This window comes from Bradyrhizobium erythrophlei, assembly GCF_900142985.1.
Classification (GTDB): Bacteria; Pseudomonadota; Alphaproteobacteria; order Rhizobiales; family Xanthobacteraceae; genus Bradyrhizobium; species Bradyrhizobium erythrophlei_B.
In genome coordinates, this window is sequence record NZ_LT670849.1 from 1,037,113 (window position 1) to 1,152,455 (window position 115,343).

The following is a 115,343-nucleotide window of genomic DNA, read 5'->3' on the forward strand; positions in this document are numbered from 1 at the left end:
TTAGGGCTTGCATGATAGCCCGTTATCCTGTTAGCTTCCGATAACGAGACTTCTCGGAAGTAATGGAACCCGGCATATGTCAACGTCCCTTACCGTTATCGACGCCGTCCAAAACCTCCCCGCCGCACTCGGTCCCGACCTGACGGCTGCCGTCGACCTGGCCAAAGCCGAAAAGGCCCTTAGCACTCGGAAGGCCTACGGCACCGACTTTCGGATCTTCAAGGCGTGGTGCGATGCCAAGGGCGTCTCCTCCCTGCCGGCCCAGCCCGAGACGGTCGCCGCATTTCTCGCGGCAGAGGCCGGCGCTGGCGTTAAGCCATCTACTCTCAGTCGGCGGGTCGCTGCCATCCGGTACGCCCATAAGCTTGCCGGGGTCCCCACCCCGAGCGATTCCGAACGGGTCAAGGCAACGATGCGCGGCATCCGCCGTACGTACGGGGTAGCAAGGGTCCGCAAAGCGCCGGCCGTCTCGGCCAAAATGCAGGCCATGGTAGGCGCAGCGCGAGACAGTCTCACAGGGCTACGCGACCGGGCATTGCTCCTGGTTGGATTTGCCGGCGCTTTCCGCCGTTCCGAACTGGTTGCTTTGGATGTGGCCGATTTCGCCGAGACCGAAACCGGGCTGCTTATCACCATTCGCCGCGGCAAGACGGATCAGGAGGCGGCCGGTCGCACGATCGCCATACCGAAAGGCGACCTCGCCTGCCCGGTCAAGGCATTGCGGGCCTGGCTCGAGGCGGCGGCGATCGAGACAGGGGCTGTATTCCGCCCGATCAACAAGGCCGGCACGGTCGGGGCCTCCCGGCTAACTGACCGGTCGGTGGCAAATATCGTCAAGGCGTATGCCGGCCGCGCCGGATATGACGCGGGTGCATTCTCGGGCCATTCGCTGCGGGCGGGCTTCCTGACATCAGCGGCGGCCAAGGGCGCTTCAATTTTTAAGATGATGGATCAGTCCGGCCATAAGTCGGTCGACACACTGCGCGGCTACGTCCGCGACGCTGAGCTTTTCAAGGACCATGCTGGGGCTGGGTTGCTCTAACACGTCATGTTCACGGGAACCCTAACACCGACAGCCCCGCCCCTAATTTAATCTTGTAATGGGAGGTCTAGCACCATCTTGGCAAGCGTCTTGCTTCCGTTGTGATTCATCCAATCCTACAGTGGAGGCTAAGAGATGAACTTCGCCAAATTTGTGATCGTGGCGCTCCTCATGCTCGCAACAGTAGATGCGAGCAAAGCGACGGTCCGGATTGCTGATGATCGGGGCGGCCGGATTGGGAACTATCTGGATAGATTTCGGGCCCTGCGCAGTTCCCACGATACTATCGTCATCGACGGCCTGTGCGCTTCGGCCTGCACAATGGTCCTCGGCACCGTTTCACATGACAGAATCTGCGTAACGTCTCAGGCCAGTCTCGGATTCCATGCCGCATGGGACGCTGGAGCAGACGGCCGCGAGGTTACCAATTTGGCAGCCACCAAGATGCTCTATTCGATGTATCCGTCCGCAGTAAAACGCTGGATCAGCGCACGTGGTGGCCTGACACCGCGCATGATCTTCCTGCAGGGAAAAGAGCTTATGGGCATGTACAAGCCCTGTTACCTCAACGCTCAGACGGAACAGCGCTAATGGCTATTAGGTCTTTCCCGCCTCTAGTGGTCTCGCCGCGAAGCACATAAAATCTTGACTGGCGCGGCTTAGGGTAGCTCCCGAAAATCCGATTCCGCTCGGACCGCCGCGTCGACCATCATGCGGGCTCCTGCGGAGGGGCAAGATGAAGTCAAGGACGCCCAAGTCTAAGCGAGTCCCAAAAAGACTTAGGATAAATGTCGGGCATGCCGAGCCGATCGATTACACACCTACAACGGAGGCGTGGGCCCGCATGGAGAAGGCGCTGGGAAAATCGATTCCCGCTGATGTACGATGCAAAATCAAGTCCCTGGTCGAGCGATATTACATAAAATATTCCTTCGAAGAGACCGCGCCATTCAAAGATGACGTTTTAAGTCGCATCAGTGCAATTCGACGAGCAACGATCAAGCTGCGACAAACATTGCAAATAGATAAAACAGATGGAGCAGACGGAGCGGCCCGAGCTGCGCTTGCAAAGCTTGCGACAGTGATGAGACATCGACAGGTCGTTCCATCTCTAAAGTCTGATCTATTGCCTCGCCTTATCGCGGGAATCGACTTGGCAGAACAGAATGTCAGGACGACAACAAGTTTCGTAGACGGAGAGGCTTGGCGCGAGTTCGCGATTTCGGTGAAAGAGGCCTTCAAGTCAAGCGGCTTGCCCTGCGGCGCATCTCACGATGGAGGTGCCGCCGGCAATGGCTCTCCTTTTGTACGCTTCTTCGCAGAATTACAGAGGTCGTTCCCGGAGGAGAAATATCGCCGTCATTATAACGGGTCTCCGGCCACGCTAGCGAAAGAAATCAATCGAGCAGGTGAGCTGGGACGCACACCCTCTTCCACTCCTCAAGCCGTTTCTGGTCGCGCGGGCTAGGGCAGCTAAGCTCATTCAGAAAAACGAGGCAAATCGCGCGTATTGCCGCTAGCGCTCGTTGGAAAAAGAGCTAAGCCGCGGTATTGAGCTGGCCAAGCTCTTCCAAATCTATGTTGAAATCGAAATCTAGCTGGATTGGCTGTTCAGGACAGCGGCGCTCGCTGTAGCTATCCATGTCGTTTTTCAACTGCCAACACTGGCCTAAAATCTGATTGCGTCGGTTCGCAGCGGCGATTTCCATGAAGGGGCGCGGCGCATTGCAGTCATCCCATTTCATGACAAGCTGGCCGTTCTCGCGGACGGGAGCCGCATAATATTTTCTAACGCTCCGGCCCTTTCTATCCTTGAAGTGCTGGAGTCCCATTGCGCGACCTATCCGTTCCGCGCACTGTCTCACGGCCATACCCCGCGTCAATTCGTAACGCTCGTTTGTTACAGCCCATTCTGCAATTTGATCTCGCGTTGCGGGCCATTCCCCGCCGGAAGCGCGATAATCTTCCACGATCCTTAGAAGTTGATCATTGAGCTTGGCCATCTTCTGCTCCATTTGGCGGAACGTTCCCCCAACCGTCCGTCAATGCTGTTTGAGTGATTATCTCCCGGATTTTCACCAAGTATTTGTGGAAGTGCGTATATGGCACTTCATCTCTAAACTGGAGCTGTCCAACAACCAAACCCGGATGCACGCCAATTCTTTTCGCAAACAGAAGTATGCGCTCACCCGAATAAAGTGGCCTTACTCGCTTGATAAAGCCGTCCAACTCAGATTTTGGAACGAGAAATTCACTAGCGGCATCATTCGCGCGAACCTCTTCAGGCGGCAGTACATCTTTCCGCTGCAATGCCTCTGTCATCTCAAGGTCTACAATGAGTCCATCCTTTTTTAAGATATGCTCGATTTCGTGACGCAGAACGAACCAGAAGTTATTCAGGCGGTCGTATCTCAGTGACATCGCAATGACTGGCTTTTCATCAATCCAGAATGCTGCACCGTCTATTTTCGCCCCCTGCAAAAATTCAACGATGACAAAGCGGACTCCAGCGCTAGCTAGAATTTGCGGTACTTGTCTAATCTCCTCCGGCGCCATCAAAAGTTCACGCAACTTTGGCAGCGCCGCCCGAAGTCTTTGGTCTGAGTATGGAGTTGCGGTTACAGCTTGGGCTAATTGGTAAGCGCGAAACAACCAAGCCCATTGCAGAGGTGTGCGCTCTTCATACTGATTAGCGCGCGCCGCATGCGGGAATGCTGGTTTCTCATTGATGTTACGGATGTTGTAGAAGCGGCAAACACGATGCTCGACAACTTCGGCCCTCTCAGACGGCTCGATCCATTTCCGCTTCATAAGTTCGCGGACTGGGAACATTGAATACAGCGCTGAGCGACGCCCTACAGATTCGTCGGCTGGCTTGGTTTGGGCCAAGCGATATACGCTCTCAAGATTCATCCAATAGAGCGCGTCGTCATCGCCAAATGCTCTCGCCAATCCAACTGCCGTATCTGGCGTGATCTGCTTCTTTGCGGAAATGATTTCATTTATGGCCTGAACCGGGCGATCCATGATTTTGGCAAGGTCCTCCTGCGTCCATCCGCGAGCATCCAGCTCGTCACGGATGAAGTCTCCCGGTGGGAACACTTCGGCAGGAATACGAGGAGGCATTTCAGGTTCTCTCTTAGTGATAGTCGACGATTTCGATTACGTGCACCGTCTTTTGTGGATTTCCGTCCTTTAGCTCAACGATCAATCTCCATTGGTCATTCAATCGGAGCGAATACTGACCCTCACGGTCGCCCTTGAGCTTTTCAAACTTGAAAGACCGTCGGGAATAGAGCGTTCTCTCATCCGATGCCGCGCGAATGTGCTGCATCGCCTTGCGGTAGGCTTTCACTATCCCGTCGCTAAAACCTCCGCTGAACTTCGCATCGGTCTCCAGCTGATCCAGGGACGAATCTTTAAAGGTCACGTCCATGGACACCCCCTATATAGCGAGTCTTAACATACTGTCAATCACCCTTTCACCCTAAGGGTGATTTTCGCTTTTTTTGCAATATGTTTCAGTCGCTTACGGACCAACGCTTCAGGTCCTCCGGTTACTTCGCAAGGGAATGGCAATCCGGACGAGACTCGGGCGCAACTGAAGCTAGCAAGAATACCATCGCTAAACTGCCCGTGTCTGCCGGTTACGCCAGCGCCGGTTATCAGCGCAAGACGCTGCGCGGCCCTGACGAGCCTTGCTGCCACTAAGCCATGCGCGCGGCTCACCCCGGTACCCATCCCGTCGCTGGTAGGGGCAATTCTCAAACTGACCCACTACCGCCCCGGGACATTAGCGAGCAAATCCACTCGCACGAACCGCCCCTGTCCCCCTTTGGCATGAACCGACATCCTGAGTGTCGTCCCCCAGCACTGTCTGGGACGCAACGCAACCAGGATGCGCAAAATGACAGACCTGCAGGATATCGAGAGTAAGTTCGCCCCGCGTTCCATCGCCTACACGCCTGAGCAGGCAGCCATGGCTACCGGCCGCAGCCGGTCCCGCATTTTCAAAGCAATCAAAAATGAGGAGCTGACCGCCCGCAAGGACGGGAAGGCAACCTTGCTTGAAGTCGACGAACTCCGCCGTTGGGTGCGATCACTGCCCGCGATCGGCCGAGACCCCGTAGCGGCCTAACTCCCAAAACGAAAAACCGGCGGCACGATTCCTTGGCGGGAGTCGACGTGCGCACCGGCTTTGCAAAAGAGATTTTAACTTGAAAAGTAATAGCAAAACACCCGAAGTCTGTCACCCCGAAATCGGCGTCCCAGCAACCGGTCGCGTCGTTTCCGAGTTTGCGCTTTCCCCGTGGGAGATCATCCGTGCCGAGCTGAACGAACGCCGCGGAAAAACGATTGTCTCGATCGCTCGTTGGAAAACCACACCGACGGGCCTCGCACGCACAGGGGCCGTATTCGAAATCGCAGGCCGCCGATTTGACGACATGGCGAAACTGGTCGTCGAAGTGCAGAGCGTCCTGGCCTCTCTGGACGGGAGCGCCGCATGAGCCCTCTCCCCGATCAATATCCGGATCAGCCCGGATACAAGTCACTAGGTCCATCTGAGCAGGCTGCCGTCGCCGTCTGTAACACTGCCAAAGCTCTCCGCGACCAAGTGTTGCGGACGATTTGCGACTCCCCGGCCGGCTTATCAGCCGATGCCGTGGCCGATCGCCTTGGCAAATCGGTGTTATCGGTCCGTCCGCGCGTTAGCGAGCTTCGCAGGCTCGGTGAAATCCAGCCGACGACGCAACGCGTCAAGAACGCGAGCGGCATGAGCGCTACGGTTTGGGTGCAGTCGCCTCTACCGAGTCCCGTCGCTGCCGACCTTGATGATCTCGAGGTGCAGCGATGAAGCGCGGCGACGCCGACCAGATCTCAAATCCCTTCTATCATCAATCCGCCGACCTGCTGCATGACGACGTCTTCACGTTGGCCGGCTTCACCATGTGCGGCCCGGGCTTGGGAAAGGCTGTTCGCGAACGTTTCGTAGCACTTGCTGGTGGCCTCCTGCGCAAATATGGACCCCGCGCATTTGAAATGCCCAAGCGCGCGGCTGCCATCCATGAGGCCGGTCACGTCGTCATAAATTCTGTCTTGGGCGTACGGACAACGAATGTCCTGATAGATCCCATATCGAGGGACGGAAAGCTTTTTTGGATAGGCTACACCGACGCGCCAGACCTCGCGTTCCTGGATTCGCCAGCTTCGCCCGTTAGCTTTGATCATATCCTGAGACGATCGCGGGCAACATACGCCGGCCTCGCCGCAGAGATGCTTTTCGCTGGTGAGGACCGGCGGGAAGGCTCGAGTCTCGACGAAAGCACCATGTCGCAACTTCTGGCGGAGCGAGCGGCTTCGCTGCTTGGGGTAGACGCGGAAATTCTATGGCGCGACAACGTAGCTAATTGGTGCGCTATCCAGCTCCATCGCAACCGCCAAATCCACGCTGATATCACCGATGCGCTAATGAGCCGCCGACGGCTGAAAGGAAAAGTGTTGCGGGAGTTCTGCGCCAGTGCGCTGGCAGCTGCGGAAGACGAGAAATGGCCTGATATCCAGGACCATACGTCACAGCTTTTCGATGCCGGAATAATCACAGATGACGCGGAGGTCTGGGCGTGACCGTGCATCCTAACCTGACCAGTCACGATGCTACGTGGGCTCCGGGGGGGCGCGCTTCTGACGTTCCGATCAGCGGCAGGCGCGAGAATCCCTTCGAAAGGACAGCGGCAGAGACCGGCGACCGTCCGGCTCCCTTTGAAATCGTCTGCTTTACCAAAACTGGCGGCCCGCTCACTAAACGCATTTCTCTGAATGAGGACGGATCGACCAAGAGCGATGGCAGTGGATGCCTGATGCCGCGCGGCACTGCCGTTCGCACCCCGATCGATGGCATTGCCGAATTGGCGGCGCTGATATCCGGGCTACGGCCGGATCAAGCCATCAGCCTGGGTGCCTTGCGGGCGGATTTGCCAGATCAGGTCAGCGTTGTCACCAAAGACAAGCTCAAGCAGTTCAATGGTCACGGCATGGCGGACGCTATCGCCAGGACTGCGGACAGCATTCAATTCCGTACCGGAAAGCCCGGCTTCGTCCTGTTCGATTACGACACAAAAGGCATGCCGGTCGAGGTTGAGGCACGTCTTAAGGAGCGCGGCAAATATTGGACGGCGCTTTGTGAGGTGTTACCGGGATTGCGAGGCGCGTCGTACATGCAGCGCCGATCTACTAGCGCCGGGCTTTTGCGGGCCGACACCGGGGGACGTCTGCCCGGATCGAAGGGACTGCACGTTTACGTCGCGGTCAAAGATAGCGCGGATATTGAGCGATTCCTTAAAACGGTGCACGACCGTTGCTGGCTGGGCGGCTTCGGCTGGCTGATGGTCGGAGCCGGCGGCCAATTGTTGGATCGGTCAATCGTCGATCGGATGGTCGGAGCGCCAGAGCGTCTGGTGTTTGAAGGCGCGCCCGTCTTGGTTCCTCCGCTCACGCAAAACGAAGAGGAGCGCCGCCCGCATGTTTTTGAAGGTGTCGTAATCGATACCCTCGAAATCTGTCCGCCGCTTTCACTTCGCGAGATTGCCGAGCTAAACAAACTTCGCGCCATCGCCGAGCAACGCCTTGCACCGGCTGCGGCACAAGCGCGGGAAACGTTCGTCGAAGAACAGACAGAACGGCTCATCAAGCGGACCGGAATGTCCAAACGCGAAGCCACCCGCGTGGTCGAATGCCAGATCGGCGGTACGCTATTGCCGGACCTCGAATTGCAATTCGATGACGATGCATTGGCCGGCACGACGGTTGCCGACGTCTTGAAGGATCCAACGAAATTCGTGGGCGAAACTCTCGCCGATCCTTTGGAGGGCGTCGGATACGGCACATGCAAAGCCAAGATCATGCGGAAGGCAGATGGATCGCTATGGATCAACAGCTTTGCTCATGGCCGCACCACCTATGACCTTAAGCTTGATGTTCGCGCCATCCGCGCGGCACTGGATAACGCGTCGAAAGACGAAGTAGTCGGCAAATTCATTGATCTGGCGTTGCAGGCCGACCTTGATGCCGTCGAGCTCGAGCAATTACTTGGGTTGGCAAGTGAGCGTTCCGGGCTCGGTCACAGGGTTATCGCGCGCACATTAAAGGGAGCGCGCACGAAGGCCGCCGCCAGCAATGCCGAGCAAGAGCGCAAGCGGCGGCAGGCAGAGCGCGCCGACCCGCGCCCGGCAGTTCCAGCGCCGGCTATCGATGCGCCGTGGCTTCCGCAGATGCAGTTGCTCGATGACGTCTTGGGCACATTGAATGCTGCCGAGCCGCCAATGCGTAACCATGAAGGAATGTTGACGCAATGCCGGATGCGAACACCGGTCGCGATGCATGCCTTTGGCTCTACTGCGGCGAATGGCGAAGACACTGAAGGCGAGGACACGAAGCTTCCGCCGCCAAAGCAGCATTTGCTGACTGTCTTGAGCGAGCCGGAATCGGCGGAATTGATCGAAAGGCACATCGACTTCATCGATGGTACCGACCGCAGCGTTCATCTCGCGTCGCCTTTCGTTCGGCACTACATGCAGAGAACCGGCGGAGCTCTTCCTATCGCAGGCGCCATCGCTACCTTGCCGCTTGTCTTGGCCGACGGTGACGTGTTGGCCGAACCGGGCCTCGATCGGGAGCGAGGAATTGTCTTTCGGCTCGAACCTGGAATCGTGGCGCTTATGCCGCGATCGGAAGATTGCGACAAAGACCATGTGGTCGATGCGATGCAGTTCCTCTGTGAGGAATGGCTTGTTGACGTCGCTACCACGTATGCGGGCAAATGCATTCTGATTGCTGCCGCGATGACGATTATTGAGCGCTCGCTGTTTCCGGAGCGCCCCGCTTTCTGGGTTACCGCCGGACGTCGCGGAGGCGGCAAGACAACCGCCCTTACTATGCTGATCATGGCGACGCTTGGTCTGCGGCCTGCCGCGGCGACGTGGACGCCAAACGAAGAGGAGCGGCGCAAAGCTCTGCTCAGCTACTTGATGGATGGCGTGCCATATATCCTGTGGGATAACGTCCCCCGCGGAATAACGATTTCTTGCCCCCACATAGAGCGATGTTGCACAGCCGACACCTATGTCGATCGTAAGTTGGGCGTTAGCGAGCGTGTCCAAGCTTCCGCCGCAACCATCCACTTATTTACGGGAAACAATATCGCCCCGAAGGGCGATCTTGCCTCGCGGAGCCTGCAGGTCCGGATTGAGGTTGATCGCACCGACCCGGAGAATCGACCGTTTCGGCATGGCGACCCGGTGGGGTGGACCGAAGCGAACCGCGTCAAAATCCTAAGGGCGCTTTACAAGATCCTACTTGGAAATCCCGAGCTGAAGAAATCGAAGTCGGCGCCAGCCAAAACGCGTTTTAAACTGTGGTGGCGCGTGGTCGGCGCGGCGATTGAGAATGCAGCCAAGCTGCACTACGAAGCGATAGATCCGGCGGCATATGACGTGAAGGACCGCAGCCGGCCCCTGCCGATCGATTTCCAGCAACTGTTCTTGGAGCAGGAGAGCGACGAAGAAGACAGCGCATCGCTCGCCGATTCCCTTGGCGTCCTCAACAAGCGTTGGCCCGGCGGCACGTTCAAGGCAGCCGATGTGGCAGCCCTAATCAACGAGAATGGAAATACACCCGATGGGATCGTGATCCGGGAATTTCTGTTTCCGGGGCAGAAGAATGACGTTGTTTCGTCGAAGGCTGTTGGCAGGCGCCTGATCGCACATGTCGGCAATCCGGTCCGGCATGACGATAAAATACTCTCGCTTTATGCCGGCGAGGACAACCGCAACAAGATGAAAACCTTCCTTGTCAACGTGACGACGGCAGAAGGAATGGCAGCGTGATACCGGGGCTTGCGGGGTTTAGCGGGATTTGCGGGATTTGCGGGATTTCTTTAGAGGCTCTAATGCGCGAAAAAAGAGTTTCTTCGAGAAAACTCTATTTCCTAACTGTTGAGGGGCTGAAAGAAACCCCGCTAATCCCGCAAACCCCGCAACGGGTTTCCGCACGCCTCCCGGCCCCGCCGCCTGCTAAGACAGGCCCAAAACAGGCCCCCTCACCTGGAGGCCAGCCATGGCGCGTGTAGTGCGCGACCCACTGCGTCGAGCCAGGCTGCGCCCCGATCCAGCCCTTTGGACCGAAGACGAGCCTATGACCTTGGCAGAGGCCGTAGCGGTCTTTTTCCCTGATGGCCCCCTTACGTTGTCCTCGCTACGCACAGCTGTCAGCCGGGGGCAACTTGAATTGGCCCGCGTGGCGGGCAAGGATTTGACCACCCCTCGAGCCATCCGAAAGCTGGTGAAGCCGTCATGCCGGGCCGTAAAGCAAAGCCACCCAGACTCTGGTTTCGAGAAGACGATGCAACTTGGATCGTCCTCCATCGCGGAAGACAAATCCGCACAGGCTGCAGCCGCGATGACCTTGAGGGCGCAGCGAAGGCGCTCGAGATCTACATCGGCTCCAACCACAAAAGCACCGTTGGGGCAACCGATCCTCGTTTCCTCGCGATAGCCGACGTCATCACGTTCTACGAACGGCTGAAGCGTCCGAAGGGGAGCGATCCGCGTCGAGAGGCACAACATGAGCTCCTCCTGATCCGCCTTGAGGATCTCAATGCTTTCTTCGGCGCGAGGATGGTTTCCGACATCAAAGCCCAGCTTTGTCGCGACTTCGTCGACTGGTCGACCGGGACGGTCAATGAGAACAATCGAAAGGCTGGCATCACGCCGCGTGCGAGAATCGTGTCGGATCAAACTGCGCGGCGGCGACTTGAGGATCTCCGGGCGGCAATCAACGCATATCACGCAGAGCACGTGCTCAACGTGGTGCCGAAGATCACGTTGCCGGAAAAGGCCGATGGCCGACATCGTTGGCTCACGCGCAACGAAGCCGCCCGGCTGGTTGGCGCAGCGATCGGTTTCGTTTGGGATTTGAAACGGAAGACGTGGAAGCGTCGCGAGGATGGTTCGATCGAGCGGCGGGAACGCTGGATCATAGAACGACGCAGGCCTGCCGCCCGCTTCATGCTCATCGGCCTTTACAGTGCCAGGCGCGAGGAAACGATCCGACGGACGCAATGGCTACAGACGCTGACGCACCCTTGGATGAATTTGGACGCGATGATCTATCAAGGCCGCGGCACTGCCGAGGAGCGCACCAAGAAACGTCGACCGCCCGCGAAGATCGCAAATCGACTTCGACCGCATCTCGTACGTTGGCGCCGACTGGATGCGGCGCGCACGATTGAGTTGCGCTCCGCTGGGCTCATGGATGACGACGAGGAGATTATCTTCGTCGTCCACCGCACCCATGACGGTCGACCACTTGCGGGCAAGATCCGGTCGGCATGGGAGGGAATGTTAGAAGACGCCGGCCTTGGCGAGGACGTCGTGCGCCATACCCTTCGTCATACTGCGGCGACATGGTCGATGCAGGCTGGCACGGATATGTGGCAGGCCGCGGGTTGGCTCGGCATGACGGTCGAGCAGTTGCAGGACAACTACGGGCACCACCATCCGGATTTCCAGAGCGAGGCGGCCGAGGCATTTGGGGGAAGGCGCTCCTGATCAAACATTGGTACTGTCCGTATTTGACCCCCGAATGTCCTAAGTTGATTTTGGAAGTGTCCTAATTGACCAAGTGAACAAACCCGCCTTTTGCGCGTCTTACTCATACATAGGAAGTAACTAGCTACGGCCACGCGCGAATGCGGAACTGGGAATGTGCGAGAAGTGCGTCGAGATCGACAAGACCATTGCTCACTACCGATGGATCAAGGAGCGGGTAATCGATCCCTTAACGCACCAAGCCGCTGACGACCTGATAGAGAAGCTTGAAGCCGAGAAGGTCGAACTTCATCCTCCCGAACAGCAAGACTAAGGCCGCGCCAGAGTCGCGCCGCAATGGCCCCAGGTTGAATTAAACGGTGGTCTGACTTGATTTTTGCCTAAGTCCACTTTTGGACAGTCGGGCCGTTCCACCTATGCAACCTGCCGGTCTATGAAAGACATGGTACTGGCCTGTTTCGACCCCTAGTGGCCGGTTTTGAAAATGTGAGTGGCCTAATTTGATTATTTTAGTGGCGTGCGGAACCGGAAATAGTAGAAAAAAGATATCTTAATATTGGCATTCGGTCGGCTGCGCTGTGACAGATTACAGAGCGTATCTGGTGGCAACGGACGGACACTTCACCAAGGCGATCGACCTTGAGTGTCCCGACGATGAAGCGGCCAAGGAAAAGGCCAAGCAGCTCGTTGACGGGCACGACGTAGAGCTATGGCAGCGAAGCCGTAAAATCGCGGTGTTCAAGCACAAGCCGCAGTAAGGCCGCCTCAGTGGGCGGCCTCTTTCATTCAGTCCGGTAACTCACGAGCTGCGTGCTGTGGTCATCTCTTTTCGTCGGCCTCAATCACGGCGAAGCTTCGGGCTTCTGTGCCGCTGGGACACGCCACACGTATTTCATTGCGCATTTCGTTGCGCCCGAAAACATCAATAACTATAAGTGTTTGAAATCTTGGTCGGAGCGGCAGGATTCGAACCTGCGACCCCTGCGTCCCGAACGCAGTGCTCTACCGGGCTGAGCCACGCTCCGACAAGAACGCGGCTTATAGCCTTCACTTTCGCGTACCGCAAGAAGTCGATTTGTAAGGATTTGAACCTGTGAAGGTGGGCCTGAAAACGCAGATTTTGCCAGCCGGCGGTCACGCCGTGGCCGAGGCCGCACGCTGCCTCACAGAAGGCGGCCTGGTCGCATTCCCGACCGAGACCGTGTATGGGCTGGGCGCGGACGCGACCCAAGCCCCGGCCATTGCACGGCTCTATGAGGCCAAGGGACGCCCTTCCTTTAATCCCTTGATCGCCCATGTCGCTGACCTCGCCGCGGCCCGAAAGATCGCCCGTTTTGATGCCACCGCAATCCAGCTTGCGGAGGCCTTCTGGCCGGGTCCGCTGACGCTGGTTCTGCCCAAGACAGATAATTGCCCGGTTGCGGAACTCGCCACCGCGGGCCTTGATACGGTCGCGATCCGTGTCCCCGCTCACGGAATCGCACGGGACATCCTGCGCGCCTTTGGCGGGGCGGTGGTCGCTCCCTCCGCCAATATTTCGGGCCACGTCTCGCCAACGACCGCGGCGCACGTGGCAAGCGACCTTACGGGACGCGTCGATCTGATTCTCGACGGCGGCCCGGTCGAGGTCGGCGTCGAATCCACGATTGTGGCCTGCTTCGACGTCCCGATGCTGCTGCGGCCGGGCGGCCTGCCGCGCGAAGCGATCGAACGCGTGCTCGGCCATGCCCTGCAACGGCTGCCCGAGGATGCTGTCAATGACGACGCCCAGCCGCTCGCACCGGGCATGCTGGCCTCGCACTACGCGCCGCGCACGCCGGTCCGCCTCAATGCCACCTCCGTCGAGCCCGATGAAGCGCTGCTGGCATTTGGCGCTGCCGGCATTGGCGGAGCGAGCGCGGCGAAAGCCGTGATGAATTTGTCCACTGCGGGCGATCTTAGCGAGGCCGCCGCCAATCTTTTCGGCTATCTTCGCGCGCTCGATGCGAGGCTGGCGCGCACGATCGCCGTCATGCCGGTGCCGCATCATGGTCTTGGCGAAGCCATCAACGACCGGCTGCGCCGCGCCGCGATCGGCCGGTAAAAGAAGAACATGTAGAAGAGACGCCGATGAATATCGTCCAGACGCCGGCCACCCCGCTCTCGCCCGAACTGATCGCGCGATTTCGCGCCATCGTCGGCGACAAATATGCGGTGACGGCGCCAGCCGATGTCGCGCCCTACGTAACCGAGGAGCGCGGGCTGTTTCACGGGCACTCTCCGCTGGTACTGCGGCCGGGCTCGACCGCGGAAGTCTCCGCGATCTGCAAGCTCGCCACTGAAGAGAAGATCGCGCTGGTTCCGCAGGGCGGTAATACCGGTCTCGTCGGCGGCCAGACGCCGCATCACGGCGAGGTCGTGGTTTCGACCCGCCGCCTCGACAAGATCCGCGATATTGATCCAGCCTCCAACACCATGACCTGCGAATCTGGTGTGGTGTTGCAGGTCGCGCAGCAGAAGGCGGCCGACGTCGACCGCTATTTCCCGCTGTCGCTGGGCGCGGAAGGAAGCTGCACCATCGGCGGCAATCTCTCTACCAATGCCGGCGGCACCGGGGCGCTTGCCTTTGGCGTGGCACGCGAGATGGCGCTGGGGTTGGAGGTGGTGCTCGCCGACGGACGTATTCTCAACGCGCTGTCGAAACTGAAAAAGGACAATACCGGCTACGACCTGCGCAACCTCTTCATCGGCGCCGAAGGCACGCTCGGCATCATCACGGCGGCAACCTTGAGGCTGTTTCCGAAGCCGCGCGCGATCGAGACCGCCTTTGTCGGCCTGAAGTCACCGGCAGATGCGCTCAAACTGTTGTCGATCTCGCAAAACGAAGCGGCCGGCAGCCTGACCAGTTTCGAACTGCTCGCCGATATCGCGGTCGATTTCAGCGTGCGCCATGGCATCGACATCCGCGCACCGCTGACCAGCCCGCATCCCTGGTTCGTGCTGATGGAATTGTCTTCCTCGGATGACGACGCCCGCACCACGCTGGAGTCGATTCTGGCGCAAGGCATGGAACAAGGCATCGTCGACGATGCCGTGATCGCGGCGAATTTGAGCCAGCGCCAGGCCTTCTGGAAACTGCGCGACGAGATGTCGGCGGCGCAAAAGCCGGAAGGCGGCTCGATCAAGCACGACATCTCGGTCCCGGTTGCTGCCGTGCCCGCCTTCATCGCGGAAGCCAATGCCGCCGTCGTCAAGCTTATTCCGGGCGCGCGGCCGGTCCCATTCGGCCATCTCGGCGACGGCAACATCCACTACAATGTCAGCCAGCCGATCGGCGGCAGCGCCACCGATTTTCTCGCCCGCTGGCATGATGTGAACGCGGTCGTGTTCGAGATCGTGCTTCGAATGGGCGGCTCGATCTCGGCCGAACACGGCATCGGCGTGCTCAAGCGCGACGAACTGCCCGAAGTCAAGGACAAGGTCGCGATCGAACTGATGCGTTCGATCAAGGCCCTGCTCGACCCGCTCGGCATCATGAACCCCGGCAAGGTGCTGTGACGATCGCGCTTCCAGCACTGGCGATTGCCTCGATCAACGACGGCGACGTCGCTAACGTCGTCGCGCTGTGGCAAGCGTGCGGGCTGACGCGGCCGTGGAACGATCCGGCCTTCGACATCGCCCTCGCCCGGAAAGGTGCCAACGCAACCGTACTGATCGGCCGCGATGACGGCGCGATTTTAGCCACGGTCCTGGTCGGACATGACGGTCATCGCGGCTGGGTCTATTATCTCGCGGTTTCCCCCGATCATCGTCACAAGGGATATGGACGCATCATGATGGACGCGGCCGAACGCTGGCTGCGCGAGCGGGGCATCGAGAAGCTCCAGCTGCTGGTGCGAGCTGACAACACCGGCGTGAAGGACTTCTACCACTCGCTGGGCTACACGATGCAGGAACGCATCATCTATGCCAAATGGCTCGACGGCCGCGAGCCCACGCCTTAAATTGCCGACTGACGAGAACCGACATGCGCATTGCTCTCATCCACGCCCTCAAGCATTCCCTGACACCGATCGAAGCCTCCTTCGCGAAGCTTTGGCCACAAGCCACGCTGATGAACCTGCTCGACGACAGCCTGTCGGCGGACCTCGCGCGCGACGGACGGCTGACGCCTGAGATGACCGATCGCTTTCTCGCACTCGGACGCTATGCCGTATCGACGGGCGCCAACGCGATCCTGTTCACCTGCTCGGCGTTCGGCCCCTGCATCGAGGCAGTCGCGCGCGAACTCTCGCCGATGCCGGTGCTCAAGCCGAATGAGGCGATGATCGAACAGGCGGCCGAGCGCGGCCACCGCATTGGCCTGCTCTCGACGTTTCCGCCGACGCTGCAATCGATGCCGGCCGAATTCCCCAGCACGGTGAAACTCGTGACAAAACTGGCGGAAGGCGCCATGGCCGCGCTCGACCGCGGCGACCGCGCTGAACATGATCGCCTTGTGGTGCAGGCCTCGCGCGACTTGCGCGACTGCGACCTGATCGCGCTCGCGCAATACAGCATGGCGCCGGCGGCCGCGATGGTCGCGGAGGTCTCGAAACTGCCGGTGCTGACGACGCCCGACAGCGCGGTGAACAAGCTGAAGCGCTTGCTTAGAGCTTAAGCGCAATTCTTCAAAACAGACTGCCCTGCCCGTCATCGATATCCGCGGCCGCCGCTTTGCGCGGACCTGGTTTCTTCGCGCGCCGGGTCTGTTCGGCCTCGCGCTCTGCTTCCGTGATCGGCAGGATCAGTTGCGCATCGTCGTTGGCGACGTGATTGACCCGCGATGAAATCTCGTGCCAGACGAATTCGCCTTCCTCAGGTCCCCGCATCAATGGTGTCACGCTATCCGCCTCGTCCGAGCGGCAATCGAGCCAGAACGCGAAATCGCCGGGCGCGATCGTTACCGGTACACGATGATGGAGCATGGCGAGATCGGCACTCGCCGCGGCTGTGACGATCGCAACGGTGTCGACCTCCTCGCCGTTCGGCCCGACCCAGGTCTCCGACACCGCCGCAAATCCGATCTGACGGCCGTCGCGGCGATGGATGAAATACGGCTGCTTGATGCCGTCCGAGACCCGCCACTCGTAATAGCCGTCAGCCGGAATCAGACAGCGCCGCCGCCGAATCGCGTTTTTGAATGCAGGCTTCTCCTTGATGCTCTCGGCGCGTGCGTTGATCAGGAGCGTAAATTTACGGGGATCTTTCAACCAGGCCGGCCACAGCCCCCAGCGCATTAAGCGAAAATGGCGGCCATCATCATCGACCACTACAGGTATCGGTTGTGTCGGCGCAACATTATATCGTGGCGGGAAGTTCGGCTGTTCAAAATAACCGAAAAGTCGCCGCAATGCTTCAGGCGCCGAGGTTATGACGAAGCGTCCGCACATATATGGTATCCTGATAGGTTTATTCAGCACCTTTTAACCCGGAAGCTTAACACTGCGGCCGATGACATCGCTCGCTGCCACGCCCTTACAATCAGCTCCCGTCGCCGCCGACAATTCGGCGCGCGCAGCGGAATTGAGCGCGGCCAACATCAATCCGCGCACCGGCCTTGCCACTGACTATCTCAATCACTTCAACGAAGCCGTGATGCTGCTCGAGATGATTCCGGACATCCCGGAATGCGCGGAGGATTTTCTCGGCTGGCAGCCGCTATCCTACGCCGAACATTTTACGGCCTCCAATTTCAAGGCCAGGGACCTGGCGATCGACGCCTATAACACCGCCGATGTCCGCGTCCGCAAAGAATTCGATAACATCACGAGTGCAATCACCGCGATCCTGACCGCGGTGGGTGCTGCGATGCGCGAGGCGACCCAGGACAAGACCCGCGCCAGACTGGCCGAACAGGCGACCGGCTGGGTCAAGCCGCTGGTGACGCAGGCAGGCGGCATCATCAATGGTGACGGCGCGGCCGACGTCGACTACATCATGGCCCATTGATACTGGTGGTCCGATTCTAACATTTCGCACCCCTTCTCGGCGGCCACTTTTGCGAATGTTAGAATCAGAGGACCACTAGCAAATATATGTTTCTAGTGGAGTTTAGGATTTGACATTCGCTTTCCGAACTCGCGGCTAGGTCGGTCGCGAATGTCAAATCCACTCCACTAGGTTATTCGCGAGCTGCTTGCGCGAATACGCTCATCAGGGGTCCCGCTTGGCTTCCGTCCTTCCTCAAACCCGTCCCCAACTTGCGGTCAGCGCCGCGATTTTCCGCGACGACAAGATATTGTTGGTGCGGCGGGCGCGATCTCCTTCCAAGGGTGTCTATTCGCTGCCCGGCGGACGCGTCGAATTCGGCGAGACCCTTCACGCCGCCTTGCACCGTGAAGTGGCCGAAGAGACATCCCTCAAAATCGAGATCGTGGAGCTTGCCGGCTGGCGCGAGGTCGTGCCCACGGCCGAAGGCGGCGGGCACTATGTCATCATGTCATTCGCGGCGCATTGGCGCGCGGGCGACGTCGTGCTTAACGAGGAACTTGACGACCACCAGTGGCTCGCGCCGGATGCACTTGGCGAACTCAGGATCACGCCGGGACTGCAGGACATCATTCAGTCGGCGCGGCGTGTTTTGGGCCTCTAAAACGCCGCTTTGCGTGTCTTGCGTCCCGCATTCCAAGCAGGCATACCCCCTTGATGCCTAGATATCTCACGTGCGTTCTTGTCATGGTCCTGTGCTGCCTTGCCGCGCCTGCGCGCGCGCAGGAAGGCGCTGCGCCGTTCGACAACGACCTGCAGCGCTTCGCGGAGATACTCGGAACGCTGCACTATCTCCGCGGCATCTGCGGCAGCAACGAAGGCGCCAAATGGCGCAACGAAATGCAGGCGCTGCTCGACGCCGAAACCCCGTCGGGTGAGCGACGTGCGCGCATGATCGCCGGTTTCAACCGCGGCTATAACGGCTTCCAGCAGACCTACCGAACCTGCACGCCGGCGGCGACGCTCGCGATCCGCCGCTACATCGACGAAGGCCTGAAAATCTCACGTGACCTGACCGCGCGCTATGCCAACTAAATCATCGGTTCCACCAACGGGTGGATTTCTTGACGGCCGTTAACCTTTCCTAAAGAACTGGCTAGGTGATACCGTTTGGCGTGCTACATCACGATCCGTCCCTCGCCTCCAACTCTGCTTCACATACATGAGCCATCCTGCGTCATTCATCGCCCGCGACCTGCTGCCTGACCAGGAACAGAAGCGAGCCGCACTCAACTATCTCAACGAGGCTTGGGCGGAAGCACGGCACGATGGGGTCGATGGCGACTGTCTGGCGCAGGCCAGCCTGTTTGCGGCCTTTGCCGAACTGGTCCGGACCTATGGCGAAGACGCGGTCGCGAAATTCGTCGAAGGTCTTCCCGTTCGCGTTCGCAACGGCGAGTTCTCCACCGCGCGTGCCAGGCAGTAGGCATCATCTCACAAGCCCTTGTTGTTGGGGCACCCGCGGCCTACCTTCACTAGAGCTCCGATTCCGAAGTTCGCCTGTACTCGCGGCACCGTTTGCGCGAACTTCGGAATCGAAAGAGCATTGGCAAACCAAAATTGCTAGTGCGGTTTGGAATTTGAAGTTCCTATGAAGAAACCCGCCGCAAGACTGATAGGAACTTCAAATTCACCGCACTAGTGAGATGTCACCTGAGAATCCCCTATGAAAGCTGCACTCCTGCCCGACCGCGGGGTGGTCAAGGTCACCGGCGAGACCGCCCGTGACTTCCTCAACGGCCTCATCACCACCGACACCACGCGGCTGCAACCGGGTCTTGGCCGCTTCGGCGCATTGCTGAGCCCGCAGGGCAAGATCACGGTCGATTTCCTGATCACCGAGGCGCCGACCGGCCATGGCGGCGGCTTCTTGATCGATTGCCCCAAGCCGCTGGCGCAAGCGCTGGCCGACAAGCTCAAGTTCTACAAGCTTCGCGCCAAGATCGAAGTCGAGAATATTTCCGACAGCCTCGGCGTGCTCGCCGCATGGGATGGCGAGGCAGCGTTGAAGCCAGATCTCACCTTTACCGATCCCCGCAACTCTCAGCTCGGTCTTCGGATTTTCGTTCCCGCCGAACTCGCACAGAAGGCCGCCGATGCGATCGGCGCCGAACTCGTCGACGCTTCCGCCTATGAAGCTCACCGCATCGCGATCGGCGTCCCTCGCGGCGGCCTCGACTTCATGTATGGCGACGCATTCCCGCACGAGACCAACATGGACCGGCTTTCCGGCGTCGATTTCGACAAAGGCTGTTATGTCGGCCAGGAGGTGGTGTCGCGAATGCAGCACCGCGGCACCGCGCGCACCCGCACCGTGCGCCTGCTGCTGGACGGCCCCGCCCCGGAAATCGGCTCGGCGATCCTTGCCGGAGAAAAATCAGTCGGCACCATGGGGTCGGCGGCCGATGGCCACGCGCTGGCGCTGATGCGCATCGACCGTGCCGGCGAGGCGCTCGAAGCTGGAACACCCTTGACCGCGGGCGGCCTTTCGATCCGTATCACCGAACCGGACGAATTGAGTCTCACCCCACGTGTGGCCGTTTAGTTCGCAGGGCCGCGCTATGATACGAACTTCGGAATCAGGACACTAGACAGACGTTCGCATGACGAGAACCGCACGACTGCATCCCGACGGCCTGACGCGCTGCCCCTGGCCGGGCGAGGACCCGCTTTATGTTGCCTATCATGACACCGAGTGGGGCGTACCTGAACTCGACGATCGCGCGCTTTACGAAAAGCTGATCCTCGACGGCTTCCAGGCCGGGCTCTCCTGGATCACGATCTTGCGCAAACGCGACAATTTCCGGAAAGCCTTCGACGACTTTCAGCCCGAGAAAATCGTGCGCTACACGTCCAAGAAGATTCACGCGCTGATGAATGACGTCGGCATCGTCCGCAACCGCGCCAAGATCGAGGGCACAATCGCGAGCGCGAAATCCTATCTGAAGATCATGGACGAAGGCCCCGGCTTTTCGAAATTCCTGTGGGACTTCGTCGACGGCAAACCCAAGGTCAACACGTTCAAGACCACCGCGAGCGTTCCGGCCTCCACGCCGATTTCGATCAAGCTGTCGAAGGAATTGTCCTCGCGCGGCTTCAAATTCGTCGGCCCCACGATCGTCTACGCCTTCATGCAGGCGACCGGCATGGTCAACGATCACCTCGTCACCTGCTTCTGCCATGAAAGCTGCGCCGGCAAGCGCCGCACTCCCCGCCTCAAAGTCAAATGACGGCAAGAAAATCGTCTGGCGACCCTACGACGCGCGTCTGGCAGCGCATGCTGTCCGGGCGGCGGCTGAACTTGATCGAGCCCTCGCCACTCGATATCGAAATTGCCGACATCGCCCACGGGCTCGCGCGCGTGGCGCGCTGGAACGGGCAGACCAGCGGGCCGCACATCTTTTCGGTGGCGCAGCATACGCTTCTGGTCGAAGCCGTGATGCGCGAGCAGACGCCGCGCATCGACGTCACATGGCGTCTTGCCGCGCTGCTGCATGATGCGCCCGAATATGTGATTGGCGACATGATCTCGCCGTTCAAGGCCGTGCTGGGCGAGGACTACAAGTTGGTCGAAAAGCGCCTGCTGTCGGCGATTCACATCCGCTTCGGCCTGCCGGCGGTACTCGCCGACAAGATCACGCAGGCCATCAAGGGCGCCGACAAGGGTGCGGCCTATCTCGAAGCCACTGAACTCGCGGGCTTCGAGCCGACTGAGGCCAAACGCCTGTTCGGCGGCGATCCCGGATTGTCTCCGGCGATGCGCGAGGACTATCTGACGCCGTGGAGCGCGGCCAAAGCCGAGAAGCAATTTCTCGCGCGCTTCAAGGCGCTGACGTCGCCATAAGCGGCTGAGCTAACCGCGGCCGATGGGCCAGTGCCGTTCGCGGAACCAGGCTCGGTAGTTCGCCATCTTCGCGCGCTGGGCCTGCGGCGCATGGCGCCTGCATGTCGAGGCCTCCTCGCTGTTCTCGGGCGCGCCCCACCGCAGCTCCACGCAGTCATTCGGATTGTAGGCCATCTCGAGATCGACCGCCCGATCGAGCACATCCTTGACCGACAGCGTCCACTGCGAACCGTCGCTGCGCGTATAGGTCACCTTGCGCGAGGCAAGTTCCGACGTCAGCGCCGCCTGCAATTCGCCCTTCACCTGAGCGATGCTCTTGCCGGCCGGTATCGCATAGCGGTTCGACCGCCGCACGAAGCGATCGGGAAAATTCCGCACCACGTCGATGGCGATCAAGAGCCGAAGATCGCGCGCCGGTGTCGAGAAATCCTCCCACGCCCCGCTCGCCTGGAAAATCGAGGCGCCGTCCGGCATCGACGTGTCGCCGGGTTGCTTGACCTGCCAATTCCGCCCGTTTTCCACGGCCGTGACGCGTGTCCGGATCTGCTCGCTGAGGCTGGTAATGGCGTCGGCCATCGCGCGCGCCGGATCGAGCGGCTCGGGCGACATCACGTCGTCCATGCGGTCGTAAAAATCCTCCGCCGACATTTGCGACTGCTCGAGCGAAAAATCCGCAAATTGCGGGTACTTGTTGATCTCGGCGTTGCTTGGCCGGCGCAACGGCCCGCCCTTGTCGCGCACGATCGGGCGGAAATGCTTGAAGCCGGGAGTGCCGAGCGTGGGCTCGTGCACGAAGAGGAAATTGCCGCGCCAGAAACGCTTCCGCGTGATCGATCCGTCGGGCTCGGCATCGACCGCGAGAAACACGCCCGGCGTGCCGTTTACTTCCGGCACCCGGCGCACCAGCATCAGCACATGGCCGTAAGGGTCGGCGAACACCGTACCCGGGCGCAGCGCCTCCTTCGTCAGCGGGATGGTGTAGAAATCGGCGCTATCGTCGCCGGCACGCACGGCGCCGGTATGCACGACATCGCCGACGTCGCGCAGGTATTCGCCAAAATTCGTCGGGCGCTTTGGTTTCGGCGGAGCCGCCTTTGCAGCCGGTGCTCCGGGCGCGTCGGCCGACGGCGGATCGTCCTGGCCGAACAGGCGCATGAGGCTTGACGTCTGCTTCGGCGGTGGTGCCGGCGGCGGCACGTCCGCTACCGTCGCGGCATCCTGGCCGGGCGGCGGAGGCGGACGCGTGAGTTCCGGATGCTCGACGTCGAACCACTGGGTGCACTTCGGCGGCCTGCCGGCGCCGCGCGAGCAATTCGAATAGCCGAACGGCAGCCCCATCTTGAAAGCGAAATAGGCACGCAGGAAGTAGACGAAGTCGGCGCAATCGGGCCGCAAACCTGTCTGCGTGTGGTCTTCGTTGCGGCCGAGATAGTTGTAGAGAAAATTGCGAGAGGGATCGCGCAGCACCTCGTACCAGACCTTCCAGTTCAGGTCCTGGTCGGGCGGCGCGTCGAACAGCTTCTCGATCCAGGCCGAGAACAGCGCTTCGTTGACACTGTTCCAATTGTTGCGCGTAGGCCAGATGCTTCCCGCCGGAATCTGGAACGCCGCTGGCTTGCGCGCAGCCACCGTGATGTCACGGGTAACCGGACCGCAATCGGCCGACGAGCGGTCCAGCGTCGCGCGCCAGATGCCCGCGGCGGGGGCTGCGACCTCGGCAAACCAGGAATAAGGCGGCCCATCGCGCCGTTCGGCCGATTTGGCCACAACGCTCCCATCGGGCGCGATCAGCGACAGGGTGCCTTGCACCGGCTTTTCGGCGACCGCCATGACGCGCAGCGCCATGCCGCTCCAGGGCGCAAACGGTGACGGCAAAACGGTGACTTCGGCGCAGGCCTCGGGTGCGGCGGCCGCAGGACCTGCATGGAATAAACCAGCCGTGATCAGCGAGAATGCCGTGGCAGCGGCAGCGAAGCGCAACCCAGGGCGCATTCGGACATAAACCTTGCTAAAAGTGCAGAGAAGCTTCATTCGACCTGGCTGGCAGTCCGTAACATTCGTGTCCCATTGCAGCGACCACTTTCGCGTTCAGATGGCAAGATACCCAATCGGAGGAGACAAGTCATTGCGAGCGTCGAAACTTAGGTTGAAAACCCGGCCGGAGCGGTTTGGCATGTGCTCACGACTGACAGGGGTTTGCAGCCTCCTCGCCTGCCTCTGGCTGACTGCGCTTTCGGCCCATGCCGCCTCTTTGCGACCTGTGGCCGCCGAACGGGGGATGGTGGTCAGCGCGCAACACCTGGCGACCGAGGTCGGGGTCAACGTCCTCAAGCACGACGGCAACGCGGTCGATGCGGCGGTCGCGGTCGGATACGCGCTCGCAGTGGCCTATCCGGCGGCCGGCAATCTCGGCGGCGGGGGCTTCATGACGATCCGCTTTGCCGATGGACGGAAGACGTTTCTCGATTTTCGCGAACGGGCGCCCCGTGCCGCAACACGCGACATGTATCTCGACAAGGACGGCAAGGTCGTCGACGGCCTGAGCATGACCGGCTGGCTCGCCGTCGGCGTCCCCGGCACCGTGTCGGGCCTGGAATACGCGCGCAGCAAGTACGGAACGATGACACGCGCAGCCTTGATCGATCCGGCGATCGATCTCGCAGAGGATGGATTTGTCCTCGACCAGGGCGATGTCGACATGCTCGCGACCGCGACCGACGATTTCAGTAAATTCCCGCCGACCGGGGAAATCTTCCTCAACAAGGGGCAGCCCTTTGTCGCCGGTCGGCGCCTCGTGCAGCGCGATCTCGCCAACACGCTGCGCCGGGTCAGAGCGAACGGCGCTGATGGCTTCTATCGCGGCAGGACCGCAGAGGCGATCGTCAAGGCGAGCCGGGCCGGCGGCGGGATCATCCAGCTGGAAGATCTCTCAAGCTACAAAACGCGCGAGCTTGCACCGATCGAGTGCGACTATCGCGGCTATCATCTGATCTCGGCGCCGCCGCCGAGTTCCGGCGGGGTTGCGCTCTGCGAGATGCTGAACATCCTGGAAGGCTATCCGCTGCGCGAATTCGGCTGGGGCTCGGCACAAGCGTTGCATTACGAAATCGAGGCGATGCGCCGCGCTTATGTCGATCGCAATACCCTGCTCGGCGACCCCACCTTCGTCAACAATCCGGTCGAGCGGCTGATCGACAAAGGCTATGCGGCAAAAATTCGTGAAACCATCAGCCCGGACAAGGCCGGAATCTCCAGCGATTTCGGCAAGGACGTTGCGGCGCATGAGGGCTCCAACACCACGCACTTCTCGATCATCGACCATGACGGCAATGCCGTCTCATTGACCTATACGCTGAACGACTGGTTCGGCGCACGGGTCGTTGCGTCAGGCACCGGCGTGTTGATGAACGACGAGATGGACGACTTCACGGCCAGCCCCGGCCGCATCAATTCTTATGGAATCGTGCCGGGGGAAGCGAACGCGATTGCGCCCGGCAAGATACCGCTGAGTTCGATGAGCCCGACCATCATGACCAAAGACGGCAAGGTAGCGCTCGTTCTCGGCACCCCCGGCGGCCGGCGTATCATCACCACCGTGCTGCAAACCATCCTGAACGTCGTCGACTATCAGATGAACATCCAGGAAGCGGTCGATGCCCCTCGCCTTCACCATCAATGGTTTCCGGACGTGACGAATACAGAGCCGCGCGCGCTCTCGCCCGACACCCGCAAAATACTCGAGGGCATGGGATATCGCTTCGACGACTCGCTGCCCGCCAACCACGTCGCCGCGATCATGGTCGGTGCGCCGAGCCTCGACGGCAAGCCGGTCGGGAAAAAAAGGTTCTATGGCGCGAACGACCCGCGCCGCGGCACGGGCCTGGCAGCGGGTTACTAGAGACCCGTCAGTTGCAAGTGATCACGGGCAACCCGAAGCCGCACGACCTCTGACAGCCAGAGAAGCCCGAGGCCGCCCTTAGAGGCGGCCTCGTTGCGGTCGTGGGGATGGGATAATGATCTGCCCCGCCCCGCTCTTGATCCAGCGGTTGCGATCAGGCCCTGCCGGAGAAGACGTCCTTGCGAACGAGCGCATGGACGCCCCAGTTGCCGTCGACCACCTGCGTTACTCCGAAATCGACGCCGATCGACATCAGCGAAATCGCTTCGTCCTCGGTCAGGCCTTTCGTCGTCATCAGGAAGTGACGCATCTTGCGGAACGCGTCCCGCATCGCAAGATCGACGGACGATTTGCTGTAAATCGCCGACTGAGCCTCTGGTCCCAACTCCTTGAGGTAGTTGGCGAACGAGAAGCCGTGGACCAGCCATTCGGTCTGCGTTTCAAGCAATGGATAGTTCAACTGCTCAAGCGGCGTTCCGCCAAGATCGGCCTTCTTGTGCACGATGAGCTGGAACGTGCCGGTCATCGAGCATTCGATCGCCGTGCCGCACAATTCGCTGTCGCCCTGCGAGGCGTGAGGATCGCCGGCGGAAAGAAGCGCGCCTTCGACGGCGACGGGATAGTACATGGTCGCGCCTTTACCGATCCGCCAGTTGTCGATGTTGCCGCCGGTATAGCTCGGCGGGATCGTGTCGACGAAATCGGCTTCGGAGGGAGCAAGCCCGAGCGTTCCGAAGTGCGGCCGGATTGGAAGCCGGACACCCTTGAGAACGTCATTGTTGCGCTTGGTCTTGGAGTGATCAACGGGAACGCCGGGGTAATCGATCGTCGTGTGAGTGACGCCGAAAGGATCGGTCTGCGGCACCCACTGGAAGTTATAGACAGCTTCGGCCCAATTCTTTCCGCCCGTCGTTTCGAGCTGATAGATCGTCACGACCTCGCGCTTCGCGCCGCCGAGCAGGTCGTTGTACTGGAACCCCCAGTTGGCGGCCGCGTTCGAGCCGAAGGATTTTCCCTTGAACTGCGGATTGGCGCAGGAGCGCGGCACGCAATCCAGGATGCGCACTTCAAGAATATCGCCGGGCTCCGCGCCACGCACGAACACCGGCCCCGTCATGATGTGGACGCCCTGGCCGTCACCGGAGCCTTTCTTGTAGACCTTCGGGTCGGTCGAACCCGCGCCGCGACGATCGACGCCCTTCTTGTCCTTGGTCCAGAGAAAAACGCTTTCGGCGCCGGGATCGCCCGTCACCATGCGCTCCAGATCGTCACCGGCGTGGTGGGTGAGCGTTTCGATCGTAACGATATCGCCGCTGTTGATTTCAACGCGCGGCTTGAGCGTTTTGCTGAAATAGCCCCAGTGAACCGTGTCGGCATTGGCCGACAATGTGTGCCAGGAACGCTCCGCCGGCTGTCGCGCGGCGGAAGCCTGCGCAAGCGCCGGCGTTACGACCGACAGGCCACCGAATGCGCCGAGCGCCGCCGCTCCGCCACCCGCAAACACGCCCGAGCGCAACAGACTGCGCCGTTCGATATCGAGCCCCTCTTTGAATTTCTCGTAGTGCAGCTTGAAATGCGGGCAATTGAGATCGTCACCTTGGCACATTGCTGAGCTCCCTCCCTGTCGACTGAATGCTGGCGGCGGCGATCTTCGACGGAGGTATTGGATTCAACAAGGCCTGATTTTGAGCGTGCCTGCCCTGTTTGTACGCGGCGTTCTCCGTGAACGAAATTCTTTGAGGTCTCTCAAGCCTTTAGATTTGGCTGCGTGAGCCACATGGGTGCCAACGGATTTGGCAGCGGCAAATTGATCCAAGCAAATGGATCCACGTCGGGTGATCCAAGGCACGGCCATGCCGTCGTCAGGATCTCCTCCATCGGAGGTCCGCCGGCCATCCGATGCCTTGCGGTCCGGAAGCGCGCTTATGAGTTCGGATCACCCCCACGGCTTCGCGAACAGCCGCACCGCAATGAACCAGGTTCCGATATTAACGCTTTAATAACCGATCTTACTAACTCACGCTCCACGCTCCGCCAGTATCCTGTTCCGGCGGGGAGCGAGAAAACATGCTGACGACCAGAAAAAAATCTGTCGGCGGGGGAAAAGACACGATCGACAATGGCGTCTTGACGGACGGCTTTTCGTCGCGCCGACGCAATCCTATTCTCTGGCTTGTCATCTGTGGAATTCTGCTGATTGCCGCCATTGCGGTCGGCACCGCAATGATGGTTCGCAATTTCCGCGATCATGCGATCGAGAGCAGCAAACGCGAGCTGGAAAATGCCGTCGTTTTGCTTGCGCGTCACTTCGACCAGCAGCTGGACGATGCGGAAGTACCGCTCGCCGACCTGATCGAACAAATCCACCAGGATGGCATCGCGTCTGCGGAAGATTTCAGACGCCGGATGTCAACCGCCGAGACGCACCTCAAGCTGGTGGAAAAAGTCAGCCGGGCATCCAAGGTCGCCGGCATCAATATCTATGCTGCCGATGGCACCCTGATCAATTCATCGGAAACCGCGGCCGTCCCGTACGTCACGATCGCCGACCGCGCCTATTTCAACGCCCTCAAATCCAGCTCGAATGAGACGGAGCCCCAGATCGAACTGGTGCTCAGCCGCTTCACCGGGGTTTGGAAAACGCTCCTCGCCCGCAAGGTAGCTGGCGAAAACGGTGAATTTCTGGGCGTCGTTTCGCGCGCCATCCCGCCGGCAAAATTCGAGGAATTTTTCTCCGCAGTCGCACTCGGACAAGACGCGACGATCTCCATGCACCACCATGGCGGAAAGTTGCTGGCGCGCTATCCGCATGTCGAGGCCGTGATGGGCAAGGATTTCAGAACAGACTCTACACCGGAGGCCGCCGCCTTCCTGAAACAGGACCATGGCACGACCCGGCTTCTCAGCCCGGTCGACGGCGTCGAGCGGCTGGTCTCCATTCAGAGCCTGGCGCGTTTTCCGATTTCGGTCGTGGCGACGACCACAGTTGCCTCAGCTCTCGCCGAATGGCGGGCGCAGACCAATTTCCTGGTGATCGCCGCGGCTCTTTCGGCCGTCATCGTCGCGATCACCATCGTGCTGATCGTCAGGCGTCTGAGATGGCAGCATCAATCGTCGCAGCGGCGCGTCAGGCTGGAAAAGCAGCGCCTGGATACTGCCGTCGAGAACATGATGCAGGGTCTGACTTTGTTCGACCAGCATCGGCGGCTCGTCGTCTGCAACCAGCGATATATCGAGATGTACGGGTTGTCGCCCGAGGTGGTGAAACCCGGCTGCCACCTTCATGATCTGATAGCCCATCGAAACGAGCTCGGGTCGATCCGGGTCGAGGTCGACGAATATTGCGAACGGATTGTCGAGCACGTGGCGCGCGGAGAATCCGTCACCCTGGAAACTGCCGAAGGGCGTTCAATTCAAATCGCGCATCGTGCGCTGCCGGACGGCGGCTGGGTCGCCACGCACGAAGACATCACCGAACGTACGCAGCAGGAAAACGCCATCCTGCAACAGGCCAACGACCTTGCGCGCATCAACGTGCAGTTCGATGCGGCCTTGAGCAACATGGCTCAGGGGCTCTGCATGTTCGACGGCGAGAAGCGGCTCGTGGTCTGGAACGAACGTTACGCCATGCTGTATCAACTCCCGCAGGAGCTTCTGAGGGTAGGAACGCCCCATCAGGCCGTCATTGCCGACCGAATCTCGCGCGGCATTCTCAAAGGAGACACCAGCGCCTCCGCGGCCGAGCAGAAGCTCGCGTCCTTGAACCTGCTGCCGAAGGATGCGGCATCGTGCCGAGTCGATGAATTCGCCGACGGGCGTTTCATCCTGGTCACCCGGCAGCCGATGGCCGACGGCGGATGGCTGGCGACGCATGAGGACATCACCGAACGGCGGCGGGCGGAGGCAGAGATCGTTCATCTGGCGCGCCACGACGCGCTGACGGGACTGGCAAACCGGGCCGAATTCAATGCGAAGCTCAAAGAGGCGTGCAAGCGCCTGAAACGCAGCGGTGGCACCGTTACCGTCATGATGGTCGACCTCGACAAGTTCAAGGTCGTCAATGACACGCTCGGCCATCCGGCCGGCGATCAATTGCTGATCGAGGTCGGACGACGCCTGCAGTCCACGGTGCGGGAAACCGACGCCGTGGCCCGGTTGGGCGGCGACGAATTCGCCATCATCCAGGAGGGTGGCGTCAATCAGCGCGAGGCCGCGATCGCGCTCGCGCTGCGGATCATCAACGCCATTGCCCAGCCGTTTGACCTCAACGGCAGCCGCGCCAATCTCGGCGCCAGCGTCGGCATCGTGCTCGCACCGGAACATGAGATCGATCCCGAGGGCCTGTTGAAGCGCGCCGACCTTGCGCTCTACGACGCCAAGTCCAGCGGCCGGAACGATTACCGGTTCTTCCGCAACGAACTTCTCGAGGTCGCCGACACGCAGCGCACCGCGGAGATTGAACTGCGAGACGCCATCGAACAGGAACAGTTCGAATTGTTCTACCAGCCCGTCGTCGACGTAAAGACGCGGATGCTGTCCGGCGTCGAGGCCCTGGTCCGATGGCGTCATCCGGTCAAAGGCTTTATCGCGCCTGATAAATTCATTCCGCTGGCGGAAACGACTGGCCTCATCGGTCCTCTCGGCGAATGGATCCTGCGGCGCGCTTGCACGGACGCGGCCTCATGGCCCGAGCATATCAAGCTCGCGGTCAATATCTCGGCCATTCAATTCCAGAAAGGCAACCTCTTTGAGATAATCATACGTACGCTGCTGGAAACCGGCATCAAACCAGAGCGGCTGGAACTTGAAATCACCGAAACCTCGCTGCTCGAGAACCAGGAAGCCCATCTGACGACGATACGCCAGGCCAAGAACCTCGGCATATCCGTGGCGCTCGACGACTTCGGCACCGGATATTCTTCCGTGAACTATCTGACGAATTTTCCGTTCGACAAGATCAAGATCGACAAGTCGTTCACGCAAGGCGTCCTCAGTCGCCGGGACTGCAAGGCGGTCGTGGCCTCGACACTCGCACTCGCGCAAGGTCTCGGAACCGTGACCACGGCCGAAGGCGTCGAGACCGAAGAACAACTGGAGTATATGCGCGCGGCGGGGGTAGACTTGGTGCAAGGCTATCTGTTCGGCCGGCCGGTACCGATCTCCCAGCTCAAGCTAGACGCCACGCACGTGCCCAAGGACATGGTGGCGTAGCTTTTTCGCGTACCGGCAAAACTCTCGGAAGGGAACGCGCGAATGAAACGGATCGTCATTGCCGCGATCGTGATTGCCGGTTCGGCGATGCTCGCAGCCGCCCAGCCGGCGAAAGAGCCCTATGAGCCCGGCCTTGGCGAGTTCATGACGGCGACCCAGCTTCGCCACGCCAAACTCTGGTTTGCGGGCAAGAACCGCAACTGGGAGCTTGCGGCCTATGAGGTCGACGAGATCAAGGAAGGGCTTCAGGACGCGGCGAAGTTTCACGCGACCGTCGATGGAATTCCCGTCGCCGAGATGATCAAGACCATGCTGGATCCGCGGCTTGAGCGGATCGCAAAAGCAATCGATGCCAGGAACAGCGCCCAGTTTGCCTCAGCCTTCGACGCCCTGACCGACGGCTGCAACAGTTGCCACACCAAGGCCGGCAAACCGTTCATCCGCATCCAGCGCCCGAGCGAGCCTCCGCTCAGCAACCAGAATTTTGCGCCGCCAAAATGAGGCGCCGACTTATTTTGCCTGGGATTCGATCGTCACGACGGGATGCGGCCTCCACTCCTGGGCCAGCCTCTCCGCTTCCGCGATCTGCGCGCCCGTCATCAGCGCCATCAGCCTGTCCCGTTGTTCGGGCGCCGTGTATTTCGGCGTATCGACCAGCTGGATGCCAAGCGGTGCCGGTGGCTTTGTATCGCCGAATGCGATCGCCAGATTGAACCACATCAGCGCGCGGACAAAATCCTGGGCCGTACCGCGGCCTGACGCATACATGGCGGCGATATTGTACTGCGGGCTGTGTATCCACGTGTTGGCGGGCCGATCGTAAATCTTGTTGGCCGCGCGCCGGTACCAACGGAATGCCTCGGCATCGTCCTGGGCGACTTGAAAACCACGTTCGTAAGCGACGCCAAGAACATTTTCCGCGTAGGAAGAGCTTTGATCCGCCGCGATGCGATACCACTTGAAGGCTTCGCCGAGGTCCTGAGTCACGCCGAGCCCTGCCAGATAGCAATCCGCGAGATTGTTCTGCGCGACCGCTAGGCCCCCCTGATCGGCGGCACGGCGAAACCATTTCACCGCTTCGGCTCCGTTGCGCTCGACGCCCTGGCCTTGCTGATACAGGACCCCGACCTCGTTCTGTGCGTCCGGCTGCCCCCTGTCCGCTGCTAATCGCAGCCACCTCATCCCCATGGCGTAGTCCTGCGGAACGCCCTGGCCCTTGACGTACATGATCCCGAGAATGCGTTCGGCATAGGGATTGGCCTGATCGGCCAGGGTCCCGAGCAGGCGCAGCGCAGTGACATAGTCGCCAGCACCGATTGCCGTCTGCGCGTCCTCGAGATCACCTGCGTTGGCAGGCAGGAGCGACGCCAGGGTCCATAGAGCGGCGGCAAATGCAGTGAATGGATTTCTCAACGCGACGGCCATTTCGGGTTCCTGCTGGCCTGAAGCTATGTTGGCCTAAAAAGGTGCGTCAATAGCCGGTATCCGGGCTGGCTCGACGATGGATTGTTCAAATCCCCTTGTAGCCCATAGCAGAAGTTCCCGGGTACGCTTTATAGTGAAGGAAACAAAAGGATACCCATGATCCACGTCTGTTCGCTTGCGGCCCTTCCCTCCACCGTTGAGACCACCGGCGCCAGCCATGTACTCACCGTCATGGCCAATGTCGCTCAGGTGCAACGGCCGGCCTCCGTGCTGCCCGCCAATCACCTGAGGGTGCAGATGGACGACATCACCGAAGCGGCCGAAGGCTTCATCGCGCCGTCCGACATCCATATCGAGCAGGTGCTGAATTTCGTGCGCGGCTGGGATCGCCATGCGCCGCTGGTGGTGCATTGCTACGCCGGCATCAGCCGCTCGACCGCAAGCGCCTTTGCCGCCGTCTGTGCGCTCAATCCGCATCGCGACGAGATCGCGATCGCACGCCAGATCCGCGCGGCCTCGCCGATTGCCGCACCGAACCGGCTGATCGTCAGCCTGGCGGACAAGGCGCTGGGGCGCGAGGGACGGATGCTGCGTGCGCTCGACGAGATGGGTCCGGGAAGTCTGACGACCGTGGGCCAGCCGTTCCACATCGCCCTCGAATGACCTAGTGGTCCGATTCTAACATTTGCATCCCGGTGTGGCTGGCATGTTTGCAAATGTTAGAATCAAAGGACCACTGGTGTCCCGAATCCGAAGTCCGCACGCATTTGCGGCCCCTCTTTTGCGAACTTCGGATTCAAAGGGACACCAGATATCTATGAATCTAGTGTGGTTTAGGTTCAGAAGTTCTCTTGACGAATTCGCGGCAAAACCGAAGAGAACTTCTGAACCACCACACTAGCAAATATAAGCTTCTAGTGGAGTTTTGGATTTGACGTTCGCTTGATGCATTCCTGGCTACGGGGGGCGAATGTCAAATCCACTCCACTAGCGACGCCATCGACCGATTTGAACTTTTGCCGTCCGGAACGACACTCAGGTAGAATGCGGCCGGCATCCATGCTGGCTGCCGGTTGCGGGGTGCCTGATGTTTGAAATCTTTGCGGTTGCGATTGCGGTGATTGCGCTGATCGTGGCGCGCAAGGCAATGGATCAAGCCGCAACCCTGAAGTCGCGGCTGGACGCGCTTGAGGCCAGCGGCTGGCGCGCCTCCCCCATTCCACCGCCGCTGGCGCCGGCGCAGGAAGCAGAACCCGCCACAACACCCGAAATTCCGGCGACGACAATTGCCGCCGAGCCCGAAACGCCGTTCCACGAAACAGCACCTTCCATCGCCGACGACGCAGCCAGCGCGGTCCCTACAACACCTCCACCGCTGCCGCCGGCCGCGCCCGGCTTCGAGGAGCGCGTCGGCACCCGCTGGGTGGTGTGGCTCGGCGGACTGACATTGGCGCTCGGCGGCTTCTTCATGGTCCGCTATTCGATCGACGCCGGCCTGCTCGGGCCCGGCGTGCGCACACTGCTCGGCGGTGCATTTGCATCGGCTCTGCTTGCAGCGGGCGAATGGACACGCCGCAAGGAGAGCACATCATCCGTCGCGGCGCTGCCGATTGCGAATATTCCGGCCGTGTTGACCGCGGCCGGCACCGCCGTCGCCTTCGGAACGGCCTATGCCGCCTACGCGCTCTACGACTTCCTGGCGCCAGCCTCCGCCTTCATCCTGCTCGGGCTGGTGGCGCTCGGTACGCTCGCAGCCGCTCTGCTGCACGGCCCGATGCTGGCGGGCCTGGGAATCGTCGCTGCCTTCGGCACGCCGCTTCTGGTTTCGTCGGAGAAGCCGGATTTCTGGGCCCTTTATATTTACCTTGCCGTCGTCACCGCGGCATCCTTCGGCCTTGCCCGTGCTCGGCTATGGAGCTGGCTTGCCGTCACCACGGTCGTGCTCGCGCTGATCTGGATCCTGCCGGTCCTGAAGTTCGACCCGCCGGACGTCGGCCCCTACGCGTTCCACGCGATCGCAGGATTTACGCTCGCTGCCTTGCTGGTGGTGTGCGGCTTCCTGTTTGGCCCATCGAACGAAAACGACAATGTCGAATGGGTCTCGTCGGGATCGCTCGCTGCCTATCTGTTTGGCGCCATGTTGATCGTGCTCGCAAGCTTCCACGCCAGCGCCGCCATCGTCGTCTTCGCCATCCTGACCGCAGCCACGCTTCTGGTCGCCTGGCGCGCGCCGTCTACCACCGCTGCGGTCGCTCCTGCCGCCGCGTTCGTTGGCCTCGTGTTTCTGGTCTGGGCCGTGCGCGTCAATCCGGACATGCTGGTGTGGCCGGGCGGGCCCCTGCCCGGCATCGGCCCCTCGCCGACTGACGAGTCGGTTTCGCTGCATCTGACGGTGGCCGCCTTGTTCGCCGTCGCCTTCGGTAGCGCCGGATTTCTCGCACAAGGCCGCAATTCGAATGCGCTTGTTCCGGTGATCTGGTCTGCGTCGGGCGTATTCACCCCGCTCGCTCTATTGATTGCGCTTTATGCCAGGATCGCCCATCTCGACCGCTCGATCCCCTTCGCAATTCTTGCAGTGGGGCTCGCGATCCTCTTTGCGGCGGCGACCGAAATCCTGAGCAAGCGTGACGCGCGACCGGGATTGGTCAGTTCGACCGCACTGTTTGCGACCGGGACGCTCGCTGCGCTGGCGCTGGCGCTGACCTTTGCGCTCGACAAGGGCTGGCTCACCATCGCGCTGGCGCTGACGTCGGCCGGAGCCGCGTGGGTCTCGACGCAGCGGCCGATTCCGTTCCTGCGCGTGCTGTCGTCGATCCTCGCGGCCATCGTGGTGCTGCGGGTCGGCTATGAGCCGCGCATCGTCGGCGAGGCGGTCGGCACGACGCCCATCTTCAACTGGCTTCTATGGGGATATGGCATTCCCGCTTTGTCGTTCTGGACCGCCAGCGTCTTCCTGCGCCGGCGCGGCGACGATGCGCCGCTCCGCTCGGTAGAGGCCGCCGCCATCCTGTTCACGGTGCTGCTGGTGTTCCTGGAAATCCGCCACGCCATGAACGGCGGCAATGTCTATCGTGATACGGCCGGGCTGACCGAGACGGCATTGCAGGTTTGTGCCGCGCTCGCCATGGCGATCGGGCTCGAGCGCCTGCGGCTGCGAAGCGGCAGCATCGTTCACAACGTCAGCGCGATCCTGCTCACCCTGTTTGCGGGCGCCGCCACCTTGTTCGGGCTGTTCTTCCTCGACAACCCCGCGATCTGGCACATCGAGATCAACGGCGAGTTCATCAACGAGCTTCTGCTCGGCTACGCGGCGCCGGCCATTCTCGCGCTGCTGTTGTCCTATGCGGTCGCAGGACGGCGCCATGCCGCCTATGGCAACACGCTGGCCGCCGGCGCGCTGATCCTCGCGCTTAGCTATATTTCACTCGAGATCCGGCGGTTCTATCAAGGCCCGGTGCTATCGCGCGGCGGGACCCCCGACATCGAGCAGTACACCTACTCGATCGCGTGGCTCGGCTTCGGTGTGCTGCTGCTCGTGATCGGCATATGGGCCAATTCGCAGCGCGCCCGTCTCGCCTCGGCAGTCGTGATCGCGCTGACGATCGGCAAGGTGTTCCTGATCGATCTGTCGACGTTGACAGGCGTCTATCGCGCGCTGTCATTCATGGGGCTGGGCCTCGTGCTGGTCGCGATCGGCTGGTTCTACCAGAAGGTCCTGTTTCGCCGGGAAGCCGCGTCCGCAACGCCTGTTACGAGCACCTGAGGGATGCGGGCATAGTGCGGCGAATTTGAAGTTCATATCAGCTTTGACGCGCGTGCGTTATAGGAACTTCAAATTCAGAGCCGTACTAAAAACCGATATTTGCTAGAGCTCCTTTAATTCCGAAGTTCGCATCAGAGGTCCCCCAACAGCTTGCGAACTTCGGAATTGGAGCTCTGGTCAGGCCGCCCGCACCGAGTTGAGGAACTTGCCGACCTCCTGCTTGAGGCGGCTGGAATCGCCGGAGAGCGACTTTGCGGCCGACAAGACCTGCGAGGACGCCGATCCGGTCTCGCTGGCGCCACGTTGGACGTCGGCGATATTGGACGAGACCTGCATGGTGCCTTGCGCAGCCCGCTGCACGTTGCGGGAGATTTCCTGGGTCGCAGCACCCTGCTCTTCGACCGCCGCCGCAATGGCGGATGCAATCTCGGACAGCTTCTCGATGGTGCCGCTGATCTCTCTGATCGCGCCGACGGACTCCTGCGTCGCCGCCTGAATGCCGTTGACCTGCTGGCCGATCTCGCCGGTGGCTTTTGCGGTCTGCTCGGCCAGCGCCTTCACTTCGGACGCGACGACGGCAAAACCGCGGCCGGCTTCGCCCGCGCGCGCCGCTTCGATGGTGGCGTTCAGCGCCAACAGGTTGGTCTGGCCCGCGATGGTGTTGATCAGTTCGACCACGTCGCCGATGCGTCCCGCAGCCTTGGAGAGCTCACCGACGCGATCGTTGGTCTGACGCGCCTGCATGACGGCTTCGTTGGCCATGCGCGCCGATTCCTGCACCTGGCGGCTGATCTCATGGACCGAGGACGACAGTTCTTCCGTGGCGGAGGCAACCGATTGAACGTTGCTGGAGGCTTCTTCCGAAGCGCCCGCAACTTTTGTCGCCAGCGTCTCCGAACGCGTGGCGGTCGAGGTCAGCACTCCGGCGGAATTCTCCAGCTGGGTCGAAGCTGACGATACGGTGGCGATGATTTCGCCGACTGCGCCTTCGAAACTGTCGGCCATGCGATGCATGTCCTCCTTGCGCGCGAGCATCTGCCGCTGTTCGGCCTCGACCTGTTCGGCACGCAAGCGATTGGCTTCGATCATGGCCTCCTTGAACACTTCAACCGTCCGCGCCATCTCGCCGATCTCGTCGGACCGGCCGGTGTCGGCGACCGGCAGGCTCAATTCGCCCTTGCTGAGCGCGTCCATGCGCAACTTCAGGCGGGACAACGGCCTGACGACGCTGCGCGCAACCAGCCACGCGATGCCGATGGAGGCCAGCAGCAGAGCGCCGATCAGCGCCGCAACGCTCTGAGCCATGTTCCAGAACGTGACGTCAAGATCGGTCATGTATTCGGCGGAGGCGATCATCAGATGCCATGGCCCGAAACCGCGGACATAGGCGACCTTTTCGAGCGGGGTCTTCGCGCCACCCTTGGGGAAGGTGTAGCGGATCGTTCCCTCGCCGCGCTTGGCCATGTCGAGCATCATCTGCGCGAAGGGCATCCCGGCGGAATCTTTCAGGCCGCGAACGTCCTTGCCGACCAGACCCGGATTGCCCGTGTTCATGACGCAGAGGCCGGTCTCGGTATCATAGATGAAGACGTAGTTGCTGTGATTTTCGAACCAGACGGCGCCGGCGGCGGCATAGAAGCGCGCTTTCGCTTCGTCCTCGCTCATCGATCCGGATTCGGCGGCGCGTTTGAAACTCTCCGCCATGCTCCAGACGGAATCAACGACAGCGCGGGCCCGTTCGGTCCGTTCGGTCGCCAGTTCGCCGCGAGCGATCAACAGAACCGTCAACGCGACCAGCAGCATGAACAGTGCACCGGCAACCGCCATGGCGGCAAGCTTCGCCGCGATCGAATGTTGAGCGATGAATTTGAACAGTTTCTTCACGGCAATCCAGCCCCCACGGATGCGCCGTCCGTCGTCTCACGACACGGCACGATCTAATCCAGCCGTTTTCTCAGCCGTGAGAACATAGCTACCCATTCGTAAATTAAAGGTTCAGCGAGGCTGACGTCGTCATCACAACGGCGCGCGCATATCGAGCCCGCGACGACTTGCAGACGTCACACTGCAAACGCGGCGCAGCGGACGCGCGCCACGCAAAATTTCAGGTGGAGAAACTTAAAAGACGAAACGCGCTCTTGTGTGTCACTCGGTCGAGTGACGCAATTCCAGAGCGGGCTCGGACTTGGCCGGCGCGGGCTTCGGCTCGGGACGGATCGGTTCGAGCTTGGCGCTCTCGACCGCCGGCGTCTCGACGCGCGAGGACACCTCGACCGAGCCGGTCTGCTCCACCGCGCGCCGCGAGCGCGGATGGGCCACCGCGCGGGCCATCAACATCTGCGCCCCGCCCTGGTGACGGAAGTCGCAATAGGCGAAGCTCATGCCGGACACCGAGCCGCGGAAGCTAACCTCGTCCTGCTTGTCGAGATTGAAGCACGGCTCGAACGGAATGCCGCGAAGCGAAGCGCAGACCGCCTGTCCGCGAATTTGCAGCGTATTGCCCGGCAGCCGAACGTGGCGGATCGGACCGGAGCCAGAGAACTGCACCGAGCCCGCAGCCCCCATGTCCTCAAGGATGCGGCCAGCACCGCGGGTGCCGTCGAAGCATGTAAATGCGAACACCTTGCCGGATACGAAACGCCTGGCTTCCTCGGCGCTCATCTGCCCGGCCATGGCGGGCATGATCGCCGCACCGGCCACGACTGCCCCCAACACAAAACGCGCAAGCATGCTTCAACTCCGACTTTACCCCGCGGGTGGTCGCCCTCTTTACCCGCTGCTTACCATACTAACCGTGGCAACATTGGCGCAGCTTCGTTGGTAAAGTCTGAATGTCGTCAGGAAATTTTTACCACGATTCGACCCCGAACTTGCCCGGCGAGGATTTTGGCCCCGGTCCCGATGACTTCGTCGAGACCAATTTCATGAGTAATTTCAGATAGTTTTGTCGATTCCAAGTCATTACTGAGGCGCTTCCAGGCGATTTCGCGGAGCTCAATTGGGCACATCACGGAATCGATACCCAACAGACACACCCCCCGCAAAATAAATGGCGCGACCGAGGTCGGCAGATCCATGCCGGCAGCCAGCCCGCAGGCAGCGATGGCGCCCCGGTACCTGGTCATCGACAACAGATTGGCGAGCGTCGTCGAACCGACGCTGTCCACCCCTCCCGCCCAGCGCTCCTTGGCGAGCGGCTTGGCGGCCGGCACGGAAAGCTCGTTACGGTCGATCACCTCGGCTGCACCGAGGCTCTTGAGATAATCGGTTTCCGACATCCGCCCGGTGGAGGCGATGACGTGATAGCCGAGCTTCGACAGGATCGCGATCGCGACCGAACCGACGCCGCCGGCGGCACCCGTCACCACGACCGGGCCTTGAGAAGGTTTTAGGCCCTGTTGCTCCAGCGCCAGCACCGCGAGCATCGCCGTATAACCGGCGGTGCCGATCGCCATGGCGTCGCGCGCCGAGATGCCGTCGGGCAGACGCACCAGCCAGTCGCCCTTGACGCGCGCTTTCTCCGCATAGCTACCCAGATGCGTCTCGCCGAGACCCCAGCCGTTACAGATCACGCGGTCGCCCGCCTTCCAGCGCGGATGCGAGGAATGCTCGACTGTGCCGGCAAAATCGATGCCCGCGATCATCGGGAAGCGGCGGACCACCGGCGCCTTGCCGGTGACGGCCAGACCATCCTTGTAATTCAGCGTAGACCATTCGACGCGAACGGTGACGTCGCCGTCCATCAGATCGGCTTCGTCGAACTGAACGAGGGCCGCGGTCGTGCCCTTCTCCGCCTTGTCGATCCTGATCGCTTTGAATGTGGCCAACGCAACGTCTCCCGGCGTTTATTTCGTGAGTGGCCTGATCCTAGCACTCACGAAATCGCACGGCGAGAGAGATGATCTAACCTCAGGTCGGTTGCGGAACTGCGCGGCGGACCGGCGCCTCGACGATCGGCAGATTGATCAGAGCCGAAAGCACGCCGAACAGGATCGAAAGCCACCAGATCGGAGTATACGAGCCGAATTTTTCGAACACGATTCCGCCAAGCCACACGCCAAGGAAACCGCCGACCTGATGGCTGACGAATGAAAATCCATAAAGCGTCGCAAACCAGCGGGTGCCGAACATCAAGGCGATCAAGGCCGAGGTCGGCGGCACCGTCGACAACCAGGTCAGACCACTGATTGCGCCGAATGCGATCGCCGAGAACGGCGTGATCGGAAATGAAATGAACGCAACCGTCGCAAGCGCCCGCGTGAAATAGATCACCGACAGGATGTAGCGCTTCGGAAACAGGTTCTGCAGCCAGCCGACACCGAGCGAACCGATGATATTGAACAAGCCAATCGACGCAAGGACCCAGCCGCCGGTCGATGTGGTTATGCCCCGATCGGAAAGATAGGCGGGCAAATGCACCGTGATAAAGGCAAGCTGAAAGCCACAGGTGAAGAAGCCGAGCACCAACAGCACATAGGAGCGATGTCCGAAAGCTTCCGCCAGTGCAGTCTTGAACGACTGCTGATCTGCGACAGGCACCTCGGTCGTAGCCGCCACGGACGGCGTTGAGAGCGCCAGCGACAGCGGCAGTATGAGGAGCATCAACGCAGCAAACACCGAAAGCGCCGCCTGCCAGCCGAAACTATCGATCATGGCCACGCCGAACGGCGCAAACAGGAATTGGCCGAACGAGCCGGCGGCGGTGCCGGCGCCGAGCGCGACGCCACGCCGCTCCGGCGGCAGCAGCTTGCTGAAGGCGGACAGCACCAGATTGAACGAACAACCGGAAAGCCCAAAGCCGACCAGAACGCCCGCACCCATATCGAGCGAGAGTGGCGTCGTCCCATGGCTCATCAAGAACAGGCCCGCCGCGTAAAGCGCGGCGCCGACCCACATCACACGCATCACACCAAACCGGTCAGCGATCGCACCGGCAATCGGCTGCCCCAATCCCCAAAGCAGATTCTGCACGGCAAGCGCGAGGCCGAAGACATCGCGCCCCCATCCGAATTCGCGGCTCATCGGCTGGACAAAGAAACCAAGACCAGAGCGCGGCCCAAAGCTCAACAGCGCGATCGCGCAGCCACAAACGATGATCACCAGCGGCGTACGCCAGCCGGTCGCGAGCCGACGCTGGTCGATTCCGATCGAAGCCATGGAAAATCTCCTGAAAGCGCCCGCGGCACGGCTCCGGATTACGGAGCGCGCCATCAGCCGATAGGCATCATCTCGGTACCCCAATTAATGCAAACGCATTAAAACCGGAAGTGACTAGTGGGTATACCACGCGGCCTGCAATCCAGCCCTGCGCGCTTTCACAGGGGCACCCCGATGAGGCTATGTCAGGGACATGCTGACATAACGTTGGGTCTTATCGCCGGGAAGAACTTTCCGAGATTTCGGCCGAGCTCTTGGCGGCTCCGGCGAGCTCCGCTGAAATCTGCGCGGTCTGCGCCGGTGTGCCCCAGCTTGGCGCTTCGCTGCCGTCGCCCCATGCGCGCGGGCGATAGAACGTGTGCACGCCGAACCGGTACATCTTCCTCATCTCGCTGACCCAGGACGGGTGCACCCAATACGCATGGTAGTGCGTCGACTTGCCGACTTCCGGCAACCAGAGCTGTCCATCGAGCATCGCCTTGGCAATTCGCTTGGCGCGGTCCCACATGTCGGGTTCGCGGACGACGTCGGCGACATTGTCGCAGGCGAAGGTGAACTGGCAGGCGTAATGACGGTGCTTGTTCTGGTAAACCACCCCGCACACCGTGGTGGGATAGAAACCGGAGAAGGCGCGGTTGAGCACGACCTGCGCCACCGCGATCTGGCCGCGCACGGCTTCACCACGCGATTCGAAGTAGACGGCTTCGGCGAGGCACTTCTCGGATTTGGCGCGCGACTTCTCGTCCAGCAGACCGAGGCGTTCGGCCGGCGTCTTGTCGCGCTGATCATCGGAATTGACCTCGCCTTTGGGCGCAACGCTCTCGCCACTCTCGGTCGTCCTGGACACTTCAGTCTGCGACGGCAGCGATGCAACCTTCATATCGGGATCGACGCGCGCTTCGGGCATCACGACTACCGGCGCCTCGCCGGGCTGCCAGCGTTCCATGGTCTCCAGCGGCGCACCGAGCGACTGGCTGCCGAAAAACAGGCTCGCGGTCTTGACCGAAAAACCTTCCCGCGAAGGCTCGCTGTCAAAGGAAGTCGTGTCGGCCTCGGCGCCGTTTTTCGCTCCCCGGAGCGGCTGGGATTCCAGCGACAGCGAAACATCGTATTGCGGAAGCGGCGGCGCATTCAAAGCTGCCGCGAGTTCAGGATCGAGCGGTGCACGCGCGGGCGAAGTGCCTGCCGCGGTCTTGGCGCCGGCGATAGGAGGACTGACGGTCGCGGGATTCTCCCTGGGCGCGGCGTCCAATGGTGCAGCGGCTTCCGGTGGCGGCGCCACGACGAGGCGATCACCCTTCAGCGTGCGGTCGACCGTGGGGAAATCGGAAGCTTGATAACGCGGCGGCGTCTGAAGCACCGAATTGCGCGGAATCGATCCGGTAATGTCGGTGTTCTGACTGAAGCTTGCGAGCCGGTAGGCCGGCGCCGGCGGCGCGGCGGTCCCGATCGGCCGGCTGAAGCTGTAGGCGGCGACGTGGATGGTGTCGACCGAAGCGAATACGCGATTATGCCAGCGCTCGACGACGCCTGGTTGCTGCGCCAGTCGGGACGCGATGTCTTGATATCCGACCTCTGTCGGGGTCAATGCGAAACTGCAAAGACCGAGACCGAAGAACGCAAATTGTGCGCTCCTCGGCCGGCTACGCAACTGTGACATCTTACGCTCACGCAACGCAACTCTACGCTTACGCGATCGAACTTCAGTGCATCCGTGCAATTCGATCGTTTCGGGTAGTAACTAATTTAGGTTGCGAGGGAGTTAATCGGCGTGTCGCGCGCGACACAGGCAATCACGCGGCCGCTTTGCATCAATCACATCGAAAGTGCTGGTAAACGACGGCTTCAACAAAGTGGTAAATATCGCGTCAACAAAAATGATGAAGAAATTCCCGTGAGTTCCGGTGTGATACGGAGAGTGGACGTAGCGGTCGTAAACGAAGGACAGAATCCAACCACTCGTCATCACCGGGCTTGTCCCGGTGATCCACGTCTTTCGCCACAGAGATCCCAAGACGTGGATGCCCGGCACCCGTCTCCGCCAAGGCTACGCCGGGCCACTAACTCACTCGGCCGCCGAAGCTTTAGCGAAGGCGGCAAGGCCGGGCATGACGTCGTTGAAAGAATCCGTCTTCGTCTTAGGCCTGGCTCGCAACGACCTTGCCGAGCGCGGCCTGCGCCGCCGCGAGACGCGCGATCGGCACGCGGTAGGGCGAGCAGGAAACATAGTCGAGCCCGACCTGATGGCAGAACGCGACGGAGGCAGGATCGCCGCCGTGCTCGCCGCAGATGCCGACCTTGAGCGAGGGCCGTGTCTTGCGACCACGCGCGACGCCGATCTTCACGAGTTCGCCGACGCCATCGCGGTCGACGGAAATAAACGGATCGATCTCGAGAATGCCCTTCGCAACATAAGCGCCAAGGAAGCTCGCAGCATCGTCGCGGCTGATGCCGTACGTCGTCTGCGTCAGATCGTTGGTGCCGAACGAGAAGAACTCCGCGGTCTTGGCGATATCGCCCGCCATCAGACAGGCGCGCGGCAATTCGATCATGGTGCCGACCTGATAATCCAGTTTGGCGCCGGTTTCCTTCATCACCGCCTGCGCGGTGGAATCGATCCGGGCCTTGACCAGATCGAATTCGGCCTTGGTCGCAATCAGCGGCACCATCACTTCGACGCTCACGGCCTTGCCGGTGCGCTTGCCGGCTTCAACGGCGGCCTCAAAAATCGCGCGCGCCTGCATCTCGGCAATCTCGGGATAGACAATCGCGAGACGACAACCGCGGAAGCCGAGCATCGGATTGAATTCCGCAAGCTCGCGCGCGCGGTCGGCGAGCCGGCGCGGGTCGGTGTTCATCGCGCGCGCGACTTCCTCGATCTCGGCCTGCGTGTGCGGCAGGAACTCATGCAGCGGCGGATCAAGCAGGCGGATCGTTACCGGCAGCCCCTTCATGATCTCGAACAGTTCGACGAAATCCGCCCGCTGCATCGGCAGCAGCTTCGAGAGCGCGGCGCGGCGCGCGCGCTCATCCTCGGAGAGGATCATTTCGCGCACGGTCCGGATGCGGGTTTCCTCGAAGAACATGTGCTCGGTGCGGCACAAACCGATGCCCTCGGCGCCGAACTTCACCGCGGTGCGCGCATCGTCCGGCGTATCGCCGTTGACGCGAACCCCGAGCTTGCGCACCGCATCGGCCCAGCCCATCAGAGTGCCGAATTCGCCCGACAATTGCGGCTCGATCATCGGCATCCGTCCGCCCAGAACCTGACCGAGCGAGCCGTCGATGGTGATGACGTCGCCGGTCTTGAAGGTCCGCGAGCCGATGCTCATGAGGCCGCGGCCGTAATCGACGCGGATCGCGCCGCAGCCGGAGACGCAGGGCTTGCCCATGCCGCGCGCTACGACGGCGGCGTGCGAGGTCATGCCGCCGCGCGTGGTCAGAATGCCCTCGGCTGCATGCATGCCGTGAATGTCTTCCGGCGAGGTCTCGATCCGGACCAGAATGACCTTGCGCCCGTCGGCCTGAAGTTTCGCGGCTTCATCCGACGAAAACACGATCTCGCCGGACGCAGCGCCGGGCGAAGCCGGCAGGCCGGTCGCGATCACGTCGCGCTTGACGTTGGGATCTATGGTCGGATGCAGCAACTGGTCGAGCGATGCCGGATCGATCCGCATCACCGCGTCCTTCTTGGAGATCAGGCCTTCATTGGCGAGCTCGACCGCGATCTTGAGCGCGGCCTTTGCCGTGCGCTTGCCGCTGCGGGTCTGCAACATCCACAGCTTGCCCTGCTCGACCGTGAACTCCATGTCCTGCATGTCGCGATAGTGCTTTTCGAGCATGGTGTAGATGCGCGTCAGCTCCTTGAACGCCGCCGGCATCGCCTCTTCCATCGACGGCTTGTCGGAACCGGATTCTTTCCGCGCATCTTCGGTGATGTCCTGCGGCGTACGAATGCCGGCCACCACGTCCTCACCCTGCGCGTTGATCAGGAATTCGCCGTAGAGCTTGCTCTCACCGGTCGACGGGTTGCGCGTGAAGGCTACGCCGGTCGCCGAGGTCTCGCCCATATTGCCGAACACCATCGCCTGCACGTTGACGGCGGTGCCCCAGGACTCCGGAATATCGTGCAGCCTGCGATAGGTCACCGCGCGCGCATTCATCCAGGATGAGAACACCGCGCCGATCGCGCCCCACAACTGATCATGGGGATCCTGCGGGAAGTCCGATCCGGTTTCGCGCGCCAAAGCCTGCTTGTACTGGCCCACCAGTTCGACCCAGTCGTCACCGGTGAGATCGGTGTCGAGCGAATAGCCCTGGCTGTCCTTGTAGGTGTCGAGGATGTCTTCGAAGTGCGAGTGCTCGAAGCCGAGCACGACGTCCGAATACATGGTGATGAAACGACGGTAGCTGTCATAGGCAAAACGGCGATCGCCCGAGAGCTCGGCCAGCGCCTCCACGGTGACGTCGTTGAGCCCGAGATTGAGCACCGTATCCATCATGCCCGGCATCGATGCGCGACCACCCGAGCGAACGGAAACCAGCAGCGGATTTTTCGAATCGCCGAACGACTTGCCGGTCAGCTTGCCGACATGATCGAGCGCCTTTTCGACCTGCGCTTTCAACTCTTTCGGATAGGTCTTCTCGTGCGCGTAAAAGTACGTGCACACCGAAGTCGGAATGGTGAAGCCGGGAGGCACCGGCAAACCAAGATTGGCCATCTCCGCGAGATTGGCACCCTTGCCGCCGAGGAGGTCGCGCAGATCCGCTTTGCCTTCGGCCTTGCCGTCGCCAAAGGTGAAGACCCACTTGCCGGCTTTCGCGGGTTGAGCCGCCGCCTTGCCCGCGACCGGTTTTTTCGCCGGCTTGACCGGGCTCTTTTTCAGCGCTGTGCGGGCCGAGGCGGACGGCGCGGGCTTGACCCGGACTGCCACAGATGACTTTGATTTCGCAGCAGTTTTCTTCGGTTTAGCGACGGCTTTGGCCATGACAGAAAATGATCCGCTGAAGTGAGGAGATTGAGCGCCTTACACCACTTTGGGCGGCCGGGCGCAAGCCATCCAGGGCCCGTACTTACATGTGGAGCCATCTCAAAAGCCCAAGCCCGATCAAGCCGTTGAGGATCAGAAAGATCGCGACGATGAAGTTAAGCAGGCGCGGCATGATCAGAATCAGCACGCCCGCGATCAGGGACATGATCGGCGTGATGTGAGCGACGGTGAGGGTCATGGGAGAACAGCTCCTCTGATGATTGGGGTCGAATCGAGGAGTGGCACCTTATCAAACCCCTCCCCCTGTTCCACGCTAGTGTGGCGACTCTGACGTTCCTTCCAGTGTTTTCGCGAGTTCTCCGAAGGAACGTCAGAGTCCAAGCCACACTAGAATCATATGTTTGCTAGTGTTCCTTTGGTTCTGACATTCGTAAAAGCGCCCGCCGCAACACGATACGAATGTCAGAACCGGAACGCTAGAAGACGCTTTTGACGTCAACGGGTTCCCCCTCGTTCCAAAAAATCATCGGAAACAACGCGCTACTCGCGATTTTTTCTGGGGAACGATGCCAGCAGCGATGAATTGGATCGCTTTGCAGGCCGGTCTGCACGCGCCGGAATGCAACCCATCGCTAAGGAGCAGAGCATGCGAAACCATCTACTGGCCGCAGCGACAATTGTGGCCGCCATGAGCGCACCCATCGCGGCGCAGGCCCAGAACACCGTCGGCGTCGCGGGCCCAGGCACCGGCACAGTGATCGTCGACAACGGCACCGTCGGCATCGCCGTCGATCAGCGGCCGGCGTTTCGCCAGTACATCGTGCGGGAACGGGTACCGAACTACACCGTTCCCGACCGCGTCGTCGTTGGCGTCATTTTGCCCGAGACCGGCGTGACCTTCTACGACGTGCCGCAAACATTCGGCGCCACGCCCTATCGCTATACGGTGGTGAACGGTGAAACCGTGCTGGTCGAACCGCGCTCGCGCCGCATCGTGCAGGTGATCGACTAAATCGACTAAGAAGTGATCGACTGATCTTCGTCCGGCCTGCCGCAGCGGCGGCCGGACATTAAGGCCCCGCCCGGTTCCCCCGCCCGGGCGGGGTCTTTAATTTGCCGAGTAGACGGTCATGCCGCCTTGCGCACCACGATGCGGGCAACCTTCTTGCCTGAGGATGCGCTGATGCGCTCCTCATCCAGCAATATCGTCGCCGCCGTCAACTCCGAGCGCACCAGCGAGGGCTCAAACGCGGCATAGAGGCGCTCGTGCTTGTCGCGTTGATCATCCCCCTCGGTGACGCGCCAGCTCAGATAGAAGACGCCACCGGGCTTGACGATCTCAAGCATGCGGCGAACCGACGGCGGAACCAGCGCCCGATCGAGATGCATAATCACGGTTTCGCACAGCACGTTATCGAAGGCATCAGTGGCGACGCCGCCGAGAGCCGGCAATTCGGCATGCGCGAATTCGAGCTGCGGATAGCGCCGGCGCGCTTCAGACAGAAGGCCATCCGAGGCATCAAATCCCTTGGCCGGGAAACCGTTGACGTTCAGCCAGGCGACCTCGCGCCCGCTGCCGCAGCCGATATCGGCGGTTGCGCCGCCAGCAACGAAGAAGCGTTTGACGATGTCGTGCAGATCGGTCGGGGCCGGCTGCTCGTGCCAATCCCTGGCAAACGCCGCGGCATCCCTGTCGTAGGCCGCGAGCGTCTGCTGGTCCACGCTTTTAGCCCTCGATCCTGGAGAAGTCGGCGACCGCGCGCGTGGCCGCGCGGATTTCATTCAAGAGCTTCAGGCGATTTTCGCGCACGTTGGCATCGTCGTCGTTGACCTTGACCTTGTCGAAGAACGCATCGACCGCCGGGCGAAGTTTTGCCATCGCGCCCATCGCAGCAGCGAAGTCTTCCTTGGCCACGGCTGCACTCGCTTCGGTCTTCACCTGCGCGATGGCCTTGGCGAGCGCCTTCTCTTCGTCGAGCCGATAAAGCGCGGCGTCGGGCGCGCCGTCGAAGGTCCGCTTGTCCTTTTTCTCCTCGATGATGAGAATATTGCTCGCGCGCTTCGTGCCCGCGAGCAGGTTCTTGCCGTCGTCGCTATCCAGGAATTTCCCGAGCGCTTCGACGCGGCGAACGACCATCAAGAGATCGTCCTGATTGCCGAGTGCAAACACCGCGTCCACAAGATCGTGCCGCGCGCCCTGCTCGCGCAACTGGACCTTTAAGCGATCGGCGAAGAAGGAAAGGAGATCGTCCTGATGAGGCGTAACAACGGTCTTGCCGACGCCCGACGCAATTTTTGGAGCGCGTTGCGCGAGATAGACTCCTGCATCTTTCAAGAGACGCTCAAACAGCGAGCTCAATCGGACTCGTAGTTTATTTTCCGAGATAGTCCTAATCACACCCAACGCCGCCCGCCTCAGCGCATAAGGATCCTTGCTGCCCGTCGGCTTCTCGTCGATTGCCCAGAACCCGACCAGCGTATCGATCTTGTCGGCCAGCGCAACCGCCACGCTCACGGGATCGGTGGGCACGCGATCGTTGGGACCTTGCGGCTTGTAATGCTCCTCGCTGGCCGCGGCGACCGAAGCATCCTCGCCTTGCGCCAGAGCGTAGTATTTTCCCATCAAGCCCTGAAGCTCGGGGAATTCGCCAACCACGTCCGTGAGCAAGTCCGCTTTCGCCAGATGTGCCGCGCGCTTCGTCTTTTCGACGTCAGCACCGACCAGCGGCGCGATCTCGGCGGCGAGCCGTTCGATGCGCTTGATGCGCTCTCCTTGCGTGCCGAGCTTTTCGTGAAACACGATCTGTTCGAATTTCGGCAGGCGGTCTTCGAGTTTCGTCTTCAGATCAGCCTCATAGAAAAATTTGGCATCGCTCAATCGTGCGCGGATCACGCGCTCGTTGCCGGCGATGATGGCACTGCCGCCGTCGGAAGCCTCGATATTGGCGGTGAGGACGAATTTGTTGGCGAGCTTCTCCGAGCTCGGATCACGCACCACAAAGCATTTCTGGTTGTTGCGGATGGTGGCGCGGATGACTTCGCCGGGGATCGACAAAAATTCCTTGTCGAAGGAGCCCATCAGCACGACAGGCCATTCGACCAGGCCCGAGACCTCATCGAGCAACACCTGATCTTCGACCAGTTCGAGGTTCTGCGCTTGCGCCAGCGTCCTGGCGTCAGTGACGATCGTGTCCTTGCGCCGTTCGGGATCGAGCACGACCTTGGCGTCAAGCAGTTTCGCCTCGTAATCTTCGAAGCGGCGCACGGCGATCGCCTGCGGCGCCATGAAGCGGTGACCGAAGGTGGTCTGGCCGGTCTCGATGCCGTCGATCGAAAATTTCACGACATCAGGCTCTTCGGTCTCGAGGCCGAAGGTCACCGTAATTGCGTGCAACGGCCGCACCCAGGAGAGCGAGCCTGATTTGGCTGAACGCGCGCCCCAGCGCATCGACTTCGGCCACGGGAAGGTTCTGACAATGACGGGCAGGATTTCCGCGAGCACGTCGATGGTGGCGCGACCGGGCTTCTCGATCAGCGCGATATAGAAGTCGCCCTTCTTCGGGTCGCGCTGGATCTGCGCTTCCTCGATCGACGAAAGCCCCGTGGCCTTGAGAAAGCCCGCGATCGCCGCGTCCGGCCCACCGACACGCGGGCCTTTGCGCTCGTCCTTCAAATCGGCCTGCCGCGCCGGAATGCCGTGCACGGTCAGCGCCAGCCGCCGCGGGGTCGCGAACGCTTTCGCGCCTTCGTAGACAAGACCTTCGGCCACGAGCTTGTCGGTGACCATGCGGCGCAAATCATCCGCCGCCTTCGCCTGCATGCGCGCGGGGATTTCTTCGGAGAACAGTTCGAGCAGAAGATCGGGCATTACGTCGCGAGCTCTTTATGCGAGCCGTCGCACAGCGGCATAGTCTTGGTACGCTTGCAGGTGCAGAAGAACACGCGTTTGGTCTCGGGTGCAATGTACTGCATCGGCTCAAAGCCGGTGCCTTCATGGCTGCCATCGCAGAACGGCTGGGTTTTGGACCTGCCGCAGGCGCACCACCAGTATTCCTCGCCAGCTTGCACCTGAATCGGAAGCGGCGCGCGGCCGCCAATATGGGGTTGTTCGCTCATGTCGCCCTTCCCGCGTCGGTATGCACCCAGGCTTCGCCGCAGGCTTTTGCCAGTTCACGCACCCGCAGGATGTAGCTCTGCCGTTCGGTGACCGAGATCACGCCGCGCGCATCGAGCAGGTTGAAAGCATGGCTTGCCTTGATGCACTGGTCGTAGGCCGGCAGCGCCATCAAATGCTCTTTGCCGTTGCCGCGATCTTTCCAGCCGGCTGCGAGATATTTCCGGCACGCTTGCTCAGCCATTTTGAACTGCTCGAACAGCATCTCGACATCGGAGTGTTCGAAATTGTGCCGCGAATATTCCTGCTCGGCTTGCAGGAACACGTCGCCATAGGTGACCTTGTCGGCGCCGTCGCGGCCATTGAAGTTGAGATCGTAGACGCGGTCGACGCCCTGCACATACATCGCAAGCCGTTCGAGTCCGTAGGTGAGTTCGCCAGCAACCGGCGCGCATTCGACGCCGGCGACCTGCTGGAAATACGTGAACTGGCTGACTTCCATGCCGTCGCACCAGCATTCCCAGCCCAGCCCCCACGCACCCAGCGTCGGGCTCTCCCAGTCGTCCTCGACGAAGCGGATGTCGTGCAGGTGCGAATCGACGCCGATCGCGGCGAGCGACTTCAGGTAGAGATCCTGAATGTCCGGCGGCGACGGTTTGAGGATCACCTGAAACTGGTAGTAGTGCTGCAAGCGGTTCGGATTTTCGCCGTAGCGGCCGTCCTTCGGCCGCCGCGACGGCTGCACATAAGCGGCATTCCACGGCCTGGGGCCGAGCGCGCGCAGCGTGGTCGCGGGATGGAAGGTACCGGCGCCGACTTCCATGTCGTAGGGTTGCAGGATCACACAGCCGTAATCGGCCCAATAACGCTGAAGCGTCAGGATCAATCCCTGGAACGAGCGTTCCGGGCGCATATGCGCAGGCAAGGCATCCATCGTCGAGTCAGGTCTTTCCGCGGGTCAAATCGCGCGGGACCGTATCGGCGAGGCCCTCAGGAATCAAGGCAATGGGACGATTAACCCGGCCGGTAGGCGCCAGTGTTGGGGTCTCGCCGGAGCGTCGGAATTTCACTCGATCGCGCGGCGTCCACGGCCCGCGCCAGGCGAGCCTCCTCCAACTCCCGGCTCACCCGGATGGCAGTCCTGTAAGCCCAGCGTACCACGGCCAGCCCTCCAAGGGTGCCAGCGAATGCGACAAGCGGCGGCATCGGTCGATCCTCGTCCATTGGTCACGCCCCTGAAGCCCATTCTCGCCTAACGCCCAACGGCCCGCAACGTCGCAAAGCGGGGCCAAATGGCGCGGGTCGAATGGATGGTGCCAGCCTGTTCAAAACCCGAATTTCGCCCAAATTGCCCGGGTTTCGAATGCCGAAATCGCCTGTTCCGGCAGGTTGGAGGTGTTTTCCCAGGCTTCCATCGCGCCCGGCGACCGCCGCCCCAGCAAGCCGGACAACATGCCGCTGGCCGGCGCAATCAGGGGGGTCTGCACCTTCTCGCCATAGCGGGCGCGCAAGGTCGAACGCAGATCGCCGATGGCGTCCGCCAGCCCCAACGAGACCGAGGTCTGGCCCGCCCAGTATTCGCCGGTGAACAGCATGTCGTCGGCGCCTTTCAGGCGCGCGCCCCGGCTCTGTTTCACCAGAGCAATGAAGATGTCGTGGATCTCGCGCTGGAGCGCCTTCAGCCGCGTCACGTCGTCCGGATTCTCGGGGAGAAACGGATCGAGCATCGCCTTGTGGGCGCCGGCCGTATAGAGCCGCCGCTCGACGCCGACTTTCTTGATCAGTTCCTGAAAGCCGAACGAGCCGCCGACCACGCCGATCGAGCCGAGAATCGACGAAGGATCGCAAAAGATCTCATCACCTGCACACGCAATCATGTAGCCGCCGGAGGCCGCGACGTCCTCGACGAACACCAGAACCGGAAGCTTCTTTTCCTCGGCAAGCTGACGGATACGCAGATAAATCTGCCGTGATTGCACCGGCGAACCGCCGGGTGAGTTGATCACCAGCGCCACTGCCTTGGCGTTCTTGACGGAGAAGGCGCGCTCCAACATCCGCGCCACGCCGGCGAGCGACATGCCCGGCCGCAGCGGCGTCACCGCGCCGATCACGCCCGACAGGCGCACCACCGGCACGACAGCCCTGCCCCGCCGTAAGCGCGCCGGAATCCAGTTCGTCCATTTCTCGATTCCGCTGCGCCATTGCCAAGCTTCACCGGACTTTTCCGCCATACCGTTACCTCAAAATTAACTGTTTCTTATCACGCGAGTGTCATTGAACCGAAGAAACATCTTCGTAGTTGGATCGTATCGCGAGATAGGCCGTCAAGCCGTCCCGATGCAGCGGAGTACGACATGAAAATCTATTTGCTGATGACGCTGTTCGGTATCCTCTTCACGGCGATTCATCTCACCTCGGCGCCGAAGCAGGGCTCGAAGCCGGTTTCGCAGTAATCTCCCAGATCAGATCAAGGTATTGCCAGCGGTAATCGATCTTCGCCAGCCAGAATTGCCTGGACATATGGTGAGGGGCTGCCGGCCTCGCCGTTCAACACAAGGCCTGCGAGCAGACGGGTCGGCGCACGACCGCCCTTGACCGCACGAACCAGCACGCGGATTGCGGGCGCAGCCGCATCGCCATGAACCGGCAGGATCGTCAGGCTGCCAAAGCCACGGCCGAGCGCCGCCAGCACTTCCGCTATTCCGTCCGCCCGCCAGACCAGCGAAAGATTTCCGCCTGACTTGAGAATGCGCCGGCTCGCATGAACCCATTCATCGAGCGTCCCGGCCGTGGCGACATGGGCGATCTCACGCGACTTGTCCGGCGAAGCACGATGCCGTGACGCATCGTTGAAGGGCGGGTTCATCAGGACAATATCGGCGCTGTCCGGCAAGAGACCGGCGGATGCGAAGCTTTCCGCGCCCGACGTCACGTCAAGCAAAAGGATCTCGGCGGCAATCGAATTGCCAAGCGCATTGGCGCGGGCGAACTCGCCGAGGCCCTTGTCGATCTCCACCAGAGCTAGCCTGATCCCGGCCACGCGCCGCGCCACCGCGAGACCGGCCGCACCGACGCCGGCGCCAAGATCGACGACACGATCGCCTGATCGCGCGGGCGTCGCAGCCGCAAGCAGCATGGCGTCATGGCCGGCGCGATGGCCGGATCTCGGCTGGCGCAGGCGCAGCTTGCCACCGAGAAAAGCGTCCTCCGTGATCTCGCCGGCGAGTTCACTCATCGGCCCGCAACTCGTGCGCGAGGCCGGCGTCGCGCAGCAGCTGGCGGGCGGCGCGATCGTCGTCCTCATGGACCAGAATCCGCCGCGGCAAGACGCCCAGCGACCCCTCGATGACGCTCATGTTCTGATCAAGCACCAGATGGTGGATATTGGCGCCGTCGAGCAGCGCCCCAATCGCCGACACCAGCACAATGTCATTGGTTCGAACCAATTCCCGCACCCGGTCTTCTCCTTTATTCTGGCCTGGCTGGTGGTCCGATTCTAACATTCGCATCCCCTCTCGGCGGGCATTTTTGCGAATGTTAGAATCATAGGACCACCAGCAAATATATGTATTTCTAGTGGAGTTTAGGATTTGACATTCGCTTTCCGAGTTTGCTGCTGGGCAAGTAGCGAATGTCAAATCCACTCCACTAGCGGCATGTTGTTGGCTTGCGGCCTTGCCGCGCCACCCCGGTCTTTCTATTGTTATACCTGAGGATATGGTCTGGAGACGACTGGCGTGGCGGTTATTGTTCCCTTCGAGAGCCCCTCTGAAGCTTCGATCGAGCCGCTTATCGAGCTCGTGGCCGGCGATATGGCGCGGGTGAATGCGACCATCCTGTCGCGGACCGGCTCGGAAGTGACCATGATCCCCGAGGTCGCCAATCACCTGATCTCGTCGGGGGGAAAGCGGCTGCGCCCGATGCTGACGCTGGCGATGGCCAATCTGACCGGCTATTCCGGCGACGGCCATATCAAGCTCGCGGCCTCGGTTGAGTTCATGCATACCGCAACCCTGCTGCACGACGACGTGGTCGACGAAAGCGAGATGCGGCGCGGCAAGCTGTCGGCCCGCATGCTCTGGGGCAACGAGGCGAGCGTCTTGGTCGGCGACTTCCTGCTCGGCCAGGCTTTCCGAATGATGGTCGAGGTCGGCTCGCTGCGCGCGCTCGATATCCTGTCGTCGGCCGCGGCCACCATCGCCGAGGGCGAGGTGATGCAGCTTGCAGCCGCCAAGAACACCGCGACCACCGAGGACGAGTATCTCGCCGTCATCAGGGGCAAGACCGCCGAACTGTTCGCGGCCGCCTGCGAAGTCGGCCCCGTGATCGCCAACCGGCCAAAGGACGAGCAGACCGCCTGCCGCTCGGTCGGCATGAATCTGGGTATCGCCTTTCAGCTCGTCGACGACGTTCTCGACTACGGCGGCAAATCCGCCAAGCTCGGCAAGAATGTCGGCGACGATTTCCGCGAGGGCAAGATCACGCTGCCGGTGGTGCTGGCGTTCCGCCGCGGCAACGACGTCGAGCGCGAATTCTGGCGGCGGGCGCTGGAGCGCGGCGAGATCGGCGACAGCGATCTCGACCACGCCGTCGGCCTGATGACCAAGCACCGCGCGCTCGAGGACACCATCAATCGCGCACAGCATTACGGCGCGATGGCGGTCGATGCGCTGGCGCTGTTTCCGGCTTCACCGATGAAAACTGCGCTTGAGCAGGTGGTGGCGTTCTGCCTCGCGCGAACGCACTAAATATCCCGGGACTGGCTGGCTGTTGTCTGCGCGACCCGAACCGGTATTCGCGTCAGCTCAATACGCCTGAATGCACCCACCACTGCGGATGGTCGCGGCGTACTTTTTCCGCCGCACGGCCGGCCTCGGCCGTGTTCTCGTAGATTGCAAAGCAAGTCGCCCCGGATCCGGACATCCGTGCGAGCCAGGCGCCGTCGGTCGCATTGAGTGCCGAAATCACCTCGCCAATGACCGGCTGAATCCGCATCGCCGGGCCTTCCAGGTCGTTGGAGCTGGCGGCGAAGGCCTCGACCCACTCTTCCAGCGAGGCGCCCGCCTCCGGCCAGACAATGGCCTGGATCACGTCGGCAATGCCGACCCGCAACTCGCCGCTCCGCAGGCCCAGCGCGCCGAACACATCCTTGGTCGCCACCGCCACACGCGGATTGACCAGCACACATGGAAGTTTCGGCAGGCTGAGCGGCATCAGGCTTTCGCCGACCCCGGTCATGACGCAGGGCTGTGAAGGAACACAGACCGGAACATCGGCACCGGTCAGCCGCGCCACTTCAGAGATGCGTGCATCATCGATCGGCAGGCTGTTGGCGCGCGCGAGCAGCCGCAGGGCCGCTGCGGCGTCGGCCGAACCGCCGCCGATTCCGGCCGCAACCGGCAAAGACTTGTGCAGCGTGAAGGTGCCGGTCTTCAAGCCGGGCACGCGCTCGGCCAATAGCCGCGCCGCCTTGAGCACGAGATTGTCGCCGATCTCGCCGCAGGCATCCGCCAGCGGACCGGTCGTCTTGAGCGCCAGCTCGGCTGCGGGGAGAAGACCAAGTTGATCGGCGCAATCGGCAAATGCCACCACGCTTTCCAGATCGTGGTAGCCGTCGACACGACGGCCAACGACCCGCAGCGTCAGATTGACCTTGGCGCGCGCGTTATCGACAAGCTCGTTTGCGGAGGATTTGACGGCCGTATCGGTCGGTCCACCCGGGGTCATAGCGAATATAAATCCAATAAAACCGAAGACGAACGGTCCAAAAACCGACGCCTCAAAATCCCAGAAGAGGCCGTCACGGGCGCAGCGCCAAGGCCTGATCGGCCATGGCGCTTCTGTTGCTAGCCACCCTTGTCGTCCTCTTTCTTTTTATCCGCGGAGGCGGCCGAAGACGTATCGTCGCTCAAGCCATGTTCGATCTTGGCCTCGATCTTCGGCAGATCTTCCGGCTCCGGCTTCAGGTCGCGGGCGTGCGCCCACTGGAACTTGGCTTCCAGCGTACGGCCGACGCGCCAATAGGCGTCACCGAGGTGATCGTTGATGGTGGGATCCTCGGGCTTGAGATCGATCGCCCGCTCCAGGTTCTTCACCGCGTCTTCGTAGTTGCCGATGCGATAGTAGGCCCAGCCCAGCGAGTCCACGATGTATCCATCGTCCGGACGCTGCTCGACGGCACGCTTGATCATCTTCATGCCTTCGTCGAGGTTGATGCCCTGATCGATCCAGGAATAACCGAGGTAATTGAGCACATGCGGCTGCTCGGGCTGCAACTCGAGCGCCTTGCGCATGTCGGCTTCCGCCTTGTTCCACTGCTTGGCGCGTTCCTCGCAGATACCGCGATAATAGTAATAGACCCAGGTGTTCTTGTCGGTGGCCTTCGGCAGGATATCGATGCCTTGCGTATAAGTGACCGCGCAATCGGCAAACTTCTTGCGGCCACGCTCGATATTGCCGAGCGCCATCACGGCCTCGATGTCCTTGGGATCGTCTGCCGTAACACCCTTCAGGATCTTGATGGCCTCGTCGGTCCGGTCGGCGGAATCGAGATCGATGGCGAGCTGAATCTGCGCGTTGCGCTTCAGCGGCGAGCTGGCCGGCATACGCTCGTAGACCTTGATCGCCATCTGCGGCTTCTTCACCGATTCATAGAGATCGGCGAGCGACAACAGCGCCAACGGATGGTTCGGCACGAGATAGAGCGCAAGCTGCAGATAGACGAGCGCAAGATCCTCGCCGCCGCGGCGGGTGAGCGTCGCGCCAATGCCGTAAAGCGCCTCTGCCGCGCCGGCTTGCGGCGAATCGACGATCGGCGGCAACTTCTTGCCGGCATCGGTTTCGCGCATCGCATCCAGAACCAGCGGGTGTCGGGGCAACTTCTTGTCGAAGGCCTCGTAGACCGCCTTGGCGGAAGCTGCGTCCTTGTTGCGCGACAACCAGCGAGCATAGTCGTCGGAGACACGCAGCATGGAGTCTTCGAGCTTGTAGGCGCGCTCGAGCCGCACCCCGGCGTCCTTTTCCTTGCCTGCCAGTTCCAGGATCATGCCGGAATGCAGATCCTTGAAGATCGGATACCACTCGGGACCCGCAAGCTTGTCGATCGTCGCAACCGCAGTCTTGGTATCGCCGGCGCCATAAGCAGCCCAGCCCGACAACAGCGTCGCAACGAGGTCGGTAATCGGCCCGCGGATCGACTGGTTGATATTGGTCTGGGCGCTCGCGTATTTCTTCGCCTTGAGATCGCGCACGCCGATTACAAGCCGCGCGACGCGATTGGTCTTGTCGATCGAGAGAATACGGTCGGCGAGTTTGATCGCCTCGTCGATATCGCCGTCGGCGAGCGAGGAAATGAACGCGCGATCCAGCAGTTCATTGTTCTTCGGATCGGTGCGGAGCGCCGAACGGTAGAAGGCCGCGGCCGAAGCCGCATCCCGCTCGACGCTGGCATGACGCGCGGCCAGATAGCTGCCGGACGTCGTCAACGCCTTCAGGTCATGCGAGGAAGGAAATTGTGCGGAGTTGTCGGCAGGACGCTCTGGCGTCTGCGCTGAAGCAACGACCGGCAAAGCCAGGAAAGCGAGTGCGGCAATCGCCGAGCGATTGAATTGAAAAGAAAGCATCACGTTTTGCCTTGGCTCCAGGATTTACGGCAGGATCGTGTGATCGTAGGGATGCAAGCCCGACAGGCGCATCAAGTGTTGCGACAATGCCGCTTTTGGCGGCCAATCGCAAGGATACGAGCATAGCATAATGACAGGCAGGATGGCCCTTACCGCCGTCCCTCTCGCCTGAAAACGCGTCCACTATGGCAGTATCGTGGCCGATGACCGGGGCTAGTCACGCAATCGTGGTCACATCGCCTCGTAATTGGGCCCGCCGCCGCCCTCCGGCGGAACCCAGGTGATGTTGCCGTTGGGATCCTTGACGTCGCAGGTTTTGCAATGGACGCAGTTCTGGGCGTTGATCACGAAGCGCGGACCTGACGTTTCCTCCACCCATTCATAGACACCGGCCGGGCAATAGCGATTCGACGGACCGGCATATACGTCGTGTTCGGAGGTCTTTTGCAGGTTCATGTCGGCGACCTTGAGATGGACCGGCTGATCCTCCTCGTGGTTGGTGTTCGACAGAAATACCGATGAGAGACGGTCGAAGGTCAGTTTGCCATCCGGTTTGAGAGCCGCGATCGGCGCATGAGCCTTGGCCGGGTCGAGGGTCTTGCGGTCGGGTTTGGCGTGCGACTGGGTTCCGAACAGCGAGAAACCGAGCGTGTTGCACCACATATCGAAGCCGCCGAGCGCCACGCCGAGGACAGTTCCGAATTTCGACCAGAGCGGTTTGACGTTGCGGACCAGATAGAGATCCTTGCCCACGGCTGACGAGCGCCAGGCATTTTCATAATCGACGAGTTCGTCGTTCGCACGGCCTGCGCCGAGTGCCGCGTTGACGTGCTCGGCTGCCAGCATCCCGCTGCCGATCGCATTATGGACGCCCTTGATGCGCGGCACGTTCACAAAGCCCGCCGCGCAGCCGATCAGCGCGCCGCCGGCAAAAGACAGACGCGGCACCGATTGATAGCCGCCCTCGGTGATGGCACGCGCGCCGTAAGCTAATCGCTTGCCGCCCTCGAAGATCGTGCTGATCGCAGGATGTGTCTTGAAGCGCTGAAATTCCTCAAACGGCGACAGATACGGATCGTCGTAGTTCAGATGCACGACGAAGCCGACCGCGACGAGATTATCGTCGTAGTGATAGAGAAAGGAGCCGCCGCCGGTCTTGCTGTTCAAGGGCCAGCCGAACGAATGCTGGATCAGGCCCTTCTGGTGTTTCGACGGATCGATCTGCCAGACTTCCTTCAACCCGATGCCGAATTTCGCCGGCTCGCTCTTGGCACCGAGAGCGAATTTCGCGATGAGCTGTTTGGTCAGACTGCCGCGGGCGCCTTCAGCGAACAGCGTGTACTTGCCGCACAGTTCCATGCCGCGGGTGTACGAAGCCTTGTGCGAGCCATCCCTGGCGACGCCCATGTCGCCGGTCGCAATGCCGCGTACTGCGCCCTTGTCGTCATAGAGCACCTCGACCGCGGCAAAGCCCGGATAGATTTCGACGCCGAGCGCCTCGGCCTTGCCGGCGAGCCAGCGGCAGAGCCGGCCGAGCGAACCAATGTAGCAGTGATGGTTGTTCATCAACGGCGGCATCATGAAGTTCGGCAAGCGGATCGCGCCGGACTTCGTCATCCAGAAGAAGCGATCGTCCTTGACCTGCGTCTTCAGCGGACAATCGGCATCCTCGCGCCAGTCCGGCACGAGCTTGTCGAGCGCAAGGGGGTCCATCACGGCGCCCGACAAGATATGTGCTCCGACTTCCGATCCCTTCTCGACCACGACCACCGACAGCTCGGGGTTGAGCTGCTTCAGACGGATGGCGGCGGAAAGCCCGGACGGGCCGGCGCCGACAATCACGACATCGAATTCCATGGATTCGCGCGGCGGCAATTCTTCGGTGCTCATGATCTGATCTCAGGCCTGGAATGGTTGTGTCACGTTGTTTCCGATTTTTGCAGGAAGAACAACATGGAAATGCCGTATCAAGCGTTTCGTTGCGGTCTGATCCGGTCTAGTGTGGCGCAGCAAATTTCGTATCTCGACCGGACCATTTTCGGCATGCGGAATTTGAAAACCAAAGCCGTACCGGATCAACAAGTTGACGCCTGAACCCGCGCCTACCGTATCCCAACTGCTTGCCTTCTATCTGGAGGCCGGGGTCGATTGTGCGCTCTCCGACGAGCCTGTTGACCGGCTCGCCGAACCCGAGGCGCCCCCAGCCATCAAGGCGACCACCCCTTCCAGCGACGCCGGCCCGGCGCGCCCGGCTCGAGCTGCGACTACCACCTTCGCGGCGCCGACCGCCGACCCCTCGCCGGCGCCGGATGCGGCGATTGCAAGCGCGCGGGAGGCGGCGCGCACCGCAGCCTCACTCGAAGTCCTGCGCGACATGCTGGAGAAGTTCGACGGTTGCGCGCTGAAATCCACCGCGACGCGGCTGGTGTTCGCCGACGGCAACCCGAAGGCCCGCATTATGTTTGTCGGCGAGGCGCCGGGGCGCGACGAAGATATCGAGGGACTGCCCTTTGTCGGCCGTTCGGGAAAACTGCTCGACCGGATGATCGCCGCAATCGGGCTCGATCGCACCAAGGTCTACATCGCCAACGTGATTCCCTGGCGTCCGCCGGGAAACCGGACACCGACGCCGCAGGAAACACAAATCTGCCTGCCGTTCATCCAGCGTCAGATTGAACTGGTCGATCCGGATATTCTTGTCACGCTCGGTAATCCCTCGACGCAAACACTGCTGTCGACGCGCGAAGGCATCATGAAGACGCGCGGACGCTGGTTCAATTACGATACCGGCACGCGCACGATCCGTGCGATAGCGACGTTCCATCCAGCCTATCTGTTGCGTTCGCCGTCCTACAAGCGGCTGTCATGGCAGGACCTGCGCTCGATTGCCAAAGCCCTGCCGCAGACGGCGTCCTGATTATTACGGCACTTTCGGCCGCACGACCGCCCAGCCGATCCGCAGCGAAGGCTGCCGCCCGTCTACCAGCCGATCGAAAGTCTGTGGCACTTCAGGCGCAAGACCCGGAAACAGTTTCGCGATGTCCGGTGGCGGCGTGCCGTCAGTGTCGGAAGCACGCCAGACCACGACGCCGCCGGTCTGGTTGAACCTGTCGAGATTGAGCCACGGTGTCCGCTCGGGTGTCGCGGCGAGAAAAAGATGCGGACGCGTGGGACTCAAGCTGATCAACGTCGCCAATTGCGCATCACCGCTCACGGCTGAAAGACGCCGGTTGGTTCGCCGCTCGAAACTATCATCGAAGAAGTGCCCGATCGCGGTAGCCGGCAGCGACGTCACCACCTCGCTGCTCGCAGTCCAGGGAACGAACAATGTTGCCACAATCACTCCGAGCGCCGGCGCAAGGATCATGGCGGCCCAGGCGGTACGCAGGATCTGCTGGCGCCGCAGATAGATCAGATCGCCGCACGCAACGATGACCGCAAGCCCCGACATCAGAAGCACGATGCCGGCCCCGCCCACGACGCGATCGAGATCGTAAAGGCCGGAAATCAGGCAGCCGGCGAGCGCCGGCGCGAACGCAAAGAAATAGACGAAGTCGCGCGCGGCCGGATCAACCGGTGGGCGGAAGATGACAGGCGCCTCCTCCTGGGTCCGATCAAACCAGCCGGAGTTGAACGTCGATACGATGGCGATCCCTAATGAGGCCAATAACAGGCCGCCGAGCAGTTCAACCCCGTGCACCGCCCGGCCGCCCAAATCGGCAACCGCCGGCCAATGCGGGATGACAGGCACATCGGCGCGGATCAGCCAGATCAGATAGGGCAACGACAGCACGGCGATCACGAGAAGCGCAAACAGCGCGTCAAACGACATCAGCGTTCGCCGGCCGCGTGCGGTCGTCAGCGCAAATCCGACCACGAGTGCCAACAGGATGATCGCGGCGGAGGTCGTCAGCAGCAGGAGCCCGGCCTCGATCGACCAGGCAAACCAGGCATTGCGCCGGTTCTGGCCGATCAATTGCCAGGAGTGCAACAACAGCAACGCCCAGATCGGGCGCGCCAGCACGAGGGGCCCGAACTCAAGACCGGGCGCGCTGAATGCCAGCACCGTCATGGTGAGGAGAACCGCAAGCACCGCTTGCTGCACGCCAACGGTGGCACGCGCGAGCAGATAAAGGGTCCAGAACGTCGAGATCGAACATATCTGCGCCAGCAGATAGACACCGAACACGTGGTTGCCGGCTGCGCGGAACGCAATATCGGCGAGCCAAAACGCCAGCGGAGGCCCGAGGTCGGTGCCGACGCGATATTCGCGGCCGAGTGCAATCACCGTCGCGAGATCGCCTGGCGGGCTGCGGTACACCAATAGCGACACCAGGAGCCACAGCATCGCTTGCAGCACCACCACGAGCCATACGACGAGCTTCGGCCGCGCGCGGATCAGTTCGATGACCAGGGAGGTGAAACGCATGTGACGGCCCGACTACCTTTGAGCTGACCAAGCTGCGCGACGCCGTTTCACGCCGGTCGAAGGATGGTCTTAAAGTGGGTCGGGCGCGGAGGCAATGCGTCAGAATTATCTTATTCTGCGGCGGAAATCAGCGGAGCCGCTTCAGTCGGATTGAACAGGTCGGCTTCGCGCTCGATCGTCCAGGGCTGGTGCTTTTCGCGGGCCGCGACGACGGGCGCAAAGAAGCTGCGGTGGTGCGCGGAGGGACCCAGCCGGTCGAGCGCCTCAAGATGCTCCGGCACGCCGTAGCCTTTGTGGGACTCAAAGCCGTAGCCCGGGCATTCCTCCGCCAGCGCGCGCATCAGGCGATCGCGCGTCACCTTGGCGATAATAGAGGCCGCGGCAATCGATACGACGATGCCGTCGCCGCCAATCACGGCGTCGCAGTTGCAGGCCGTGTTGAGCCGGTCGCGTCCGTCGACAAAGACATGCTGCGGCGCTTCCGGCAAACTCTCGACTGCCCGCTTCAACGCCCATAACGATGCCCGCAAGATATTGTCGCGGTCGATCCGCGCCGGCGAGGCCAAGGCGACCGCAAACGAGGCCGTCGCGCAAATCTCTTCGAACAACTCCTCGCGGCGCTCGGCGGTCAACCGCTTGGAATCATCGATACCCTTCGGGATTCGTTTCGGGTCGAGCACCACGGCAGCCGCAACGACCGGACCGGCTAGCGGGCCGCGCCCGGCCTCGTCGCAGCCGGCCACCGGCCACACGCCGCGCTTGATCAGCGCGCGCTCACGGCGAAAGCTCGGCGGCGCGACCGCGATGACGCCCTTCGGCAGGTTTGGTTGTTTTTTCTTCCCGGATTTATCCCGAATCATGCCGGGATGGTGCGCAAGGCCGAGAAGGCACGCAACCGGAACTTTTGCGCGATGCGCGCCTTTCACCGCTCTCAACAGCAGCTCAACGCGCAACTCTCAATCCGGCAGATGCACGCGGCGATCTTCCCCGACCTCAATGTTCGGCGCGACCACCGCTTCCCATGGATGCCCGTCGGGATCGGTGAAATATCCGGAATAGCCGCCATAATCGGTCATATGGGAAGGCTTCAATCGCTGCGCGCCTTTCGAGACCGCAAATTCGATCACCTCGTCGACTTCTTTGGCGGAACGGCAGTTCCACGCCAGCGTCATACCGCGAAAAGCACCGGGCCTTGGCTGATCCGGCAAGGTTGCGTCCTGCGCCAGTTGGTCCCACGGAAACAGCCCGATCACGGTTGCGCCGGTGTCGAAGAACGCAACTACCTCTCCGGTTGCATGCATCTTCCGGACAAAGCCAAGCGCTTCATAGAAGGTAATGCTCCGGCGCATATCGGAAACGCCGAGGGTAATGACTGTCAGTCTTGGAACCGGCGGCTTGGGCATCGAACGCTCCTTCACACAGAACTTCAGAACAGGCTGAGCTGCTGCCCGCTTCGCTTGGGCTTGGCGAAATGATCCGTGGTCAATTTGGACCGGCGCTTATTGAGCCCCAGCTTGTCGCAGGCGATCTCGAACCTGCGCCCGATCATCCAGGCCATCGGACCTGTGCCCTTCATCCGCGTGCCCCATTGCGAGTCATAATCGCGGCCGCCGCGCATGTCGCGGATCAAGGTGAAGACGTGACGGTAGCGATCGGGATAATTCGCCATCAGCCACTCGCGGAAGAGATCGCGCACTTCAAGCGGCAGGCGAAGCAGCACGTAACTCGCTTCCTTTACGCCGGCATGCGCCGCCGCATCCAGAATGCGCTCGATCTCGCTGTCGTTGAGTGCGGGAATGACCGGCGCGACCATCACGGTCGTCGGAATTCCCGCCTCCGACAATCGCCGCAGCGCCTCAAGCCGTTTCGGCGGCGCGGAAGCGCGCGGCTCCATGGTCCGCGCCAGCCGCGGATCGAGCGTCGTCACCGAAATTGCGACCTTGGCAAGATTGCGCTTGGCCATCCGCGACAGGATGTCGATGTCGCGCGTCACCAGCGCCGATTTGGTCACGATGCCGACCGGATGCGAGGCGCGGTCCAGCACTTCGAGAATGCCGCGCATGATCTTGTGATCGCGCTCGATCGGCTGATACGGATCGGTATTGGTGCCGATCGCGATCATGCGCGGTTCGTAATGCTCCGCCGCCAGTTCCTTTTCCAGAAGCTGTGGCGCGTCGGGCTTGGCGAGCAGCTTCGTTTCGAAGTCGAGCCCCGGCGACATTCCGAGAAAAGCATGGGTCGGCCGAGCGAAGCAGTACACGCAGCCGTGCTCGCAACCCCGGTACGGATTGATCGAGCGATCGAAGCCGATATCGGGGGAATCGTTACGCGCAATGACCTTGCGCGACGTATCGAGCGTTACCGTCGTCTTGAACGGCGGAAGATCCTCAAGGCTCTGCCAGCCGTCATCGAACGCAACCTTCGCCTCGGCCTCATAGCGGCCAGTGGCGTTGGATTGCGCGCCCCGGCCTCGCCGCCGCTCGCGATCGATGGCGACTGCAAGCTCCGGCAAATCGGAAGGCGCACCCGCCGGTTTGGAGGGCGCCTTGACCGGCGGGTGCTTGAGCGCATGTGAGGATGCTCTGCTCATGGTTCGAAGATAACACGGAACGAGAACAAATCAAGAACATGATTGGCCGATCCACAAAACAAATATCCGATGAGGTGGCTCGGCCTCAGCTCCGCTGCCGCCGCAAAAAGCCGAGCGGCTACGGATGCTTTGAATATGACAAGGTGATAACGGTTCCTCGCTTTGGACCGTTGAGAACATGCTGAGCGTCATTATTCCGACCGAAGGGGCCGAACATCCGGCCGTCGCCACCTTGGCTGCGCTGGTGCCGGGCGCCGCCACGGGCGTTATTCGCGAGGTGTTGCTGGTCGATCGCGGCGATAACGGCGTGATCGAACGGGTTGCCGATGTCGCGGGCTGCCAGTTCCTGCCGTTCAATGGACCCCGCGCAGCAGCATTGGCGGAAGGGGCGCATCAGGCGCGCTCGCCCTGGCTGATGTTCCTTCATGCGGGCGCGGTGCTCGATCACGGCTGGATCGATGAGACCATGCAATTCATCCAGCGTGTTTCGGACGGCGACCGTCCCCGCGCCGCCGTGTTCCGGTACGCGCGCTCGCCCTATTCCGATTTCACCTGGCGCGACCGCGCAAGATCCGTCGCGCGGGTGATTGCAGGCCCGTTCGCCGACCAGGGGCTATTGATTGCGCGCGACCACTATGAGCGACTCGGCGGCCACGTGCCCAATGCCGCCCGCGCCGAAGCGCGGTTGCTGCGCCGGCTTGGCCGATCGTCGCTGACCCTGTTGCATAGCCGGATCGTCACGGTCTGACGCCATATACTTGCCAAAGTCAAATAACTATTTGACGATGGCAAGTATTGAGGTGCGCCATGCTTTCAGACGAACAGAAGCGGATATCGGCGGTTCGCGCCTTCAACCGCTTTTACACCCGCCAGCCTGGCGTGCTCGGGCAGCGGCTTCTCGAAAGCCCGTTCTCGCTGAGCGAAGAGCGGGTGCTGTACGAACTCGCGCAGCGGGATGGTGCGGCAGCCAAGGAGATCGGGATAGAACTCGATCTCGACACCGGCTATCTCAGCCGCATCGTCCAGAAATTCGACGATGACGGCCTGATCACCCGCAAGCCATTGCCCGCGGACCGCCGACAGCATCAACTCAACCTGACCGCCAAGGGACGTCAGGCCTTTGCGAAACTCGACCGAAGTTCGCACGAAGAGGTCGCAAAGATGCTGCGCCGTTTGTCGGACACAGATCGGCGACGCCTCACCGCCGCGATGGCAACGATCGAAGATCTGTTCGGTGCGGGGCATGCATCGAAGCCCGCAATCCTGCGTGAACCTCGACCCGGCGACATGGGCTGGGTGGTGCAAAGCCACGGCGCGCAATATGCCAGCGAATATGGCTTCGATTGCTCTTTCGAAGCGCTGGTCGCTGAAATCGCCGCCCAATTCCTGCGCTCCTTCGATGCCTCGCGCGAGCGCTGCTGGATCGCCGAAATCAACGGCGCGCCGGTCGGATCGGTCTTCCTGGTGCGGCACGACGACGAGGTCGCCAAATTGCGTCTGCTTCTGGTTGAGTCGGCCGGACGCGGTCAGGGCCTGGGCAAGCGGCTGGTCAGCGAGTGCATTGCCTTTGCGCGCGCCTGCGGCTATCGCAAGATCACGCTCTGGACCCAAAGCATTCTGACGCCGGCCCGCAAAATCTATCAGGACGCAGGCTTTGTGCTGGTGGCAACCGAACCGCATCGAAGTTTCGGACAAAGCCTGATCGGCGAAACCTGGGAGATGAAACTCTGGTGCCCCTTCCCGCTCGAATGATAATCGCAGTCATTATCCTGCTTGCTGCGCAGGCCGCAAACGCCGCCGATGTCCATGTGATGATCTCGTCCGGTTTTCACGGCGCCTACTCCGAATTGGCTCCGGCTTTCGAGCGCGCGACTGGAAATCATCTGATCACGACGCGCGGACCGTCGATGGGAGATTCGCCCGAGGCAATCCCGGCGCGGCTTTCGCGTGGCGAGAGCGCCGATGTCGTGATCCTCGACGGCGGCGCCGCTGACGAACTCGGCAAGCGCGGTCTCGTGCAAGCCGATAGCAAGGTCGAACTGGCGCGTTCGCTGATCGGCATGGTGGTGCGCGAAGGAGCGCAAAAGCCGGACATCGCAAGCGTCGACGCGCTTCGGAACGCTTTGCTTGCGGCCAGATCGATCGCCTATTCGGACAGCGGCAGCGGCACGTATCTGTCGACGGTTTTGTTCGAGAAGCTCGGCATCGCAGACCAGATCGCGGCCAAGAGCCGGAAGGTGCGCGGACCGCCGTCCGGCGAGCCGGTCGCGGCCGTGGTTGCGCGCGGCGAGGCGGAAATCGGCTTCCAGCAGGTGGCCGAGCTGATCCATGTTCCCGGTGTCACGCTCGTCGGCGCGCTGCCGGCCGAAGTGCAGCCGAACTTTTCCTTTGCCGGCGTGCTCACCAAGGCGCCGCACGAGGCGGAGGCCGCACGCGCACTGCTGCTTTTTCTGTCGTCCCGGGAGGCTGCCGCCGCCGTCACGAAGGCTGGACTGAAGCCGCCGTCGGATCGTTAGCCTGCTCGACGACGACGGGCAGCAGCGTGACAAACTTGACGCCGTAAGTGCGTCCGCGACGCCAGACCACCTCGCACAGCTCTCGCTTGTGGTGTCCTTTGACGAGCGTCAACTCGAACCGGTCCCTAACATCCATCGCATCGTCGGTCGCGATGCGGGCGCCGCCCGACGAAAGGTCGAGAACGTGGCACTCGTATTCGGTCACGCCATTGTCGGCCGAAATCCAGGCCACCCGCCGGTGCAGTTGCCGGCGCGGCTCGCGCTTGATCAAGTTCCTCGGCTCAACAACACTCATTAAGATCACCGGTCGTTGCACGGCTGACCGCCACGGCAATTGTCGAGGCTTTCCTGAATCTGACGGCCACCTCGTAAGGTTTCGTTAGGACATTATTTTGGAATTTAGACGTTAACCGTCGGCGCGTGCGGTAGCCGGATCAGGCCGAGGCTCCCTTCGCCTTCGGCCGGCGCAAATGCTCATCCAGCCGCGGCATGATCTCGACGAAGTTGCAGGGCCGCGTCCGATAGTCGAGCTGTGCGGCAAGAATCCCGTCCCAACCGTCACGGCAGGCGCCCGGCGATCCCGGCAGGCAGAAGATAAAGGTCGCACCCGCCACGCCCGCCGTCGCGCGGCTCTGGATCGTCGAGGTGCCGATCTTGGCGTGGCTCAACATGTGAAAGGCGATCGAAAAGCCGTCCATCCGCTTTTCGAACAAAGGCTCGATCGCCTCCGGCGTCACGTCGCGGCCGGTGAAGCCGGTGCCGCCCGTGGTGATGATGGCGTCGACCCCCTCATCCGCGATCCATCGTCTGATGACAACGCGGATCGCATCGACGTCGTCGACGATGATCTCGCGCGCGGCGAGGCGATGGCCCGCCGCCACGATCCGCTCCGCCAGCGTCGCGCCCGATTTATCGTCGGCGAGCGAGCGCGTGTCCGAGATCGTCAACACCGCGATATTGAGCGGCACGAACTTTTTGGTTTCGTCGGTCGAGCTCATGTGAGGTCAGACAATCCTTACAGCGACGCAGCACTAAACGTATCACACGCCTTGAGTGTTCCCTGCTGATAGCCGGTCATGAACCAGCGCTTGCGCTGTTCCGCCGAGCCGTGCGTGAACGAATCCGGCACCACGCGCCCGGTCGCCTGCCGCTGCAACGTGTCGTCGCCGATGGCGGATGCGGTCGCGAGCGCGCCGTCGATATCACCCGGCTCGATGAAGCCCGGACGCTTCTTCTCTTCGCGATTGACCCAGATGCCGGAAAGACAATCCGCCTGCAATTCCACCCTCACCTGAAGCGCATTGGCCGCCGCCTTGCTGCCCGCGGCCTGCTGCTGCGCCGTCACCTTCGGCAGAATGCCGAGCAGGTTCTGGATATGATGTCCGGCCTCATGCGCAATGATATAGGCCGCGGTGAACTTGCAGGCCGAGCCCTGACAGCCATGGAATCGGGTTTCGACTTCGCGGAAGAAGCCGGTATCGAGATAGATCTGCCGGTCGGGCGGACAATAGAATGGCCCCATCGCCGACTGCGCCATGCCGCAACGACCGCCATTGGTCGCGTTGCGGAACAGCACGATGCGCGGGCCGGTGTAGCTTTGGCCGGCCGCCTGGAAAATCTCGCTCCAGCGATCGTCGATCTCGCCGAGAATGCCGGCGATCATGCTGCCCATCTCGTCGGTCGGAGCCCCTTTCTTGACGGGGCCCGGCCGCCGGTCGGTCTGGTAGGTCGATGTCTGGCTGCTGCCGCCGCCGGTGAGGATCTCCGCCCCGCCGATCAGGATGCGCGGGTCGATGCCGAAGGCATAGCCAACCAGGCCGAGCACGATGATGGTGCCGATGCCGAGCCCGCCGCCTCCGCCCATCGGCAGCCCGAAGCCGCCGCCACCGCCACCAATACCACCGCCGCTGTCGTCGCGACGGTCGTCGATGTCGTCGCTGCGGCGAAAATCATCGTAACGCATGGCCCAATTTCCTCGTTGCGGTTCGCGGCGCCGATCTCGCCGTGACAGCGGCCAGGACGGCAGAATTTTCTTCGTTACATCTAATAACCCGCCCGGCAAAAATTGCCTAGTGGCGGAGGCCCCGCATTGGCCACGCACTTCGTCGCGAGCGCATGCGGCAAAACGCGAATGCTAATTCCCTTTTAGATTCCATCGTGTCGCCGATCCTGTCTCCAACGTCGTCAGAATATCCATCGATCGCCGGACGTGAATTAATCGGATCATCAGCGTGAAAGAATTGCCCGGTTAAGTCGATTTTTACTTTGCCCCGTCAAAGTGTGGCCAGTCGGTTGTTTGGTCCCGCGTCGCCGACAGCGTCGCCTGAGTCAGAGTATTTGAGTCATGGTTGTGTCGCGTCGCGGGGCGTCTGCAAGGGCGCCCCGCACTAAATTTGAGTCCCAGCAAGATAGCCGCATCATCCTTGGCGATTGCGTCGCCGAGATGTCAAAGCTTCCCGCCGGCTCCGTCGATCTCGTCTTCGCTGATCCGCCTTACAATCTTCAGCTCAAGGGCGACCTCAAGCGTCCCGACGAATCTCATGTCGACGCCGTCAACGACGACTGGGACAAGTTCTCGTCGTTCGCCGCCTATGACGACTTCACGCGCGCGTGGCTGCTTGCCTGCCGCCGCCTGATGAAACCGTCGGCGACGCTCTGGGTGATCGGCTCGTATCACAACATCTTCCGCGTCGGCGCCATCATGCAGGACCTCGGCTTCTGGGTTCTCAATGATATCGTGTGGCGCAAGTCCAACCCAATGCCGAACTTCCGTGGCCGCCGCTTCACCAACGCGCACGAGACCATGATCTGGGCCGCGCGCGACGAGAAGGCCAAGGGCTATACGTTCAATTATGAGGCGCTGAAGGCCGCCAACGAAGACGTGCAGGCGCGCTCGGACTGGCTGATCCCGCTTTGCACCGGCGAAGAGCGGCTCAAGGACGAGAGCGGCAAGAAGGTGCATCCGACCCAGAAGCCCGAAGGTCTTCTGGCGCGCGTGCTGCTGTCGTCGTCGAAGCCCGGCGATCTCGTGATCGATCCGTTCAACGGCACCGGCACGACCGGCGCCGTCGCCAAGCGCCTCGGCCGCCGCTACATCGGCTTCGAGCGCGACAAGACTTACGCCGCCGCGGCCGAAGCCCGTATTGAGGCCATCGAGCCGTTGCCGGAAGCAACGCTTGCGCCGTTCATGACCGCGCGCGATGCGCCGCGCGTCGCATTCTCCGAACTGATCGAGCGCGGCATGATCTCGCCCGGCACCAGGCTCGTCGATGCCAAGAAGCGTCATGGCGCGCTGGTCCGCGCCGACGGCGCCATCATGCTCGGCGACAAGGTCGGCTCGATCCACCGCATCGGCGCGGTGGCGCAGGGCGCGGAAGCTTGCAACGGCTGGACTTTCTGGCACGTCGAGACCAAGCAGGGTCTCAGGCTGATCGACGAACTGCGCGCCGAAATCCGCAGCCAGATGGCGGTGGGCTGAGCTTCATCTTTCATCTTCAGATGTCAAACAGCTAAGTATCCGGGCCTCATGGTTCGAGACGCCGCTTCGCGGCTCCTCACCATGAGGGTTTCGAACCGTGTGCCCTACCCTCGTTCTTTCGAGCGGCGCAATCCGTCCTCATCCTGAGGAGCCCGCCGCAGGCGGGCGTCTCGAAGGATCGAGAGGACGCGCCTCCGCGTCCCCGCGACGCCATTCGCCCGAGCTTTGCCCAATAGATCGTCCCTCCGGAAACAGAGGGCGCAGGGAATGCCGGGCGCTCGATGCACCCGCAGCCTCGTATGCAAGCAAAAAAAGCATACGAGTGTAGTCACCACAGGTTCACCGGGTTCACCCGGCATTCCCTGCGCGATTGGTTTTAACGGTTTCCTTCGTGCTCTCCCCGGTGAACGGGCTTTTTTGTCACCGTCGCAAGCCACAATGCGCGAGCATTGTCGCCGACTTGATATCAGCGTCGGGATATCAGGACCACACGACTTCGCCGTCCGCGATAACGCCGCTCGTCTGGCGGCGCCACCTGCGTCCATCGCATCCCGCACCCAACGCTCGTGACGACCGCGAAGCGCCCCTTGTGTCCAGGAAATCTGGCAGAATGTGCGAACGGGCGGTTCTGACCAACCGCCCGTTGCTGGAGCTGAGCCCGTAGCGCCCCAAAAGCGACAAAGCTTGTTCAAGAGCGAGGGACAGTTCCGGTGTCTTCCTCAACCCGAACAGTTGCAAGGGCTTCGAGCCCGTACCGAGCAAGGAAGGGAGTGGATGATGGCACAAAGCGGTTTGGTTGTCGCCGGTATCGACGTGGCCAAGGACAAAGTAGATGTCTGCCTTCGCAAGTTCGCATTGCGTCAGGTGTTCCCGAACACCGCGCCAGGGCACAGCAAGCTGGTGGCCTGGCTTCGCAAGCACCAAGTGAACAAGGCCGTTATGGAGGCCAGTGGCGGCTACGAACGCGATTGGGCCAAAGTGCTGCGCCAAGCCGGCATCGAGGTGCGGATCGTTGATCCCAGGCGGGTCCGCAGCTTCGCGCTGTCGGCCGGACGCCTAGCGAAGAACGATCCGATCGACGCGGGGATGATCGCCTGGTTCGCAGAGACATTTGACGAGATACCTGGCCAGATCCACGATGCCGCACGCGAGGAGCTGGCAGCGCTGGTGAAGGCACGCAAAAACCTGATTGATGTTAAGACCCGATTGCAAAGCCAGAACGAACACGCCGGACCGAGACCGGTGCAGAAGGCCCATTCCCACGTGTTGAAGAGTCTGGCTGCCGAAATTGCCAAGCTCGAGACTGCGATCTCCGCCAAGGTCAAGGCGACACCGGGCTTTGCTGAGCGCGCCGAGATCATCGAGAGTGTGCCGGGCCTCGCCGAAACGACATCCGCGATCCTCATCGCGGGGATGCCGGAGCTCGGGATGGTGGGTGAGGAGATCGCCGCGGCCTTGATAGGCCTCGCACCTTATGATGACGATAGTGGCAAACGGCGCGGCGAGCGACACATCAAGGGCGGCCGCCGTTGGGTCAGAAACGCCGTCTACATGCCTTGCCTCAGCGCAGCCACGCAGCACAACCCGGTGCTCAAGGCCTTCTATCAACGCCTGATCGCCAAGGGAAAGGAGCCGAAGGTGGCCCTCGTCGCCTGCATGCGAAAGCTGATCGTCATCCTCAACGTCATGATCGCTCGTCGCCAGAAATGGGATGCCGCGCGCTACACATCGGCCTGATCCAGCGAACTTTATCGCCCTTGGTCCCCGTTTACTTCGGCACAGTTGCTCTTAATCAGGCGCGGGACGATGCAGAGTCTGCCCGTGATTTTAGCGCGCGATCAACTGCGGCACATTGGCACGACGGGCAAATCACCCTGCGATTGAAAATCCGTGTCAAGTGACGAACAATTTTTTGCGTGTCTCAGTCTGCGGTCCCGAGCGGCTTGTCATCTTTTGGCCTCTTGCGGGCGAGGCGGACAATCCGGTCGACGAACAATTCAGCCGACCCGGTGTAGACATGCGGATCCAGCATTTCGTCAATTTTCTCAGGTGTCAGATTTCGTCTGATGTCCGGATTGTCCAGCAAGCCTTCCTTGAAAGACGCGTCGGCCTCGAAGACCTTCATGCAGATCTCGTAGACCATGTCGTGGGCCCTCTGCCGGCCGAATTTGGCGCCCAGTGCCATCATGACCGGCTCGGACATCAGCAGACCCTTCTGGAGCCACAGATTGCGCTCCATGTTTTGCGGCTTCACGGTCAGGCCAGCCACGACGGCAACTGCTTTTTTGGCGGCCGCATCCGCCAGGCAGCATGCCCGTGAGATGAACTCTCGCTCAGTCTGCAAACCGATCTTGTCGCGTTCGTGCTCCGTCATCATGGCTTCCAGCGCCAGCGGCGCCGTGCTGCGCAGGACCCTCGAGATCGCGACGATCGTTTCGCAGGTTGGCGGATTGCGCTTGTGCGGCATCGTGCTGCTGCCGACCTTGCCCGGCGAGAATGGCTCTTCAAGTTCGGCGAATTCTGTCTTCTGCAGGGAGTAAATCTCATGCGCCATTCGGCCGATCGTCGATGTGCTAATCGCGAGGACGCAGACCAATTCGGCGATACGGTCCCGCGACGACTGCCACGAGATCTGTGGGCAGGCCAGGCCGAGTTCATTCATCAAGCCGCGGTGAACCTGCTCGCCATGGGCCCCGAGAGCAGCGAGTGTGCCGACGGCTCCCCCGAACTGGCCAACCAGCACCCGTCGCCGCATTTCCTGAAAACGCTCGAGATTACGGCAGAGTTCATCCAGCCATTGGGCCGCCTTGAAGCCAAATGTGATGGGAAGAGCTTGCTGACCGTGTGTGCGGCCAGCCATGACTGTGGATTTATGCGCCTCGGCAAGGTCCGCGAGGTTGCTTAACAGCCGCCGGGTGGCTGCTTCGATCTCGTCGAGAGCCTCACGCAACTGCAAGATCGTCCCGGTATCCATGATATCCTGCGTTGTCGCGCCCCAGTGAACAAATTCGCCGGTATCGCCGTCGCAGACTTTTTTTATGGCACGGACAAGCGGCACGATGGGATGGCTTGTCCGGTCCATTTCGCGCTTCATCTCGTCGAGATCGAAAAGCTCGACCTTGGCTTTGCGGCTTATTTCGTCCGCTGCCGCCTGCGGTATAACACCGAGCCGTGCCTCCACACGCGCAAGCGCTGCTTCCACGTCCAGCCATTTCTGGACGGTATTCTCGTCGCTGAAGATGCGCCGCGTTGCCTCGGTGCTGAACTGGTCCCCAAACAACCTGCTATCAATGACATAGGCGGCCATGTTTTCTCCCGCTGGTTTTGAAAATTTAGTCTGCGTGAAGGTTCGCTTCCCGGACGACATTGCCCCATTTCACCGTCTCATCGGCGATGAAGCGCGCGAAATCGGCCGGTGAATTTGCAAAAGCGGTTGCGCCCTGTTCGCCAAGCTGCGCGATCAATTTGGGATCAGCGAGGCTTGCGTTGATTTCCTTGTTGAGCCTCCCGACAATTTCGGCCGGCGTATTCTTCGGGGCGCCAATCCCGTACCAGCCGCTGGCCTCAAATCCCGTCAAAAACTCGCCCACGGCCGGAACGTCGGCAAGCGCGTCAGATCGCTTCGCGGTGGTAACCGCCAGAGCCCGCAGACTTCCGGACCGGATGTGTTGGATACAGGCAGGCATGGTGCTGAAAAACACCTGAACCTGTCCTCCCAGCAGATCGGTGATCGCGGGGCTCGCGCCGCGATATGGAACGTGAACGAGGTTGACGCCCGCCATGATCTTGAACAGTTCACCGGATATATGCGTGCCGCTACCGACGCCGGCCGATGCCATGTTGAGCTTGCCGGGATTGGCCTTGGCGAGCCCTATGAATTCGGGGACCGTGCTGGCCTTTACCGACGGACTCAACACCATCACGTAAGGCTCGCGCGCGATCGAGGCGACCGGCGTGATGTCTTGCATGAAATCGAAACTGAGATTTTTGTAGAGCGTCGCATTGATTGAATTCGGCGGGCTAATCAAAAGCAGCGAGTAGCCGTCGGCACGAGCCCTCACGACGGCCTCCGTTGCGATATTGGTGCCAGCCCCCGGGCGGTTCTCGATCACGAATGGCTGGCCGAGCCGTTCTGAAAGCCACTGCCCGATGAGACGCGCCATGATGTCGGTGCCACCACCGGCCGCGAAGCCCACCACAATGCGAACCGGCCGGGCGGGAAACTCGATCGCCCATGCCAGGCGCGATGGCGAAATAGGAAACGCCGCCGTGGCTGCGGCGAGGCGCAAAAAATGGCGGCGAAAAAGCTCCATGATAATCCTCTCGGCACATAACGATTTGAGATCGCAGCAGCAAAGCAGGTTATCGAAAGTTCAAAACGCTCACTAAATACCGTCAATCGCTCGGCAAATGCAGCCGAGTACGACGACGTGACCCTGCATAGCAATATTTTCGAGTGAAAGCTGGATGACCAAGTCCACTTGAATGGATTTTCGAATTTTTTTGGCGCGGTTCATCGAAAAGCCGGTCACGCGCGTCAGCCAACTGATGAAGCCGTGGCAACCTCCGCGAGAATATGATAGCCTCGATCTTCTGCTCACGGGACTTGTTCAAAATGTCCCGGTGCGGAGCGACATCAGCGGGCTCAAGACCCGTCGCCGTCGAACAGGGAGACGCTCATGGTACGACGACGACTGGCCATGCTTCTGGCGACCGGCGCGCTGGCGCTGACTGCGGCGCCGATATTAGCGCACCATTCCTTCGCGATGTTTGATCGGGAGCACCAGATCGATCTCGAAGGCACCGTGCAGGAATTCAGGTTCGTCAATCCACACACCTTCATCAATCTCGTCGTGAAGCAGGACGACGCCAGCACAGTGACCTGGAGTCTTGAGGGTCAGAGTCCGGCTGCGCTTGTCCGGGGCGGCTGGACCAGCAAGACCCTCAAGGCAGGCGATGAGCTCAAGATGCGGATTGCGCCCTTACGCAGCGGCGCGCCGGGCGGCGCCTGGGCGCCCAATCAGATCGCCTTCCGCGACGGACGCGAGCTCGATGCGTCACAGAGCAGCATCGGCTTCCCAGACTCGGCCGGGTTGGAGCGCTAATGTAGGGAGGCGGCGTGATGACCTTTTCGCGCTTGATCGCATCGGTAACACTTCCGGCTACGCTCTCGGTTACGCTCTTGGCCTTGCTGATATCAGCGGCGTCAGGCGCACGGGCCGAGGGTGAAGGAACATATCCTGACTGGGGCGGACAGTGGTTTCGCACCGGCGGCGTCCAGTTCGACCCGACCAAGCCGCTCGGCCGTGGCCAGCAAGCGCCGCTCACGGCGGAATACCAGGCCAAGTTGGATGCGAGCATTGCCGATATCGCGGCCGGCGGCCAGGGACTGAACGATCACACATCGTGCCTGCCGCACGGCATGCCGCGGATGATGAACGCGGTCTATCCGATGGAGTTCATCGTCCAGCCGAAGATCACCTACATTCTGTTTGAGGAGAACCTGCCGCGCCACATCTATACCGACGGCCGCGCCTGGCCAGCCGAACCCGAGCCCTCTTTTGCGGGTTACTCGATCGGCCATTGGGTGGATGAAGACGGCAAGGGACGCCTCAATCTGCTCGAGATCGAGACCCGCCACATGAAGGGCCCGCGCACGTTCGAGGGGAGCGGCCTGCCGCTGCACGAGGACAATGAGACGGTCATCAAGGAGCGCATCTTCCTCGACAAGGAAAAGCCGGACCTTCTCCATGACGAGATCACCGTCATGGATCACGCGCTCACCCGCCCGTGGACGGTCACCAAGAGCTATCGCCGTGAACGCAACGCGGTCTGGCTTCCCAACGAATGCGCCGAGGACAACCGCCACGTCATTATCGGCAAGGAACACTACATGATCAGCGCGGACGGCCTGCTGATGCCGGCCAAGAAGGACCAGCCGCCGCCAGACTTGCGCTATTTCCGCCAGTCAAAAAAATGACGGGGTGACGAGGGTCGCGCTCAGCGGGGCAGAAGGTTGGTCTTGGCAAGGTCAACCACCTCGTCGCCACGGCCGCTCATGACGGCGCGCAACACCCAGAGGCTGAAGCCCTTGACCTGCTCCAGCGTGATCGTCGGGGGCATCGACAATTCCTGCGTCGCCGTCACCACGTCGAGGACGGCCGGGCCATCATGGGCGAGCATGGCCTTGATCGCGCCTTCCAGCTCTCCGGGATCCTCGACCCGGACGCCATGAATACCCATGGCGCGGGCCATGGCCGCGAAGTCGGGATTCTTGAGATCGACGCCGGTCTCGATGAAACCGGCAGCCTTCATCTCCAGCGCCACAAAGCCGAGAACGCTGTTGTTGAAGATCACAACCTTCACCGGCAACTTCATCTGGGTCAGCGTGATCAGGTCACCCATCAGCATGGAAAAGCCGCCGTCGCCCGACATCGACACCACCTGCCGGCCCGGCTGCGCGGCCTGCACGCCGATCGCATGCGCCATCGCATTGGCCATCGAACCGTGAACCCAGGAGCCGATCAGGCGACGCCGGCCATTCATTTTCAGATAACGCGCGGCCCAGATGGTCGGCGTGCCGACATCGGCGGTGAACACTGCATCATCAGTGGCGTATTCGCCAATGAGGCGCGCGAGATATTGCGGATGAATTGGCTTCTGGCCCGGCTTGCCGCGCGCCAGTTCGTCGAGTCCGGAGCGGGCATCCCGGTAATGCGCGAGGCTGGCATCAAGGTGCTTGCGGTCGGCCTTTGCGTTGAGTTTCGGCAACAGCGCGGCGATGGTTTCGCCGACATCGCCGACGACGCCGAGATCGAGCTTGCAGCGGCGGCCGAGGTTCTCGGGACGGATATCGACCTGGGCAATGCTGATGCCGGTTGGAAAAAACTGCTTGTAAGGAAAATCGGTTCCAAGCATCAGCAGCGCGTCACAGGCATGCATCGCGGCATAGCCTGAGGAAAATCCGATGAAGCCGGTCATGCCGACATCGTACGGATTGTCATACTCGACATGATCCTTGCCACCGAGCGCGTGCACGATCGGACTCTTGAGTGTCTCCGCGAGCTTCATCAGTTGGTCGTGTGCGCCGGCGCAGCCGCGTCCGCAGAACAGCGTCACGCGTTTGGCGCCGTTGAGCAGAGCGGCGAGCGCGTTCAGTTCAGTGTCGGCGGGCCGCACCACGGGCGCCGGCGGCAGGAGCCCGGCATTGGGCGAGATCTCGCGCTTCGGCGCCGGGCGCAACGCGACGTCGCCCGGCAATACCAGCACGGCAACGCCGCGGCCACCGACGGCGGCGCGGATGGCGTTCTCCAGCATGTAGGGCAATTGCGTGGGATCGGACACCAACTCGCAATAATGGCTGCACTCGCGAAACAGGTCCTGGGGATGGGTCTCCTGAAAATAGCCGCCACCGATTTCCGCAGACGGAATTTGCGCCGCCAGTGCCAGCACCGGCGTGCGGCTGCGATGCGCGTCGAACAAACCGTTGATCAGGTGCAGATTGCCCGGACCGCAGGAGCCTGCGCAGACGGCGAGACCGCCGGTGATCTGGGATTCGCCTGCGGCAGCGAAGGCTGCGACTTCCTCGTGCCGGACATGGACCCACTCGATCACTTCGCGCTTGCGCAATGCTTCGGTCAGGCCGTTCAGGCTATCGCCGACAATACCGAAGATGCGCTTCACGCCGGCCTGGGCGAGTGTTTCGGCGATGAGATCCGCAACATTGTCGATCCGCATGGGAAAACCCTCTTTGCGTGAGGCTTGAGGCTGCACGCTACACTGCTCGGGAGGCTTGAGCCGCGCAAGACCGGCCAGATCAGATTTTCGCGACGGATTGCGGGCCTCGCCATTGCGCGGCCGCAATGCACTCCTCACAAACTCGTCGCTTGCTCTTTTCCGCAAAATTCGTGCAAGAAATGCCTCTCCGCCGGCCTTTGGCCAGCGTCCCCATTTTGCGGCAATAACGAAAAGGGAGATCTGAATGCTCAAGTTCTATTTCAACGGCGCCCCGAACCCGGCCAAAGTCGCGCTATTTCTCGAAGAGACCGGCCTGCCCTACGAACTGATCCCGGTCGATACCCGCAAGGGCGACCAGTTCAAGCCAGAATTCCTCAAGGTCAATCCGAACGGTAAGGTGCCGGCGATCAACGACGACGGAATTTCCGTTTTCGACTCAAACGCGATCCTGCTCTATCTCGGCGAAAAGACCGGCAAGTTCATGCCGGCCAACACGCCGCAAAACAAGGCGCTGCTCTACTCGTGGCTGATGTTCATTGCCACCGGCCTCGGTCCCTATTCCGGACAGGCCGTGCATTTCAAGCACTTCGCGCCGAAGGACCTGGAATACGCGCATGACCGCTACCAGTTCGAGGCGAACCGCCACTACAAGATCCTCGACGATCACCTCGCCAAGAGCAAATACATGGTGGGCGATAGCTATTCCATCGTCGACATGGCGTTCTGGGGTTGGGTGCGCATGGCGCCGTACATTCTGGGCGATGACGCCTTCACGAAGTATCCCAACGTGAAGCGGCTCTTCGACGAAATCTCGGCACGGCCCGCAGCGTCGCGCGCGAGCACGCTAAAGGACAAGTTCACCTTCAAGACCGAGATGGACGACGAAGCCCGTCAGATCATGTTCCGTCATCTCAAGACCAAGGTGGCCTGATCCGCCTTCCAGACGACGAAACGGCGTCCCGAGAGGGACGCCGTTTTTTCTACCCGTCGATCGCCGCGACCGCCTCGATCTCGATCAGCCACCCGGGCCGCATCAGGCGGCTCACGGCAACGAACGTACTGGCCGGCGGCGCGGCAACATTCAGGTAGCGGTCGCGGATCGGGCGCAGCTTCGGCACGTCGGCCGGATCAACCTCGGGGCTAAGGAAGTAATTCAGCTTGACGATGTCGGCCATCGCGCCGCCAGCGGCTTCGACTGCAATCTTGAGGTTGGCGAAGACCTGCTCGACCTGAGCCTCAAAATCGCCCTCGCCGATGATCTTGCCGGACGCATCACTCGGGACCTGGCCGGAAATATAGACGATCGTTCCGCTGACGACCTTGGCGACGTGCGAATACAGGGCCGGGCCCGGCGCAATCAGACCTGTCGGGTTGATGAATTCCTTTGATGGCTTCGACATCATCATCTTCCATGTGGCAATGCCGGATTTGCGTCACGCCCTGATATCGCACATCCGCGACAGCCTTTTCAAAGCAAGATTTCATCCTGTCAAAACCTGCGACGCCCGCCACACGGAATATGTCATTTCAAATCGCCGCAGGTATTTTTGAGTCCGGGAATTTTCCCAGCGCCTTTTCGGTCAGGACCGAGTCGCAATACTCCCTGATCTCCTTGATCCTGCCGTCCGCGAGACGGAATATCAGGCAGTAGTCATTGTCGTAGCGCGCGCCCTCCCGCGTGACATTGTCGCCCTTGGCTTCCACCGCAACATAGTCGCCGTCGGCGATGAAGCGAAACGCGAGCGTGCGCGTCCGCTCGACAAGCCGCGTACGGACATGGCCGTGCAGGTCGTTCAGGATCGACTGCTTGCCCTCGAAGGTGCGTGACCAGGAATACTGGCCGGTCACGGTCCAGATCGCGTCGTCGGCGAGACTGGCGACGAACAATGCGCGGTCGCGCGCGGCGGGGTCGGGATTGCCGGCGGCGGCGAAAATCTCCTGGATCAATTTCTTGTTGCTGGCGGTGTCGCTCATGGCGGCCTCTTTCGGTTGAGTGAAGCACCCGCCGATCATTGCGCCACGGCCGATCATTCTTCCAATCGATATGAAATATGATAACTATTCATTTCATGAATTTTAATTCGCTTGACCTCAATCTGCTGGTTGCGCTCGACGCGCTGCTCAAGGAAGCAAGCGTCAGCCGCGCGGCGATGAGGATCGGCCTGTCGCAGCCGGCCGCGAGCCACGCCTTGCAACGGCTGCGCGACGCGATCGGCGATCCGCTTCTGGTACGCACCGGTGCGCGGATGGAGTTGACGCCACGGGCGCAGGCGCTGCGCGGGCCGCTTTCGCAGGCGCTCGACCAGGTGCGCGGGCTGTTTGCGCCGGAGAAATTCGACGCCAGCCGCAGCGAGCGGCATTTCCGCCTGATGATGCCGGATCTGGCGGTCGAACTGCTGATGCCGCCGTTGATGGAAAAGGTGACGAAACAGGCGCCCGGCGTGACCATCGACGTGGTGCCGTGGCGGGGGCCCGCGATCTTCACCGCGGAATTCGCCCGCACCATCGACCTTGTCATTTCGATTGGCGATGCCTTCAAGGGCTTTCACCGCCAGCGCCTCTACGTCGACAGCGATGCGCTCGCCGTGCGCAAGGGCCATCCGGTCGGCGCCGGCTTGAAGAAGCGCGATGCCTTTCTCGCCGCGCGGCATGTCGCCGTCGTGATCCGCGGCCAGAACGAGGACCTGATCGACCGCTGGCTGCACACCAAGAACATCGAACGGCGGATCGCGCTCGTCGTGCCGGGCTATATCGAGGCGCTGCACGTGACCGCGCGGACCGATCTCGTGGCCTTCGTACCCCGCCGCCTGATCGCGGCGCTGGCAAAGCAATTGTCGCTGAAAACGGTCACGCCGCCGCTCGATCCCGGCATCGACGAGCAGCACATGTTCTATCCGACCCGCGCACAGTTCGATCCCGGATCGATCTGGCTGCGGAACCTGATGCTGCAAACCGGCCGCGGTCTGGACGGGGTGAAGCCGCGCGCCGCGTGAATAGCGTGCCTTCGCAGTTGCCCCCGAAGTCGCCGTCATGTCATGACGCTCGCGGGAAGGATGGTACTGACATGACAGTTCTGATTGCCGGCGGCGGCATCGGCGGGCTGACACTGGCGCTCAGCCTGCACCAAATCGGCGTCCCCGCCAAAGTCTTCGAGAGCGTTCCCGAATTGAGGCCGCTCGGCGTCGGCATCAACGTGTTGCCGCACGCGGTGCGCGAATTGATCGAGCTCGACTTGCGCGAACCGCTCGATGCCGCTGCTGTCGCGACACGCGAGCTTGCTTATTTCTCCAAGCGCGGACGGCCGATCTGGAGCGAGCCGCGCGGCCTGGAGGCCGGTTACAAGTGGCCGCAATTCTCGATTCCCCGCGGCACCCTGCAACAGATCCTGCTCGAGACCGCCATCGAACGGCTCGGCGCCGACAACATCCTCACCAGCCATCACCTGAGCGACTGGACCGAAACGGGAAGCGGAGTTCGTGCCAGCTTCATCGACAAGGCCACCGGAAAGCCGGCGGGCACGTACGAGGGCGCGATGCTGATCGCCGCCGACGGCATCCATTCCGCCGCGCGGGAAAAACTTTACCCGAACGAAGGCCCGCCGATCTGGAACGGGCGCATTCTCTGGCGCGGCGTGACGGCGGCAAAGCCATTTCTATCCGGCCGCACCATGATCATGGCCGGCCACGAGACGCTGAAATTCGTCTGCTACCCGATTTCAAAGGTGCCGGATCGCGACGGCAAGCTCCTGATCAACTGGATCGCGGAGCGGCACATGCCGCCGACCTATCAATGGCGGCGCGAGGATTACAATCGCGCGGCCCACCTTGAAGAATTCCTGCCGTGGTTTGCGGACTGGAGATTCGACTGGCTCGATGTCCCCGGCCTGATCCGCGACTGCTCGCATGCATTTGAATATCCGCTAGTCGATCGCGATCCGATTCCGCAATGGACGTTCGGCCGCGTCACGCTGATGGGCGATGCCGCCCATCCGATGTATCCGGTCGGCTCCAATGGCGCCTCGCAGGCCATCCTCGACGCACGGGTGCTGACGCGGGAGATTTTGGCACACGGTGCGACCCGATCCGCGCTTGCGGCCTATGAAGCCGAACGCCGTCCCGCCACGACCGAGCTTGTTTTGCTTAACCGCCGCAACGGGCCGGAGCAGGTGATGCAACTTGTCGAGGAACGCGCGCCCGACGGTTTTGACGATGTCAGCGAAGTGCTGTCGCGGCGGGAGCTGGAAGAGATCGCAGCCAACTACAAGCGCGTCGCCGGATTCCAGGTCGAAGGCCTCAACGCCAAACCGCCGATCGTGCAGCGACCAAGTATCTAGCGCAGCGCCCTCGCCGCCTCGATCAGTCGCGCCGCTAGCCAAGCCCGTGCGCAATCACCTTGCGCATCACATTCGGCAACGCTTCGTCATCGAGCGTTGCGATCGGCACCCAGCGCATGTCCTTTGGCGCACGCGTGCGCGCGGCGACGCGCGCCGTATAGACCACAAGCTCGAGCGGAAAATGCGTGAAGACGTGCGTCACCACGCCGAGCTTGCGATGCCAGCGCGTCACGCCCGCAAGGGAGGGCGCCTGCTTCAGCGCGGTCGCATCGTCCTGCGCGGCGCGCCAGTCGGAGCCCGGCACCTCGGTCATGCCGCCGAGCAGTCCCTTCTCCGGGCGCGTCCGCACCAGAAGCTCGTCGCCGCGGGTGACGACGAACGCGGCTCCACGGCGCAAGTCGCCTGATTTCTTCGGCGCCTTCTTCGGAAATATCTCCTGCTCACCGCGCTGGCGTGCGGCGCAATCATCATTGAGCGGACACAGGCTGCATGCCGGCTTCTTCGGCGTGCAGATCGACGCCCCGAGGTCCATCAAGGCCTGTGCGCTGTCGCCGGCGCGAGACTTCTCGTCGCCGGCGCGAGAGGGTCCGAGCAGTGTCGCCGCGAGCTTCTGGATGACGGGCTTCGCCTGCGGCAACTCTTCCTCGACCGCAAACAGGCGTGACACCACGCGTTCGATATTGCCATCGACCGGCATGGTGCGGCGGTCGAATGCGATCGCGGCAATCGCCGCCGCCGTGTAGGGACCGATGCCGGGCAAGGTCCGCAAGCCTTCTTCGGTATCGGGGAAAACGCCGTTGTGGTCACGCAGCACCGCGACCGCGCAGGCGTGCAGGTTGCGCGCCCGCGAATAGTAGCCAAGCCCCGCCCACATGCGCAGCACGTCGTCGAGCGAAGCGCGGCCGAGCGCCGTGACATCAGGCCAGCGCGCCAGGAACTTCTGAAAATACGGCCCGACCGTCTTGACCCCGGTCTGCTGCAACATGATTTCCGACAGCCACACCGCGTAAGGATCGGGCTTGTGGCCTGCCGGCGGTCGCCACGGCAGCACCCTTCGATGCCGGTCGTACCACGCCAGCAACAATGCAGGGCGCGCGGTGACCGCATCTTCTTGATCGGACGAAGGAGTTTTCTTTCGCCGGATAGCGGCGCCTGATAGACTCATATGTACATGGTCGCAAAGCCTTCCAAGATGAACAAGCCCGGTCGATCCAGCGCAAAGCCGTTGTCCGTCCTGCTCAGCGACGTCTTCTCCGACGCCTATGCCAAGCAGGGATTTGCGGCGCGCGAACTCGTCACGCGCTGGACCGAGATCATCGGTCCCGAACTGTCGGCGCATTGCGAACCGCTGAAGATGCAGTGGCCGCGGCCGGTGGAAGGCCAGCCGCAGGAGCCGGCCACGCTGGTGCTGCGGGTCGAAGGCCCGATGGCGCTGGAAATCCAGCACGCTTCCGACGTGATCCTTCAACGCGTCAACCGCTTCTTCGGCTGGAGCGCGGTCGGACGCCTCGCCCTGCGGCAAGGCCCGCTATCGCGCAACGAGCGGCCACGGCCCTCGCCGCCGCCCGACCCGCGCGAGGTCGAGCAGATCGCGCAGACCCTGACCTCGGTCGAGGACGACGCCTTGCGGGCGGCGCTGGCGCGGCTGGGGGCTTCAATCAAGGGAAATTGACGCTTTCCGCGACCCCGGCCGCCATTGCCACGTCAGTGGTTTCAAGCTAGCGAAGGCCAGTTTTTGCAGCCAAAGCGCCAATTCGGGAGCCGATCTTGATCATCACGCGTCGTGCCTTTACCGCCGCCCTGTCGCTGACCGGATTTGCCGCTCTCGCAGGATTGTCGCCCTTTCGCCTGATCACGGACGCGCTGGCCGACGGCGCCGCCGACGTTGCCAAGCCGCAGTCCCTGCCCGACATGGCGCTCGGGCCGAAGGATGCGAGCGTTACCATCACCGAATACGCCTCGATGACCTGCCCGCATTGCGCGGCCTTCAATGAAAACGTGTTCCCGAAGATCAAGGCCGCCTATATCGACACCAACAAGATCCGCTACGTGTTCCGCGAATTCCCGCTCGACATCAAGGCCGCCGCGGGCTCGATGCTGTCGCGCTGCATCGCCAAGGACGACGCCGCCAAGTACTTCGCGGTCACCGACCTCTTGTTCCGCCAGCAGAGCGACTGGGTGTTGAAAAATACCACCGAGACCCTGACCCGGATCGGCAAGCAGGCCGGGCTGAGCCAGAGCCAAGTCGAAACCTGCCTCAAGGACCAGGCCTTGCTCGACAAGATCGTGGCCGACCAGAAATACGCGTCCGACGTCCTGAAGGTGAACTCGACGCCGACGTTCTTCGTGAACGGCGAGATGATCAAAGGCGAAACCTCGTTTGAGGAATTCGACAAGCGGATCAAGGCACTGCTTAAAAGCTGAGCTGCCGGCTGGCGCCCGTGCGCTTCCGGCCTGGCCAATTGCGGCTTATACTGTCACGTACGAAAGTGCTTTCCGGGAGCCGACCTTGATCGTCACGCGTCGCGCCATAACCGCCACCCTGTCGCTGACCGGACTTGCCGCTCTCACCAGTCGCTCCCGGTTCGATCCGATTTCCGCCGCCTTGGCCAATGGCACGGCCGAGGACGTCGCCGAGCCAGTGTCGTTGCCGCAGATGGCGCTTGGACCTGTCGATGCGGCGGTCACCGTCACCGAATTCGCATCGATCACCTGTCCGCATTGCGCGGCGTTCAACGAAAACACCTTCCCGAAGATCAAGGCCGCCTATGTCGACACCGGAAAGATCCGGTATGTGTTCCGCGAGTTCCCGCTCGATCCCGTTGCCGCCGCTTCAAGCGTGTTGTCGCGCTGCATCGCTGACGGCGATGCTGAAAAGTACTTCGCCGTCACGGATGTGATGTTCAGACAGGATTGGTCGAGGTTCACGAAGCCTCGCGATACACTTATTCAGGTCGGCAAGCAGTCCGGGTTGGACGAAGACCAAGTCAGGGACTGCCTGAAGAACGAGGACGTGTTCAACAAGATCGTCGCGGACCGGATCTACGCCAACGCCAAGCTAGGCATCAATTCGACGCCCACGTTCCTCATCAATGAAGACAGGGTCGTCGGCAATGCCCCGTTTGAGGAATTTGACAGGCGGATCAAGGCGCTGCTCAAGGATTGAGCAATTCAACCGGAACTCGAAAGGCTCGCGATTTGCGAGAAATCTTGGGATAAGTGGCTCGTAATGCGCACTTAATTCCCTTGGGAAAAGCGGCGGCGGCGGTTGCCCTTGCCCCCCGTCTCGCCATTGTCCCTCCTTCGAGAGGCGCTATAAGCGACTCACCCCCAACAACGACAATTGCCTTCTATGGTATTGTCCGGGCAGGGAGATTCGCGCCCTGCCAACAGAGAATCTGTGCCTATGAAGCTGACCCGTCTTCGCCTTCACGGTTTCAAGTCGTTCGTCGAACCAACCGACTTCATGATCGAGCCGGGTCTCACCGGCGTCGTCGGTCCGAACGGCTGCGGCAAATCCAACCTCGTGGAAGCACTGCGCTGGGCGATGGGCGAGACGTCGCACAAGTCGCTGCGCGCGGCCGACATGGACGCGGTGATTTTTGCCGGCTCCGGCAACCGGCCGGCGCGTAACCACGCCGAAGTGGTGATGTCGATCGACAATTCGGAGCGCACCGCGCCTGCGGCCGTCAATGACAGCAATATTCTGGAGATTTCGCGCCGCATCGAGCGCGAGGCCGGATCGGTCTATCGGATCAACGGCCGCGACGTGCGCGCCCGCGACGTGCAGCTCCTGTTCGCCGACGCTGCCACCGGCGCGCGGTCGCCGGCCCTCGTCCACCAGGGCAAGATCGGCGAGATCATTCAGGCCAAACCCGAACAGCGCCGCCGCGTGCTCGAAGACGCCGCCGGTGTCGCCGGGCTTCACGCGCGACGCCACGAGGCCGAGTTGCGGCTGAAGGCGGCCGAAACCAACCTCACCCGTGTCGAGGACGTGATCGGACAACTCTCCGGACAGATCGACGGGTTGAAGAAACAAGCCCGCCAGGCCATCCGTTACCGCGAAGTCGCCGCCAAGGTCCGTAAAGCGGAAGCGTTGCTGTTTCACCTGCGCTGGATCGAGGCCCAAGCCGGCGTAACCGACACCACGCAGGTCCATGACCTCTCCGTCCGCGAGATGGCCGAACGGACCCGCGAGCAGGCCGAAGCCGCCCGCATCCAGGCGATCCGCGCCTCCGAACTCCCCGCCCTGCGTGAGGCCGAGGCCAGAGCCGCCGCCGGCCTGCAACGCCTGACCAGCGCGCGGGAGACGCTCGATCGCGAGGAAGCCCGCGCCCAGGAGCGCGTGGCCGAGCTCGACCGCCGCCTGACGCAGTTTTCCGCCGACAGCTCCCGCGAACAGCAGCAAACCGCCGACGCCGACGCTGCCCTTCAGCGGCTCGACACCGAAGACGCGGAGCTCAAGGAAGAAATCAAATTTCGCGTCGAGAAGCGCAGCGGCGTCGACGAACGCGTCTCTGAGGCGGAGGCCACCCTTGCCTCCGCCGAGCGCCTGTTTGCTGAGCTGACCACCACGCTCGCCGACCTCACGGCCAAGCGCAACCAGCTCGACGACAATGTGCGCACCCACCGCGACCGGCTGGCGAAGCTCGATTCCGACATCGCCAACGTCGAGCGCGACGAGCAAAGCCTTGCGGAGGAGACGAGCGGGCTCGGCGACCTCGCCATGCTCACTGCCGCGGTGGAAGAGAGCCAGGAGAACCGGACCAGCGCCGAAAGCGCTTCGCAGGCAGCCGAAGCAGCCCACGCCGCAGCCCGCGCCAGGCTAGAGGCTTCGCGCGCACCGCTGAACGAGGCCGACAAGCGCGTGCAGCGGCTTGAGACCGAAGCGCGCACGATTTCGAAGCTCGTCAACAGCGAGACCAAGAACCTGTGGCCGCCGATCATCGACGGCATCACCGTCGCCAAGGGCTATGAAAAAGCGATCGGCGCCGTGCTCGGCGATGATCTCGATGCGCCGGTGGATCCGTCCGCGCCGATGCGCTGGACCCACTTCGAGGCGACCGGGAGCGATCCCGCGCTGCCCGACGGCGTCGAAGCGCTCGCCGCCCATGTTCAGGCACCGGTCGAACTGAAGCGGCGTCTCGCCCAGATCGGCGTTGTGACGCGCGAACGTGGCGCAGAACTCGTCGCGCAGCTGCGGACCGGCCAGCGGCTGGTGTCGCTGGAAGGCGACGTCTGGCGCTGGGACGGGTTTGTCGCGGACGCCCACGCACCGACCGGTGCGGCACGCCGGCTCGCCGAGCGCGCGCGCCTCGTCGACATCGAAAACGAACTGGAGCAGGCCCGCATCGATGCCGGTGCCAAGCGGCAGGCGCTGGAAACGGGCGAGACCGAGTTGAAGGCGGCGGCGTCAGCTGAATCTTCCGCACGCGACGCGGCACGCGCCACCCAGCGCGAAGCAGATAGCGCGCGCGAACGTCATGCCGCCGCGGAACGCGAGATCAACCGTCACACCGCGCGCAAGTCCGCCCTGACGGAGGCGCGCAGCCGCATCGCCGCCGACCGCAGCGAAGCGCACGCCGCCCATGAAGGCGCGACCACGGCGCTGGCCGAGTTGCCCTCGAGCGAGCCCACCGAAAACAGGCTTGCGGAGGTCAAGACCGGCATCGATGGCTGCCGCCGTATCGCAGCCCAGGTGCGCGCCGAGGCGCAGGCGCTGGCGCGCGAGGCAGAGTTGGCCGACCGCAGGCTTCAGGCCATCACCGCCGAACGCAACGAATGGCAAAGCCGCAAGACCAGCGCCGCCTCGCAGTTAGAGACGATCGAGGCGCGTGTCAGCGAGGTCAGGGCCGAACGCGCCGAGCTTGAGAACGCGCCGGCGGTGTTTGCGGAAAAGCGCCGTGCGCTGATCAGCGAAATCGAGGCCGCAGAGGGCGGCCGCCGCGCCGCCGCCGACGCGCTGGCTGCCGCCGAGAACGTCATGGCCGAGACCGACCGCGCCGCCAAGATATCGCTCGAGGCTTTGTCGAGCGCCCGCGAGGCGACCGGCCGCGCCGAAGAACGGATGGATGGCGCCAAGCGCCGCCTGATCGATATCGAACGTGAGATTCACGACATGCTCGAGATCGAACCGCAGGCGGTCGCGGGGCTTGCCGAAATCGAGCCCGGCACGGAATTGCCGCCCTTGCCCGAGATCGAGGAAAACCTCGAAAAGCTGCGCCGCGATCGCGAACGACTTGGCGCGGTCAACCTGCGTGCCGAGGAAGAGCTCCGCGAAGTCGAGGCGCAGCACACATCGCTGACCACCGAGCGCGACGATCTCGTCGAAGCCATCAAGCGGCTGCGCCAGGGCATCCAGAGCCTCAACCGCGAGGCGCGCGAACGCCTGCTGGCCTCGTTCGAAACCGTCAACGCCCACTTCAAGCGCCTGTTCACCGAACTGTTCGGCGGCGGCGAGGCCGCGCTGCATCTGATCGAGAGCGAAGATCCGCTGGAAGCGGGCCTCGAGATCATCGCCAAGCCGCCGGGCAAAAAGCCGCAGACGCTTTCGTTGCTGTCGGGCGGCGAGCAGGCGCTGACGGCGCTGGCGCTGATCTTCGCGGTGTTCCTCACCAATCCGTCACCGATCTGCGTGCTGGACGAAGTCGACGCACCGCTCGACGATCACAACGTCGAGCGCTTCTGCAATCTCCTGAATGAAATGACCGCGACCACCGAGACGCGATTCATCATCATCACGCATAATCCGATCACCATGGCGCGGATGAACCGCCTGTTCGGCGTCACCATGGCGGAGCGCGGCGTGTCGCAGCTCGTCTCCGTCGCGCTCGATGAGGCCGTGAAAATACTCGATCAGAACGTGGCGTAATCTGTTGCCTGCGTCCCGTCTTGCGGGAGTGGCGACCGTTGTCCCAAATGGAAAATCCGCTTGGTAACGCCAAAAAGAGTGGATAGGGATTTATTCTTGTGGGGTTGGTTCGCAATGCCCAACAATGAACTTCGCTCGCTCGTAAAGTTCGTCATAGGTTAAAATTTCGATGTTCCGAGAATCGCGTCGGAACAGCTCAAACGTTCGAAGCTTGATGGCTCGCTCTTTCTCTGTCCCCGCGAATTGACTATCTGCGCCGATCAACAATATGCTTTTCGGATCGACGGTCATCCGATCGATCAGCTTCCCACTCGAGCTATAGTTTTTTGAGGCATTCGCCTCGCCTCTCACCTGCCAACTCGCCTTTTGCTCCAGGATTTGGGAAACCGAATCGATCAATTCTGTCGACAGCTTCCGGCTACCAGCTCTATTCTTGCGCTCCTCGAAAAGACGAGTGTCCGGCCTTTTCACCTCGACGAGCACGGTGAAGTTGGTGGCGCCCATTAGGAAGTCGGCAATAGAGCCATCCCGCCCGGCGACGTCCTCCTCGGAAACATGCGCCTCCCTTTGGAGGACGCCGAGAAAGCGATAGTCAAGTCCAAAGCCGAAAATCCACTCATTTCGACTGAAGAAATGCTGCCAAATCTTTTCCGGTTGCGTGCTCGTGATGCCGTGCTCGACGCGATACGTTTCAAGGTTCTCTGGACCACGCATGAGGCGATCAAACACTCCCAACTGACTCTTGCGGTAGCCGATATTTACGAGGTCGCGCGAGGTGATCAAGCCATTACGTAGTAGCTCATCGACTATCGCTAAACCATCCGGCTGCTTGAGGAGCGTGCGCATCTTCGCCTGCGTCTCCGCGTCTAAGCCGGCGCCAGCGCCTTCTCGAAGCGCAATCCGACGCTCATTGAGCTTCGCCAGGTCAAGCTCCGTAAGTAGTTTGAGAAATCCAAGCAACTTCTCGAACGTAAAATGGGTAAAAGTCATCGGGTCGCTCGGCCCCCAATGCTGCTCTTCCCATCGCGATACACCGTGCTTGGTGTACTGCTTGAACTTCTTGAGCGTCACCTCCCTGATGTCGCCGTTTGCCCGCAAGAACGTGACGCTAAGTTTGATCCGGTTCCGCGATGGAAAAGGCGGATGGTATTCGACTGTCGTGTTGCCATCTTCTTCAGTGACGATATTGAGATATTTACCCGAGCCGTCCTTAAAGTCGCGCGGATAGATTGCGTCGGTCCAAAAATTGCCGATGGCCGCCTCTTCGTCGAAAGCGCCACTGTGAGGCATTGTTCTACCCCTGCCAGAAATCCGCGGGCTGAATTGTAGGAATATCGTACACTGGGTTCGGCATGTGCACAATTTGTGACCACGTAGTTGGCGTACCTCAGAGCTGTCATAGAATACTGGATGCCCCCGCTTTCGTGGGGCAAGACGGCCGATAGATGATCCGACCCACTCTCCCCTCCGCTCTCCGCACTGCCCTCGACGCAAAGCTCGAAAGTCTGCCGCGTGACGACATCGCCGCGCGCGCGGGGCAGATTTCCAAGACCTACCGCAACAGCGGCAACTCTCGCGCCATCGCCTCACCCGCCGATGCACTGGCCTACGCGCTGGTGCGCATGCCCGCGACCTATGCCGCGGTAACGGCCTGCCTGAACGCGCTCGTGGAAGCAAGACCCGGCTTCGCGCCCGACAGCCTGCTCGACGTCGGCGCGGGGCCTGGCACGGCAAGCTGGGCGGCAGCCGGGAACTTTGTCTCGCTCAAGAACTTCATGCTGCTCGATATCAACGCGGCCTTGCAGAAGCTCGCGCTCGATCTCGGCCGCGAGCATTCGCGGCTCAGTGCCATGACATGCCGCCGCGACGCAGGCGCGCTCGACGAAGTCGAGCCCGCCGATCTCGTGATCGCGAGTTATCTGATTGGCGAAGTCGGAGAAAACGAGAGGCGCACGCTTGCCGAACATCTGTGGACCAAAACCCGAGATACGCTGCTCGTGGTCGAGCCCGGCACGCCGGCCGGCTACGCGCGGATCATCGAGCTTCGCAGCGACCTGATCGCAAAGGGCGCCCATGTCGCGGCGCCATGCCCGCATGATCAGCCATGCCCGCTTCTGGCGCCGGACTGGTGCCACTTCGCGCAACGGCTGCCGCGGCTGCGCGCGCATATTCAGCTCAAGGGCGCCGAGCTTCCGTTCGAGGACGAAAAGTTCAGCTATGTGGTGCTGACGCGTGAACCGCCGGCCAAACGTTTCGCGCGCGTGCTGGCGCCGCCCGCGGTCGGCAAGGTCGAAGTGGCTGCCAAGCTGTGCACAGCCGACGGCGTCGAGATTGCGAAAGTACCGCGACGCGACAAGACGGCATATGCAAATGCGCGCCGCTGGCGCTGGGGCGACGCGCCAACAAAGTAGATATCAAAGCCTTGATGAATCGAAATTAACCTTAGGTCTCGCCCAAGCCATTGAACGATATGGGCCTTGCGACCGACCAACCAGATACCCACCTCGTGGCGGCTGCCGCTCAATTGCCTTTTGGTTTAGGTTATCCGCATCGATTTCCCATCAGGAGTTTGTTTCCATGTCCGGCTGGATCGTCCTCGGCGTCATCGTCGTTCTCGTGCTGTTTGCCTTCGGGGCCTATAACCGGCTGGTCGCGCTCGGCCAGCGCGTCAACCAGGCCTTTGCCGATATCGACGTGCAGCTCAAGCAGCGTCACGACCTGATCCCCAATTTGGTCGAGACGGTGAAGGGATATGCGGCGCACGAGCGCGGCACGCTCGACGACGTCATCAAGGCACGCAACTCGGCGATGTCGGCACAGGGACCGGCACAGGTGTCGGCGGCGGAAAACCAGCTTTCCGGCGCGCTCGGCCGGCTGATCGCGCTGTCGGAGGCCTATCCGGACCTCAAGGCCAACGCCAACTTCCAGCAACTGGCGAGCGAATTGTCGGATCTCGAAAACAAGATCGCGGCGAGCCGCCGTTTCTTCAACAATGCGGTCCAGGAATACAACACCGGTATCCAGCAGATGCCGGCGGCGTTGTTTGCCGGCATGTTCGGCTTCACGCGCAAGGATTTCTTCGACCTCGGCGCCAGCCGCACCGAAGTCGAGGCCGCGCCGCAAGTGAAATTCTGATCGCACGAATGACGGTCCCGCCTCATGGCCGCCTACGGTCTCTACACGCATATCGCGGCCAACAAGACCCGCTCGATGCTGTTGCTCGGCGGGCTGTTCGTGCTGGTCTATGTGATGGTCTATGCCGGCGCGCTGATCGCGGAAGTGCTGAGCTATGGCGGCGCGCCGGCTGACTATTACCTCGCGGCCGCCGCGCGCGACCTGATCAAGGCATTTCCGTTCGCCACCGGCGGCACGCTGCTCTGGATCGCGATCGCCTATTTCTTCCATCAGTCGATCGTCGATGCCGTGACCGGCGGCGAGGACGTGACGCGGCAGCAGCAGCCGCGGCTCTACAATCTTCTGGAAAATCTCTGCATCTCGCGTGGCATTCCGATGCCGAAGCTGAAGATCATCGAAAGCGAAGCGCTCAACGCCTTTGCGACCGGGCTCAACCAGCGCCAATACGCCGTCACCGTCACTACCGGTCTTCTGGCCGCGCTGAACGACCAGGAGGTCGAGGCCGTGCTCGGCCACGAACTCACCCACATCCGCAACGGCGACGTGCAGATGATGGTGATCGCCGTGATCATCGCCGGTGCGGTCGGCTTCTTTGCCGAGCTGTTTTTCCGAAGCTTCACCAATTTCGGCTACTACGGCGGTTATGGCCGGAACTCGTGGTCGTCGTCGGACAGTTCTTCCTCATCGTCCGACAACAGGAAAAGCTCCGGCGGCGGGGCCGTCATCGTCATCATCATTGCGGTTGCGCTGATCGCGCTCGCCTGGCTGTTGTCGCAGATGGTGCGATTGGCGCTGTCGCGCTCGCGCGAATATCTCGCCGATGCAGGCTCCGTCGAGCTGACCAAGAATCCCGACGCCATGATTTCGGCGCTGCGCAAGATCGAAAACCGCGGCGAACTCCCTGGTGCGACCTCGGCCGTCATGGAATTGTGCCTCGACAACCCGCGCGAAGGCTTTTCCGACCTCTTTGCCACCCACCCTTCCGTCGACGCCCGCGTCCAGGCGCTGGTGAAGTTTGCCGGCGGGCACGATCCCGGCCCGATTGCGCTACCTTCGGACACACCCGACGACCAGACGCAAGGTACCGGCGATCAGGCCCCGCCGCCTTTGCCGAAGGGCCCCTGGAACGACGCCACCGACCCGGCCGGCGGCGCCTTGCCCGCCCCAACTTCGGGTCCCTGGGGCAGTTCGACCGGTTCGTCGGCCGAGCCCTCGAGCGGCCCTCCTTCGGGGCCACTTTCCGGACCTTGGGGCCGTCACTAAAGCCTCATTAGCGCTGAAAATAATGCGGGCGGCCACCTTGAGGCCGCCTTCTGCCGTTAACGACGCCGCAAGATTGGGGCAACCCGGCCTCTAATGAATTGAATTCTCCCCTGTTTCTGCCATCTTCGCACCCAATGAAGGCAGCGGGAGCTTCGATCTCATCGGAGACGCCCGGTGAAACGATCCAGTCGCTTGGGGAATTCGGGACATATCCGGGATCAAACCCGGTCGTTGCGGAACCGGATGTCCGGTTTGGCGAGAGATATGTGCCCAACAGGGATACAGGTAGGTTCATGGCGAAGCCGGCAGTAATCGTGGTAGGTGCTGACAAGGGCGGGGTCGGCAAGACGACCGTCTCCCGCACGCTTTTGGATTATTTCAGCGCCAATAATGTTCTGACCCGCGCGTTCGACACCGAGTCGCCACGCGGCACGCTCAAGCGCTTCCATCCCGACATCACCGAGATCGTCGACATGACGACGACCTCGGACCAGATGAAGATCTTCGACACGCTGAACTCGGTCAGCCCCTCGGTCACCGTGATCGACGTCCGCGCCGGACTTCTTTCGCCCGCGCTCGCCTCCTTGCGCGACATCGGCTTCCTCGACGCGGCCAAATCCGGTCAGATCACGTTTGCCGTGTTCCACATCCTCGGACCGTCGATCGCCTCGCTGGACGAAATCGCGGAAACCTCGAATTTCATGGCAGGCGCCCGCTATTTCCTGGTGAAGAACTTCATCAACGACACCCAGTTCTTCCAGTGGGACCAGGCGACCTACAATTCGTATTTCCATCGGATCAAGGATGCGACCGACCTTGTCATCCCGAAACTGAACGAAATGGCCTACGAGCAGGTCGAGGTCGCCTCCGTCCCGTTCCTGAAATTCGTCGCCAACAAGGGCATCAGCGACGATGCGGCGAACTATTCTTTCGTGCTGCGCGGCTATGTCCGGCACTGGCTCGCCAATGTCTGGGCCGAGTACGATCGCATCAAGCTCACCGACATCGTCGGCTCCACCAAGCCGAGTTCACGCGGCGGCGAAAAATAAATTGCGCGCCACGCCCGATTGGGCTGGAATGGATGTGAACTCCACTAGTGCGGCGAATTTGAAGTTCCTATCAGTTTTGCTGCGAGTTCGTCATAGGAACTTCAAATTCAAAAGCCGCACTAGAAAATATTGTATTCTAGTGAAGTTTTGGATTTGACATTCGCTTCGCGGACTCGCGGTAATGTGGGTAGCGAATGTCAAATCCACTCCACTAGTATAGCGCGTGATGCGCCAGACACCCGTTTACATCGTTTGCTCGCCGCGCCCGCTCGTCGGCAAGACGCTGGTCGCGCGCCTGTTGAGCGAATTTCTGTTGCTGAAGAACGGCAACGTGCTGGCCTTCGATGTCAATCTGAAGGAGCCGTCGCTCCTCGAATATCTGCCCGACATCACCGAAACCGCCGAAGTCGACGACACCTTCGGCAAGATGGCGCTGATGGATCGCGTGATCATCAATGACGGCGTCGCCAAGGTGATCGACCTCGGTTTTCACGTCTTCGACGAATTTTTCGAAATGACCGAGGAGATCGGGTTTGTGAAGGAAGCGGTCCGCCGCGGCATCACACCCGTCGTGCTGTTCCTCGGCGACACCGACCGCGTCTCGGCGCGAAGCTATCCGACGCTACAGCGCCAGATTCCGCGAAGCTCGCTGGTGACCGTCGACAACGAATATATCGTGCGTGGCGAAATGCCGGAGGCTTTCACCACGGGCAAGACTCTGCACATCGGCGCGCTGCCGACGTTTCTCAAGACCTATGTCGACCGGCTCTCCTTCTCGTTCACCGACTACCTGCGGAACGAGAGGGATACGTCCACCGAGCTGCATCAGTGGATCCGCCGCAACTATATGAGCTTCCGTGAGCTCGAACTGAGTGTGATTCTTCAAGGGTCCTAGTTGTCGTCCCTGCGAAAGCAGGGACCCATACGCTGCGGCCGCTCAATTTGCGTTGGGGGTGGACGGCGTTCCAACAACTAGCATCGGTGGTTATGGGTCCCGGCGTACGCCGGGACGACGCGCGATAGTTTTCGGGCGCCTCAGTGTCCGTCGAACGACATCAGCGTGCGAACCGCCACATCCATTGCGCGTAATTTGGCAGCACCACCGAGCTCGGGCAAATCGACGATGAAGCAGGCGGCCACCACGTTGGCGCCGATCTGGCGCAACAATTTGACTGCGCCCTCGGCGGTGCCGCCGGTCGCAATCAGGTCGTCGACCAGGATGACGCGCTCGCCGGGGTGGATCGCATCGACATGCATTTCCATTTCGTCGACGCCGTATTCAAGCGAGTAGGCGATGCGCACGGTGGTGTGCGGCAGCTTTCCGCGCTTCCTGATCGGCACGAAACCGGCGGATACCTGATGCGCCAGCGCGCCGCCCAGAATGAAGCCGCGGGCCTCGATGCCCGCGATCTTGTCGATCTTCGATCCGGCCCAGGGCTGCACCAGCTCATCCACCGCCCGGCGAAACGCCCGCGCATCGCCAAGAAGCGTGGTGATGTCGCGAAACTTGATCCCGGGCTTCGGATAGTCCGGGATGGTGCGAACGGTGGACTTCAAGTCGTATTCGGCGGTCATCGTGGCCTCTCAAATCCTGTTCGTCATCTTCAATTCGATGGCGCGCGAAGCGCAATTGTCATGCATTGAGCCGGAACGCATTTTCGACGATACGCAGGCCTACTTCGCCGCCGAGCGACATCAGGGATTCCGGGTGAAACTGCACGCCGGCCACCGGGAGCGTCTTGTGCTCGAGCGCCATCGCCACGCCATCCTCGGTACTTGCGGTTACCTGTAGCACATCCGGCATGCTGTCGCGCTCGACATAAAGCGAATGATACCGCCCGATCACGATTTCATTGGGCAGGTTCTTCATCAACCGCCCGCCCCTCACCTGCACCCGCGACGGCCGGCCGTGCGCCGGCTGCTGCAATTGCCCCAGTTGACCGCCGAAATATTCGCCAATCGCCTGCACGCCGAGGCAGACGCCGAAGATCGGCAGCTTCCTGGCCAGCGCCGTATCGATCGTGGCCGCGATGCCAAAATCTTCCGGCCTTCCCGGACCGGGCGACAGCACCAGCAGGTCGTAACGGCCACTCTCCAGCATTTGCTGGGCATGGACGTAGCGGACGACGGTGACGCTGGCGCCGACCTGGCGGAAATAATCCGCCAGCATGTGGACGAAACTGTCGTCGTGGTCGATCAAAAGGACCCGCTTGCCGGAACCGGTCGCATCCGGCGCAAAGGCCGACAGCGGCTTTGCCGGATCGCCGCGCAACGCCTGAAACAGGGCGGCCGCCTTGACCTGGCATTCGCGATCTTCAGCGGCAGGATCTGAATCGAACAGGCAGGTCGCGCCGACGCGCACCTCGGCGATACCGTCCTTCATGCGGATGGTGCGGATGGTGAGGCCGGTGTTGATGCCGCCGTCGAAATTCACCACGCCGATCGCACCGGCATACCAGCGCCGCGGCGAGCGCTCATGGTCCTCGACGAACTGCATCGCCCACTTTTTCGGCGCCCCCGTCACCGTGACCGCCCAGGCGTGGGTGAGGAACGCGTCGAGCGAATCGAAGCCCGGCCGCAACATGCCCTCGACGTGATCGACGGTGTGAAACAGCTTCGAATAGGTCTCGATCTGACGCCGCGCCAGCACCTTGATCGTGCCGGGCACGCAAACCCGCGCCTTGTCGTTGCGGTCGACGTCGGTGCACATGTTGAGCTCGAATTCGTCTTTCTGCGAATTCAACAGTTGCCTGATCTGCTCCGCATCGCCGATGGCGTCGACGCCGCGCGCAATGGTGCCGGAAATCGGGCAGGTCTCGATCCGCCGTCCGTCGGAACGCACGAACATTTCCGGCGAGGCCGACACCAGAAATTCGCCGTCGCCGAGGTTCATCAGCGCGCCGTAAGGCGACGGATTGATCACACAAAGCCGCTGAAACACTTCGGCCGGCGAACGCGCGCACGGCTCGCCGAACAGCTGCCCCGGCACCGCCTCGAACAGATCGCCGCGGGCAAAAGCGGCGCGCGCGGTCTCGACGGTCGCCTGATATTCGCCGGCTGCGTGGTCGGAGAAAGCCTGCCGGGATGTGCGCGCATAGACGCTGTCAGATGTGTCGCGCGACAGCCCCTCCGACGACTTGCCGTTCCAGGCAAACTCGTAGCTCAGGACCGCCCCGCGCGCGGTGGCACGATCGTAGGCCAGCAGTCGGTCGGGCACGAACAGCACGATGTCGCGCTGGTCGTCCTCGCGCTTGCGCTTCTGCACGAGGTCTTCGATCTGAAATACGAGGTCGTAGGCAAAGGCGCCGAACAGGCCGAGCAGCGCATCGTCGTTCGAGCCGAAGGCCACCACCATGTCACGCACCAGCGACATGACGCTGGCGCGGCGGGTGCGCTGATCCTCATCGACCGGCGCATCGCCGCGCAGGATATGCCCCGAAAGACGGCTGGCGGTACGCCCGGTAATGACCACGCTGGCGTCGGAGAGCACGTCGCCGAGGAAAGCGATCAGGACCTCGCCGCGCGCGTTGAGCGCGGACAGCGAAAAGTCCACACCTGACGTCTGCAATTGAAGCGGCGGATCGGCAAAGCCGAGGTCGAAGCTCTCGTAGCGGCCCGGCACCGTCGTGCCGGATGACAGCACCACGCCACGGCGGCGATCGAGCAGTTCGATCAGGTCGTCGAGCCGGCTGGCGCCGCCCGAGAAATGCTCGACCGAACGCCGCACCAGGAGACCGCCGCGGGTGCGGTACTCGCTCCGGTCAGGCAGGGAGAAAACGGTCCTGTTCATGTGATCCTCTTACGAAAGTTGCTGAGGGAACGCCACACAGGACAAACGAAGGCCGCCTGCGATGGCGGCCCTTGAGCGATGAAAGTTAACGCAAAATCGCACCGGCCACCTCTTTTAAGAGGTGCGCCACCAACGACGTGAGGGGCAAACGGCGGTGCTCATGGCCGGTTACTCACCATGGCCGCTCACGCCCGTCAAGGGTAAACGGGCGCGAGACTTCCGCCGCGGGAGGCTGAAAGCCCTAGCCCAAGTGCTTGCGGAAGAACGTGGTCGCTCGTTCCCACGCCAGTTCCGCCGCCTTGCGGTCGTGCACCGACATCCGCTGCTCGTTGACGAAGGCGTGGTCGGCGTCATAGCGGAACAGCTCGAGCGACTTGCCTGCTTCCTTCATCGCCTTCTCGAAGCCATCGACCAGTTGCGGCGTGCACCAGTCGTCCTTGCTGGCGAAATGCGCCTGCAAGGGAATCTTCACGTCCGCAGGTTTGGCGGCGGCCTCCGGCGGAATGCCATAAAACACCACGCCGGCGGCAAGTTCCGGAATTTTGGTCGCGCCGATGATGGTGACCGCGCCGCCGAGACAGAAGCCGGTCAGGCCGACCTTGGCGCCGTTGCGCGACAGATATTGCGCAGCCCCGCGCACCGTCTGCGTCGTCGCGTCCATGAAGTCGAGCGAGTTCATCTCTTTGCCGGCGGCATCCGTGTCGTGATACGGCACCACCGTGCCCTTGTAGAGATCGGGCGCCAGCGCATCGAAGCCGGCGCGCGCAAAGCGATCGCACAGGCCCTTGATCTGGTCCTGAAGCCCCCACCATTCCTGGATCACGACGACCCCCGGTGCGTCGCCCTTGGCTGCATTGGCGAGATAGCCGTGCGCTTCCTTGCCGTCGGGACGTTTGAAAGCGATGCTGGTGCCCATGTTTCCTCCAGTGGTCGCCGACATTCTGTCCGCAGGCGACATCGGACGCAAATCACTTCGTGTCGGAGACGTGCCCCGGATGCTGCGCAGCGCCATAAGCGCGTTCACGCGCGTCTTTCGACGCGCTATGTCTAGCGGCGTGGGGCGCTGCTGATCCGGGGGCCCAAGGTCGTAAAAACATGGGTCCCGGCTCTGCGGAGCAGCGCAAAAGCGCTGCGCCGGGTCCGGGACACGCAGCCAACAAAAAAGCCCCCGGAACCGGGGGCTTTTCTATTCGTGACCGCAAAGGATCAGTGCGCGTCGGCCCAGACCCTCTTCTTGGTGAAGTACATCAAGCCGGCAAACAGGATCAGGAACACGAACACCTGCATGCCGAGTTGCTTGCGGGCCTCCATTTTCGGCTCAGCCGCCCACATCAGGAAGGTTGAGATGTCGTGCGCATATTGTTTCAGCGTCGCCGGCGAACCATCGTCAAACGTCACCTGTCCGTCGGTCAGCGGCTTCGGCATCTTGATCGCGTGACCGGGGAAATACTTGTTGTAGTAGGTCCCTTCCGGCAGCTTCGCATCAGCCGGCTTCTTCTCATAGCCTTGCAGGACCGCCGATACGTAGTTCGGCCCCTGCTCCTGGAACTGGGTGAAGAAGTCGAAGATGAACTTCGGGAAACCGCGCTCATAGGAACGTGCCTTCGCGATCAGCGAAAGGTCCGGCGGCAGACCACCGCCATTGGCCGCGCGGGCCGCCTGCTCGTTCGGGAATGGCGACGGGAAATAGTCCGCCGGCCGGCCGGGCCGGTCGAACATGTCGCCAGCGTCGTTCGGGCCGTCCTTGATCTTGTATTCGGACGCGAACGCCGCCGCCTGCGCCACCGAATAGCCGGGGCCGCCGGCATCTGCGAGATTGCGGAACGAGATGTAGGACAGCCCGTGGCAGTTCGAGCAGACTTCCTTGTAGATCTTCAGGCCGCGTTGCAGGGAGCCGCGGTCGAACTTGCCGAACGGACCGGCAAATGACCAGCTTTGCGACGGCGGCGTTTCCTGTTCTTCGGCCTTTGCGTTCTGCGCGCTGCCGGCAATCAGGCCGCCCGCAATCACAAAGGCGACCGCGACCGAGGCGACCTTCTTGCCGTACTTGGCAAGCACGTCGTCGGCGATCGAGTTCGGCACCGGCCGCGGCGTTTCAATCCGCGACAGCAGCGGCAACAGGATCAGGAAGTAGGCGAAGTAGCAGACCGTGAGGATGCGGCCGAGGATCACGTAGATGCCTTCCGGCGGCTGGGCGCCGAGATAGCCGAGCACGATGCAGACGGCCACGAACATCCAAAAGAACTGCTTGGCGAGCGGCCGATACTTCGACGAACGCGTCTTGGCGCTGTCGAGCCAGGGCAGGAAAACCAGCACGATGATCGCCGAGAACATCGCGATCACGCCTGCGAGCTTGTTCGGGATCGAACGCAGGATCGCGTAGAACGGCAGGTAGTACCATTCGGGCACGATGTGCGCCGGCGTCACGCCGGGATTGGCCGGGATGTAGTTGTCGGCGTCGCCGAGATAGTTCGGCATGTAGAAGATGAACCAGGCGTAGAAGATCAGGAAGCAGGAAACGCCGAACATGTCCTTGATGGTGGCGTAGGGCGTGAACGGCACGGTGTCCTTTTCCGTCTTCGCCTCGACGCCGGCCGGATTGTTCTGGCCCGCGACATGAAGCGCCCAGACGTGCAGCACGACGACGCCCGCGATCACGAACGGCAACAGGTAGTGCAGCGAGAAGAACCGGTTCAGCGTCGGATTGCCGACCGAGTAGCCGCCCCAGAGCAGCGTCACGATGCTGTCGCCGACATAGGGAATCGCGGAGAACAGGTTGGTGATGACGGTGGCGCCCCAGAAGCTCATCTGGCCCCACGGCAGCACGTAGCCCATGAAGCCGGTCGCCATCATCAAGAGGTAGATGATGACGCCGAGAATCCACAGCACCTCGCGCGGTTCCTTGTACGACCCGTAATACAGGCCGCGGAACATGTGGATGTAGACGGCGAAGAAGAACATCGATGCGCCGGCGGCATGCATGTTGCGCAGCAGCCAGCCGTAATTGACGTCGCGGACGATCAGTTCAACCGAGCGAAAGGCGAGATCGGCATTCGGCGTGTAATGCATCGCCAGGATGATGCCGGTGAGGATCTGCACGCCGAGCATCAGCGACAGGATGGCGCCGAAGGTCCACCAGTAGTTGAGGTTGCGTGGCGTCGGGTAGGCGACGAAAGAGGAATGGACGAGGCCGAAAATCGGAAGACGCCGTTCAATCCACTTGATCACGGGGTTGGTGGGTTGGAAGTCGGATGGTCCGCTCATGCTGCGATCCCTAGGGAATTAAGACGACGTGACAGGCGTTAAGGTCCGGGGCGCGGAAGCGCCCGGGCCTTAGCCGATCTGGATTTTAGTGTCGGAAACGAATGTGTAGGGCGGGATGGGCAAGTTGGCCGGCGCCGGCCCCTGGCGGATACGACCGGAGGAGTCGTATTGCGAACCGTGGCAGGGGCAGAAGAAGCCGTCGTAGTTGCCCTCATACGCGATCGGGATGCAGCCGAGATGGGTGCAGATGCCGATGACGACCAGCCATTGATCGTGACCCGCCTTGACCCGGGACTCGTCGGAGGCCGGATCCTTGAGGCTGTCGACGGCGACGCTGCGCGCCTCCTCGACCTGCTTCTTGGTGCGGTTCATGATGTAGATCGGCTTGCCGCGCCAGAACACCTTGATGTCCTGCCCTTCGGCGATGGGCGCCAGATCGACTTCGATCGGCGCGCCGGCCGCGATCGTCGAGGCGTCCGGATTCATCTGGGAAACGAACGGCCAGAGCGTTGCCAGACCACCGACGGCGGCTGCGGCGCCCGTTGCAACGAAAAGGAAATCACGGCGTGTCGGATGTTCCGCCGAAGACGCTGTCGTCACGATTCCAAACCCTTTCATAGCTTACCGCCGGTGGAACCGCCCCGGTGACCGGGAGGCTGCCGGCGCCCGCGACCCCCGCGGCGGCAGAAATGACTGCCTTTTTCCGACCCCATCGGAGATAAGGAACAGTCCAGAATCGTTCTATTGGCACCCTTGCCGGAATAGCGCAAGCCCGCTATCGGCTGCCCCGCGTGCAATGCACTAATTCCGCGCAACACGGCATTTTTTCGCATATCCCGGCGGCGGATCCCCTTATGAAATCGACATGACAACCCGCCCCTGGCACACCCACTGTAGAATCGAATGCAGATCGCGCTCTACCAGCCTGACATCCCCCAGAACACCGGCACGATTCTGCGACTTTGCGCCTGCATGGGCGTCGCGGCCCATATCATCGAGCCTGCGGGTTTTGCGGTATCGGATCGGAATTTTCGCCGCTCCGGGATGGACTACCTCGACCAGGTCGACTGGCGGCGCCACGATTCCTGGACCCAGTTCGAGGAATGGCGCCGCTCCGCCGGTCATCGCCTGGTTCTGTTCACGACCAAGGGCGCTACGCCATATCTTGATTTCCGCTATCAGGCGTCGGACATCTTGTTATTCGGGCGGGAAAGTGCCGGCGTTCCGCAAGGCGTGGCGGAAGCAGCCGATGCGCGGGTCGTGATCCCGATCCGGCCCGGCCTGCGTTCGCTCAATGTCGCAATGGCCGCCGCCGTGGCGCTTGGCGAAGCGCTTCGGCAGACCGGCGCCACGCCGGCGCACACTTCGGACTGAGGTCTCGTGAATGGATATTTCCAAGCTCGATGAACGGAAGGCACAGGCGAGAGCCTGGTTCGAAGACTTGCGCGACGACATCTGCGCCGCCTTCGAGCGGCTGGAAGACGAAGCGCCGGCCACCCTATACGCCGGCGCCCCCGGCCGTTTCGTCCGCACGCCCTGGCAGCGCACCGACGCCGCCGGAAAACCCGGCGGCGGTGGCGTGATGGGCATGATGCACGGCCGGCTGTTCGAGAAGGTCGGCGTGCATTGCTCGACCGTTCACGGCGAGTTTGCGCCCGAGTTTCGCGCGCAGATCCCTGGAGCTGCCGACGATCCCGCGTTCTGGGCGTCGGGCATTTCGCTGATCGCCCACTTGCGCAATCCGCACATCCCCGCGGTCCATATGAACACGCGCTTCATCGTCACGACCAAGGCCTGGTTCGGCGGCGGTTCGGACCTGACGCCGGTACTTAGCCGGCGGCGCACCCAGGAAGATGCCGACACGATCGCCTTCCACGCGGCGATGAAAGCAGCCTGCGACGCCCATGCGCATCTGGCGCCTTACGACAAATACAAGAAGTGGTGCGACGAGTATTTCTACCTGCCTCACCGCAACGAACCCCGCGGCATCGGCGGCATCTTCTACGACCATCACGATTCCGGCGACTGGGACGCTGATTTCGCCTTCACGCAAGACGTCGGCCGTGCATTTCTGAATATCTATCCGGAACTGGTACGGCGCAACTTCGCGACGCCGTGGACCGAGGCCGATCGCGAGGAGCAACTGATCCGCCGCGGCCGCTATGTCGAGTTCAACCTGCTTTACGACCGCGGCACCATTTTCGGTTTGAAGACCGGCGGCAACGTGGACTCGATCCTCTCCTCGATGCCGCCCGAAGTGAAATGGCCCTGAGGCCTTCGCAGCGTGAATTTTACGGCTTGCGTTCGCGGGTCACGCGGGCTGCGGCCTGATCGGCGATCGCATCGAGTGCGCCTTGGTCGAGCGGGAAATCGGCGGCGAGCCAGGCATCTTCGGCGAGCGCCAGCGCCTGTCCGAGTTCAGGTCCCTGCGCCAGGCCGCGCGCCAGAAAATCAGCGGCCTTCAGCGGAAATTTCGGCGCGCTCCAGTACCCCGGCAGGCTTGCGAGTTCGCGCCATGACGCATCGTCGCTGCCCTCGCCCGAGCGCGCCCAGGCGAGCATCAGGCGGTCGCGGTAACGCTCTTCGCCCAGACGATAGAGCCTGCGCTTGGCACGCGCCTCGTCCATTCCGCCAAGACGCCACCAGCGATGGCCCATGGAATCCAGCGCTTTGGTCTCAGCATTGGTCAGCCGCAGCCGCGAGGCCAGGCGTCTCGCATCCTCGGTGACGGCGACCGCAAGCGCGCCCAGCCTTCGGACCGGATCGGGCACCAGACCCAGCGCATGCTCGATCGAAATCAGTTTCGCAAACGGCCCGGTATAGGCGATGCCGCCAAAGATCGGCAGCAACAGTCCGCCATCTGCCATCGCATCGACGGCAACGACGGCGCCATCGGCGACCATCAGTTTCAATATTTCGACGCGAATACGTTCCGCGGACAGGCTCGCAAGGCCGGCTTGTCCACTGATGCAGGCAAGGTAACTCGCGCGATCGGGTTCGCCCACACCGTACGCCGCATGAATGCGGAAGAAGCGAAGGATGCGCAGGTAATCCTCTTCGATCCGCCTTGCAGGTTCGCCGATAAAGCGCACGCGCCGCACCGCGATGTCCTCGAGGCCGCCGACGTAGTCATGAACGCAGCCTTGGGCGTCGACCGACAGTCCGTTGATGGTGAAGTCGCGCCGCTCGGCATCGCGCACCCAGTCGCGGCCGAATGCGACCTTCGCCTTTCGTCCGAACGTCTCGGTATCCTCGCGCAGCGTCGTGACCTCGAAAGGCACGGCGTCGACCACGAGCGTCACCGTGCCGTGCTCGATGCCGGTCGGCACGCTCTTGATGCCGGCCGCTTTCGCGCGGCGGGTGACTTCTTCCGGCAAAGCGGTGGTCGCGATGTCGATATCGCCGATCGGCCGGCCAAGCAGCGCGTTGCGGACCGCGCCGCCAACGACGCGCGCTTCCTCGCCGTCCGTATTGAGCAGTTCGAGCACGCGCGCGGCAGGACCTGATTTCAGCCATGGCGCATCGTCCAGTCGGCGCATGCTACTCATTTCTCGACCCCGGGAATGAGCTTGCCGTTCTCGATATGGGCGGGAACGTAGGTCGAGTTGGGCGGTGCGCCGGAAAACTGGGCCAGCATGATCAAACTGACGACGACAAGCAGCAGCGAACCGAGCAGCAATCTTCCGACGATGACGACCGGCCAGGACGACCGTATCAGCAGTCCGGAACGGGTCGCGATCAAAAACAGCGCGTAGACCACGAACGGGATCAGAAAAATTCCGATCTCGGTCAGGGCCTGACGGATCATGGCGTAAAGATCCGTTCGTACAGCACGCGAAGGATACCGGCGGTCGCGCCCCAGATGTAACGCTCGTTATAGGGCATGGCGTAGTAGAAGCGTTCCACGCCACGGAACTCCTTGCTGTGAAGCTGGTGGTTCGCCGGATTCATCAGAAACGCCAGCGGCACCTCGAAGGCATCGTCGACTTCCGCGGCGTTGATGCGCAGATCAAAGCCGGGTTTGACCTTTGCCACCGTCGGCAGGATGCGAAAACCGAAGCTCGTTCCATACAGATCGAGATAGCCGATCGGATCGACGAATGGGCGGGTAAGGCCAACCTCCTCTTCCGCCTCGCGCAACGCCGCATCGAGCGGCGAAGCATCCGCCGCATCGATCTTGCCGCCCGGAAAGGAAATCTGACCGGCATGGTCGTTGAGGTGCGCCGAGCGCTGCGTCAACAGCACCGTTGGCTCCGGACGATCGATAACCGGAATCAAGACGGCCGCGGGACGAATCGGCTGTTCGCGCGACAGAATCGCAAGCATGCGGTCGGTGCCCCGATCGCCGCTGGCCGGGATTTCATCCGGATCGGTCAGCCCCGGGGGAATGTCGAAGCGCAGCCGCGCACGGGCCCGATCGAAAAACTCCGCCGAACTGATTGCGGCGGGATCGTTCACCGCCATTGCCTCACTCAAAGTGCGCCCCTTACCGCTTCCGCATCCGCCATCGCAAAAAACACACCTGACGATGCGACCCCGAACATCTCGCGACCATCGACCATCCGTTCCTCGCCGATGTCAACCAGATCATAATAGAGCGCGCGCGTGACTTTCGCCCAGAGGTCGGCGCGGACATGCAGGTAAGGCGTCAGTCCGCCGGCGGCGGACGCTTCAAACCGCAATGGGTGAGCGGAATCGCACGCCACCCAGTCGTCCACGTTGGTGCGAAAGCGCAGGGACCAGCCCTCCTGGCTCTGCTCCTTGAGCATTTCGACGGCCAGAAACGGTGCATCGTCAACACGGATGCCGACCTTTTCCACCGGTGTCACCAGGAAGTGCTTGCCGTCCTCGCGCTTGAGAATGGTCGAAAACAGGCGCACCAAAGCTGGCCGGCCGATGGGCGTGCCCATATAGTACCAGGTGCCGTCGGCTGCGATTCGCATGTCGAGATCGCCGCAAAAGGGCGGATTCCACAGATGCACCGGAGGCAGGCCCTTTCCGGGCGTAGCGGCGTTTGCGGCGCCCTTCGCTGCCGCAGTCAGGCCTTCAAGACTTCGAACCGGTTCCCGCCCTTGCTTCGCCATGGTTTGCCGAGAGGTTGAACGTTCCAATATAGGAACGCATTAACGGATGCTTGGTTTGGCACGATTGGTGCAGGCAAATAAATACCTGAACAAATATCCGATTGCTGGCATCACAGCGTTACGATTTGAGCAAATTCGGCCGTATTTCCCCGAACAAAGTCGCCATATCGTGATGCCGCACCGACCCCGAAAGACCGATAATGTGGGGATAGCATAATTGAACGAATACACGGCGTTGCCGAGAGTTTAGCATGTGCCGGATGGAAACTAGTGGAGTGGATTTGACATTCGCTGCCTGCCTAGCCGCGAGTTCAAAAGCGAAGGTCAAATCCTAAACTCCACTAGAAACATATGTTTGCTAGTGGCCCTTTGATTCTAACATTCGCAAAGTGGCCGCTGAGAAGGAATGCGAATGTTAGAATCAAAGGGCCACTAGGCTTGAGCTTGAAGGAGAACGGAATGGCTGGCGCAGACTCGGTCGGTTCAGGCAGTGTCGAGAAGCTCGAGGACGTCATCGTCCGGTCGGCCGAACAAGTCGCCGGCCAGGTCCGCGCGGCCAAGGCAGCCATCGCCACCGTCATCTTCGGTCAGGATCGCGTCATCGAGAACACGCTGGTGACGATCCTCTCCGGCGGTCACGCACTTCTGATCGGCGTGCCCGGCCTTGCCAAGACCAAACTCGTCGAAACGCTCGGCGTCACGCTCGGGCTCGACGCCAAGCGCATCCAGTTCACGCCGGACCTGATGCCCTCGGACATCCTCGGCGCGGAAGTGCTGGATGAAAGCAATTCCGGCAAGCGTTCGTTTCGTTTCATTTCCGGCCCGGTGTTCGCGCAACTCCTGATGGCCGACGAAATCAACCGCGCCAGCCCGCGCACGCAATCGGCGCTGCTTCAGGCGATGCAGGAACAGCACATTACGGTAGCCGGCGCCCGCCACGACCTGCCGAAGCCGTTCCACGTGCTCGCGACCCAGAATCCGCTGGAGCAGGAAGGCACCTATCCGCTGCCGGAAGCGCAGCTCGACCGCTTCCTGATGGAAATCGACGTCGACTATCCCGACCGTGACGCCGAGCGGCGGATCCTGTTCGAAACCACCGGCGCCGAAGAAACCGCACCGAAAGCGGCGATGGATGCCGAGACACTGCTGACGGCGCAGCGGCTGGTGCGGCGTCTGCCGGTCGGCGATTCCGTCGTCGAGGCGATCCTGTCGCTGGTGCGCTCGGCGCGCCCCAGCCCGGAAGGCGGCGAAGCCGGCAAGCTGATCGCCTGGGGACCCGGACCCCGCGCGAGCCAATCGCTGATGCTCGCCGTCCGCGCCCGCGCGCTGCTCGACGGACGCCTGGCGCCCTCGGTCGACGACGTGCTCGATCTTGCCGAACCCATCCTCAAGCACCGCATGGCGCTCACCTTCTCCGCGCGCGCCGAAGGCCGCAGCATTCCCGACGTCATCAAGCAGTTGAAGACACGGATCGGCTGATGGCCACAGCCGCCGAGCACAGCGCAAAGGAGATCGCAGCAGTCCGACGTGCCGATGGCGAAAGCCGAACGCTCGCCGCATCGCTGCCGCGCCTTGTGCTGGAAGCCCGGCGGATCGCAGCCAACGTCATTCACGGCCTGCACGGGCGCCGGCGCGCCGGCGCCGGTGAAAGCTTCTGGCAATACCGCCGCTTCGTTTCCGGCGAACCTGCGCAGCGCGTCGACTGGCGCCGCTCGGCGCGTGACGACCATCTCTATGTACGCGAGCAGGAATGGGAGGCCGCACACACGATATGGATCTGGCCGGACCGTTCCCCATCGATGGCTTTTGCGTCAAAGGAGGCGCGCGACAGCAAGCTTGAGCGCGCATTGATCGTCACCTTTGCGCTTGCCGAGTTGCTGGTCGCGGGCGGCGAGCGGGTCGGCATTCCCGGTCTCGTCAGTCCGACGGCAAGCCGCGCCATCATCGACAAGATGGCGCAGGCGATGCTGCACGACGATGCGACGCGGCTGAGCCTGCCGCCCTCTTTCGTGCCGTCGCCACTTTCCGAAATCGTCGTGCTGTCGGATTTCTGGTCGCCGATCGGCGAAATTCGCAACATGCTGGCGACATTGTCGGCCTCAGGCGCGCACGGCACGCTGATTCAGGTCGTCGATCCCGCGGAAGAAACCTTTCCCTACGCGGGACGCGTCGAGTTTGTCGAACCGGAAGGCGGCGACATCATCGTCGCGGGCCGCGCGGAACGCTGGGCCAGCGATTATGTCGAGCGCGTCGCGCTGCATCGCGAGCAAATCCGCCTCGAGACCGGCAAGCTCGACTGGCTGTTTTCCACCCACACCACCAACCGTTCGGCGGCTGAGCTGCTGCTGTTCCTGCATTCGGGCATGATGGTCAGCAAGGGCACGGCGCTCGGCGTCATCGTCAAAGCGGGGCGCAGCGCATGATCGCAGGCCTGCCGCTTTCCTTTGCCGAGCCGCTGCTGCTGTTGGGACTTTTGAGCCTGCCCGTGCTGTGGTGGCTGTTGCGGGTGATCCCGCCACGGCCGCGGCGGATCGAGTTTCCGCCGACCCGGCTGCTGTTCGACATCGCACCAAAGGAAGAGACGCCCTCGCGCACCCCGTGGTGGCTGACGGCGCTGCGCCTCGCCGCCGCCGCGCTGATCATTCTGGCCGCCGCAGGACCGATCTGGAATCCTCCGCTCGGCGTGTCCGCCTCACGTGCGCCGCTCGCGATCCTGATCGACGACGGCTGGAGCGCGGCTTCGACCTGGGATGCGAGGGTGCGAGCCGCGGACGAACTGATTTCCAATGCCGACAACGACCGGCGCGGCATCGCCCTGATCCCGTTGTCGGAGCCGACGCGCGATATTACGATCATGCCGGGCGGTACGGCGCGCGTCGCCTTGCGCCAGCTTTCGCCAAAACCCTATTCGATCGATCGGTCCGAGACGCTTCCGATCATCGATCGATTCCTGAAGGCGACCGGCGAGTGCGACCTCGTCTGGCTGTCCGATGGCGTCGACAGCTTGCGCGGGCCCGAGTTCCTGCAGGGCTTAAACAAGGTCGTCGGCGATCGCGCGCTCACGGTGTTTGAAGGCGGCACGCCGCCGGCGCTGGCGCTGGCGGCGGCCGAAAATGCGGCGGCCAAGATGACGGTGAAGGTGCTCCGCGCCGACGGCGGCGTTACCAGCGGCGTGGTGCGCGGGCTCGACCAGAAGGGTTCACCGGTCGGCGAAGCGCGTTTTGCGTTTGCGCCGGGCGATCGCGAGACCGAGGCATCGTTCGACCTGCCGGTCGAACTGCGCAACGACATCGCGCGGCTCGAAATTTCGGGCGAGCACTCGGCGGGCGCGGTTCAACTGCTCGACAAGCGATGGCGCCGCCGCGCCGTCGGCGTGGTTTCCGGCGCGACGAGCGACACCGCGCAGCCGCTGTTGGCTTCGACGTTCTACCTCGCGCGGGCGTTGGCGCCGTTCGCCGACGTGCGGCAGGGGGACCGCGGCGCGCCGCAGCAGGCGATCTCGCAATTTCTCGACCAAAAACTGCCGATGATGGTGCTGGCGGATGTCGGCACCCTGTCGCCGGAAATTCGCGAACGGATCAACGCCTGGATCGAACGCGGCGGCGTGCTGGTGCGCTTTGCCGGTCCTCGCCTCGCGCAAGCCGACGACGATCTGGTGCCGGTGAAACTGCGCCGTGGCGGCCGCAGCCTTGGCGGCAGCCTGACCTGGGAAAAGCCGCAACATCTCGCAACCTTCGCCGCCGACGGACCGTTTGCCGGCCTTGCCGTGCCGAAGGACGTCACTGTCAACCGCCAGGTGCTGGCCGAGCCCGACGCGGTCTTGCCAACCAAGAGCTGGGCGTCGCTGGAAGACGGCACGCCACTCGTTACCGGCGAACGCCGCGGCAAGGGAATAGTGGCTCTGTTTCACGTCAGCGGCGACATGAAATGGTCCGACCTGCCGATGTCGGGCTCTTTCGTCGAAATGCTGCGGCGGATCGTCGATACGTCCGGCTATGCGTCGGGTCCGGCCCCGGGCGCCACGACGGAGGCGAATGCCGAGACGGTGGCGCCGCTGCGCACGCTCGACGGCTTCGGCGCGTTCGGACCGCCGCCCTCGACGGCCAAACCGATCCAAGCCGATTTCCGCGAGCACGCGACACCGGACCATCCGCCCGGATTTTACGGCCCTGCCGATGGCCCGCTTGCGGTGAATACGCTTGCCGCGACAGACCGCATCACGCCGCTTGATCTGTCGTCGCTGCGCGCAAGGCGCGCAAGCTACACCAATTCCGAGCCACGCGACCTGCGCGGCATGCTGCTGTCGTCGGCGCTGGCGCTGTTCCTGATCGACGCCATCATCGTCGCATTGCTCGGCGGCGGCATCGCAAGCCTGTTGCGGCGGCGCGCGGCGCCGGCTGCGCTGTTGCTGGCGCTGCTCTTGCCGCTCGGCCTGCCGTCTCCGACGAAAGCCGACAGCACGACCGACGAATTCGCCATCAAGGCCACGAGCCAGACCCGCCTCGCCTATGTGCTGACCGGCAATAACGACGTCGATTCGATCGTGAAGGCGGGAATGTCCGGTCTCACCTTGTTTCTCGCGCAACGCACTGCGCTTGAAGCCGGCGATCCCGTCGGCGTCGATCCGGCCCATGACGAGCTCGCCTTTTTCCCGCTGATCTATTGGCCGGTCGTGCCGGGCGCCCCGAAGCCGGCGCGCGAGGCCATCGACAAGATCGACGCCTACATGAAACAGGGCGGCACGGTGCTGTTCGACACCCGCGATGCCATCGAGGCCCCGCCCGGCGACAACGGCGCATCGCAAACGCCGGGCATGCAGAGCTTACGCGAAATTCTTTCCTCGCTCGACGTGCCCGAGCTCGAGCCGGTGCCACGCGAGCACGTCCTGACCAAGACGTTTTATCTGCTGCGCGACTTCCCGGGCCGCTTCGACGGCGGCCAGACCTGGGTCGAAGCCCTGCCGCGCGACGAGGACGAAGACAGCGCCTCGCATCCGGCGCGGGGCGGTGACGGCGTCTCGCCGATCATCATCACCTCCAACGATCTCGCCGGCGCCTGGGCGATACGGCCTGACGGGCAGCCGATGCTGCCGCTGTCGCCGGGCGAGCCGCGGCAGCGCGAATTCGCCTTCCGCGCCGGCGTCAACATCGTGATGTACACGCTGACCGGCAACTACAAGGCCGACCAGGTGCACGCGCCGGCCCTGATCGAACGGCTGGGGCAATGACGCCATGAATTACGGCATCGTCTTTACCCCGCTGATCCCCTCGCCGGTGCTCTGGACGGCGCTGGCGGCGATCGTCGTGGTGGCGGTCTTGCTGCTTGTGGGCCGCGCGCGCGGCGTGTGGCTGCGTCTTCTGGCGCTCGGCCTGTTGCTGCTGGCGCTCGCCAACCCCTCTTTCACCCGCGAGGAACGCGAACCGCTCTCGTCGGTCGCCGCCGTCGTCGTCGACAAGAGCCCGAGCCAGAATTTCGGCGACCGCACCAATGAGACTGCCCGTACGCAGCAGGCGCTGGTCGATTCTTTAAAGAAAATTCCGGGCCTCGAAGTCCGCGTGGTCGAGGCCGGTCAGGCCGACGGCGAGACCGACGGCACCAAGCTGTTCGGAGCGGTCTCCTCGGCGCTGTCCGACGTGCCGGTCGATCGCGTCGCCGGCGCCTTCCTGATCACTGACGGACGCGTGCATGATATTCCGGCCAACGCCACCGCGCTCGGCTTCCAGGCTCCGCTGCAGGCGCTGATCACCGGCCGCAAGGACGAACGCGATCGCCGGATTGCGATTACGGCCGCACCACGTTTTGGCATCGTTGGTCAGGTCCAGACCATCACCTATAGGTTGGACGATCAGGGCGTCACCGGCCAGCGCGCCAAGGTCGCGGTGCGCGTCGACGGCGAGACCATCAACGAACGCAATGTCGTCAGCGGCCAGACCGTCAATGTCGACATCGACATCAAGCATGAAGGCCAGAACATCGTCGAGATCGAGGCCTCGCCGCTCGAAAACGAGCTGACGCTCGTCAACAACCGCGCGGTGGTCGCCATCGACGGCGTGCGCGACAAGCTGCGCGTGCTGCTGGTGTCCGGCGAGCCGCATTCGGGCGAACGAACCTGGCGCAACCTGTTGAAGTCCGACGCCAGCGTCGACCTCGTGCATTTCACGATCCTGCGGCCACCGGAGAAACAGGACGGCACGCCGATCAACGAATTGTCGCTGATCGCGTTTCCGACGCGCGAGCTGTTTCAGCAGAAGATCAACGAATTCCAGTTGATCATCTTCGACCGCTACGCCCGCCAGGGCGTGTTGCCGATCGCCTATTTCGACAATATCGCGCGCTATGTTCGCTCCGGCGGAGCGGTGCTGGTATCGGCCGGCCCCGACTACGCGTCATCGACGAGCATCTGGCGCACGCCGCTCGACTCGGTGCTGCCGGCAGAACCGGTCGGCGTGACCGAGAAGCCGTTTTATGCCTCACTCAGCGACGTCGGCAAACGCCATCCGGTGACGCGGGGCCTGGAAGGCGCCAACAGCGACCCGCCGCACTGGAGCCGCTTCTTCCGCACGGTCGATACGCGCAATGCGATCAGCCCGCCCGTGATGACCGGCGCCGACGGCAAGCCGCTGCTGCTGCTGTCGCGCTTTGGCGAAGGCCGCGTCGCTCTGCTGCTGTCCGACCACATCTGGCTGTGGGCGCGCGGCTATGAAGGCGGCGGTCCGCATCTCGACCTGCTGCGGCGGATGTCGCACTGGCTGATGAAGCAGCCCGAGCTCGACGAAGAAGCGCTGCATTTGCAGGTGCGTGGTCATGACCTCGTCGTGCAACGTCAGACCATGGCCGACAGCGTTTCGCCGGTGACGGTCACCTCGCCTTCGGGCGCCACGCGCGAACTTGCTTTAAGCGCAGGCGAGCCCGGCATGTGGACGGCCAACATGCCGGCCAACGAACTTGGCCTGTGGCAGGCCACCGACGGCACGCTGAAGGCGCTCATCAATGTCGGCCCGACCAATCCGAAGGAATTTTCCGAAGTCACCTCGACCACCGAAACGCTGATGCCGCTCGCGCGATCGACCGGCGGCGACGTGCGCCGCGTGGTCGATGGTTCCAGCATCGACCTGCCGCGCATCGTCCCGGTTCATGCATCCAGCATTTTCCGCGGCGACGGCTGGATGGGCGTGAAAATGCGCGACGCCAGCGTGGTCCGCGGCGTCGGCGTCTTGCCGGTCTTTGCCGGCCTGATCGGGCTGTTGTTGCTGCTCGGCGCTTTCGCCGCGACCTGGCTGCGCGAGGGGCATTGATGACATCGCGTCCTTTAACAACGCTGGGACGCGGGAACGGCTTGGCACCTGAGGCGACCAAGTAGCTCCTGGCCGATAGCCATAATTAATCGACGACCGCGAGATTTGACGTCAGTTGGATCAAAAATGAGCGGCCGGCAGCCACAATCTTGCCCACGCTACCTTTGACCCAATGGCCGGCTCGGATAAGATGCCGCCACGGCTGAAACCCTGAGAAAGCTGCGGTTCGACGATAAATGCGCTGGTTCCGGGAGAATATAAGGCACGGATCATGGCTCGCGGTGTTCGCGCTGGTCATCAATTTCGGCCTGTCCTTTGGTCACTTTCACGCGACCAGCGGAAAGTGCGCCGAAAGTGGCTTGATCTCCCTGATCGCGGCTGCGTCTTCCGATAATGATCGGACGCAAGGCCCACCCGGCGATACCGGAGCTGACGATCTCTGTCCGATCTGTACCGCTGTCTTCGCGATGGCGAATGCTCTCGCCTCGGTGCCGCCCGTATTGCTGGTGGAGTTTGCCGGCTTTCGTTTCAATCGGCCGATTGAGTCTGTGCTTGTCTTCGCCGAGCGGCCGACTGCTGCCTTTCAATCGCGCGGACCGCCGATTTCCTGACAGCGATCCTTGTCTCCCGCTCTAATGAGGCGTGGTGAGCCACGCTGCTAGCAGCGGGCGGAGGTAGTCATTCATGGCGCGAGCGTTACGCACCCCAGCCCGGAATTCAGTGCTCTCGCTAGGCGCAAGAAAGGCCGACGGGCGGCAAAATTGATTTACCGAAGAGAAAATGAAATGCAACAAAGAAACACGGACCACCAATGCGACGGGATTTGGCA

Annotated in this window: 102 protein-coding genes and 1 tRNA gene; 54 read left to right on the plus strand and 49 right to left on the minus strand. The window is 61.9% G+C overall.

Annotation, left to right across the window (positions count from 1 at the left end; genetic code table 11):
* Positions 1-76: 76 nt before the first annotated feature.
* The 3 genes from BUA38_RS04800 (at position 77) to BUA38_RS36505 (ending at position 2,510) form a co-directional block, all read left to right on the plus strand.
* Entirely contained in the window at positions 77-1,042 is a 966-nt protein-coding gene (locus BUA38_RS04800; protein ID WP_072816940.1) for a site-specific integrase, read from the plus strand.
* A gap of 135 nt (positions 1,043-1,177) precedes the next feature.
* The gene (locus BUA38_RS04805; RefSeq protein ID WP_072816941.1) at positions 1,178-1,633 is read left to right on the plus strand and encodes a hypothetical protein; all 456 of its coding nucleotides are present in this window, start codon (positions 1,178-1,180) and stop codon (positions 1,631-1,633) included.
* 253 nt (positions 1,634-1,886) lie between these two features.
* Positions 1,887-2,510, plus strand: a complete 624-nt coding sequence (locus tag BUA38_RS36505) for a hypothetical protein (RefSeq protein ID WP_156898400.1) — start codon at positions 1,887-1,889, stop codon at positions 2,508-2,510.
* A 70-nt stretch (positions 2,511-2,580) separates the two neighbouring features.
* On the opposite strand, the gene BUA38_RS04810 is transcribed toward BUA38_RS36505, so the two are convergent.
* From BUA38_RS04810 to BUA38_RS04820, 3 genes are read right to left on the minus strand one after another with little or no spacing between them, the layout of a single operon-like run.
* Positions 2,581-3,045, minus strand: a complete 465-nt coding sequence (locus BUA38_RS04810) for a hypothetical protein (protein WP_072825827.1) — start codon at positions 3,043-3,045, stop codon at positions 2,581-2,583.
* The gene (locus tag BUA38_RS04815) at positions 3,029-4,168 is read right to left on the minus strand and encodes a helix-turn-helix domain-containing protein (RefSeq protein ID WP_072816942.1); all 1,140 of its coding nucleotides are present in this window, start codon (positions 4,166-4,168) and stop codon (positions 3,029-3,031) included. The genes BUA38_RS04810 and BUA38_RS04815 overlap by 17 nt, the downstream gene beginning before the upstream one ends.
* Before the next feature lie 13 nt (positions 4,169-4,181).
* A complete protein-coding gene (locus BUA38_RS04820; protein WP_072816943.1) occupies positions 4,182-4,478 on the minus strand; it encodes a type II toxin-antitoxin system RelE/ParE family toxin in 297 nt (98 codons plus the stop codon).
* Positions 4,479-4,949: 471 nt separating this feature from the next.
* On the opposite strand from BUA38_RS04820, the gene BUA38_RS04825 reads away from it, so the two are divergent.
* The 6 genes from BUA38_RS04825 to BUA38_RS04855 all read left to right on the plus strand — a co-directional run bounded on the left by BUA38_RS04825 (position 4,950) and on the right by BUA38_RS04855 (position 12,404).
* Entirely contained in the window at positions 4,950-5,180 is a 231-nt protein-coding gene (locus tag BUA38_RS04825; RefSeq protein WP_072816944.1) for a helix-turn-helix domain-containing protein, read from the plus strand.
* A 713-nt stretch (positions 5,181-5,893) separates the two neighbouring features.
* Positions 5,894-6,667, plus strand: coding sequence for a hypothetical protein (locus BUA38_RS04840; RefSeq protein WP_072816947.1), 774 nt, complete (start codon positions 5,894-5,896; stop codon positions 6,665-6,667).
* Positions 6,664-9,924: a hypothetical protein gene (locus BUA38_RS04845; RefSeq protein WP_156898401.1), complete on the plus strand. Its 3,261-nt coding sequence runs from the start codon at positions 6,664-6,666 to the stop codon at positions 9,922-9,924. Before BUA38_RS04840 ends, BUA38_RS04845 begins: the two co-directional genes overlap by 4 nt.
* Positions 9,925-10,389: 465 nt before the next feature.
* Positions 10,390-11,646, plus strand: a complete 1,257-nt coding sequence (locus tag BUA38_RS04850; protein ID WP_072816949.1) for a tyrosine-type recombinase/integrase — start codon at positions 10,390-10,392, stop codon at positions 11,644-11,646.
* 154 nt (positions 11,647-11,800) lie between these two features.
* The gene (locus tag BUA38_RS36510; protein WP_156898402.1) at positions 11,801-11,959 is read left to right on the plus strand and encodes a hypothetical protein; all 159 of its coding nucleotides are present in this window, start codon (positions 11,801-11,803) and stop codon (positions 11,957-11,959) included.
* A 289-nt stretch (positions 11,960-12,248) separates the two neighbouring features.
* Complete coding sequence (locus BUA38_RS04855; protein WP_244553193.1) at positions 12,249-12,404, plus strand: hypothetical protein; 156 nt, start codon at positions 12,249-12,251, stop codon at positions 12,402-12,404.
* 190 nt (positions 12,405-12,594) lie between these two features.
* On the opposite strand, the gene BUA38_RS04860 is transcribed toward BUA38_RS04855, so the two are convergent.
* A tRNA-Pro gene (locus BUA38_RS04860) sits at positions 12,595-12,671 on the minus strand.
* A gap of 68 nt (positions 12,672-12,739) precedes the next feature.
* Between BUA38_RS04860 and BUA38_RS04865 the strand changes: the two genes are divergently transcribed.
* The 4 genes from BUA38_RS04865 to BUA38_RS04880 are packed head-to-tail and all read left to right on the plus strand — an operon-like array spanning position 12,740 to position 16,285.
* Positions 12,740-13,729 (plus strand): L-threonylcarbamoyladenylate synthase, encoded by a 990-nt coding sequence (locus BUA38_RS04865; RefSeq protein ID WP_072816951.1) that lies wholly within the window; start codon positions 12,740-12,742, stop codon positions 13,727-13,729.
* A 26-nt stretch (positions 13,730-13,755) separates the two neighbouring features.
* Positions 13,756-15,183 carry an FAD-binding oxidoreductase gene (locus tag BUA38_RS04870; protein WP_072816952.1) on the plus strand — a complete coding sequence of 476 codons (1,428 nt, stop codon included), beginning with the start codon at positions 13,756-13,758 and terminating at the stop codon, positions 15,181-15,183.
* Between the two features lie 2 nt (positions 15,184-15,185).
* Positions 15,186-15,629: a GNAT family acetyltransferase gene (locus BUA38_RS04875; protein ID WP_072825828.1), complete on the plus strand. Its 444-nt coding sequence runs from the start codon at positions 15,186-15,188 to the stop codon at positions 15,627-15,629.
* 23 nt (positions 15,630-15,652) lie between these two features.
* Positions 15,653-16,285, plus strand: a complete 633-nt coding sequence (locus BUA38_RS04880; RefSeq protein ID WP_072816953.1) for an aspartate/glutamate racemase family protein — start codon at positions 15,653-15,655, stop codon at positions 16,283-16,285.
* 10 nt (positions 16,286-16,295) lie between these two features.
* Here the strand turns inward: BUA38_RS04880 and BUA38_RS04885 are convergent, their stop codons facing one another.
* Positions 16,296-17,057, minus strand: coding sequence for an SOS response-associated peptidase (locus BUA38_RS04885; protein WP_072816954.1), 762 nt, complete (start codon positions 17,055-17,057; stop codon positions 16,296-16,298).
* Positions 17,058-17,118: 61 nt separating this feature from the next.
* Between BUA38_RS04885 and BUA38_RS04890 the strand changes: the two genes are divergently transcribed.
* The 7 genes from BUA38_RS04890 (at position 17,119) to BUA38_RS04920 (ending at position 21,499) form a co-directional block, all read left to right on the plus strand.
* The gene (locus BUA38_RS04890) at positions 17,119-17,616 is read left to right on the plus strand and encodes a hypothetical protein (protein ID WP_072816955.1); all 498 of its coding nucleotides are present in this window, start codon (positions 17,119-17,121) and stop codon (positions 17,614-17,616) included.
* Positions 17,617-17,833: 217 nt separating this feature from the next.
* Positions 17,834-18,259 (plus strand): NUDIX hydrolase, encoded by a 426-nt coding sequence (locus BUA38_RS04895; protein ID WP_072816956.1) that lies wholly within the window; start codon positions 17,834-17,836, stop codon positions 18,257-18,259.
* Between the two features lie 53 nt (positions 18,260-18,312).
* Positions 18,313-18,690, plus strand: coding sequence for a TIGR02301 family protein (locus BUA38_RS04900; RefSeq protein ID WP_072816957.1), 378 nt, complete (start codon positions 18,313-18,315; stop codon positions 18,688-18,690).
* A gap of 127 nt (positions 18,691-18,817) precedes the next feature.
* Positions 18,818-19,081, plus strand: a complete 264-nt coding sequence (locus tag BUA38_RS04905) for a hypothetical protein (protein WP_072816958.1) — start codon at positions 18,818-18,820, stop codon at positions 19,079-19,081.
* A 240-nt stretch (positions 19,082-19,321) separates the two neighbouring features.
* On the plus strand, positions 19,322-20,200 hold the full coding sequence (locus BUA38_RS04910; RefSeq protein ID WP_072816959.1) for a YgfZ/GcvT domain-containing protein: 879 nt from the start codon (positions 19,322-19,324) through the stop codon (positions 20,198-20,200).
* A gap of 58 nt (positions 20,201-20,258) precedes the next feature.
* Positions 20,259-20,885, plus strand: coding sequence for a DNA-3-methyladenine glycosylase I (locus BUA38_RS04915; RefSeq protein WP_072816960.1), 627 nt, complete (start codon positions 20,259-20,261; stop codon positions 20,883-20,885).
* A complete protein-coding gene (locus BUA38_RS04920; protein WP_072816961.1) occupies positions 20,882-21,499 on the plus strand; it encodes an HD family hydrolase in 618 nt (205 codons plus the stop codon). Before BUA38_RS04915 ends, BUA38_RS04920 begins: the two co-directional genes overlap by 4 nt.
* Before the next feature lie 9 nt (positions 21,500-21,508).
* On the opposite strand, the gene BUA38_RS04925 is transcribed toward BUA38_RS04920, so the two are convergent.
* On the minus strand, positions 21,509-23,491 hold the full coding sequence (locus BUA38_RS04925; protein ID WP_072816962.1) for a hypothetical protein: 1,983 nt from the start codon (positions 23,489-23,491) through the stop codon (positions 21,509-21,511).
* Between the two features lie 181 nt (positions 23,492-23,672).
* Here BUA38_RS04925 and ggt point away from each other — a divergent pair, with 181 nt between their 5' ends.
* Positions 23,673-25,397 (plus strand): gamma-glutamyltransferase, encoded by a 1,725-nt coding sequence (gene ggt, locus BUA38_RS04930; protein WP_072816963.1) that lies wholly within the window; start codon positions 23,673-23,675, stop codon positions 25,395-25,397.
* Between the two features lie 154 nt (positions 25,398-25,551).
* On the opposite strand, the gene BUA38_RS04935 is transcribed toward ggt, so the two are convergent.
* Positions 25,552-27,003, minus strand: a complete 1,452-nt coding sequence (locus BUA38_RS04935; RefSeq protein ID WP_072816964.1) for an acetamidase/formamidase family protein — start codon at positions 27,001-27,003, stop codon at positions 25,552-25,554.
* A 461-nt stretch (positions 27,004-27,464) separates the two neighbouring features.
* Here BUA38_RS04935 and BUA38_RS04940 point away from each other — a divergent pair, with 461 nt between their 5' ends.
* Together BUA38_RS04940 and BUA38_RS04945 are read left to right on the plus strand one after the other, a co-directional pair.
* Positions 27,465-30,608 (plus strand): bifunctional diguanylate cyclase/phosphodiesterase, encoded by a 3,144-nt coding sequence (locus BUA38_RS04940; protein WP_083587460.1) that lies wholly within the window; start codon positions 27,465-27,467, stop codon positions 30,606-30,608.
* Positions 30,609-30,650: 42 nt separating this feature from the next.
* Positions 30,651-31,109, plus strand: a complete 459-nt coding sequence (locus tag BUA38_RS04945) for a hypothetical protein (protein WP_072816965.1) — start codon at positions 30,651-30,653, stop codon at positions 31,107-31,109.
* A 9-nt stretch (positions 31,110-31,118) separates the two neighbouring features.
* Here BUA38_RS04945 and BUA38_RS04950 read toward each other — a convergent pair whose 3' ends face one another.
* A complete protein-coding gene (locus BUA38_RS04950) occupies positions 31,119-32,033 on the minus strand; it encodes a tetratricopeptide repeat protein (protein ID WP_072816966.1) in 915 nt (304 codons plus the stop codon).
* Positions 32,034-32,189: 156 nt separating this feature from the next.
* On the opposite strand from BUA38_RS04950, the gene BUA38_RS04955 reads away from it, so the two are divergent.
* Together BUA38_RS04955 and BUA38_RS04960 are read left to right on the plus strand one after the other, a co-directional pair.
* A complete protein-coding gene (locus tag BUA38_RS04955) occupies positions 32,190-32,696 on the plus strand; it encodes a tyrosine phosphatase family protein (RefSeq protein ID WP_072816967.1) in 507 nt (168 codons plus the stop codon).
* Between the two features lie 424 nt (positions 32,697-33,120).
* Positions 33,121-35,796, plus strand: coding sequence for a DUF2339 domain-containing protein (locus BUA38_RS04960; protein WP_072816968.1), 2,676 nt, complete (start codon positions 33,121-33,123; stop codon positions 35,794-35,796).
* 177 nt (positions 35,797-35,973) lie between these two features.
* On the opposite strand, the gene BUA38_RS04965 is transcribed toward BUA38_RS04960, so the two are convergent.
* From BUA38_RS04965 to BUA38_RS04995, 7 genes are all read right to left on the minus strand, one after another.
* Positions 35,974-37,623: a methyl-accepting chemotaxis protein gene (locus tag BUA38_RS04965; RefSeq protein WP_072825830.1), complete on the minus strand. Its 1,650-nt coding sequence runs from the start codon at positions 37,621-37,623 to the stop codon at positions 35,974-35,976.
* Positions 37,624-37,941: 318 nt separating this feature from the next.
* Positions 37,942-38,526 (minus strand): hypothetical protein, encoded by a 585-nt coding sequence (locus BUA38_RS04970; RefSeq protein ID WP_072816969.1) that lies wholly within the window; start codon positions 38,524-38,526, stop codon positions 37,942-37,944.
* A 107-nt stretch (positions 38,527-38,633) separates the two neighbouring features.
* Positions 38,634-39,623 (minus strand): MDR family oxidoreductase, encoded by a 990-nt coding sequence (locus BUA38_RS04975; protein ID WP_072816970.1) that lies wholly within the window; start codon positions 39,621-39,623, stop codon positions 38,634-38,636.
* Positions 39,624-39,705: 82 nt separating this feature from the next.
* Positions 39,706-40,953 carry an MFS transporter gene (locus BUA38_RS04980; protein WP_072816971.1) on the minus strand — a complete coding sequence of 416 codons (1,248 nt, stop codon included), beginning with the start codon at positions 40,951-40,953 and terminating at the stop codon, positions 39,706-39,708.
* 214 nt (positions 40,954-41,167) lie between these two features.
* Positions 41,168-42,613, minus strand: a complete 1,446-nt coding sequence (locus tag BUA38_RS04985; protein WP_072816972.1) for a cell wall hydrolase — start codon at positions 42,611-42,613, stop codon at positions 41,168-41,170.
* A 478-nt stretch (positions 42,614-43,091) separates the two neighbouring features.
* Positions 43,092-45,941, minus strand: coding sequence for a pyruvate, phosphate dikinase (ppdK, locus tag BUA38_RS04990; RefSeq protein ID WP_072816973.1), 2,850 nt, complete (start codon positions 45,939-45,941; stop codon positions 43,092-43,094).
* 85 nt (positions 45,942-46,026) lie between these two features.
* Positions 46,027-46,182, minus strand: a complete 156-nt coding sequence (locus BUA38_RS04995; protein WP_072816974.1) for a DUF3096 domain-containing protein — start codon at positions 46,180-46,182, stop codon at positions 46,027-46,029.
* A 408-nt stretch (positions 46,183-46,590) separates the two neighbouring features.
* On the opposite strand from BUA38_RS04995, the gene BUA38_RS05000 reads away from it, so the two are divergent.
* Entirely contained in the window at positions 46,591-46,956 is a 366-nt protein-coding gene (locus BUA38_RS05000) for a DUF1236 domain-containing protein (protein ID WP_072825831.1), read from the plus strand.
* A 116-nt stretch (positions 46,957-47,072) separates the two neighbouring features.
* On the opposite strand, the gene BUA38_RS05005 is transcribed toward BUA38_RS05000, so the two are convergent.
* The 8 genes from BUA38_RS05005 to BUA38_RS05040 all read right to left on the minus strand — a co-directional run bounded on the left by BUA38_RS05005 (position 47,073) and on the right by BUA38_RS05040 (position 53,513).
* Positions 47,073-47,666: a class I SAM-dependent methyltransferase gene (locus tag BUA38_RS05005; RefSeq protein WP_072816975.1), complete on the minus strand. Its 594-nt coding sequence runs from the start codon at positions 47,664-47,666 to the stop codon at positions 47,073-47,075.
* A gap of 4 nt (positions 47,667-47,670) precedes the next feature.
* Positions 47,671-49,812: a glycine--tRNA ligase subunit beta gene (gene glyS, locus BUA38_RS05010; protein WP_072816976.1), complete on the minus strand. Its 2,142-nt coding sequence runs from the start codon at positions 49,810-49,812 to the stop codon at positions 47,671-47,673.
* Positions 49,812-50,060, minus strand: coding sequence for a CDGSH iron-sulfur domain-containing protein (locus BUA38_RS05015; RefSeq protein WP_072816977.1), 249 nt, complete (start codon positions 50,058-50,060; stop codon positions 49,812-49,814). Before BUA38_RS05015 ends, glyS begins: the two co-directional genes overlap by 1 nt.
* Positions 50,057-50,992, minus strand: a complete 936-nt coding sequence (locus BUA38_RS05020) for a glycine--tRNA ligase subunit alpha (RefSeq protein WP_072816978.1) — start codon at positions 50,990-50,992, stop codon at positions 50,057-50,059. The genes BUA38_RS05015 and BUA38_RS05020 overlap by 4 nt, the downstream gene beginning before the upstream one ends.
* A gap of 80 nt (positions 50,993-51,072) precedes the next feature.
* A complete protein-coding gene (locus tag BUA38_RS37925) occupies positions 51,073-51,264 on the minus strand; it encodes a hypothetical protein (RefSeq protein ID WP_072825832.1) in 192 nt (63 codons plus the stop codon).
* A 119-nt stretch (positions 51,265-51,383) separates the two neighbouring features.
* A complete protein-coding gene (locus tag BUA38_RS05030) occupies positions 51,384-52,289 on the minus strand; it encodes a S49 family peptidase (protein ID WP_072816979.1) in 906 nt (301 codons plus the stop codon).
* A 236-nt stretch (positions 52,290-52,525) separates the two neighbouring features.
* On the minus strand, positions 52,526-53,293 hold the full coding sequence (locus BUA38_RS05035; RefSeq protein WP_072816980.1) for a tRNA1(Val) (adenine(37)-N6)-methyltransferase: 768 nt from the start codon (positions 53,291-53,293) through the stop codon (positions 52,526-52,528).
* On the minus strand, positions 53,286-53,513 hold the full coding sequence (locus BUA38_RS05040; protein ID WP_072825833.1) for a DUF2007 domain-containing protein: 228 nt from the start codon (positions 53,511-53,513) through the stop codon (positions 53,286-53,288). The genes BUA38_RS05035 and BUA38_RS05040 overlap by 8 nt, the downstream gene beginning before the upstream one ends.
* Positions 53,514-53,795: 282 nt before the next feature.
* On the opposite strand from BUA38_RS05040, the gene BUA38_RS05045 reads away from it, so the two are divergent.
* Complete coding sequence (locus tag BUA38_RS05045) at positions 53,796-54,806, plus strand: polyprenyl synthetase family protein (RefSeq protein ID WP_072816981.1); 1,011 nt, start codon at positions 53,796-53,798, stop codon at positions 54,804-54,806.
* Between the two features lie 52 nt (positions 54,807-54,858).
* Here the strand turns inward: BUA38_RS05045 and BUA38_RS05050 are convergent, their stop codons facing one another.
* The 3 genes from BUA38_RS05050 to BUA38_RS05060 all read right to left on the minus strand — a co-directional run bounded on the left by BUA38_RS05050 (position 54,859) and on the right by BUA38_RS05060 (position 59,570).
* Complete coding sequence (locus BUA38_RS05050) at positions 54,859-55,785, minus strand: 4-(cytidine 5'-diphospho)-2-C-methyl-D-erythritol kinase (RefSeq protein WP_072816982.1); 927 nt, start codon at positions 55,783-55,785, stop codon at positions 54,859-54,861.
* A 119-nt stretch (positions 55,786-55,904) separates the two neighbouring features.
* Complete coding sequence (locus BUA38_RS05055; protein WP_072816983.1) at positions 55,905-57,680, minus strand: tetratricopeptide repeat protein; 1,776 nt, start codon at positions 57,678-57,680, stop codon at positions 55,905-55,907.
* 231 nt (positions 57,681-57,911) lie between these two features.
* A complete protein-coding gene (locus BUA38_RS05060; protein ID WP_072816984.1) occupies positions 57,912-59,570 on the minus strand; it encodes an electron transfer flavoprotein-ubiquinone oxidoreductase in 1,659 nt (552 codons plus the stop codon).
* 193 nt (positions 59,571-59,763) lie between these two features.
* Between BUA38_RS05060 and BUA38_RS05065 the strand changes: the two genes are divergently transcribed.
* A complete protein-coding gene (locus tag BUA38_RS05065; RefSeq protein ID WP_072816985.1) occupies positions 59,764-60,597 on the plus strand; it encodes a uracil-DNA glycosylase in 834 nt (277 codons plus the stop codon).
* Positions 60,598-60,600: 3 nt separating this feature from the next.
* Here the strand turns inward: BUA38_RS05065 and BUA38_RS05070 are convergent, their stop codons facing one another.
* The 4 genes from BUA38_RS05070 to BUA38_RS05085 form a co-directional block, all read right to left on the minus strand.
* Positions 60,601-62,109 carry a glycosyltransferase family 39 protein gene (locus BUA38_RS05070; RefSeq protein ID WP_072816986.1) on the minus strand — a complete coding sequence of 503 codons (1,509 nt, stop codon included), beginning with the start codon at positions 62,107-62,109 and terminating at the stop codon, positions 60,601-60,603.
* 110 nt (positions 62,110-62,219) lie between these two features.
* Positions 62,220-62,969 carry a ribonuclease HII gene (locus tag BUA38_RS05075; protein WP_072825834.1) on the minus strand — a complete coding sequence of 250 codons (750 nt, stop codon included), beginning with the start codon at positions 62,967-62,969 and terminating at the stop codon, positions 62,220-62,222.
* Between the two features lie 96 nt (positions 62,970-63,065).
* Complete coding sequence (locus tag BUA38_RS05080; RefSeq protein ID WP_072825835.1) at positions 63,066-63,512, minus strand: VOC family protein; 447 nt, start codon at positions 63,510-63,512, stop codon at positions 63,066-63,068.
* 23 nt (positions 63,513-63,535) lie between these two features.
* The gene (locus BUA38_RS05085) at positions 63,536-64,699 is read right to left on the minus strand and encodes a PA0069 family radical SAM protein (RefSeq protein ID WP_072816987.1); all 1,164 of its coding nucleotides are present in this window, start codon (positions 64,697-64,699) and stop codon (positions 63,536-63,538) included.
* 178 nt (positions 64,700-64,877) lie between these two features.
* On the opposite strand from BUA38_RS05085, the gene BUA38_RS05090 reads away from it, so the two are divergent.
* Genes BUA38_RS05090 through BUA38_RS05100 form a run of 3 tightly spaced genes read left to right on the plus strand, consistent with a single transcriptional unit; the run spans position 64,878 to position 67,215 of the window.
* Complete coding sequence (locus BUA38_RS05090) at positions 64,878-65,447, plus strand: glycosyltransferase (RefSeq protein ID WP_072816988.1); 570 nt, start codon at positions 64,878-64,880, stop codon at positions 65,445-65,447.
* A gap of 59 nt (positions 65,448-65,506) precedes the next feature.
* A complete protein-coding gene (locus BUA38_RS05095; protein WP_072816989.1) occupies positions 65,507-66,451 on the plus strand; it encodes a bifunctional helix-turn-helix transcriptional regulator/GNAT family N-acetyltransferase in 945 nt (314 codons plus the stop codon).
* Complete coding sequence (locus tag BUA38_RS05100) at positions 66,448-67,215, plus strand: substrate-binding domain-containing protein (RefSeq protein ID WP_072816990.1); 768 nt, start codon at positions 66,448-66,450, stop codon at positions 67,213-67,215. Before BUA38_RS05095 ends, BUA38_RS05100 begins: the two co-directional genes overlap by 4 nt.
* On the opposite strand, the gene BUA38_RS05105 is transcribed toward BUA38_RS05100, so the two are convergent.
* From BUA38_RS05105 to ypfJ, 3 genes are all read right to left on the minus strand, one after another.
* Positions 67,178-67,510: a PilZ domain-containing protein gene (locus tag BUA38_RS05105; RefSeq protein WP_083587461.1), complete on the minus strand. Its 333-nt coding sequence runs from the start codon at positions 67,508-67,510 to the stop codon at positions 67,178-67,180. The two genes, BUA38_RS05100 and BUA38_RS05105, sit on opposite strands and share 38 nt — an antisense overlap.
* A gap of 139 nt (positions 67,511-67,649) precedes the next feature.
* Entirely contained in the window at positions 67,650-68,213 is a 564-nt protein-coding gene (moaB, locus tag BUA38_RS05110; protein WP_072816992.1) for a molybdenum cofactor biosynthesis protein B, read from the minus strand.
* A 17-nt stretch (positions 68,214-68,230) separates the two neighbouring features.
* Positions 68,231-69,178: a KPN_02809 family neutral zinc metallopeptidase gene (gene ypfJ / locus BUA38_RS05115; RefSeq protein ID WP_072816993.1), complete on the minus strand. Its 948-nt coding sequence runs from the start codon at positions 69,176-69,178 to the stop codon at positions 68,231-68,233.
* Positions 69,179-69,559: 381 nt separating this feature from the next.
* Between ypfJ and BUA38_RS05120 the strand changes: the two genes are divergently transcribed.
* Both BUA38_RS05120 and BUA38_RS05125 read left to right on the plus strand, forming a co-directional pair.
* Positions 69,560-70,693, plus strand: a complete 1,134-nt coding sequence (locus tag BUA38_RS05120; protein WP_072816994.1) for a site-specific DNA-methyltransferase — start codon at positions 69,560-69,562, stop codon at positions 70,691-70,693.
* A gap of 684 nt (positions 70,694-71,377) precedes the next feature.
* On the plus strand, positions 71,378-72,430 hold the full coding sequence (locus tag BUA38_RS05125; RefSeq protein ID WP_244553128.1) for an IS110 family transposase: 1,053 nt from the start codon (positions 71,378-71,380) through the stop codon (positions 72,428-72,430).
* 184 nt (positions 72,431-72,614) lie between these two features.
* On the opposite strand, the gene purB is transcribed toward BUA38_RS05125, so the two are convergent.
* Together purB and BUA38_RS05135 are read right to left on the minus strand one after the other, a co-directional pair.
* The gene (gene purB / locus BUA38_RS05130; protein ID WP_072816995.1) at positions 72,615-74,000 is read right to left on the minus strand and encodes an adenylosuccinate lyase; all 1,386 of its coding nucleotides are present in this window, start codon (positions 73,998-74,000) and stop codon (positions 72,615-72,617) included.
* Positions 74,001-74,025: 25 nt separating this feature from the next.
* Positions 74,026-75,006 carry a Bug family tripartite tricarboxylate transporter substrate binding protein gene (locus tag BUA38_RS05135; RefSeq protein ID WP_072816996.1) on the minus strand — a complete coding sequence of 327 codons (981 nt, stop codon included), beginning with the start codon at positions 75,004-75,006 and terminating at the stop codon, positions 74,026-74,028.
* A gap of 366 nt (positions 75,007-75,372) precedes the next feature.
* Between BUA38_RS05135 and BUA38_RS05140 the strand changes: the two genes are divergently transcribed.
* Together BUA38_RS05140 and BUA38_RS05145 are read left to right on the plus strand one after the other, a co-directional pair.
* Entirely contained in the window at positions 75,373-75,798 is a 426-nt protein-coding gene (locus BUA38_RS05140; protein ID WP_156898403.1) for a DUF6152 family protein, read from the plus strand.
* Between the two features lie 17 nt (positions 75,799-75,815).
* Positions 75,816-76,673 carry a hypothetical protein gene (locus BUA38_RS05145; protein WP_072816998.1) on the plus strand — a complete coding sequence of 286 codons (858 nt, stop codon included), beginning with the start codon at positions 75,816-75,818 and terminating at the stop codon, positions 76,671-76,673.
* Between the two features lie 20 nt (positions 76,674-76,693).
* Here the strand turns inward: BUA38_RS05145 and poxB are convergent, their stop codons facing one another.
* Positions 76,694-78,430: a ubiquinone-dependent pyruvate dehydrogenase gene (poxB, locus tag BUA38_RS05150; RefSeq protein ID WP_072825837.1), complete on the minus strand. Its 1,737-nt coding sequence runs from the start codon at positions 78,428-78,430 to the stop codon at positions 76,694-76,696.
* Positions 78,431-78,674: 244 nt separating this feature from the next.
* On the opposite strand from poxB, the gene BUA38_RS05155 reads away from it, so the two are divergent.
* Positions 78,675-79,361, plus strand: coding sequence for a glutathione S-transferase family protein (locus BUA38_RS05155; RefSeq protein WP_072816999.1), 687 nt, complete (start codon positions 78,675-78,677; stop codon positions 79,359-79,361).
* Between the two features lie 49 nt (positions 79,362-79,410).
* Here the strand turns inward: BUA38_RS05155 and BUA38_RS05160 are convergent, their stop codons facing one another.
* Both BUA38_RS05160 and BUA38_RS05165 read right to left on the minus strand, forming a co-directional pair.
* Entirely contained in the window at positions 79,411-79,830 is a 420-nt protein-coding gene (locus BUA38_RS05160) for a RidA family protein (protein WP_083587924.1), read from the minus strand.
* A gap of 127 nt (positions 79,831-79,957) precedes the next feature.
* Positions 79,958-80,404, minus strand: coding sequence for a nuclear transport factor 2 family protein (locus BUA38_RS05165; RefSeq protein WP_072825839.1), 447 nt, complete (start codon positions 80,402-80,404; stop codon positions 79,958-79,960).
* 95 nt (positions 80,405-80,499) lie between these two features.
* On the opposite strand from BUA38_RS05165, the gene BUA38_RS05170 reads away from it, so the two are divergent.
* Positions 80,500-81,423, plus strand: a complete 924-nt coding sequence (locus BUA38_RS05170) for a LysR family transcriptional regulator (RefSeq protein ID WP_072817000.1) — start codon at positions 80,500-80,502, stop codon at positions 81,421-81,423.
* A 71-nt stretch (positions 81,424-81,494) separates the two neighbouring features.
* Positions 81,495-82,763, plus strand: a complete 1,269-nt coding sequence (locus BUA38_RS05175) for a flavin-dependent oxidoreductase (protein WP_072817001.1) — start codon at positions 81,495-81,497, stop codon at positions 82,761-82,763.
* 34 nt (positions 82,764-82,797) lie between these two features.
* On the opposite strand, the gene mutY is transcribed toward BUA38_RS05175, so the two are convergent.
* Positions 82,798-83,928 carry an A/G-specific adenine glycosylase gene (gene mutY / locus BUA38_RS05180; RefSeq protein ID WP_072817002.1) on the minus strand — a complete coding sequence of 377 codons (1,131 nt, stop codon included), beginning with the start codon at positions 83,926-83,928 and terminating at the stop codon, positions 82,798-82,800.
* A gap of 27 nt (positions 83,929-83,955) precedes the next feature.
* Here mutY and BUA38_RS05185 point away from each other — a divergent pair, with 27 nt between their 5' ends.
* The 4 genes from BUA38_RS05185 (at position 83,956) to smc (ending at position 89,634) form a co-directional block, all read left to right on the plus strand.
* On the plus strand, positions 83,956-84,435 hold the full coding sequence (locus tag BUA38_RS05185; RefSeq protein WP_072825840.1) for a DUF721 domain-containing protein: 480 nt from the start codon (positions 83,956-83,958) through the stop codon (positions 84,433-84,435).
* Positions 84,436-84,530: 95 nt separating this feature from the next.
* A complete protein-coding gene (locus BUA38_RS05190; protein WP_072817003.1) occupies positions 84,531-85,187 on the plus strand; it encodes a DsbA family protein in 657 nt (218 codons plus the stop codon).
* Positions 85,188-85,272: 85 nt separating this feature from the next.
* Positions 85,273-85,929 (plus strand): DsbA family protein, encoded by a 657-nt coding sequence (locus BUA38_RS05195; RefSeq protein WP_072817004.1) that lies wholly within the window; start codon positions 85,273-85,275, stop codon positions 85,927-85,929.
* Between the two features lie 240 nt (positions 85,930-86,169).
* Positions 86,170-89,634 (plus strand): chromosome segregation protein SMC, encoded by a 3,465-nt coding sequence (gene smc / locus BUA38_RS05200; protein ID WP_072817005.1) that lies wholly within the window; start codon positions 86,170-86,172, stop codon positions 89,632-89,634.
* A 90-nt stretch (positions 89,635-89,724) separates the two neighbouring features.
* On the opposite strand, the gene BUA38_RS37930 is transcribed toward smc, so the two are convergent.
* Positions 89,725-90,924, minus strand: coding sequence for a Shedu immune nuclease family protein (locus tag BUA38_RS37930; protein ID WP_244553195.1), 1,200 nt, complete (start codon positions 90,922-90,924; stop codon positions 89,725-89,727).
* Positions 90,925-91,079: 155 nt separating this feature from the next.
* Here BUA38_RS37930 and BUA38_RS05210 point away from each other — a divergent pair, with 155 nt between their 5' ends.
* The 5 genes from BUA38_RS05210 to BUA38_RS05230 all read left to right on the plus strand — a co-directional run bounded on the left by BUA38_RS05210 (position 91,080) and on the right by BUA38_RS05230 (position 95,976).
* The gene (locus BUA38_RS05210) at positions 91,080-92,045 is read left to right on the plus strand and encodes a small ribosomal subunit Rsm22 family protein (RefSeq protein WP_072817006.1); all 966 of its coding nucleotides are present in this window, start codon (positions 91,080-91,082) and stop codon (positions 92,043-92,045) included.
* A gap of 166 nt (positions 92,046-92,211) precedes the next feature.
* Entirely contained in the window at positions 92,212-92,769 is a 558-nt protein-coding gene (locus tag BUA38_RS05215; RefSeq protein ID WP_072817007.1) for a LemA family protein, read from the plus strand.
* Between the two features lie 24 nt (positions 92,770-92,793).
* Positions 92,794-94,032 carry a M48 family metallopeptidase gene (locus BUA38_RS05220; RefSeq protein ID WP_072817008.1) on the plus strand — a complete coding sequence of 413 codons (1,239 nt, stop codon included), beginning with the start codon at positions 92,794-92,796 and terminating at the stop codon, positions 94,030-94,032.
* Between the two features lie 293 nt (positions 94,033-94,325).
* Positions 94,326-95,081: a hypothetical protein gene (locus tag BUA38_RS05225; protein ID WP_072817009.1), complete on the plus strand. Its 756-nt coding sequence runs from the start codon at positions 94,326-94,328 to the stop codon at positions 95,079-95,081.
* Between the two features lie 226 nt (positions 95,082-95,307).
* Positions 95,308-95,976 carry a hypothetical protein gene (locus BUA38_RS05230; protein ID WP_072817010.1) on the plus strand — a complete coding sequence of 223 codons (669 nt, stop codon included), beginning with the start codon at positions 95,308-95,310 and terminating at the stop codon, positions 95,974-95,976.
* 140 nt (positions 95,977-96,116) lie between these two features.
* On the opposite strand, the gene BUA38_RS05235 is transcribed toward BUA38_RS05230, so the two are convergent.
* From BUA38_RS05235 to petA, 5 genes are all read right to left on the minus strand, one after another.
* Positions 96,117-96,656, minus strand: coding sequence for an adenine phosphoribosyltransferase (locus BUA38_RS05235; RefSeq protein WP_072817011.1), 540 nt, complete (start codon positions 96,654-96,656; stop codon positions 96,117-96,119).
* A gap of 58 nt (positions 96,657-96,714) precedes the next feature.
* Entirely contained in the window at positions 96,715-98,871 is a 2,157-nt protein-coding gene (locus BUA38_RS05240; RefSeq protein ID WP_072817012.1) for an anthranilate synthase component I, read from the minus strand.
* Positions 98,872-99,112: 241 nt separating this feature from the next.
* Positions 99,113-99,787 (minus strand): dienelactone hydrolase family protein, encoded by a 675-nt coding sequence (locus tag BUA38_RS05245; RefSeq protein WP_072817013.1) that lies wholly within the window; start codon positions 99,785-99,787, stop codon positions 99,113-99,115.
* A 290-nt stretch (positions 99,788-100,077) separates the two neighbouring features.
* Complete coding sequence (locus tag BUA38_RS05250; RefSeq protein WP_072817014.1) at positions 100,078-102,135, minus strand: cytochrome c1; 2,058 nt, start codon at positions 102,133-102,135, stop codon at positions 100,078-100,080.
* A 69-nt stretch (positions 102,136-102,204) separates the two neighbouring features.
* Positions 102,205-102,735, minus strand: coding sequence for a ubiquinol-cytochrome c reductase iron-sulfur subunit (gene petA / locus BUA38_RS05255; protein WP_156898920.1), 531 nt, complete (start codon positions 102,733-102,735; stop codon positions 102,205-102,207).
* Positions 102,736-103,038: 303 nt separating this feature from the next.
* On the opposite strand from petA, the gene BUA38_RS05260 reads away from it, so the two are divergent.
* Both BUA38_RS05260 and hemF read left to right on the plus strand, forming a co-directional pair.
* Positions 103,039-103,509: a tRNA (cytidine(34)-2'-O)-methyltransferase gene (locus tag BUA38_RS05260; RefSeq protein ID WP_072817016.1), complete on the plus strand. Its 471-nt coding sequence runs from the start codon at positions 103,039-103,041 to the stop codon at positions 103,507-103,509.
* 10 nt (positions 103,510-103,519) lie between these two features.
* Positions 103,520-104,407 (plus strand): oxygen-dependent coproporphyrinogen oxidase, encoded by an 888-nt coding sequence (gene hemF / locus BUA38_RS05265; protein WP_072817017.1) that lies wholly within the window; start codon positions 103,520-103,522, stop codon positions 104,405-104,407.
* Between the two features lie 19 nt (positions 104,408-104,426).
* On the opposite strand, the gene BUA38_RS05270 is transcribed toward hemF, so the two are convergent.
* The 4 genes from BUA38_RS05270 to BUA38_RS05285 are packed head-to-tail and all read right to left on the minus strand — an operon-like array spanning position 104,427 to position 107,219.
* Positions 104,427-105,683 (minus strand): CCA tRNA nucleotidyltransferase, encoded by a 1,257-nt coding sequence (locus tag BUA38_RS05270; RefSeq protein ID WP_072817018.1) that lies wholly within the window; start codon positions 105,681-105,683, stop codon positions 104,427-104,429.
* Positions 105,680-105,943 (minus strand): DUF6111 family protein, encoded by a 264-nt coding sequence (locus BUA38_RS05275; protein WP_072817019.1) that lies wholly within the window; start codon positions 105,941-105,943, stop codon positions 105,680-105,682. Before BUA38_RS05275 ends, BUA38_RS05270 begins: the two co-directional genes overlap by 4 nt.
* Positions 105,940-106,599 (minus strand): CoA pyrophosphatase, encoded by a 660-nt coding sequence (locus BUA38_RS05280; protein ID WP_425304944.1) that lies wholly within the window; start codon positions 106,597-106,599, stop codon positions 105,940-105,942. The genes BUA38_RS05275 and BUA38_RS05280 overlap by 4 nt, the downstream gene beginning before the upstream one ends.
* Positions 106,600-106,607: 8 nt before the next feature.
* Complete coding sequence (locus BUA38_RS05285) at positions 106,608-107,219, minus strand: DUF1285 domain-containing protein (protein ID WP_072817021.1); 612 nt, start codon at positions 107,217-107,219, stop codon at positions 106,608-106,610.
* Between the two features lie 459 nt (positions 107,220-107,678).
* Here BUA38_RS05285 and BUA38_RS05290 point away from each other — a divergent pair, with 459 nt between their 5' ends.
* The 5 genes from BUA38_RS05290 (at position 107,679) to BUA38_RS38720 (ending at position 115,125) form a co-directional block, all read left to right on the plus strand.
* Positions 107,679-108,698, plus strand: coding sequence for an AAA family ATPase (locus BUA38_RS05290; protein WP_072825842.1), 1,020 nt, complete (start codon positions 107,679-107,681; stop codon positions 108,696-108,698).
* The gene (locus BUA38_RS05295) at positions 108,698-109,642 is read left to right on the plus strand and encodes a DUF58 domain-containing protein (protein ID WP_172805982.1); all 945 of its coding nucleotides are present in this window, start codon (positions 108,698-108,700) and stop codon (positions 109,640-109,642) included. Before BUA38_RS05290 ends, BUA38_RS05295 begins: the two co-directional genes overlap by 1 nt.
* The gene (locus BUA38_RS05300; protein ID WP_072825843.1) at positions 109,642-112,446 is read left to right on the plus strand and encodes a DUF4159 domain-containing protein; all 2,805 of its coding nucleotides are present in this window, start codon (positions 109,642-109,644) and stop codon (positions 112,444-112,446) included. Before BUA38_RS05295 ends, BUA38_RS05300 begins: the two co-directional genes overlap by 1 nt.
* A gap of 4 nt (positions 112,447-112,450) precedes the next feature.
* Positions 112,451-114,514 (plus strand): hypothetical protein, encoded by a 2,064-nt coding sequence (locus tag BUA38_RS05305; protein ID WP_072817023.1) that lies wholly within the window; start codon positions 112,451-112,453, stop codon positions 114,512-114,514.
* A 236-nt stretch (positions 114,515-114,750) separates the two neighbouring features.
* Positions 114,751-115,125 (plus strand): DUF2946 domain-containing protein, encoded by a 375-nt coding sequence (locus tag BUA38_RS38720; RefSeq protein WP_072817024.1) that lies wholly within the window; start codon positions 114,751-114,753, stop codon positions 115,123-115,125.
* Positions 115,126-115,343: the final 218 nt, after the last annotated feature.

Bases quoted from the DNA above. Each gene is read 5' to 3' on its own strand.
- BUA38_RS04905 (WP_072816958.1), top strand. From the start codon at position 18,818: ATGAGCCATCCTGCGTCATTCATCGCCCGCGACCTGCTGCCTGACCAG.
- BUA38_RS05145 (WP_072816998.1), top strand. From the start codon at position 75,816: ATGACCTTTTCGCGCTTGATCGCATCGGTAACACTTCCGGCTACGCTC.
- BUA38_RS05290 (WP_072825842.1), top strand. From the start codon at position 107,679: ATGGCTGGCGCAGACTCGGTCGGTTCAGGCAGTGTCGAGAAGCTCGAG.
- BUA38_RS04900 (WP_072816957.1), top strand. From the start codon at position 18,313: ATGCCTAGATATCTCACGTGCGTTCTTGTCATGGTCCTGTGCTGCCTT.
- BUA38_RS05230 (WP_072817010.1), top strand. From the start codon at position 95,308: ATGCGCCAGACACCCGTTTACATCGTTTGCTCGCCGCGCCCGCTCGTC.
- BUA38_RS04915 (WP_072816960.1), top strand. From the start codon at position 20,259: ATGACGAGAACCGCACGACTGCATCCCGACGGCCTGACGCGCTGCCCC.
- BUA38_RS04995 (WP_072816974.1), bottom strand. From the start codon at position 46,182: ATGACCCTCACCGTCGCTCACATCACGCCGATCATGTCCCTGATCGCG.
- BUA38_RS04960 (WP_072816968.1), top strand. From the start codon at position 33,121: ATGTTTGAAATCTTTGCGGTTGCGATTGCGGTGATTGCGCTGATCGTG.
- BUA38_RS05160 (WP_083587924.1), bottom strand. From the start codon at position 79,830: ATGTCGAAGCCATCAAAGGAATTCATCAACCCGACAGGTCTGATTGCG.
- BUA38_RS05090 (WP_072816988.1), top strand. From the start codon at position 64,878: ATGCTGAGCGTCATTATTCCGACCGAAGGGGCCGAACATCCGGCCGTC.
- BUA38_RS05075 (WP_072825834.1), bottom strand. From the start codon at position 62,969: ATGATTCGGGATAAATCCGGGAAGAAAAAACAACCAAACCTGCCGAAG.
- BUA38_RS05185 (WP_072825840.1), top strand. From the start codon at position 83,956: ATGAACAAGCCCGGTCGATCCAGCGCAAAGCCGTTGTCCGTCCTGCTC.
- hemF (WP_072817017.1), top strand. From the start codon at position 103,520: ATGGATATTTCCAAGCTCGATGAACGGAAGGCACAGGCGAGAGCCTGG.
- BUA38_RS04945 (WP_072816965.1), top strand. From the start codon at position 30,651: ATGAAACGGATCGTCATTGCCGCGATCGTGATTGCCGGTTCGGCGATG.
- BUA38_RS05175 (WP_072817001.1), top strand. From the start codon at position 81,495: ATGACAGTTCTGATTGCCGGCGGCGGCATCGGCGGGCTGACACTGGCG.
- glyS (WP_072816976.1), bottom strand. From the start codon at position 49,812: ATGCCCGATCTTCTGCTCGAACTGTTCTCCGAAGAAATCCCCGCGCGC.
- mutY (WP_072817002.1), bottom strand. From the start codon at position 83,928: ATGAGTCTATCAGGCGCCGCTATCCGGCGAAAGAAAACTCCTTCGTCC.
- BUA38_RS04800 (WP_072816940.1), top strand. From the start codon at position 77: ATGTCAACGTCCCTTACCGTTATCGACGCCGTCCAAAACCTCCCCGCC.
- BUA38_RS05050 (WP_072816982.1), bottom strand. From the start codon at position 55,785: ATGACCCCGGGTGGACCGACCGATACGGCCGTCAAATCCTCCGCAAAC.
- BUA38_RS36510 (WP_156898402.1), top strand. From the start codon at position 11,801: ATGTGCGAGAAGTGCGTCGAGATCGACAAGACCATTGCTCACTACCGA.
- BUA38_RS05140 (WP_156898403.1), top strand. From the start codon at position 75,373: ATGGTACGACGACGACTGGCCATGCTTCTGGCGACCGGCGCGCTGGCG.
- BUA38_RS05250 (WP_072817014.1), bottom strand. From the start codon at position 102,135: ATGAGCGGACCATCCGACTTCCAACCCACCAACCCCGTGATCAAGTGG.
- BUA38_RS04870 (WP_072816952.1), top strand. From the start codon at position 13,756: ATGAATATCGTCCAGACGCCGGCCACCCCGCTCTCGCCCGAACTGATC.
- BUA38_RS05085 (WP_072816987.1), bottom strand. From the start codon at position 64,699: ATGAGCAGAGCATCCTCACATGCGCTCAAGCACCCGCCGGTCAAGGCG.
- poxB (WP_072825837.1), bottom strand. From the start codon at position 78,430: ATGCGGATCGACAATGTTGCGGATCTCATCGCCGAAACACTCGCCCAG.
- BUA38_RS04925 (WP_072816962.1), bottom strand. From the start codon at position 23,491: ATGCGCCCTGGGTTGCGCTTCGCTGCCGCTGCCACGGCATTCTCGCTG.
- BUA38_RS05260 (WP_072817016.1), top strand. From the start codon at position 103,039: ATGCAGATCGCGCTCTACCAGCCTGACATCCCCCAGAACACCGGCACG.
- BUA38_RS04985 (WP_072816972.1), bottom strand. From the start codon at position 42,613: ATGTCACAGTTGCGTAGCCGGCCGAGGAGCGCACAATTTGCGTTCTTC.
- BUA38_RS05105 (WP_083587461.1), bottom strand. From the start codon at position 67,510: ATGAGTGTTGTTGAGCCGAGGAACTTGATCAAGCGCGAGCCGCGCCGG.
- BUA38_RS05135 (WP_072816996.1), bottom strand. From the start codon at position 75,006: ATGGAGCTTTTTCGCCGCCATTTTTTGCGCCTCGCCGCAGCCACGGCG.
- moaB (WP_072816992.1), bottom strand. From the start codon at position 68,213: ATGAGCTCGACCGACGAAACCAAAAAGTTCGTGCCGCTCAATATCGCG.
- BUA38_RS05155 (WP_072816999.1), top strand. From the start codon at position 78,675: ATGCTCAAGTTCTATTTCAACGGCGCCCCGAACCCGGCCAAAGTCGCG.
- BUA38_RS04850 (WP_072816949.1), top strand. From the start codon at position 10,390: ATGCCGGGCCGTAAAGCAAAGCCACCCAGACTCTGGTTTCGAGAAGAC.
- BUA38_RS37925 (WP_072825832.1), bottom strand. From the start codon at position 51,264: ATGCCGCCGCTTGTCGCATTCGCTGGCACCCTTGGAGGGCTGGCCGTG.
- BUA38_RS04940 (WP_083587460.1), top strand. From the start codon at position 27,465: ATGCTGACGACCAGAAAAAAATCTGTCGGCGGGGGAAAAGACACGATC.
- BUA38_RS05095 (WP_072816989.1), top strand. From the start codon at position 65,507: ATGCTTTCAGACGAACAGAAGCGGATATCGGCGGTTCGCGCCTTCAAC.
- BUA38_RS36505 (WP_156898400.1), top strand. From the start codon at position 1,887: ATGGAGAAGGCGCTGGGAAAATCGATTCCCGCTGATGTACGATGCAAA.
- BUA38_RS04935 (WP_072816964.1), bottom strand. From the start codon at position 27,003: ATGTGCCAAGGTGACGATCTCAATTGCCCGCATTTCAAGCTGCACTAC.
- purB (WP_072816995.1), bottom strand. From the start codon at position 74,000: ATGGCCGCCTATGTCATTGATAGCAGGTTGTTTGGGGACCAGTTCAGC.
- BUA38_RS04810 (WP_072825827.1), bottom strand. From the start codon at position 3,045: ATGGCCAAGCTCAATGATCAACTTCTAAGGATCGTGGAAGATTATCGC.
- BUA38_RS04910 (WP_072816959.1), top strand. From the start codon at position 19,322: ATGAAAGCTGCACTCCTGCCCGACCGCGGGGTGGTCAAGGTCACCGGC.
- BUA38_RS05225 (WP_072817009.1), top strand. From the start codon at position 94,326: ATGGCGAAGCCGGCAGTAATCGTGGTAGGTGCTGACAAGGGCGGGGTC.
- BUA38_RS05235 (WP_072817011.1), bottom strand. From the start codon at position 96,656: ATGACCGCCGAATACGACTTGAAGTCCACCGTTCGCACCATCCCGGAC.
- smc (WP_072817005.1), top strand. From the start codon at position 86,170: ATGAAGCTGACCCGTCTTCGCCTTCACGGTTTCAAGTCGTTCGTCGAA.
- BUA38_RS05305 (WP_072817023.1), top strand. From the start codon at position 112,451: ATGAATTACGGCATCGTCTTTACCCCGCTGATCCCCTCGCCGGTGCTC.
- BUA38_RS05055 (WP_072816983.1), bottom strand. From the start codon at position 57,680: ATGCTTTCTTTTCAATTCAATCGCTCGGCGATTGCCGCACTCGCTTTC.
- BUA38_RS04965 (WP_072825830.1), bottom strand. From the start codon at position 37,623: ATGGCGGTTGCCGGTGCACTGTTCATGCTGCTGGTCGCGTTGACGGTT.
- BUA38_RS05270 (WP_072817018.1), bottom strand. From the start codon at position 105,683: ATGAGTAGCATGCGCCGACTGGACGATGCGCCATGGCTGAAATCAGGT.
- BUA38_RS04840 (WP_072816947.1), top strand. From the start codon at position 5,894: ATGAAGCGCGGCGACGCCGACCAGATCTCAAATCCCTTCTATCATCAA.
- BUA38_RS04920 (WP_072816961.1), top strand. From the start codon at position 20,882: ATGACGGCAAGAAAATCGTCTGGCGACCCTACGACGCGCGTCTGGCAG.
- BUA38_RS05215 (WP_072817007.1), top strand. From the start codon at position 92,212: ATGTCCGGCTGGATCGTCCTCGGCGTCATCGTCGTTCTCGTGCTGTTT.
- BUA38_RS04820 (WP_072816943.1), bottom strand. From the start codon at position 4,478: ATGGACGTGACCTTTAAAGATTCGTCCCTGGATCAGCTGGAGACCGAT.
- BUA38_RS05015 (WP_072816977.1), bottom strand. From the start codon at position 50,060: ATGAGCGAACAACCCCATATTGGCGGCCGCGCGCCGCTTCCGATTCAG.
- BUA38_RS05035 (WP_072816980.1), bottom strand. From the start codon at position 53,293: ATGAGTGAACTCGCCGGCGAGATCACGGAGGACGCTTTTCTCGGTGGC.
- BUA38_RS05000 (WP_072825831.1), top strand. From the start codon at position 46,591: ATGCGAAACCATCTACTGGCCGCAGCGACAATTGTGGCCGCCATGAGC.
- BUA38_RS04950 (WP_072816966.1), bottom strand. From the start codon at position 32,033: ATGGCCGTCGCGTTGAGAAATCCATTCACTGCATTTGCCGCCGCTCTA.
- BUA38_RS05280 (WP_425304944.1), bottom strand. From the start codon at position 106,599: ATGGCGGTGAACGATCCCGCCGCAATCAGTTCGGCGGAGTTTTTCGAT.
- BUA38_RS05210 (WP_072817006.1), top strand. From the start codon at position 91,080: ATGATCCGACCCACTCTCCCCTCCGCTCTCCGCACTGCCCTCGACGCA.
- BUA38_RS05020 (WP_072816978.1), bottom strand. From the start codon at position 50,992: ATGGATGCCTTGCCTGCGCATATGCGCCCGGAACGCTCGTTCCAGGGA.
- BUA38_RS04980 (WP_072816971.1), bottom strand. From the start codon at position 40,953: ATGGCTTCGATCGGAATCGACCAGCGTCGGCTCGCGACCGGCTGGCGT.
- BUA38_RS38720 (WP_072817024.1), top strand. From the start codon at position 114,751: ATGCGCTGGTTCCGGGAGAATATAAGGCACGGATCATGGCTCGCGGTG.
- BUA38_RS05165 (WP_072825839.1), bottom strand. From the start codon at position 80,404: ATGAGCGACACCGCCAGCAACAAGAAATTGATCCAGGAGATTTTCGCC.
- BUA38_RS05100 (WP_072816990.1), top strand. From the start codon at position 66,448: ATGATAATCGCAGTCATTATCCTGCTTGCTGCGCAGGCCGCAAACGCC.
- ypfJ (WP_072816993.1), bottom strand. From the start codon at position 69,178: ATGCGTTACGATGATTTTCGCCGCAGCGACGACATCGACGACCGTCGC.
- ggt (WP_072816963.1), top strand. From the start codon at position 23,673: ATGTGCTCACGACTGACAGGGGTTTGCAGCCTCCTCGCCTGCCTCTGG.
- ppdK (WP_072816973.1), bottom strand. From the start codon at position 45,941: ATGGCCAAAGCCGTCGCTAAACCGAAGAAAACTGCTGCGAAATCAAAG.
- BUA38_RS05070 (WP_072816986.1), bottom strand. From the start codon at position 62,109: ATGCGTTTCACCTCCCTGGTCATCGAACTGATCCGCGCGCGGCCGAAG.
- BUA38_RS04815 (WP_072816942.1), bottom strand. From the start codon at position 4,168: ATGCCTCCTCGTATTCCTGCCGAAGTGTTCCCACCGGGAGACTTCATC.
- BUA38_RS05275 (WP_072817019.1), bottom strand. From the start codon at position 105,943: ATGATCCGTCAGGCCCTGACCGAGATCGGAATTTTTCTGATCCCGTTC.
- BUA38_RS04825 (WP_072816944.1), top strand. From the start codon at position 4,950: ATGACAGACCTGCAGGATATCGAGAGTAAGTTCGCCCCGCGTTCCATC.
- BUA38_RS04885 (WP_072816954.1), bottom strand. From the start codon at position 17,057: ATGTGCGGACGCTTCGTCATAACCTCGGCGCCTGAAGCATTGCGGCGA.
- BUA38_RS05285 (WP_072817021.1), bottom strand. From the start codon at position 107,219: ATGGCGAAGCAAGGGCGGGAACCGGTTCGAAGTCTTGAAGGCCTGACT.
- BUA38_RS05080 (WP_072825835.1), bottom strand. From the start codon at position 63,512: ATGCCCAAGCCGCCGGTTCCAAGACTGACAGTCATTACCCTCGGCGTT.
- BUA38_RS04890 (WP_072816955.1), top strand. From the start codon at position 17,119: ATGACATCGCTCGCTGCCACGCCCTTACAATCAGCTCCCGTCGCCGCC.
- BUA38_RS04880 (WP_072816953.1), top strand. From the start codon at position 15,653: ATGCGCATTGCTCTCATCCACGCCCTCAAGCATTCCCTGACACCGATC.
- BUA38_RS04970 (WP_072816969.1), bottom strand. From the start codon at position 38,526: ATGCTTGCGCGTTTTGTGTTGGGGGCAGTCGTGGCCGGTGCGGCGATC.
- BUA38_RS05120 (WP_072816994.1), top strand. From the start codon at position 69,560: ATGGTTGTGTCGCGTCGCGGGGCGTCTGCAAGGGCGCCCCGCACTAAA.
- BUA38_RS05030 (WP_072816979.1), bottom strand. From the start codon at position 52,289: ATGGCGGAAAAGTCCGGTGAAGCTTGGCAATGGCGCAGCGGAATCGAG.
- BUA38_RS05240 (WP_072817012.1), bottom strand. From the start codon at position 98,871: ATGAACAGGACCGTTTTCTCCCTGCCTGACCGGAGCGAGTACCGCACC.
- BUA38_RS05170 (WP_072817000.1), top strand. From the start codon at position 80,500: ATGAATTTTAATTCGCTTGACCTCAATCTGCTGGTTGCGCTCGACGCG.
- BUA38_RS04955 (WP_072816967.1), top strand. From the start codon at position 32,190: ATGATCCACGTCTGTTCGCTTGCGGCCCTTCCCTCCACCGTTGAGACC.
- BUA38_RS05060 (WP_072816984.1), bottom strand. From the start codon at position 59,570: ATGAGCACCGAAGAATTGCCGCCGCGCGAATCCATGGAATTCGATGTC.
- BUA38_RS37930 (WP_244553195.1), bottom strand. From the start codon at position 90,924: ATGCCTCACAGTGGCGCTTTCGACGAAGAGGCGGCCATCGGCAATTTT.
- BUA38_RS05295 (WP_172805982.1), top strand. From the start codon at position 108,698: ATGGCCACAGCCGCCGAGCACAGCGCAAAGGAGATCGCAGCAGTCCGA.
- BUA38_RS05220 (WP_072817008.1), top strand. From the start codon at position 92,794: ATGGCCGCCTACGGTCTCTACACGCATATCGCGGCCAACAAGACCCGC.
- BUA38_RS05245 (WP_072817013.1), bottom strand. From the start codon at position 99,787: ATGGGCACCAGCATCGCTTTCAAACGTCCCGACGGCAAGGAAGCGCAC.
- BUA38_RS04805 (WP_072816941.1), top strand. From the start codon at position 1,178: ATGAACTTCGCCAAATTTGTGATCGTGGCGCTCCTCATGCTCGCAACA.